The sequence below is a fragment of the Rhizobium sp. BK529 genome (assembly GCF_014194105.1).
In the GTDB taxonomy this organism is placed as follows: domain Bacteria; phylum Pseudomonadota; class Alphaproteobacteria; order Rhizobiales; family Rhizobiaceae; genus Rhizobium.
Genome location: NZ_JACIAU010000005.1, coordinates 169,221 through 283,546, shown reverse-complemented (window position 1 = coordinate 283,546; position 114,326 = coordinate 169,221). Strand labels below are relative to the sequence as shown.

The following is a 114,326-nucleotide window of genomic DNA, read 5'->3' as shown; positions in this document are numbered from 1 at the left end:
GCGAGATCAGTGCAAATAGTGCAAGTGCGATCAGCACTGCTCCGCCAACGTCCAGTTTGCTTGCGTGCTCCGATCGCGTCTCGCGCAGTACCATCATCGCGGAAGGCGCCGCTATGGCGATCACTGGAAGATTGATAAGGAAAACGGCCCTCCATCCGAGATCGAGGATATTCAGCGCGATCAGCGCTCCACCGAGAAATAGCCCAGCCATCGATGCCACACCGAAAGTCAGAGCGTAGAAGCTGAGTGCCCTCGATTTCTCGTGATCGGGAAAAATCGCATTGATGGATGCCAGAGCCTGCGGTGCCATGATTGCCGCAGCAAACCCTTGAAGAACCCTGCCGACAACAAGTGCCGCTGGAGACCAAGCGAAGCCGCATAAGGCGGAGGCGGCTGCGAACGCAACCATCCCTGCCAGGAAGACATTCCGGCGACCGTAGAGATCCCCAAGCCTGCCCCCAGTGATCAGCATGACGGCGTAGGTTGTGGCATAGCCCGAAATGATCAGCTGCATTGTTGATGCAGTGGCCTGAAAGTCCTCACGGATCGAGGGCAGCGCCACGTTGACGATGAAGAAATCCAGAGGCGGCAGAAAAGCTCCGGTCAACAGGATGACCAACGCCGTCCATCTGTGCGGGTCGAGGCTGTCCTCGGAGTCGCGAGAAGGTTTCAGAATGTATCTCCATTCGATTTGCAAAGCCGACTGAACGGCTTAAAAGTACACGATTTTAGGAACCATTCGGTTCCTAATTGAAGTCAGTCGAGCGGCTTCAGCGCGAAGTCGACCATTGCCCTGGTGACGTCGCGATCTGCTCCTGCCTTTCCCAGCACTCTCATTCCTTGGATCTGACAGACGAGAAACCTCGCCAGTGTTCGCTCGTCCAGCCCAGGATCAATCTCACCGAGGGCTTGAGCTCTTATGATCGCTGCTGCGTAGAGATCTTGCAGTCGCCGAAAAAGACGGGAAATTCGCGCGGAAACCTCTTCGTCCCCTGGAAGCATTTCGACAGCCGACAACACCACAAAACATCCACGCAGCCCCTCCTTGCCGGAGGACTCTTCAACCTGCCGCGAAAATGCTTCTTTGATGGCGGCTTTGGGCGACGCGTTGGAATGCAGGATTTCGCCGACCTTGCGAATAGCATCCTCAATGTAGACATCAAGCGCGCGGAGATAGACGCCTCGCTTGTCTACGAACGCCTTGTAGAAACTACCCCGCGATAGGTTCATTCCTTCAAGCAAGTCGGGCAAAGACGCATCGTGATATCCACGATCCCAAAAAACGCCCATTGCCTTACGAACGGCGTCATCGAGTTCGAATTCGCGAGGGCGACCGACGGACGGGGAGGTCTGATCGTGTTTAACCATGAACGTAATATGGAACCATTCGGTTTCTATTGCAAGCGATATTTCCGGAGACTATGGACATAGTCGTGGCGACCAAACCGCTAATTGCCCAGTCTAGCAGCCGCAACGGCATCAGGAACCGTGGCAATCTTCGCGATGACGTCTGGCAAATCGCCGGGTGCGTGCGCTCCACCAATGCGTGCAATTGCCGTTGCTTTTCCTCGCCCTTGGCAAAGGCGTCTGTACCTCAGTGGGGAGCGGAGTTTCGCGTCGCTCGAAGGTCGCTGCGATTGCACGTGCCAATCTATCATCATCGAAATCGAATGACCTGCTGAGATTCCAGATGTCGTAGAATTCCTTATTCCGGCTGTTTGGACGCCCGCCGAATACATGTGAAAGTCGTCAAGGGCCGTCGACGTGCGAGCTCAAGGCAGTACATAACCGGGAAAACTACTATCTTTCAGTGGAGTGGCATTGACCGCAACACGTTCTGCGATCATTATTCCGGAATATCTAAATTAGAGACGTTATCTGAATCACATCAGAATCAAGCCGGTGCAGACGGACTAGCGGGTGTCTCCAAGAGGAGTTTACGAAAGGGGAGGAACGGATGCCGGATGGCGATGCGACACGGCTTGCTTCTGTCGAAACCTATCTCCCTGCCAATACTGACGAGCTCGTCTCTTTCTATGACGAGAGCTTTCATCTTACCGAATGCTCAGCAAGGCATCGGCAGACGCATGCAGTCGACTCTCTGGTCGATGCTACCTTGTGGCATGTCTATCCGGAGCTTTTAGCACCTTCGACGAAATCTGCGGTCGAACACGTGCTCTCGAGTGGATTGCCGCGAAACGTCGAGATCGCAAATGCAAAGACTGGAGATCAGCGTACGCTCACAGTTTTCCGCAGCTCTAGCGGCTTGGGCGTGGTCGAGGCGGACGGCGATGCTAACTTGCGCGGGACTTATAGCCAGGCCGAAACTGACCGTGCGCTTCTTTTTCATCAGGCTACCCACGATGTTTTGACCGGACTGCCAAATCGACGGCAATTCAGCGATCAATTGCGAGATGCCCTGCCGGTATCAAAGGGGGTCAAGTTCGCCCTCATGCAGATCGACCTCGATGACTTTAAGCCTGTGAATGACACATTGGGCCATGGTGCCGGCGATACCGTCCTGAAGATGGCGGCCGAACGGATAAGGAGCGTGCTCGGCGAGCAGGAAATCGCGTATCGATTAGCCGGTGACGAGTTCGCGGTCATCCAGCGCAGAGCCAACCAGCCTCGGGAGGCGGAGCGCTTGGCAGAAGCGCTCGTCGGTGCTTTCAGGGAGCCGTTCACGGTCGAAGGCATCAATGTCTTTGTCGGCGCAAGCGTCGGGATTGCCGTTGCCCCAGCCGATGGAAACGAATTCGAACAGCTCATGAAAGCAGCAGATATTGCGCTTTATGCGGCCAAAGAGGACGGCAGGCACAGGGCAAGGAAGTTTAACCGCTCCATGCTCATGGTTCTGGAACAGCGGGAGACGCTGCGCCGCAGTCTGCGAACCGCCCTTAAAGAGGGCCAGTTCTTCATCGAATATCAGCCACTCGTACAACCTCCTTTTTCGATCGTCGGCTTCGAAGCACTATTGCGATGGCATCATCCAGTCGTTGGCATCATCCCGCCCAATATCTTCATCCCCATGGCCGAGACGGACGGTTTGATGAGAGACATCGGTCAATGGCTCCTTGAACAGGCCTGTCGTGAAGCGATGTCGTGGCCGGCCCATTTTACAGTGGCTGTCAATCTCTCCCCAGCGGAGTTTCTGCACGCAGGCCTTACCGATCGCATTGCCCAGACCCTGGACCTCGTTGGCATCCGTGCCGACCGACTTGAATTTGAGATCACTGAGTCTGTGCTGTTGGAGCGCACAATCAACAATCTCGACACCCTCAATACCTTAAAGGTGCTGGGAGTGCAGATTTCGCTCGACGATTTTGGGACCTACTATTCGTCGCTGAGTTACCTGAAGAACTTTCCCTTCGATACGATTAAGATCGACCGGTATTTCATCAAGGATCTTGAGATCGACGACAAGAGTCGGACGATCGTTCAATCCATTATCGCCCTCGCTCACGGGCTCGGTATGCGCGTCACTGCCGAGGGTGTTGAAACGGCAAAACAAGCTGCTTGGCTCAAAAAAGCAAAATGTGACCGGCTGCAAGGATATTTCCTCGGCAAGCCGATGCCCGCCGAAGAGCTCGGTGTGTTCCTCGGCAGGCTTATGCCACCCGTCGCCTTTGAAAACTTCTCGATTTCCGGTCGAACGCCGCCTTTGGATCCAAGGAGAATGTGAATATCAGTTTTTTAAACTCCCTCGGAGCGGATATGGGAGGAGGAAACGGTATGCATGCAGCCAGCAACAAGTCAGCGGAAGTCGCCTTCAAGCCCCTCCTCCGGTTCGAGATGGACATGGCGACATTTCTTTCCGACTGGCAGCATTGCGATCAACTGTCGACGTTCATGGCGCGGATGATCAGCCACAATCGCAGCGATCCGATCCGCCATTCGAACCTCTTCTCGTTTGCTCTCAATGAATTGTTGGAAGTATCGTTTCGCGGTGGATCTGCGCGGGGATTGATCGACTGTGCCGTCTATCGATACGACGCGACGGAACGTGTGAGGCTCAGTTTCACCTGCCCCGCCGGACAGCGGGAGTTCTATCGCGAGGCGGTGTCGAGATCCCGACAGGAAGATGCGATAGCACGTTATCTCAGTGCGATTTCAATCGATCAGACGCCAAACAGGGAGGTCATGCTTCTTGATCTGGCAATCAATTTCGATGCTCGCCTCGACCTGGAGGAACCCACTGCAGCCAGCATCACATTGGTCGTCGACCTGCCGCTTGAAGGAAACATGCGTTGAACACAACACCCTTCTTTGCAGACTTCGACTCCAACAGCCAGGAATTCGTCCTGGCTGGCGTGATCCGACCACATTCCGTCGATGAGATCGCCGCCAGCATTTTCATGCTCAAGGAGGCGATCGATGATGTGCGAGGGGTTCTTTACATCAACGTAAAGCGCCTCGTTCAGATGAATAACACCGCCTTTCAGGCCTTTGCCCGCGTCGTGCTGGACACCTGCCGAACAAGATCCGATCTTCGTTTCGTTGTCGTGACGTCAAGCGTCGTTGGCTGGACCGGGCGCATGTTCAAACATCTGAGCAACATTGAGCCGCGAGTAACGGTGGAGGTCTACGATTCCGGGTTTTATCCCGGCCAGAGCTTCGTCGAGGATACGAGCTTCATTCCGATATTGCGCACACAAACCAGGATGACCTGGCGCCACGAGCGCTCGATCCTTTCCCGTCACGGCATGCGACCAGGAATCGTGATGGCCGATATTTGCTGCGGCATTGGTGATTTCGCCATGCTTGTCAAAAAAGAGTTCCGGCCAACGCGGATCGTGGCGCTCGACCATTCCCAGGCAAGTCTCGCCTATGCGCGCGAGGTCGCCGCCAGCTTCAGTGTTGCCGATATCGAATATACTTACGGCGATGCCTCCGAGATGCTGCTCGAAGACAACCAGTTCGACCTGGTCACCTGCCGTCATTCGCTTCAGATATTCAACCGGCCGGATGTGCTTCTGAAAGAGCTTCTCCGGATCTGCAAGCCGGGCGGGAGGGTATACATAACAAACGAGAAGAATTCGCATTGCCTGGGCGAACCCTGCTCACAGAGCATTCAATGGACGTATAATGAAGTGGCAAAGCTATTCAGCCACTTCGAAATGGACGTGGAACTCGGCCCGAAAAGCCGCCGATATCTCACCGACGCTGGCTTTGAGGATATTCTCGTCGAATCCTTCATGGTCACCAATCTCGATGGAGATCCGCAGGATTTCGCCGACGTTATCGCAGCCTGGGAGAATGTCTATGCCGGACAAATGGCTGTCAAGCGCGGGGATCCTCCCGAATTCATAGAACGCTTCCGGCAGGGTTTCAGGGACCACATCTTTGCTGCCCTTCATCCCAAGGGCTATGCCGGCTGGCCAATCTGGGCGGCGTCCGGACGCAAACCGTCATGAGCACACCCGCTCGAGGGACCGCACCTTTTGGCTTGCACTCGTTTCGCGCGAAGTTCGTCTTCGTTGTCGGAAGCGCCGTACTCTTCGACCTTTTGGTAACCGGCGGCCTGGCGCTTTGGAATGTGCAAAGGCTCTCGCGTGATGCCGCCGCCGAGGTCGGCCAAGGTTTGGAGGAAGCCAACCAAGGCTATATCCGTTCCTATGCGGAAACGACGGCCGAACACGTCAACCTGCTCCTCAACCAGGTCCATTCCGATGTCAGCACGTTGGCCGGCGTTCTTCAGGCCCAGATCGATCACCCCTCGAGAAAAGCCAGGATTGGCCAGGCGATGGCTCTCGGTTCTCCAGGATCCACCAAGGTCTTTTACGATGTGAACGGAGGATGGGCACAGAACCTGCCCGGCTCACCTTCCGTCGTCAGCGTCTGGGGATATCTCCTGGGATCCGATCACCTTCCATTGCCGGAGGTCGAGAAGGACATCGAAACCAGTGCAGTTCTCGACCTGGTTGCGCCAAGTCTCCTGTCGGACGGTCTGTCGAAGCTTCAGATGTACTATATCGGCCCGATGGAGCGTCCGATTTTCCGCACAACGCCCTATACGGCCCAGGCCCAGACGTTCGACAGGCTCTATCCTGGGCACAACAGCGCGGCGTTCTGGACCTTCTTCTTTCCCGGGCTTTATGAGTCGTGGGAGCAATGGGGCAAGGACAGAGGGCAGCGCCCGGTCGACAGTGACATCACGCAGACGGCCCCTTATACGGATGCAATCACGGGAAAGCTCATCGTCAGCTTCTTTCAACCGCTCTGGTCCCGTGATCGGACGAAAGTCGCAGGCGCCGCCGGAACCGATATCACGCTCGACCAGCTTGCTGGAATCATCGAGAGCGTCAAGGTTGCCAGCAGCGGCTTCGGATTTCTGGCCATGTCGGACGGCAACGTGGTCGCCATCAATCCGACGGGTGAGAAAATCATCGGCCTTCAGGCATCAAATAATCAAGGCGGCGAGGGTGTCACGGGCCTAAACCGTTCACTGAAGGCAAGCCGGCAGCCGGAAGTCGCCCAATTACCGCTGGGCGAAGATGGTCTGTTGCGGCATATTCGCCTTGATGAAAATGGCGAAAAGGTTCCCTATCTCGTTGTCTTGAAGCAGCTGCGGCCGACGAACCTATGGCTTTCCGGCCCTGTCAGACGCGAAGCCATGCTGCTCGGCATCGTCGTGCCGGAGCGCGAGATTTATGCCTCGCTCTTTGCTGCACAGGCCGGAATTTCACAGGCGACCAATCGGATTCTGATCTACCAGATTCTGGCACTCCTCGTATCGCTGTGCTTTGTCATCACAGCCGTTTTTGCCATATCGAAGCGCATCACCAGGGGCATCAGTTCGCTCGCCGAAGCCGCCAAACGCATTCAGGCCAAGGATTATTCCGTCAGGGTGGACATCCCGACGCATGATGAAGTCGGCGAAGCGGGAACGGCCTTCAACCGCATGGCGGAACAGATTAGTTTCCACACGGAAAATCTCGAGCAGCTCGTCGAGGACAGAACAAAGGAGATCGAAGAGGCGAACCTACAGATCTCCACTTTGAACCAACAGTTACGCAGCGAAAACCTGCGCCTTGGCGCGGAGCTTGCGGTTGCGCGCCGCATCCAGATGATGGTTCTTCCCAAAGCCGGCGAATTGGAGGAGATCTCGGATCTGGAGATCGCAGCCTACATGCGTCCGGCAGACGAGGTCGGGGGCGATTACTACGATGTCCTGAGGGAAGGAACGCGGTTGAAGATCGGCATCGGCGACGTTACGGGACACGGCCTGGAAAGCGGTGTTTTGATGCTGATGGTCCAGTCGATTGCGCGGGCATTGCAGGAAGCTGGCGACATGGAGCCCTCGCAGTTTCTGAACAGGGTGAACCGCGCCATCTATAAGAACCTCGTCAGGACCAGCACAAACAAGCATCTTTCCCTCGCCTTCCTGGACTACGACGGCAGACGCCTGACACTTTCGGGCCAGCACGAAGAACTGATCGTCGTTCGCAAATTCGGAAAGGTGGAGCGGATCGATACGCTTGACCTCGGCCTGCCGATCGGCCTGGAGCCGGATATTTCGTCCTTCGTGGCAACGCGCGAGGTGTCCTTCGACCGCGACGATATAATCGTTCTGCATACGGATGGCGTGACGGAAGCCGAGGATCGTAACGGAGAACTCTTTGGTATCGAGCGGCTTTGCGAAAGCGCCGGTCGGCGATACGGCTTGAGCGCCGAGGACGTCAAGGCCGGGATCATCGAGGATTTGATGGCGCATATCGGCACGCAGAAGATCCATGACGATATCACACTCGTGGTTATGAGACACAGGTGAACGAATGACGACCTTGTATGGATTGGAAGATCTGGCGACTGGAACAAACGAAAATGTCACAAGGTTACGCCTTTTTGAGGGCCCCCTCGATCTCGGCTGGAAACATTGCGCGATTACGTCGGATTTCGTCGCCGAGGTCGTGGCCTTGCGCTACCGCACATCCCGCAGCCTCTACAGGGAGGTCAGGCACAATGTCAGCTATCTGACGAACGAGCTTGTCGAGAACGCAGTAAAATTCCGTGCAGCCGGCGAGATTGTCATAGAGGCTTCGGTTGGGAACAATGTCTTCCGCGCCAAAGTCTCCAATCTTGTCGATGAGCAAACATCCCGGCAGTTCCAGCACTTGCTGTCGGAAATCACGATAGGCGACCCGAGCGAGCTGCTCATCAGGCGAATTGAGGCGAATGCAATTGGCACAAATGTGACCGGCTCAGGTCTCGGACTTCTGACCCTCATGAGCGATTATGGCGCTCATTTTGCGTGGGTTTTTGGAGCAGGCAAGCCAGACGGCAGAATTCCGCTGGAAACCTACGCATCCATCACAGTTCCAGATGCAGCGAATTGATGAGAGAGGTCGATATGGAAATCAAGGAAGAAGAATATCGCGTCTGGTCGGAAGGTACGGAAATCTACTTCGATGGGATCATGCGGCTGCCCAGCACGGAGGCCTACGCGCCCATTTTTTCCCTTGTCGTGAATATTCTGGACGCCAAACCGGATCGCGTCACCATCGACCTCACGGGTCTACAATTTCTCAATTCATCCGGAATCAACCTGCTCGCGAAGCTCACGATTGAGGTTCGCAACAAGCCGAATGTTCAATTCACGGTGCGCGGAAGCTCGGAATATCCCTGGCAGTCGAAGTCGCTTCCGAACTTGAAGAAATTGCACCCGGGGGTAGATCTCAGACTTAGTTAAGACAAAGCTGACATCGAGTCAGCCTGCAGGCGTCAGCCAATCGCCGATCGTTGTCCCATGAATCCGTGTGGAACGCGCAGCCGGAACCGCCGGGCGCTCAGTCGCCGCGCTTTTTCGGATCTCACGGGGGCTGGACCCGAATTCGTGACTGAAAGCGCGCGTAAAATTGGCAGCGGCGTCAAAACCGGTCGCTTCCGCAATCTCCGAGATCGGCCTGTTGTCGGCAGGATTGCTGAGATCCGCATATGCCTGCAGCAATCGACGTTTGCGAATGTAGTTGGAGACGCCCCCGTTCGCTTCGAACAATTGGTAGAGCCGCGTGCGCGAGATGCCCAAGGCACGGCACATGATGTCAGGTGTCAAATTGTTTGAATGGAGGTTGAGGTGAATGTAGCGGTGCGCCCGCTCCATCATTCCCATACTGGTCTGGATCTGACCAGTTTGCGGCCTTGAGGACGACACGGCGCATGCGACGACCATGTCGGAGATGGTTTGCACGATCCGGGGCACCTCCCCTGCCGCCAGATTGCTCAACTTCGTTTCAAGATCCGTCATATAGGTCGTGAGTAGCTCGGCCAGGCTGCCGGACAGAAGCGTGTTGTTGGCGCCCTGGAGAAGGCTCGCATTCGCAGCCAACAATTCATAGGGCAGGAAGACAAGCACCGCGACTGAATCAATCATCCGCCCGCGATGGGGATAACCGAGGGATCTGAAAAATACGTCGCCGGGACCGGCCTCCGTGACGTGACGGCTGACCTCCGTCCAGACCCGGCCGCTGTGAAGCAGGCCGACGTTCCAATGGTCGATCGGGCTCGATCGCAGCGTGGCTTGATCGCGAATATAGCTGTGAGCCTGCGTGCGCTGCTGGACGATGAGTATGTCGCCGACATGCCAGCCGATCTGTTCGGCAAGAAAGCCGTCGTCGGGTGATTTTTCGTCCGGCAGGTGAACGTCGACGAGCGGCGCCATATGCGCACGCCAGGCCTGGAACTGGTCTTTTGGTGGCAGATCCTGTGTGGAGAAACGTAAGGGCACCAGCGCGGGCGCAATATCCAGGCGGCGCTCCTTCTCCATGGCCGGTTCGCGCGGCCAGCGCCGTCGCTCCATGTGGGCCGGCCACTTCTGTCCAGCGGCGCGGTCATCTCCCGGTTCGGACTCCGTATCCATCCAATTCCTCCAGCGCACAAGCCGATCCGGCTGCTGAAATTGAGAGGAAATAATCGTTCTGGCGGATGAGACCTCCGCATTGCCGCCTGAAAAGGAGGTGGCTGAACGTCACGTGCATAAGCTATTTATCATGTTCTTTTGCGAGCAGAAATGTACGGAACGATAATTTTCAGGATGCACGGATAACGACAATTGCGTCCCGGTCCTGTATCTAAATAAGCGATGATGAATTCCGAATAAAATTCGGAAATTCCAAAATATTCATGAGCAAGCGCGATGTAGTTTCAAGGGTGCGATGGACGCGAAGCGACAGTTATTCAATATAAAACGGGAACATGGGAGTATAGTCGTAACCATCTGAGTCATATTCGTGCATGCTCTGCACAATCTTCGGTCAATGACCGAGATTTTTCGTCATACAACCTTCCGTCACCGTGCGGAATTCTTGCCGCCGGTGATGCAGGTTTCCTCGGATTCAATTATGCAAGACGCTCCTGACGCCGATCGATGGTGACGGCAGAGCGAGGGGTTGCGCGCAGCGGTAGCGCCATCTGTGTCAGTGCGTAATGACGCGACCTTGCACGCAACCCTTACTATTCTACCGGTTAGCGAATTTCATGCGAAGCTGCCCTTTCTTGTGGCAGAACGGAGGCTACGATGACCACCACATGCGATGAGAAACAGATTGAATTGACACCGATTTCGAGCTGCAGAAGAGCGGTCGAAATCGCGATGGTGGAAATGCTCGTCAATTTGCAGAAGCGTGGATGGTCGGCAGCGGAACTGGCGCTGGCGCTCGCAGACGCCTCAGAAGATCTTGTCATGCTGATCGCGACGAAAAAACTTAGAACGCATTAACTAAATGAGCGAGTGAAATTATGCCGTCGCTTGGCTCTCGGGGGCGTCGGCGCAACAGGTGGCGCGGTGAGCGTCATCCTTGTAGCACTTTTCGAGCGGCGGCGCCGGTCATGCTTGCCAATGTTCTTGCGTCCTTCTTGCGGATCTGCTCGAGCGAGAAAAGCAGCGCGTCCGTATGGTGCGTGTGCTTGAGAATGAGGCAAGCGTCGATCCTTTGACGAAGCTGCCAATCGCCGCGTCTTTCAGCGGGCGGCAGATCGCTGCGCCGTGGAAGCGGGCAATCGCAGGCGACCTTTTTCCATCAATTTGCTCGACATCGACCACTTCAAGAAGATCAACGATACTTGGGGCACGACGTGGGCGACACTGTGCTCTCGAAGGTCGCTGACCTCATCCGCCGGACGGCTCGCAAGAGCGATATCGCCGCCCGTTACGGAGGTGAAGAGATCATAATTCTTCCCCCGGATTCGGAAGAGTACGAGGCATCGATCGTCGCCGAGAAAATCCGCCATACGATGGAGGCGGAGAATTTGATTGTCGGCAATGCCGCGATCAAGGTTACTGTCAGCATCGGCGTTGTGGCAGTCAAACCAGGCAGTACCAATATTCAGACGACGATCGAGGCCGCGGACAAGGCGCTCTATCGCGCCAAGACCCCAGGCCGTAACCGCGTCGAGCTGGCGAACGCGGCGTAAGAGCGGTGCTTTTGCCGGCTCGATGACGGTACTGCATCGGCGACTGATGCGCCTGGGGTTGGCTGCATGTCGCTTCTTCGCTTTCGGCATCACCCTAAAATTCAGCGCCCACGCATCTCCCGCCTGGCCATCCCACCGAGAGATATCGACCGCCGCTGACGGTTGTCCGCTAGTTCATGAATGACCTCTTTCTGCCGCAGGTTTACGACCATCACTTGTCTATTAATTCTCAATGGGTTAGATTATGCAAGAAGTGGTTGCATCCATTGTGCCAGCTCGACAGGTGCAGATGGCTGCTGAAGCGACACCTTCGGATGCCAAGATGATCTGGAACTATCGCATCACACGCATCACTGTCGGCCTGCTGCTGCTGGCACTCGTGGTTGTCCTCTCATTGCCGGCGATCACCGGATTTACGAGCCTAGATGGCACGGTCAATGCGCGGTTCGCTGTCGTTAATGCCCCAATCGACGGAACGGTTGCGGAAGAGCCCCTCAAGGTCGGAAGCCCGGTCAAAGGGGGGACAGTCTCTCGCAGAAATCAGGAATAGCCGCGTCAATCGCGCGATCCTTGCTTCGCTCGAAGCAGATCGCAACACGGCGCTCGACCGCGTTGCGGCGCTGAAAAGAGAACGGGAGGAGCTCTCCCAACTTCGCGAGGAGCTATCTGCCAGATTGGAAGTCTACAAGCAGACCACCATCGCCAATCTTGAACGCGAAGTCGAGATCCTGCAGAAGAAGGTCGAGGTGTCACAAGCTCAGGATCTCGTCGCTCAGGTCGACCTGAACCGCCGAATGGAGCTCGAGTCGAAAGGCATTCTTACGCAGAAGCTGGTTGAGGCCGCGCGCGCCGCCGGAGCTGCGACCGGCGGCGAGGTCGAAATCAGCAACTTAACCGTCGATCAATTGCAACAAAGACTCAATGCGGTCCGTCAAGGGATCTTTGTCTTTGGCGACGGACAGAATGATGTGCCTTACTCGCGACAGCGCGAGGACGAGGTTATCGTTCGCATCAACGACTTGAACTCGCGCATTGCGGAAAATGAGACGCGAGCCACCGAAGTTCAAAAGCAGCTGATCGAAGAGGGAAACCGCGTCGACAACCTTGAATCCGCAACCGCGACAGCGCCGTTCGACGGCGTTGTGTGGAGCAGAAGTATTGTCAACGGCTCCAACGTCGTACTGAACGACGAGCTAATGCGCCTTCTCGACTGTCGAGAGCTATTCGTGGATATCCTTGTTCCCGAGGTCGACTATGACGAGATCTATCCGGGACTTGTTGCGCAGGTCCGCTTGTTCGGTCGCAGCGATGTCTTCAAGGGCACGGTCATTTCTGTGAGAGGCAGTTCGGCTTCTGTCGAGACCGATTCGTTTGCCGCCAGTTTGCCGCCGTCGACACAACGCAATGCCCGCATAAGGGTTCGCCTCGATCCATCTTTCATGAACGACGACTTTGCGAACTCCTGCCAGGTGGGACGCACAGTGCAGGTCCGGTTTGCCAAACACGGCATAGACGTGTCCAATTGGGTCAAAAGCCTGTGGTTCAGTATCTTGTAGCACTGGTTCCGACCATTCTCGTGCTGGCCTTCTTTTTCCTTGGGCCGTTCAATTGGTCGCGCCATCACACCTGGACACGAGCGGTGACCTGTGCGTTCGTCGCGGCAGTCGCATTGCGATACATGGTCTGGCGCCTGACGGAGACTGTGCTTCCCTATCCCAACGACGGTCCGAGTTTCTATTGGGTCTGGATCCTCTTTAGCGTTGAGATTCTGGCTTGCGTCGAGGTCGTCCTTTTTCTGGTATTGATGAGCCGCTACGTTGATCGGAGCGGAGAAGCGGACAGGCTAGCACGCGTTTTCTTTGCGCGCGAGGAGCGCGAACTCCCGACTGTCGATGTTTTCATTCCCACCTATAACGAGCCGCTCGACGTGCTCGAGCGAACCATCATCGGCGCCCTTTCGCTGGATTATCCGGCCGACAAATTGAATGTGTACGTGCTTGACGATCAACGCCGGGATTGGCTGAAGGCCTATTGCGAGGGGAAGAACGCCATCCACGTCACTCGCGGCGACAACAGCCATGCCAAAGCAGGCAATATGAACAATGGGCTGAAAGTCAGTTCGGGCGAGTTTGTTGCAATCTTCGACGCTGATTTCGTTCCCTATCGACATTTCCTTCGCCGGACGCTGCCCTTCTTTGGCGATGAAAGCATCGGCATCGTCCAGACACCTCAACATTTCTTCAACGTCGATCCGGTGCAATCAAACCTCGGCTTGGAAAATATCTGGCCGGACGAGCAGCGCTTGTTCTTCGATGAGATCGCGCCCAGCCGAGACGCCTGGGATGTCAGTTTCTGCTGCGGGTCGTGCTCGATTGCCCGCCGCAAGGCCATCGACGCCATAGGCGGGTTTCCGACGGAATCGATCACAGAAGACCTGCTAACAACTCTTTCGATGCTCAACAAAGGCTACAAGACGCGCTATCTGAATGAGCGGCTGTCGATGGGACTGGCCGCCGAAAATCTGACCGGCTATTTTGTGCAGCGCGAACGGTGGTGTCAGGGGGGTATTCAAACCCTTTACTTGTACAATGGCCCGCTGCGCGGCCCCGGATTGACGCTCTTTCAACGGATCATGTTCCTGCCAATATCATGGCTGGTACAGTATCTGGTCCGCTTAATGATATTGCTCGTGCCGATCGTCTATCTCTGGTGCGGGCTGCTCCCGCTCTATTTCACGGACATCGCCGATTACGTTTCTCATCAGGTGCCGCTGCTCGCAGCGTATTTTCTGCTTATGCTGTGGATCACGCCTACGCGCTATCTGCCTGTGATTTCCAGCGCGGTCGGGACCTTTGCGACATTCCGCATGTTGCCCACCGTGGTCTCCAGCCTGGTGAGACCATTTGGCAAGCCGTTCAGAGTGACACCAAAGGGCAGCGGTAACGAGTCGAACCGGTTCGACCGCTACAGCTTTGCCTGGATCGCAAGCCTAATCACGGTCACCGTCTTTGGCCTCTTGGTCAATATCGTGCCGGAAACGTCGCATGTACAAGGTCAGTTTTCGCCGATCGCCGCCTGTTGGTCAGGTATCAATATCGTCGTCCTTCTCATTGCGTCTCTCATCTGCTTCGAGAAGCCCCGGCGCCTGTTTCACGCGTTCAAACTCGACGAAGCGGCGACAGTCGACGATGTCTCCGGGCGGGTTATAAGTTTGGCATTGGACAAGGCGGTCGTTGCAGTTCCCAGCATGGCCCGATTTCAATCCAAATCGGTCACGCTGAAATTCGCCGGCTTCGCCCCGTTCAAAGCGGATCTCAGACAGGTCACTCAACGACGAAGGAGCATAAGTCGCAGCGGCGACAAACAAGCTTCTTACCTGCACCTGCATTTCGAACTCAGTGGCTCAGCTCGCGATAACATGATTGTCAAGCTCTATACCGGTCAATATTCGCAGGACATTCGCGACATCGACAAGGTCGCTGTCTCGCTTAATCTGTTCCTACGGTCATTCGGAAGAACGCGCACGTTGTAGTCGAGTTCAAAGGGCGGATCGTCCGTTCAGACGTCCATGCCAAATGGACGTCGAGATTCGATTGATCGCCGCTCTCTGACCTGAGACGCCGCGGGTGCGCGCCGAGTATGAGCTCTCGACGTGCCAAACACTCGACCGTGTGATGTTCAATAATGGAAGTTCAGATTGATGCCCGCGGTAGCTCAGACGAGGAACCATTCGAGCCAATCGATCAAATTCGGCCTGCTAATATTAGTTTAAGCGAGATCGGAGATGCGGTGGCATCCCGTATCTGGTGCTCAAGGCAATCGCTTCTAACGCTTTGACGTGGGTCAGCAACGGCGCACCGTTCAACTTTTTACCCTTATTTATCCCGGGTTCGATGACCGGCAATGCTAGTCCTTTTTTCCAGAGGCGCTGATGTGGATCGGCACCCAATTCTGAAAAAGGAAAGCATTATGAAAAAACATCTTCTCGCCACCGTCGCATTTGTTTTGGCCATCTCTCCTATGGCGGCCGAAGCCCGCTGCGTGCCGAACAACGCTGTCATCGCCGGGACGGCTGTCCCGGTCATCCAGTACAAGCACACGACGATCGACGGTGTGAACGTGTTCTACCGTGAAGCCGGCCCGAAGGACGCACCGGTCCTCCTGCTACTGCACGGATTTCCGACCTCGTCACATATGTTCCGCAACCTTATTCCGCTGCTTGCGGACCGTTACCGTGTGATCGCACCGGACTATCCCGGTTATGGCCAAAGCGACGCACCGGATCACACGAAGTTTTCCTACACATTCGCGAACCTGACCAACATCGTCGACAAGCTGACCGAAAAGGTCGGAGCCGACCGCTACAGCATGTACGTCATGGATTACGGTGCACCGATCGGCTACCGTCTGGCGCTGAAGCACCCGGAGCGGGTCGAAAGCCTGATCGTGCAGAATGGCAATGCCTATACCGAAGGCCTCGCCGCATTCTGGGATCCGATCAAGGCCTACTGGGCCGAGAAGACACCGAAGCGTCGGGAGGCATTGTCGGGCCTGGTCACACTCGAAACCACGAAATTCCAATATACCGACGGCATGGCCGATGTGGCGCATATCAGCCCTGACAACTGGATCGTCGATCAGGCATTGCTTGATCGCCCTGGCAACAAGGACATCCAGCTCGACCTCCTGGGCGACTACGGCAGCAACGTACCACTTTATCCGCAGTTCCAGGCCTACTTCCGCGATCGTCAGCCGCCGACGCTGATCGTATGGGGCAAGAACGACAAGATCTTCCCTGAGTCCGGCGCGCACCCATATCTTCGCGATCTTCCGAACGCCGAGATGCACATTCTCGACAGCGGCCATTTCGCTCTTGAAGACAAGCTCGACGTTATGGCGCCGCTGATCCGCGACTTCCTCGACCGCAAGATTTGTAATTAGTCGAGTAGCTAATCGGTTCCGCGGGGCAAGCAGCCCCGCGCCCAGCCCAAAGGAAAAGATCATGACCAATCCCGTTTCGGGCACCCAGGCAGCTGGGGAGCCATCCCTCTCGATCGTCCTGGTACACGGTGCCTTTGTTGATGGCTCCGGATGGCAGCACGTCCATAGCGAACTCGTTGGCCGCGGGTTCGAAGTGCTAGTCGCTCAGCACCCGACCACCTCACTTGAAGGTGACGTTGCCACCACCGAGCGTCTGATCGCATCGGCTCACCACCCGGTGCTTCTGGTCGGCCATAGCTACGGCGGAGCCGTTATCACGGAAGCCGGCGTCAACCCGAAGGTCCAGGCGCTGGCCTACATCGCGGCTTTCGTGCCGGATGTCGGCGAGTCTGTTGCGGGTCTGAACGAAGCGCCGGAAGAGCCCGGCGAAGCGAAGGCGCCATTGCTTCCTCCGCAGGATGGCTACCTGGTTGTCGACCCGGCCCGATTTCCCGAAGCGTTCGCCGCCGATGTCGATCCCGCTATAACGCGGTTCATGTCTGCTGCACAGCTACCGTGGGGCCTTGCAGCGGTCATTGCGCCCGTCACGCATGCCGCATGGAAGACCAAACCCAGCTTCTATCTCGTCGCATCTGCCGACCGGATGGTGCCCCCGAGTGCGCAGCGACGCATGGCCAAGCAAGCAAAAGCAGCGATTACAGAAATCGATAGCAGTCATGCTCTTATGATCTCGCACCCAAAGGAAGTCGCTGCGTTCATTGTGGCGGCAGCCGCGGCCTCGTCCGGCGGTCTGGGGCAAGGAGGCGGACAGTGACCCAGCCCGTCACCTACCACAGAACCGACAGCGTCGCCGGACTCGACATCTTTTACCGTGAGGCGGGCGAGCGGGGCGCACCCGCGGTGGTATTGCTGCACGGCTTCCCGAGCTCATCGCATATGTACCGCAACCTCATTCCGGCGCTCGCCGACCGTTATCATGTGATTGCGCCCGACCTTCCGGGGTTCGGTCTGTCGGAAATGCCTTCGTCCAGCGACTTCGAATATGGCTTTGCCACCTTCTCGACCGTCGTCGACAGTCTTCTCGAGCAGCTGGGTGTTGAACGTTATGCTCTCTACGTCATGGATTACGGAGCGCCGACCGGATTTCGCTTGGCGCTCGCACACCCAGACCGGGTGACCGCCTTGATCATTCAGAACGGCAACGCTTACGAAGACGGCATGGGGGATTTCTGGGCGCCGACGCGGGCTTACTGGGCCGACAACGGTGCAGCAAACCGTGACGCCATGCGGCCGTTCCTGTCGCTTGACGGCACACGCTTCCAGTATCTCGCCGGCACAAGCGATGAGGCGCGGATCGATCCTGCCGTGTGGCTGTACGATCAGCTCTTCCTCGACCGTCCGGGCAGCGTCGAAATCCAGCTGGACATCATTTACGACTATCGAACCAACATCGCTCTCTATCCGGCCTTCCACGCCTATCTGCGGGAATATCGGCCGCCGACGCTGATCCTGTGGGGCGAGAACGATCCCATCTTCCTGCCCGACGGTGCGCGCGCCTACCTCCGCGACGTTCCCGACGCCGAACTTCATTTCCTCGACACTGGACATTTCGCCCTCGAAGAAAAGGCGGACGAGATGATCCCCCTAATGCGCGATTTCCTCGCCCGAAACCTGACCCATTAACTGAAACTCAAAGAAGGACAACGACCATGTACAATAGCAAATCCAAAACGAGTGTGCTTCCGACCGGTGGCGGCGCAGCCCTCATCGACCCCACCGACGCCCTGATCCTGCTTCTCGATCACCAGTCGGGACTGTTCCAGACGGTCAAGGACATTTCCGTGTCTGATCTGCGCAGGAATGTCGAGGTGATGGCCAGGCTCGCCACGTTGCTAAATATCCCGGTGATCACCACCGCCTCGGAACCGGCCGGTACCAATGGCCCACTGATACCCGAAATCCACGATTTGGCTCCGCATGCCGTCTATGTGCCGCGCAAGGGCGAAGTGAACGCATGGGACAATGGAGATTTCGTTGCAACAGTACGCGCTACCGGCCGCAACACTCTCATCATGGCGGGCGTCTGGACGAGTGTCTGCGTGATGTTTCCAGCACTTGACGCCCGTGCCGCGGGCTACGACGTTTATGCGGTCCTCGACGCGTCGGGGGATCCGAGCGAAATGGTCTCTCTGATTTCGCTTGCCCGTTTCGTGCAAGGTGGTGTCAAGCCGACTTCGACCAATGCCTTACTGTCTGAGCTCCACCGGACATGGGCTCGTCCCGAAGCTGCAGAACTCGGTAAGCTCTATGGACTCGTTGCTCCGAACTATGCCGCTGTGGCCGAGAGCTATGAACGCGCGCAGCAGGCGGCGAGAGAGGTGATATAGACTTGCATTCCCCGATGCCTTGCGAGCCGACAATGCAGTCAGGAGAGACGCTATGACTTATGGTTTTATGGATATTGCGATCACTCCTTCAGTTCGCAGGGCGCAAGCGGAAATGGGAGCGGATCGTCTGTGGCACGACTTCAAGGGACACCGCGAATTCGAGCGGTTTTCCACGAGAGAAACCGCGTTCATTGCGCAGCGCGACAGCTTCTACATGGCCTCGGTTTCCGAGACGGGATGGCCCTATGTCCAGCATCGCGGCGGGCCCAAAGGCTTTCTCAAGGTGCTTGACGACCGCACGCTTGCCTTTCTCGACTACCGCGGCAATCGCCAGTATATCAGCACCGGCAATCTCGCAGAAAACGACAGGACATGCCTGTTCCTGATGGACTATCCCGGCCGTACGCGCCTGAAGATTTATGCCCGCGCCGAAAAGCTGGCGCTCGACGCGGATCCAGCGTTCACGGTGAGCATCACCGACGGCGATTATCGAGCCAACGCCGAGCGAATTTTCAAGCTCAAGCTTGAGGCGTTCGATTGGAATTGTCCGCAGCACATTGAGCCACGATATACGGAGGCCGAATTTCTGTCGGCCTTCCAGCACCTAATCGACAAGATTACTCAATTGGAGCAGGAAAATGCGTCGCTTCGCGAGCGGGTTCGCAAGCCTACAAAAAATTGATGCTACAAGTTCAGCGCACAGTCACCGCGGACATAGCAAGGCGGGTGCGTCTAGTCGCGGCGCCCGCACCCATCGCAACCGCACTATCCAAGGATTTCTGGAAATAGCGCATCGCCTGGTTTGAACGGGCGTTTCTGGCTTCAATCATTCCGGCAACGCGCCAGAGATCAGGATGCCACCATCGTTCCTCGCGTATTCCGATTTCCCCAAGTACGGCGCGCAGGGTGTTTTCGGCAAGTTGCATCTCACCTGCTGCTATATAGGCCTCCGCCAACAGGCTGCGGTAGAATGGGACGCGAGCCCGCCAGCTGCCCCGCAGTAATCCGGCGATGCTGTCCTGCATCAAGGTGAAACCATCCTTGTCACCTCGTGCTGACTGGATGGCACCGGCGAAAAACGTGGCTGTACCCTCGTAAATGCCAACGCTTTCACGGCGGCTGACGTCGGCCAACTGCCGCTGAAGCTGCGAAGCGGTTTCCAGATTGCCGTCTACGAAAGCAATCGGCAACGCCGCCAGAGAGATCGCATTGCCAAGGGATATCATGTGATCGAGATCAACGGCTCGTCTGATCGCAAGATTGGCTAGATTGGACGCACGATTAGAGTCACCCTGTAACCAGGACACAAGCGCCAGAGATAGGCGTATGCCGGCCGGCAAGTCGACCTGAAACCGGGAAAGGCCATGACCCTCTTCCACGTGGCCCCAATCATTCATCAGCGCTTCCAGATGGGCTGATGCCGAATTCAGCTCACCTGCGTAAATCTGGATATGCGCCAACAGCCGCTTCCCATCAGGCGCGGTTGCCCAGTCCAAACCCTTTGCTACGGCAAAATCATTCATCGTGCGTAGTGCCGTGCGCGGCCGGCCGGAATAGGCCAGAAAAACAGCTTGTCCGCAAACCGCTCGCACCTGAAACTCGGCATCGCGAGAACCGTTCGCATGAAAAATGCTTTCGCGCCATGCATCGTCGGTCTGCGGATGCATGTGGCGCGCAAGTGTCATGGCCCAGGCCCGTGCGGTGGACAGCTTTGTCCGCCCCGATGGGGCAAGCCCTACAAGGGCAGTGCTGTTCAAGCTTGCAAGATCGATGGTCTCCAGCATTTCTCTGAAAGCGGAAAGCTCTTGCCAAAGCGGCAATGCGGCGACCACCAGTTCGACCCCCAATGCGGCGTCGCCTACGGGATCGAATGCCCAGGCGATCGCAGCACGCACATCGTCAATCTGCCTCCGATATTTCCCGAGCCATTCACGAGAGGTCTGAGACGACCATTCCCGTTCGGCAGCCTGCAGCCTATCCCGCGTGCGAACGGCAAATTGGCGTCTTGCCTTTTCTCTGTAGGGAGAACCTAAAAGACGACGCGCGGCATAGGCGCCAGTGCTTTCGGCAAGCCTATAGTACATAGTTGAGCCATCATATTCTGCGGAAACCAGCGATTTAGCCACAAGCTGCGACAATGCGTCCCGCCCAGTCATTGGCTCGAGGGCGCCGGCGGAATACAAGGCCTCGACATCGTCAGCGTTGAAACGGCCGGAAAACACCGAAAGCAAGCCGAGCAGGACTGCCTCGCGGTCAGGAAGAAGCCGATAGCTCCAGTCCAGGGTCGCCTCCAGGGATTGGTGGCGCAAGGGGGCATCCCTTGCTCCCCGGCTCATCGTATCGAAGCCATCCTTGAAGAGGTCATCGAGCGTCGAGGGCGCAAGGACGCTGGCCGTGCCGGCAGCCAGTTCGATCGCGAGGGCCAAGCCATCCAACCGTGTGCAGATCGAAACGACGCTGCGGACATAGTCGTCGGGAGGCTCAGCATCTGCTGAACCCCGCGCCTTGGAAATGAACAGCTGGATTGCGGGAAACTGCAGGGCGTCCTTGGGGGAAAGCGCTACCGTCTGCTCCGGATAGCTGAGTCCGGCGAGAAAATGGATCTGCTCGTGCCGCGTCCGGAGCGGCTCGCGGCTGGTCGCAATGATCCGGGCAGAAGGAACATCTGACGATATCCTTTCGACGATCGTCGCCGCCATCGCGATGACATGCTCACAATTGTCAATGATCAGAAGCGGCTTATTACTACGAAGAACATCGATCACACCTGCGATCGGGTCATCAAATCCAAGGGAGACGCCGAGAGCGGAAGCGATCGCTGGCACCACAAATCGCGGGTCGCTGAGCGCCGACAGATCCGCAAAGGCAATGGCTTCGCCGGTCAGGCACGATTGCTGAGCAACCGTAACCGCAAGTGATGTTTTTCCTGCTCCACCCGGCCCAACGATGGTGGCATAACCGGGTTGGTCGAGCATTTCAGAGAGTTGTCGGATTGCGTCCTCTCGGCCGAGAAGCTGCCCAATTCGGGGTGGCGCAATGTAGTGGCTTGTGGTTGAAGCAACTTGCCGAGCTGGAGGCGGGCTGTCGCGTTCCAAAGCAGCAACGAATTTGTAGCCCCGCCCTGGAATCGTTGCAATGTAATCAGCAGCAGGATCGAGTTTGGCCAGCGAACGGCGAAGATTGCCAACATTGACCTTCAAGTTATGGTCGTGAACGATATAATCAGGCCACACGTGTGCGAAAAGATCTGCTTTGCTCACTACTTCACCGGCCCGCCTCACAAGCAGAGTTAGAATATCAAAACCTTGTCCGCCAAGCCCAACAGGCTGACCGTTATGCAGGAGAGCTTGGGCTTCTGGCATGAGCCGGAAATTGCCAAATTTGTAAGCGGTTTGTTTCGACAAAGCTTGCGACCCACCGGCGTTTGACACATAGCCCTCGGAAAAGTTAGACGTGCACCGGCTTAGCCAGTTATCATGGTGTATATAAACGTGTTTGGACCGCATGCTGGTTTGAGACGACGTGTACCACGTCTCATCTCGGATTCTTGCGCTTGAACGTTCGTTTTGTTTGCCCACAAATCGCTTCAGGCAGTGTCCGTCTGCGCAAAATGCTATCACCAACTTTCCGTTCGGACAAATCTACGGGAAGCCGCCGCGGCGATCGTTCCGTATCCAATCGAATGTCTCTTAATCCGCTTTCGGCGACGTTTCTGCTTTAGGAGTAGCCCCTTGGATCCTCGTTCTTTTGATCAGCCTTGCCCTACAGTTGAAGACGCCATTGAGGCTAAAGCTTTCATTGATCTTTATGAGGCCGCCCATGACCGATTGCGGGGCGAGGAACAGTTCGAATGTGTGTCCATCAATGGAGGATGCGCGATTTCACTTCCAAACGCGCCTGCGACCGGCCTTAACCGCATCCTCGGCCTTACGACGAGTGAAGATCTCGATGAAGCTTACAACTGGATGAAAGAAAGACGCGGGAACCGGTTTTTGCAGCTCAACGTCGACGATGCATCCAACGACCTGAGACGTTGGATCCAGTCGAAAGGGTTGCTTCCTCATGGTCCTGGGTGGGCAAAGCTGAAACGAACCACCGACACTGTCCCTATTCTGTCGCCGAGCCCAGTGAAAACACGAAAAGTTCGGCCCGATGAAGCCCAGGAGTTTGGCGCCATGATGTGTGCCGGGTTTGGTTTTCCGCAAAGCCTTACCGATCTGTGGGCTGCAATCGTCGGAAGACACAGATGGTCTTGTTTCTACGCGTTAGACGGGGAGACACCTGTGGGAACGGGAGCGATGTTCGCGTCAGGATCGATTGCCTGGCTCGGCGGCGGGACGACCGTGCCGAGCTTTCGAAACCGCGGTGCCCAGAAAGCTTTGATTCAAGCTCGCGTACAGGAAGGCGCTGATCATGGAGTGTCGACGTTCGTGGTCGAAACCGAAGTGCCATCAGCCGATAAGCCTAATATCTCGAACGCCAATTTAGCCAAGATGGGCTTTGTGCATACATACAACCGCAGCAACTTCCTTTTGTGAGGAGCTTGTTGTCAAGCGGACCCACGCCCTACACTCGCCGTAGGGTACGTTTTCAGGCCACGGCGACTGACCACAGTCGTAATCTTGCAGTTGAAGGGAATCGAACCGCTGTTACACTCAACCCGTAGACTCAAACATCAGGCATTTGAACCGCCAGTTCCAGACGCACCGGACGGCCAGTTCCAAGGAGGCGTGAGTTTTCCACGAGGTAATCGACGAAACACCTGACACGCACCGGCATGGGCTCCGCCGACGAATACCGCATGGATCTCCTCCACCTCTCCAGGATTGAACTCCTCGAGAAGCGGCACGAGTCGCCCAGACCGGATCGCGTCCTCGACCGTCCGCGTTCCCACGCGCGTAATTCCGACACCCTCTGCGGCGAGTTGCCCAAGCGCCTCGCCGTTGTTTGCTTCTACACTGCCTTTGACGATCAACTGATAATCGCGCCCGTCTTTCCGAAACGGCCAGGTTGGGGCGGCTCGCTTGAAGTTGAACCCAAGACAGTCGTGGTCATGAAGGTCCTCTGGAACCTGCGGCGTGCCTCGACGCGCGAGGTATTCCGGGGATGCGACGATCACCTTGCGCGTTTCGCCGAGCTTTCGCGCGGTCAGCGCCCCGTCGGTCACGGGACCAAAGCGGATGCCAACGTCCGCTTGCCCGGCGGCGACGTTCACGATCGTGTCGGTGAGGTTGACCTCGAGCACGATGCCGGGATGCCGCCGGATGAACTCGCCAAGCAGCGGAACCAGCGACAATCTCCCGTACTGGATGGACGTGGTCACCCGAAGACGACCGCGCGGGGAACTCCGGTCGGAGATCATCTGCTCGGTTTCACGGAGATCCGCGAGATTCTGCGCGCCGCCGATAAATATGCGGTGCCCTCCGGCGTAATTGTCAGCAATCGAGCACTGCGCAGCAGGAGCCGGACGCCAAGCCTTCCAAGGATTGAGGGAGGCAAGCGTTGAGCGCGGCGAACGGAACAGCCACGAAGACCGTTGAGACGAGCACCCTTTCCATCGGTTACCCAAGTCGAGGACGGTATTTGGCTCGTCAGCTTCATGCCCTATGATCTCGGATATATCGATCTGGAGCAGAGAACCTTACAAACCATCGACAACCCGTTCGGCACGAGGTTGTCACCCATGTCTTAGGAACAAACTGTTACCTATGTCTCCGGGTCGGACAAAATCGGATCTATTGATGTGAACCGATTCGAACCGTGGACTTTGCACGTGGCACGGATGGCACTGATTTCAACTTCACGGCTCAATTCCAATACGTTCGCAGACCACGTCCGTGCATGGAAGCGAAAGCGTAGATTTTTTCACCAAATGGTGCTATTTCTGACGTCATTAACACGGAGGTCAGCTGATGCGCTCAACCATCAATCTCGACGACGCCCTCATGGACAGGGCGAGATCATTGACCGGCACCAAGGAAACCGCGGCACTCGTCCGCCAGGCGTTGGAGACGCTGGTTCGGGTGGAGTCAGGAAAACGCCTCATCGCTCTAGGAGGAACCATGCCGGAGGCCGAGGCAGCCCCGCGCCGTCGGAGCACGGCGGTTAAGTGATATTGGTAGACACCTCGATCTGGATTGATCATTTCCGATATGGCGATGCCGAGCTACGAAGGATAATCGAAGACGATCGACTGCTTTGCCATCCGAGCGTGATCGGAGAGTTGGCTCTTGGCAGCCTTCGAGATCGCGGCAGTGTCATTGCTTTTTTTGCAGCTCAGCGCGGAGCTGTTGTCGCCACGCACGACGAAGTCATGATGATGATCGATCGATACGGCATTTTCAGCATGGGTATTGGCTACACTGATGCGCATCTGCTGGCATCCGTTCGTCTTGAGCAGAAAGCAACCTTGTGGACCAGAGATAGGCGACTGCGAGCGGCCGCCGAAAAAGCAGGCGTGTCACTACATATTCCGGCCGATGAGCCTCATTAGATGCCCGAGTTTTATGTTTAAAGGTTTTGCGAACCTTTACTGCCTTGATGAGAGCAGAACCTAAGGCCCTCATCATCTGAGATCTGGCGTAGTTGACGGGATTCGAACCAACGGCCATCCTGTTTTGGATGGGCTAACGCCTTGAATATGCGCGAAGGCTCGGTAAGTTGAATGCCGAGCCGCAGGGCACTAATTCGCGAACTCACGATACAGCTCGACCTTCCGTGCGTGCGTATCAACCGTGTCGGTGACCTTGGCGGCGATCGGCAGGTTTTTCTTTTCCGCCTCCCATACCGCCCTAAAACGTTCAACCGTCTCGCGCGCCGTGTCGATCACCAGCTTTTCGGAAAGCTGCGCTTTCGCAGCCAGATGCGCCAGCTCGTCCTTCGACAGCGCCGCCATCTTTTTTGTACGGGAGAAATTGAGCGCCGCCGTATCTTCCCCCTCGATGTAAGGAATAGTCGACAGCAGGTCATACGCTGGCGAGAGCGCAGGGGTGCGGCGATCAGGATAGATGAGCGACCAGTTCTTCAGGTGCATGTCGCCATTGCCGATTAGCGTGCTGAAGACTAGACGCCGGATGAATTCCGCCACGTCGGCCGTGCTGGTTTCGATCCCCAGTACGCGGCCGATCATCCTGTAATTGCCCTTATCGTATTTTTGGTCGGGAAAGACGCCGAAGACTTGCGCAAAGTCCTCGATATGCACCGCTCCCTCCGGCGTGCGGTCAAAACGCTTGATCGCCAGCGCCTGCCCATGCAGTTCACCCACCCCCTGAGGCAGGCCGCTCACGGCGTCAAGATTAACCAGCTGAATCTCGGGCACGTCCATGCCCATTATGCGGGCGATGGTCATCATCGCGAACTCATTCTCGGGCACGCCACTATATTGCTGAGACGGCAGCTTCACGATCCACGAGCCACCCGTGCCCTCAGCCGGAATGGTCAAGCCGCCGCCCTTTTTGTCGTTCTTAAAGGCCGAGAACTTCAGCTGCACACCCGCCAGCGAAAAGCGCAGCGCGTTCGGCCGCGCTTCGACAATAGCCTGCTCGTCATCCGGAGGCGCGTCATCCCCTTCGGAGGGATGCACCGTCACAGCCCCAGGCAGGTCGCGGCCGAGCATCCAGAGCAGGAAGAATTCCCGCGACGGCTTCACACCCGCACGATCAGCGAGGTATTTGCGCAGCGGTCCTTCAGGCAGTAGGTTCGAGAAGAAGGGCGGCACCACCATGTTATACGGCCTGAACTTCGTGATTAGCGTCCCGAACGGGTCTTTCAGGGACAGGCTAAGCGTCGGCCGCTTTTCGTCTTCGATATATGCATCGTTGAACGCGAAGATGGTGCGACCGTCCTGCAGATTCGTCAGGGTCGCAACCGGTTCCCCATACAGCCTGACATCGAGTACCGTCACCTTAGGCATTATCGTCTTCCTCATCCAGCGCATAGGCCGAGCGAGGGACCGCGACGTCACGGTCGCGGTGCACCGCGGCGTTGCGTAGGCTTCTTACTGCATGTGCGATCCTGCTCAGTTCCTGACGGGACGGCGGATCAGTCTGCCACCGGTCAAGGCGTGCAGTCGCCTCGTTGAATGTGTCCATCTCCTCGGCCGACAGAGGAAGATGCCGTAAGAGCGCGAGGCTATCTTTGAAAGTATCTGCCTCGGAAGCACTACCGAACCCGCCCCTGTGCTGCGCAAACCACCGCTCAAGGCGCCCCACCAGCTTGCGCTGGCCGGATGTCAGGACATCACTCGATGCCGATGCACTATCGAGGATATTGCGGATTGCCGGCATCAGTTTTTTCGGGACAAGGACGATCTCGAGGTCGAGCGCGCGCGCCACATCCACCAGGCTGCCGAGTCCGGGCTCCATAGTGCCCCGTTCTATCTGAGAAATATGGCTTTGCGTCAGGCCCGATCGTGCGCTCAGCTCGCGCTGGCTCATTTTCTGCGCTTCGCGCGCAGCGCGTAGCTGCTGCGTTATATACTCCGTTTTATATGCCATATCATTATCCTGTATCGCACGATCCGAAACATACAGGATAATATATAGAGCAGTTTGAGGAGCGATACAATATCGATATATAAAGCTGTATCAAAGTATTCTATCGATATGGAATCATATATCATTTTTCAGCCTAGGGCTCACAGTTACCCATCAGCTCTATAGCCACCCATCAGATCAACCTGCGCGGACCCTGCAAGTATAGTGTCTGCTGTAAAGGGGACATTTTCGCCAGCAGCGTCTGCCCGGGCTGCGGCATGTCCGCAACCGAGAAGACAAAATCAACATTGATTGAACCAAACGTGACGATCACTGTCTCCGCTCCTGTCAGACGACCTGGAAGAAGTGCCCTGCTCCGGCCTGCTGATAGGAGCGCTTCGGCGACTCATAGTCGGCCGCGCGGAACGGGCTCTTGATCTCGTCGTTCGAAATCCGCCGCGTCTGGCGGCGGGAGGGGTCGGCGATCGGTACCGCCGCCATCAGGCGCTTGGTGTATTCATGCTGCGGATTCTCGAAGACAGCCTGCCGCGGGCCGATTTCGACAATCTCGCCGAGATACATGACTGCCACCCGATGGCTGATCCGCTCCACCACCGCCATGTCGTGCGAGATGAAGAGATAGCCGAGGCCGTATTTCTCCTGCAGGTCCAGCATCAGGTTGATGACCTGCGCCTTGACCGAGACGTCGAGCGCGGAAACGGACTCGTCGGCGATGATCAGCTTCGGTTCGAGAGCGAGCGCTCGGGCGATGCAGACGCGCTGGCGCTGGCCGCCCGAGAACTCGTGAGGGAAGCGGTCCGCCATTGATGCCGAGAGGCCGACGCGCTGCAGCAGCTCGCCTACCCGCTCCTTCGCTTCGGCAACATCGGCGAGACCGTGCGTTACGATCGGCTCGGCGATCGCATCCCCGATACGGATGCGAGGGTTGAGGCTTTCGAATGGGTCCTGGAAGATCATCTGCGCTTCCCGGCGGATATCCGCCAGCTGCGACTTGCCCGCTCCAAGCACCCTCTTCCCGTCGATCTCGATCGTGCCGGATCTCGCATCTGTCAGCCGGATGATCGAGCGGCCGGTGGTGGACTTGCCGCAGCCGGACTCTCCGACGAGTGAGAGGGTCTCGCCCTGCCGCAACTCAAGGGACACGTCTTCGACGGCGTGGATACGGCCGATGGTCCTGCGCAGGAAACCCTTCTTAATGTCGAAACGCGTTACCAGGTTGTCGACCTTCAGGATCGGCGCGGCATCATGTTTCACTGTGTCCACGGTCGGTTTCACAGGCTGGATTTCACCAGTGGTCATGTCGACCTGCGGGAAGCGCAGCGGCCGCTCCAGCCCGGTCATCGAGCCGAGCTGCGGCACGGCGGAAAGCAGCGCCCGCGTATAGGGGTGCCTGGCACCGGCGAAGATCTCGCGCGTGGTACCGGTCTCGACGGCGTCGCCGCGATACATGACGACCGTCCGGTCGGAGATCTCGGCCACCACGCCCATGTCGTGAGTGATGAAGAGGACGGACATGCCTTCCTCCTCCTGCAGCGTCTTGATGAGCTCGAGGATCTGCGCCTGGATGGTGACGTCAAGCGCCGTCGTCGGCTCGTCGGCGATGAGGAGCTTCGGATCGCAGGCGAGCGCGATCGCAATGACGACACGCTGTCGCATGCCGCCGGAGAAATTCATCGGGTATTCGTTGAGACGTGACTTCGCCGACGGAATACGGACCTTTTCCAGGAGCCGAACCGCCTCGGCTTCTGCCTGCGACCAGGACATGCCGCGATGCTGGACGAGAACCTCGGTGATCTGCTTGCCGATCTTCAGCACCGGATTGAGGCTCGTCATCGGTTCCTGGAAGATCATGCCGATCTGGTTTCCCCGAATGGATTGCATCTCGTCCAGGGGCAGGTCTAGCAGGTTCCTTCCCTCGAAGTCGATCCTGCCGGTCACGCGCGCATTGCCCGGTGACAGGAGCCGCATGATCGACATGGCCGTCACGCTCTTGCCGGAGCCAGACTCGCCGACCACGGCAACGGTCTCCTTCGCGCCGAGGTCGAAGCTGACGTCGCGCACCACGTTCCGCCATTCGCCGCCGACGCGGAACGAGGTGTTGAGGTTGGAGATCGAAAGTATCGGTTGGGTCATGTCTCAGCCTTCCCGCCGAGGATTGAGGATGTCGCGCAGGCTGTCGCCGATCAGGTTGATGGCAACGATGAGCAACAGAAGCACGAGGCCGGGGAAAAAGCTGATCCAGTAGTCCCCGGAGAGGAGATATTCGAATCCGTTCGAGATCAGCAAGCCGAGCGAAGGCTCGGTGACGGGCAAGCCGATGCCGAGGAAGGAAAGCGTCGCTTCCAGCATGATGGCATAGGCAACACGCATGGTCGCGACGACGATCAGCGGCGGCAGGCAGTTCGGCAGGATGTGGCGGAAGAGAATGCTCCGGTCCGGAAGCGCCATCGAGCGGGCGGCATCCACATAGGCCCGCTTGCGTTCCACCAGCGCCGAACCGCGAATCGTGCGGGCATAATAGCCCCACTGCGTGACGATCAGCGCCAGGATGATCTTGTCAACCCCCTGCCCCAGGATGGCCAGGAAGATCAGCGCGATCAGGATCGCCGGAAAGCTGAGCTGGATATCGACGACGCGCATCAGGAAGGAATCCAGACGGCCGCCGGTATAGGCGCTCATAAGGCCGATCGAGGCGCCGATTATCAAAGCGATTGCTGCACTGGAGATGCCGACGAGGATGCTCGTACGAAGCCCGTAGAGGATCGCGCTCATAAGATCGCGCCCCTGGTCGTCCGTGCCGATCAGGTAGACCATGCCGCCCATACTCTGCGAGCCGGGCGGGAGGCGGCCATCAAGGATGTCGAGCTGCGACAGGTCGTAAGGATTCTGCGGCGCGATCAAAGGCGCGAATAGGGCGGCCAGAACAAAGGCCAGCACCAGCAGGATGCCGACAAGCGCGAGCTTGTCATGCAGGAGGGCGGAGATCACCTGACGGAATGGAGAGCGAGAACGCGCCTCGCCAGATGCGCTGCGGGCATGGACCGAGATTGCGGCATTCTTTTCCTGGCTCATCACGAATTCCCTTCAAGACGAACGCGCGGGTCGACGATCGAATAGAGGAGGTCGACGAGGAGATTGATGACGCTGAACATCACGACCGTGATCATGAGGTAGGCGAGGATGACGGGACGATCGAGGACGGCGATGGCGTCGATGATGAGTTTGCCCATGCCCGGCCAGGCGAAAATCGTCTCCGTCACGACGGCAAACGCGATCAGCGAACCGAGCTCCAGACCGATCACGGTGATCAGCGGAATGAGCGTGTTCTTCAGCACGTGCACGATGACGATCCGGCGCTCGGGCAGACCCTTCGCACGGGCGAAACGCACGAAATCGAGCTGCATCGTTTCAAGCACGCCGGCCCTTGTCAGGCGGATGATGAGGGAGATTTTAAACAGTGCCAGATTGAGGGCCGGCAGGAGAAGGTGCGACAGGCCATCCAGGGTGAAGAGACTGATCGGCACGCCGAAAACGGGCACCGTCTCACCCCGTCCGGATGCCGGCAGCCAGCCGAAATGCACGCTGAACAGCATGATCATCACCAGGCCGATCCAGAACGTCGGTAGGCTGAAGCCGAGGATGGAAAAGGTCATGACCGATTTGGAGACGAGGCTCTTCGGCTTCAGGCCCGCATAGACGCCGAGCGGAATTCCGAAAACGAGACCGATCACCAGCGCCACGAAGGCGAGCTCCAGCGTCGCCGGCATGCGGTTGAGGATCAGCGTCAATGCCGGCTGGTTGAAGACGAAGGAATTGCCGAGGTCGCCCGAAAGCGCCCTGGTGAGAAACAGCCAGTATTGTTCCCAGACCGGCTTGTCGAGGCCGAAGGACTGGATGACCTGCAGGCGCTCGGCCGGCGTCGCCGTCGGGCTCAGCAGCACGTCGACCGGGTTGCCGACGAGATAGAGGCCCGCAAAGACCAGGACCGACATCACGAATAGGGTCAGAACGGTCTGGATCGATCGGCTCAGGAGATATCCGCTCATAGATTCATGCCTCCCGGTGTTGTCGGACCGGACGCAGCGCTTCCGTAAAGCGAGATGCGCTCGACCAACAGATTGATGAATCCAGCTTCGTCGACGTCGGTAACCACAGTGGCATTCGGCACGCGGTCCATCTTTTGGTAGAAATCAGCATAGGTATAGCCCATCGTGAGTCCTGTTACCTGCGTGCCGACGGTCGCCTTGCGGCTGGTGAAAAGTTCGGGCCTGATCAGCCACGCGATCGTCGTCGCATCGTGGATCGGCCCGCCGGGCCGTTTGAAGCGCGCGATGTCGCTGCGATCGAAGGTCGAAAAGAGATTGTAGAGCGCGCCGCCGGCTGCACCCCCGCGATCGCCGAAACACTTGAAGTGTTCCGCCGTGAACAGCGCCTGGAAGGTCATGTCGAGCGGCATGACCACGATCGGAACGCCGGAACGATAGACAATCTCGGCTGCGTGCGGGTCCGCATAGATATTGAATTCCGCCCATGGGGTGCGGTGGCCCAGCGCAGTGAACGCGCCTCCCATGGAGACGATCTGGCGGATACCGCGCGTCACGTCGGGATGCTGGATGAGGGCGAGCGCGATATTGGTCATCGGCCCGATGGCGCAGATGGTGATCGGATCGCCGGCTTCCGCTGCCGCGCGCGCCGAGCGGACGATGAAGCGAACGGCGTGCTCCTCAGCGGGCACGATGCCGCCTCGGGCGATCAGTTCATCGCCGAACGAGCCGATCCTGGCATATTTGCCGAAGACCTGTTCCCTGACGAGAGGACCCGGCGCCCCGGCATGAACGGGGACATCCGCGCGTCCTGACACACCGACGATCTTGCAGACGTTGGTGAGAGTATCTTTCAACGGCACGTTTCCGGCGACGACCGACAAGCCGAGCACGTCGATTTCGGGCGACGCCAGTGCCATGAGGATGGCGGCCGCATCGTCGACACCCGGGTCCGCATCGATGATGATCCGGTGACGGTTCATGCGACGACCTTTTCGGCATAGCGGGAAAGGCGATCGAGAAAGAGGCCGATGATCCCTTCGACATCGACGCTGATCACGATGTCCGCATTGGGCTCGAGACCGCTCTTACCATACCAGTCGGCGACCGTCTGCCCCATGCACAGTTCGCTCTCGTGTTCGACGAACACGCGGACGCGTTGCGTTTCGAAAAGATGCGGCGCCAGCAGATAGGCGATCACCAGCGGATCGTGGAGGGGACCGCCACGCGATCCGTAACGGCGCACGTCGTTACGGTCCCAGAAGGCCATCAGTTCGGCAAGCGTTTGCGAAATACGGCCGCTGACGCTCGAAAACTGCGCGACATGCTCCGGTTTCAGCATGACCTGGTGCGTCGCATCGAGTGCCAGCGCGACGATCGGGATGCCGCTCGAAAAGACCACATGCGCCGCATGGGGATCGGCCAGTACGTTGAATTCCGCTGTCATCGTACGATTGCCAGGCTCGCGATAGGCACCGCCCATCATCACGATACGCTCGATCCCCTCGGCGATCTGCGGGGTCATCCGCAGCGCCACCGCTACGTTGGTCATAGGACCGAGGCAACAGATGGTGATGCGCCTCTGCGAAGCAGCCGCGGCAGCCAGCGTGTCGATGAGGAAGTCTACGGCAGACTTGTTCTCCACCGTCTTCACTGGATCCGGCAGCACCGTATTGCCGAGCCCGGTCTTGCCGTGGAACTGACCGTAGATCGGCTCCCGCAGCATCGGCCGGAAGCATCCGGCATAGACCGGAATATCCGTCCTGCGGCCGAGTTCACAGATCTGCAGGGCATTCCGAACGGTGCGTTCAAGCGGCTGGTTGCCGCAAACAGGCGTGATGCCCAGTATCTCGAGTTCCGGCGAAACGAAAGCGGTCAAGAGCGCGATTGTGTCATCGATCCCCGGATCGCAGTCAACAATGATCGGAATTAGGTTCATTTCAAAATCGCCTTTGGATTGTTGGTCAGACGGCTGGGGCTCAGAGCGCGCCGACATCGCCCAGAACCGCACGGATCTCGGCACGGGCAGCCTCGCCGAGCGGCATCTGTGGCGCCATCGGCACGCCGACCGGAAAACCTTGAAGTTCGAGCGCCGTCTTGATGCAGGCGGCGATCGAATATTTCGCGAAGATCTCGTTGACGCGCCAAAGCGGTCGCTGCAGTTCCATCGCTTTTGCCCAGTTCCCTGCCTTCGCGGCTTCATAAAGGGCGATGCTCTGGCGCGGCACAATGCAGGCGGGACCGGCCATCCAGCCGACCCCGCCAATCATCATCACGCAGACCGGAATGTGTGCGGAGGCGGCAAACACCTCGATCCGGCCGCGGGTGCGCTCGATGATGGAGAGAAGACGTCCCGTATTGGTCGAGGCATCCTTGATGTACCGGATGTTCTCGATACGGCTCAGCCGCTCGATGACCGGCAAGGTGAGGTCCGAGCGCTGGAACTGCGGATTGGTATAAAGCACGATCGGGCGACCACGGGCAGCCTTGGCGATCGCGGTGAAATAGGCCTCGACACCTTCATCGCTGATCGGGAAATACGCCTCGAGGATGGCCAAAATGCCATCCGCTCCCGCCTCGACCATATACTCTGTCTGTGCGACTGCATCGCTGGTCGACGTAGACGCCACGCCGGCGACAACGGGCACGCGGCCGCGATTGGCCGAAATCACCGTGTCGACGACGTGGCGCCGCTGCTCTTGGGAGAGATAGGCGAATTCGCCGGTGCTGCCGAGCGGCGTCAGGCCGTGGACGCCCTCGGCGATCAGGTGATCCACCAGGTCGGTCAGCACGGTTTCCATGACCGCACCCGACTGATCGACCGGCGAAACGAGGTAGGGAAATACACCGCTGAAAGACATGATGGACTACCGCTTTCCGGATCAGTTCGGCTTCACGTAATAAGGAAGCGTGTAGGCATCCGAACGGCCTTCGTAGGAAAGGTCGTTTTTGATCGCCCAGGTGTTGGCCAGATAGAAGACCGGGATGACGCCGAGATCTGTCATGGCGATCTCGGTCGCCTTCTTCAGAAGCTCCTCGCGGCTGGCGTCATCCAGCGTGCCGCGGGCTTCGCTCAGCGCCTTGTCGAACGCCGGATTGGAGTAGCGGCCGCGATTGCCCTGCCCCGCCTTCTCGCCATAGGTCTCGAGAATCGGGCCGAGCACACCGGAAGCTTCGCCGGTCTCGACGGCCGCTCCGCCCATGATGAAGCTGAACTCCAGATTGGACGCACGAGTGAAGTAGACGCTGCCTGGCAGCGTCACCACCTGAGTCTTGATGCCGATGCGGCTGAAGAACTGGCCGATCGCCTGTGCGACCTTGGAGTCGTTCGGATAACGGTCGTTCGAGGCATGGAAGGTCAGCGAGAAGCCATTCGGATATCCGGCACCGGCCAAAAGCTCCTTGGCCTTGTTCGGGTCGTAAGGATCGACCTTGATGTTCGGATCGTAACCGAAATAGCCTTCGGGGACGACCTGACCGGCCGGCACACCTTGACCGTCCATGATGCGGTCGACGAGTGCTTCGCGGTTGATCGAAAGCGAAAGCGCGCGACGCACTTCCGGCTTCAACAGCGGGTTCTTGCCGTCGGGCCCCTTTGCAAAGGGCGATTCCTCGCGGCCCTGGTCCATGTGAAGGTACATGATCCGGTTGCCCGCCACATTGACGACCTTGAGCTTGTCGGACGCCTGGAGCTTGCGCGTGTCGGCAGTTGGGATGCTCTCGATCATGTCGACATCGCCGGACAGGATGGCGGCGACGCGGGCGCTGCTGTTCTTGAACACCCGGAACATCACCTTGTCCCAGGCGGCCTTCTTATCCCAGTAATCGTCGTTGCGAGCGACGACGACATTGTCGTCCGGCGTCCAGGAAACAAACTTGAACGGACCGGTGCCGATGACACCCTTGCCAGAATTCATCTCTTCCGTTGTCGTATTTTCCATCTCGGCCGGCAGGATGGCGATGCGGCTCAGATTGTTGAGCAAGAGCGGCGTCGGGCCGTCCGTTTTGATGCGCACCGTCAGCGGATCGACGGCAGTGACCTCGGTAATTGCCTTCACATAGGCTGCAAACGAGCTCGGGCTATTCTTCGAGGCCAGGGGGACGCGCTTGATGCTGGCGACGACGTCTTCAGCGGTAAAATCGCTTCCGTCGTGGAACTTGACGTTCGGGCGCAGCTTGAATTCCCAGGTCGCGTCGTCGATTGTCTTCCAGGAGACTGCGAGCGCCGGCTGGATCTGCTGCTTGGCATCCTGGTTGACGAGGCCGTCAAACATATTGCGCGCCATGGCGCTATTGGGGCCGACGACATAGAACTGCGGATCCATGGACGTGGTCGATGCAGCAAGCCCGACAGTCAGATCCCTGGCGTAGCCTGTGAGGGGTACGGCAAAAACAGACGCTGCCAATGTGGCTGCGATCGCGTGGAATTTCATGATGGAGCTCCTCCGAGTTTCCGATATCCGCGCTCTCCCTGCGGATTGGAGACGCAAATAAAACGTCCACAAAGAAAAGAAAAATTGCATTTGGTGTTCAGTCCATGCCCTAATGTTATGGGAGTGTTTGAGCAATGCGATTGAAACCACGACAGGTCGAAGCCTTCAGAAGCGTGATGATGACGGGCGGCATTACCGCCGCCGCAGAGGCAATGAACGTGACGCAGCCCGCGGTCAGCCGCCTCATTCGCGACCTGGAGGAGATCGTCCGGATCACCCTCTTCGAACGGGTGGGCGCGCGGCTGGTGCCGACAGCCGAGGCGACACAGCTTTTTCGGGAGGTCGAGCGGCTTTATCTCGGACTGGACCAGATTGCCCAGGCAGCCGACGATATCCGCCGACACAAAAATATTGTGCTCAGGATCGGCAGCGTCACCTCGCTGGTTCGCCCTTACCTGCAGCAGGCGATCATCGACGTCATCGGCAATCGTCTGGACATTCCGCTGGTGATCGATGTCGAAAACAGCCGTCATATCTGGGACATGGTCGAAAAGAACCGCTACGATCTCGGTTTCGTCTTCAGCTCCCCCCGCATGAGCGACAAGAATGCAGTCCTGCTACACAGCGCGCCTGCTGTCGCCGCCATGGCTCCGGGTCATAGATTGGCATCGCGACGGATAATCACACCGGCCGATTTTCAGGACGAACGCGTCCTGATCCCCGGCAAGAATTCACCGCTGAGGCTCGCTCTGGATCGCGCCTTTGCCAGTGCGGAGTATCCACCGGCAAGCACGATGGAAACGTCCATGCTGAATTGCTGCCATTTTGCGGCATCCGGAATGGGAATAGGCGTCGTCGACTATACAAGTCTTCGCGCCGCGGGAGCCGATATTGTCGCGATCCCCTTCGAGCCAAGGATCGACGTCTCCTACTTCGCAATTCGGCCATCAGGCGGACAGCGTATCACCATCTTGGACGATCTGGTCCGGCGGATGCGCGAGCTAATCAGCTCCAAATCAGAATCTATCGCAGGGTGAAGGTCTTGAAGGGAATCGAACCGCCGGCAGCGTAATTCGGCTATCGGGCAATTGAAGGTATCCGAACCGCCGCCCCTGTTATTACACGCTTTTGCAACTGAAGGGATTGGGAACCGAGGAACCGTGGTTTTCTGACCTTTGCAGCGCAGTCGTCGGACGTCGTCGCCGCCTGAATTGCAGCCGACAGCGCCGCGCGGCGGTCGAGATGTCCGGGAACGACGCGGACGCCAAGGCGCAGATAGCTTGCTATCACCGGCGTGTGACGTCCTCAAATCTTATGCCGAAGCGCGCGAGATATTTCGTCAGACGATCTGCGTCATTGTTGCTTTTCTTTTCCAATCGCGAGACCGCAAACAAGGCTCTGCCGGCAGAGCTCGCCGTTGCGTGGCCGCGGCAGGTATGAAGAACCGCCGCAAGCTGCACCGCGTCAAATCGATCGAGGCGAGCGGCAGCTTCTGCACCCAACACATCCTCAATGATTGCAATGGTTCCATCATCATCGGTTGTGCGGCGCCAAAACGCCTTGAGACGCTTGATTTCGTCGTCAACGACGTCGGTCGTGATACGCCCGTGTGGCGCAAGCGTCGCCATGCGAGTTACCGAGGCCGACAGGTCGCGAAAATTAGCATTCCAGACGGCCTGCGGGCCGGTCGCGAATGTCAAATAGCGTTCACGCGCCTCCCTATTGAAGGTGACGTTTTCGCCTTCCCGCTCCAGATAGCGCCTGAGTTCGAAGTCGAGGTTCGGTCCAATGTCCTCCTTGCGCTCGCGCAGTGCCGGCAGCTGAAAAGTCCAGAGATTGAGCCGGGCATAGAGGTCCTCGCGGAACCGCCCATTGCGAACGTCTTCGCCCAGATCGCGATTGGTGCCTGCGAGCAGTTGGAAGTCTGCGGCGACCTCGCGATCGGCGCCGACAGGCAAAAATCTTTTTTCTTCGATTGCACGCAGGCACATAGCCTGCTCGTCAAGACCGAGTTCGCCAATCTCATCAAGGAACAACACGCCCTTGTCCGCAGATTTCAGAAGGCCCGCACGCTCGCCGGCTGCACCCGTAAAGGCACCCTTCACATGGCCGAATAGCGTAGACATGGCTTGGTCGCCACGCAGCGTCGCACAGTTGACTTCGACGAACGGGCCATTGATTTTCCGCTCAGCCTTCTTCAGCTCGTAAATCCGGCGAGCAAGCTGCGACTTGCCGGCACCTGTCGGGCCGGTCAGGAGAACGGGTGCAGTCGATCGGATAGCTACTCTCTCGATCTCGTCGATCATACGGTTAAAGGCGGCATTGCGCGTCGATATGCCGGACTTCAAGAACGAGGCTGCATCCTCCCGTTCCGACGCGAAGCGCTTGGCGATCTCGTCGTAACGGGAAAGATCCAAGTCGATAATCCGGTGCGTGCCGATAATGTCGGGCTCGGCCTCGCGATCGCGTGGCGGCGAGAGCTGCAGCAGCCTGCCGGGAATGATGCGCGCCTCGGTCAGCAGGAACCAGCAGATCTGCGCCACATGCGTGCCTGTGGTTATGTTGACGAGATAATCTTCCGTATCAGGATCAAAACTGTAGCCGCGGGCAAAGTCCCTGAGGCTGGTATAAACCTCGGAAAAATCCCACGGATCGCGGAAATTGATGACATTGCTGCGCACCTCCGTCGCCGGCGAAACCGTGCCAATGTCCGAGACGATACGCTGGCACAGAGGCTGAGCATGATTGTCGTGGATCAGCTCCAGCCGGTCGATGAACAGTCCTGGCTGTTGACAAAGGGCTACGGTGGGGCGCCAACGGCTCCAGCGATTGTCCCATTTTCCCGCATCCAGGGTCGTTCCCAATATGCTGATGGCGACCCGTCGCTTCATGGCTTATCCAAATTTATAATGAGTTTATAGGAAACAATAATATTCTGCGGAGAGCAATTTTCGCAACCTGAGATTAAAAAGCGAGGATCCGAAATTTTTCGTCAATAAAAACAAATCTATAATGAAAATTCGCCGCGTTTCTCCCCCTCATACGATCAAACTGGCACGGCGCTTGAAACGTCTCTGGCACGAACCAGCTGAGAGCGACGGTAACGGTCCTCGAAAGTTCGTCGCCCAAGGGGTGTGAAAGGAAGCAACGTAACAGAAGGACTGCAGACGCAGAAAAGACAATGACAACGGTAATGAGCGGACAGGATTTGATCGATGCCTGCATGAGCCAGGGAAAATGGTTTCGTCAGGCGCTCGACGCGGCCAATGCAGTTTTGGGGAACGGCGGCTCGATGGCGGACGCGCTGGAGGTGGCAAAGGCATTCCAGCCCGGACCGACGTTGGCTCTCAGGGCCGATAACGATATCGCGATCTATTCCAACATCCGCGCCGAGAACGCTTTTGAGCAGGATAATGTCGAGAAGGTCAACGCGACGATGCGCGCTCTGGTGCGCACGCCAGTCGTCCGTGCCGCGGCAATCATGCCGGACGCCTGCCCGGCGGGTCCAATCGGCACGATTCCGGTCGGTGGTGTCGTCGCTTCCGAAGCAATTCATCCCGGCATGCATTCGGCCGATATCTGTTGCTCGATGGCAATCTCGATCTTTTCAGGCGTCCATCCGAAATCGCTGATGGACGCCGTGCAGGCCGTGACGCATTTCGGCCCCGGCGGCCGTCCGCGCGGCGCGCAGTTCAAGCCTTCGGGGGCGACGCTATCGGCTTTCGAGCAGAACCCGTATTTGCGCGATGGAGCGCTGAGCGCCGGCATCGAGCACTTTGCGACCCAAGGTGACGGCAATCATTTCGCCTATGTCGGCACGATGAAGTCGACCGGTGAAACCGCGCTCGTCACCCATCACGGATCGCGCGCTCCGGGTGCACGGCTCTACGATAGGGGCATGAAGGTTGCCAACCGCTTCCGCGAGCAGATCTCGCCCGAGACCCATCGCGAGAACGCCTGGATTCCGGCGGATACCGAGGAAGGCGACCTCTACTGGTCAGCTTTGCAGACGATCCGTCAGTGGACGAAGGAAAACCACTATGTCCTGCACGACATGGCGGCGGAAAAGCTCTCGTCCAAGATTTCGGATCGCTTCTGGAATGAACATAATTTTGTTTTCCGGAAGTCGGATGGACTGTTCTATCATGGAAAGGGAGCGACGCCGGCGTTTGATAACTGGGCGCACGATGCCACGGATCTCACCATCATTCCGCTCAACATGGCGGAGCCGGTGCTGATCGTTCGCGGAACGAATGCCGCTCATGGCCTCGGCTTCTCGCCGCATGGCGCCGGCCGTAACGTCTCGCGCAGCGCGCATATGCGGCAGTTGTCGGCGGAGTATGGGGCAGATTCACGTGGTCTCAGTCCGAATAACATCGCAGCCATCCTGGATAAGGAAACAAGCGGCCTCGACGTCCGCTTCTTCTCCGGCTTTGCCGACGTGTCGGAACTGCCGAGCGCCTATAAGAGCGCTGCCAATGTGCGGGCACAGATCGACCACTTCGGCCTTGCCGAGGTGGTCGACGAAGTGATCCCGTACGGAAGCATCATGGCGGGCGACTGGCAGAAGAATGCGCCCTGGCGCAAAAAGCGCCAGTAAGCACGAGGGAAGGTAACCAAGCGTGGTTACCTTCCCTCGAACCCACTGTGTCTGGACCGCACAACGCAGCGCGTTTATACGCATCCGTCGTCGGAGACAAATATCTGCATTGTTGTGATGAACGTTGACGGTTCAGAGATAAGGTCAGCATATCCATGGCCATGACAAAACATTGGTGTCCCAACTGCAATCAAGGCTGGGTCATTCCTGTGCGTGTAAAAACGACCGGTGAGATTATTTTCGTATGCGAGGAATCTGAAGAGACATGGCTAAAGGAAAGTGAAATCGGACCCGCTCATTGGTCAGAGGTTCCTGGGGCCGGTCACTATTGTTATTTAAACGACTTCATGAAATCTATCGGTTTAGGACCAACCGAATACGAGAAGCTCGAATGGCTGGTTGTTTAGGCCGGCGACTCGTCGAGCATCTTTTCGATGATCTCGGCAGCGGCGTCCAGGAGCGCCAACGCGTGCAGCGGGGTGTCAGAGGTGGCTCAGTTTGTCTGAACAGTTTCGGGCGTTTCGCTAAGTGGATTTCCGCCTCGATTATGCCGCCACCGTCATTGGTGCCAGCGCGTTGAAGTAGGCCTGATCCGGTGTATGCCGGTCAAGGGATGAATGTGGGCGTCGGCTATTTTAAAAGGTCAGATATCGGCCAATGCCGATGCGGGCTTCGGACACGGTCTTGTAGGCGTGGAGGTAGACTTCCTATTTGATCGAACGCCAGAGCCGTTCGACGAACACGTTGTCCCCCCACGCACCCTTGCCATCCATCGAGATGGGGATTTCCGCCTTCTTCAGCACCGCCATGAAGTCGACAAAGGTAAACTGCGATCCCTGGTCCGTATTGAAGATGCCGGGTTTGCCAACGGACCAAAGCTTCCTCGACTGCTGCGATACAGAAGGCCGCTTCCATCGTGATCGACAGCCGCCATGAGAGCACACGGCGACTGAACCAATCTACGACGGCGCAGAGATAGACAAAGCCGTGCCATCGGAATAGATGTCAGGTCCATTGCCCACACCTGGTTGGGTCGGGTAACCGCCAACTTGCGCAGAAGATAGGGATAGATTTTGTGCCCAGGTGCTGGTTTGGAGGTGTTCGGCCGACGGTAGATCGCTTCGATGCCCATCTTCTTCATCAGCGTGGCGATGTGCAGCCGCCCAGTTTCCAGCCCTTCTCCCCTCAAGAGCCCTTGAAACATTCGACTTCCGGCAAACGGGTAGTCCAGATGCAGTTCGTCGACGCATCAAGGCCAGATCACCGTCGGACAATGGACGCGGTAGATAATAGACGCTCCCACGGCTGAAGCCGAGAAACTCGCGGTTCATCATTTTCTTTCCGCCCAGCAATCCCGCCTTGCCGAGCGCACCGGATAAAAAATCGTTCTCCAGTGTCAGTTCGCCGATCTTGGCATGAAGCGTTTGACATCGACGGTTGGACCGGCCGGTTCGGCCTTGGTTTCATCGCCAAAAACTCCTGTAAACCCTTAAGGAGCTGGTCTTTCCATTGCTTGATCTGGTTGGCGTGCACATCGAACTGCTGGGACTACTCCACCAGCGTAAGCTCACCTCTGATGGCGGCAAGTGCCACCTTCGCCTTGAAAGCCGGGCTATGGTTCCGGCGCGCTCGTCTTGTTCCTGGTATCTAAGCCGAATTCAGGCAGAAATTCCACTTATCCTAGTTGTACAGATTCCCGAGCCAGCTCTGAGTGACAATCCGTTCAACGAGCGGACAGCAAGTAACGATAGGAAATGGGACATCATTGAATGATGGCGTGAAGATGATCCAAGGATTCTAGAATGACTGATCATAAGATTTCAATGCCTCATCGTCATACAGTAAGATACGAGGAGGATGACCTGATATTGGAATATGAAGTCGAACTTTCTGCGCATGGTATAATTCTCTACAACCGTGCCCCGAAAGTTGTTTCCGGTGACCGCATTAGCTGCCCCGATCGAGCGGATATTATCGCGGAATGGCTCAGGTCTAAATTTAGCAACGTTAAGGTTGATACATCGTTACCTCGGTAGTCCCATCACGATCTGTGGCCGGCGGTGCCTCCCCTCACCTCCCCGGCCGCACCAGCGACCGCGCAATATCGATGATGTCGTCACGGCCGGCAGTCGGATCCTCCCGGTTCCAGGCGACACCAAGGCCGATCTTGAAATCGATCCCCCTCACCTTCTTCAATTCAAAGCCGCGGTTGGGCAGATCCTGCGTCCATTCCGGCACGAAGCCGATGCCAAGGCCGGCCGAGACCAGCGACACCAGCGAGAAGGTGTCGTCGCAGGTGTAGGTGACATTATCAGTCAGATCGTGCTCCTCGAACTTTTCGGCGAAATAGCGCTCGCTGTAGGAGAGGTTCTGACGGGAAAACGAGATGATCTTTTCGGAGCGCAGATCCTCAAGATCGATCTCGCTCTTCAATGACAGCGGGCTCTCTTTGGCGACCGCCAGCAGGTAGCGCTCATGGGCGATCGAGAAGAAGCGCAACGAACCGATATTCTCCACCGGCCTAATGAAGCCGAGGTTGATGCGGCCTGCCTCGATATGGCGGATGATGTCATCGGTGGTGCCGCTTTCGATATGCATGCGGATATCGGGATATTTGCGGCCGATGCGCGACAGGAAGGACGGCAGCACGCCGATGGTGGCGGGATAGACGGTGCCGATGGCAATCTTCCTCGCCGCCTTGCCGGCCACCGACCTCGCGATCTCCCTCGACAGATCGATCTCACTTAAGATCCGCACCGATCGCTCATAGAACGCCGCCCCTGCCCTTGTCAGCTCCACCCGCCTGGTCGAGCGGATGAAGAGCTGCACGCCGAGTTCCTTCTCCAGCGCCATGACCTGGTTCGACAGAGCTGGCTGGGCGATGTGCACCTTGGCTGCAGCTCTGCCGAAATGCAGCTCCTCGGCCACCGCAACGAAGTAGGATAGCTGGCGTAATTCCATAGGTTTGCCCCACCTGCCCTCGCAGACAGTGACCATCGCGACGCACAAGCGACGACGTTGTGATAATATGTCGGTTATATCCCATGGATTAATGCAATGCAAGATGGTGCCCATGGGCTATGGACACTCGTGCGCGCATAGCTTGGAATCTGCGAAATCTTCGCTCCCTGCGGAACATCACCCAGGAGAATCTTGCTGTCGACGCTCAGGTGGACCGAACCGTTATCAGTGATCTGGAGAGAGGAAAGCACAACGCTTCGGTCGATCTCCTCGATAGATTAGCCCTCGCTCTGGTTGCGGATATTTCTGAATTCTTCTCTGAGCCTCCCACCGGGGATCGGCCGAAACCGATGAGAGCAGGACGAAAGCCAAAGCAAATATAAGCAACTTGCTTTACAACGTGCGCAAACGATGGTCGCCTTGATGGGAATCGAACATAAGGCCAAGTTGTTATCGAAACCCGTCGAAGCTTCAATGCTCGAGTCTGGAGACTGAAGCGAAATTCTTACGCGCTAACGCCACAATGCCGATATTGGAACAGCGGACAAACGTTCCCCGAAAGGGATCACCCTGTCATGGTCGTACAAGACGATACCCGAAACAAACTTTTCTCCGGACGCTTCGGCCAAAATTCGCAACCCCGAAAAATCGGAATTCGAGACGGTTGCCGCCGCTTTTATCTCAATACCGACGATCCGCCCTCTTCTGTCTTCGATGACGATATCGACTTCGTTCTGCTGCTTGTCCCGAAAGTGCGAAAACTCGAAGCGAGTTTGCCCACCGCTGGCGAGTTTGAGGATCTCCCCAAAAACGAAAGTCTCCAGCAACGCCCCGAACTGGCCCCTGTCGTCGCGGAGGCGCTCAAGAGAGAGGTCACGAAGGGATGCGAGAAGACCAGAATCGAGGAAATGTATTTTGGGTGTCTTGGTCAGGCGTTTCAGTTTATTGGAAAACCAAGGTTGCACGGTTCGAGCGAGGAACAGGCTCTCGAAGATTCCGACGTATTTTTGCGTTGTGATGTGGTTCATCCCGATTGCAGCCCCGATCCCGGAATAGTTCACGAGCTGGCCCGAATGCTCTGCCAGAATGCGTAGCAGTCGCGGCATTTGAGCAATCTGCTCGATTTGCGCAACATCGCGAACATCGCGTTGAACGATCGCCTGGATGTAATCCGCATACCAGTCCTGTCTGCGGCTCAAGGTTTTGCGGCCCAATGCCTCGGGATATCCACCGGCCAGAACCGCAGCCATCAGGTCGTCTCCGACGATTGGTTCTCCGGCCTTTGCTTCGTTTTGAAAGGCGTCACGCAGGAAGCTGCTGCCGGACCTTCTGATCTCGCTTTGCGCAAGCGGCAGCAATCGAACGACCTCCATGCGCCCTGCGAGCGAGTCTGCCACGCGTGGCAGCGTCATAAGATTGGCTGAACCGGTCAGGAGGAAACGCCCTGGGCGCTGGTCGGTGTCCACACTCTCCTTGATCGCCAACAACAGCTCGGGAGCGCGCTGAATCTCATCGATAATGGCGCGGTCCATACCCCTTACAAAGCCAACTGGATCCTGTTGTGCTGCCTCCAGGGTCGTCCCGTTGTCCAGCGTGTAATACTCCATCCCCTCGTTGGCCATCTTCCTGGCCAACGTCGTTTTGCCTGATTGTCGGGGACCTACGATCAGAACGACTCGCGTGTCTGACATGGCGTCGGCAACGCGTTGCTCAACGAGCCTTGGATACAGCACCATAGCTTCATTCCATTGGTGACCGCTTGAAACTACGGTGATGACCAATTGAAAGTCAAGCCTTGACCAATTGAAATTCCCGTGGCGGCCGATTGAAACAACAAAAGTCGGTGGCATGCTAGATAGCGATATGAGGTAGGCGAGAGGCCATCGCACCCTCGAGCCCACCAGCTTTTAACAACGGAAATAATGCAGCTCTTGAGAGGAATCGAACCGACGACCCGCTCCTTTCGCTATGAGAACTCAGACTGGTAAGCAAAGAACCTTGGTTGCCGGGAGGGACGATTCGACCGGAGTTTATGATCACCACCCAAGCCGATCTTCGGATACGACACTCCTTCCATAGTCGGTCTTGGTGCACGGCGGACATCAACAGGAAGCCGATCTCATAAGAACAGCTCCCGAGGCAAATGCCTTAAAACGAAATCCGCGCGTTGCTCGACAGCCAATTTAGGTAACACCCGGACTCTATAGCCGAGCGCTGGGAATACCTGTCTGAGGCGCTCGTATTCGGCAATTGCGTCCTCTATTTTGAGACGTCGCTCTGCATCGGCGTGATAGATTTCAGGCCATGGAGGGGTCATGAAGACTTCGTCATGGTAGCGGTTCTGAGCGACCAGATCGTTCGAAATTGCCTCCCCCGTTGCATGGTGCAGAGCGGCGACGGCATCGATGAGCCCTCGATCAAAAAAGGTCAAGCGAGATTGTTTTTGAGCATTCTGCAAGTCCTGGACGGCCATCCCAATTGCACGTTGAGCAAACCCGGCCATGTTGACCCATGGCAAGGCGTCGCCGGCGCTTTCGAGTTGCTGTTTGACGATGCGACGCCCCGGTTCCTCCGTGACGGCAAAACCTCGCTTGGCAAGTTCTGCGAGAAGTGTCGATTTACCTCCGCCTGAGCAGCCGGAGAGAAGTACGAGTTTGCTCATTGATGCACCCGTGAAATATAAACGTCCGTCCGAATGCTTGCATTCGGCACAGGGACGCGGGAGTTGTCGTGGATTTGTTTGTGGAACGCTTAGGCGAAAATTCCCTGCGAACGGAACCTTGGCCGTGGATGGTGTCGCGGTCACCATAAAGATTTATGTCGTCAAAGCAATGAGTGCAGTTGGCGCATAGTTGCCGTCCCGGCACTTCGCTCCTTGCTGCGACCGGGGGACAGGCTGCGGGCCTTGTTTCGGTTCAGACCTCGCCGCCCACTCTCTAGGCGCTTGGCAAGACGGTCATCGACGGTTTGGCCGTCGGAACAGGAACCAGGCATTGGAAGGGCCGCCACGGCACATGCCGCGGCGAAGAAGATTGACTTGAGAAGCATCTTGTCTGCCTTTAGCTAGGGTTCATGGCGGCGAAGATGCTATCGTAGGTACCGTCACGCTCCGCTCGCCGCCTCGGCTGATCCCGCGCCAGCAGGATCTCCCCGCCAGGGTGATCACCTTGCCTCAACATCTCGATCACCTCTTCAATGAATGCATCGAGCGGCATGGCGCGTGGATCCGAGGCTTGCGCGGCTCCGGTGAGTTCCGTCTGCACGTAAGGAGGGGAAAGTTCGAGCACTTCGACAGGTATCTTGCGCAGCTGGTGGCGCAGAGAGGTTAGCCAGGAGTGAAGGAATGCCTTGCTCGCGCAATAGGTCGGGAAGTCGGCCCGGGGCACGAAAGCAAGCGCGGAACTTGTCGCTATAATGGTGGCATCCGGGTTCCTTTTCAACAAGGGAAGAAATGCCGCAGTCAAGTGCAGCACACCCAGGATGTTGGTGCGCACAATTGCCTCTGCGTCAGATGCAGTCCAATGGTCGGCGGCCAGATCCTCGGATCTCGAGATCCCGGCATTGGCAATGAGGACGTTGAGTTCAGGAAATCGGGAACGGATATGTGCGACCGCCGATGACAGGGAGGCTGGGTCGTCTACGTCGAGCTGAAGACCGACCATGCCTTCATGCTTGGCGGTGATTTCATCGATCAGGGGCTGCCGGCGACCAGCAATGATGACGCGGTTGCCGAGGCGATGAAATGCCTCAGCAAGAGCCCGTCCAATGCCGCTCGTACCGCCTGTGATAAGGATGGTATTGCCTGTGATGTTCATGTTGTTGGCTCCAGATGTTTTGTTGAGAGAATAGCGCAAGCCGCTGTAGGCCACGAAGGCGCGGATCTTGCTCTGGCATGTGATTGAAGAACTGCGTAAGCAGCCGCTCATTTCGTGGTTCAGGCTTGGCTTTGGGCCCGCACCGATGGAAGCAGAACAACGGCAGCGCATGTGGCGCACGTCCCAACGAGGAAAGCGCTTGCGATGCCGGATGATTGGGAGAGCAATCCAACGGCGGGAGCCGTCACTCCGAGCGCCATGTCTGAGAAGGCGATAAAGTTACCCACTGCACGCCCGCGCTGCGCCGGCGGAACGGATCGGGTCGCAAGAACTCCCATTGATGGAAAGATCAGCGAAAACCCGGCACCTGTGAGCGCAGCGCCAGCCACGGCAACGACTGAAACAGGAGCCAGCCACAGCAATGCCTGCCCAACGGCTTCGAGGCACAGAGAACATATCGCGACAGGAGATGCACCGAAACGATCCGCGAAACCTGAGCCGATCAGGCGAACAACAATGTAGGCGGCGCCGAAAGCAAATAGGGCGACGCCGGGCTCTGACCAGCCGGATGCCGTGTAGTAGAGCGGTAGGAAGGCTTCCATCACCGCGAACGGAACGGTTGCAAGGGCAAGCACAAGGCCGGGCTTCCAGATCAAGCCGATAACGCGGTGGAAAGGAACGCGATGAGTTCCGGATGCAGGCGTCGGGGGCAGGAACAGGGATAAGGTGAATGCGACAGCAGGCGCGATCAAAACTACAGCTCCGACAACGGCAAAACCGTATGCAGCTTGGACGGCAAGGCCTACTGGTGCGCCGACGGCCAGGGACGCATAGATGGCAATGCCCGTCCAAGACATCACCTTTCCGGTGCGGCTTTCACCCATTCGGGCAATGCCCCAGCTCATCAATCCTGTGAGAAAGAGGCTTTGACCGAGGCCCATGATCAACTGTCCCAACACCAAGAGCGCGAGACTTCCGTCGGCGCCGAGGGGAAGCGTCGAGAGGTCATATAATAGGCCGGAACTGGCTGTGATCGGCAGCCCCCAGAGGACTGCAAAACGCGGCCCACGATGATCAGCGAGTCCGCCCGCCTTGTGGCGCGTCACAAGGGTCGCCAGGGACTGCAGCCCAATCACTGCACCGACAACGACCGCGTCGAAGCCAAGTCGATGGCCAATCTCGAGAGACAAGGCGCCGAGGGGAACACTGAAGGCAAGAAAGCCCAGGAAGACCGCGACAACAATTGGAGAAAGAGCGGAGAATGTGGAAACGGCAGGCGGAGTTAATGCGTCACTTCGTGTTAAGGTCATGATAAGCGTCCTGTTGAGATCGCCGAGTTTTCCCTGCTGGGAACCCCTCGACAAAGGACGCGTTGGATGACGGTAACGCCTACGGAGACAGAGTTAGGTCTCGGCCGCCTTGGTACCGGATGATGCATTTATAGTCAAGCGTGTCTGACAACAGGCAAGCGACGCTGCTTTCCTTCCTCAACCCGTTTCACCTTGTGCTAATCGGGCTGGCAGTGCGCTATCGCAGCGTTCATTCTATAGCGCCCGCCCGGTCACTCGTGATCGGGCGGGCTTTTCTATGCGTGATTGAGGATCCAGAAAGGGGTGTCGGCAGCTCGATTGTCTGGACGCCCAAGCATTGCGTCCACCTATTTTGACGCCCCGTCCGCACCTTCAATGAAGGCAGTTACTACGTCCGGGTGAGACATCATCACGGCGTGGCTGCTCGCGATTTCCTTCACCGTGGCGCCAGCACGTTTCGCCATGTCCCGTTGGGCCGTAGGCGGCACCATCCGGTCATTGGTCGCCACAAGGAAGTAGCTGGGCTTGCCCTTCCAGGCAGGCTTGGTGATGACGCCGCCAACGGCGCCCAATCCCCAAGGAAGCTGAGCATTGGCCATGAATGCCGTCGTCTTGGCATCCACGTCGCCGGCAAACGCGGTAGCAAACTTGGCAGGATCAACGATCAGAAAGCCATCCTTAGGCGGCAGGAGCGGTGCGCTTGGCTCGCCCGGCACTTTCTTCTCTGCCAGTTTGGCGACGGACTCGCCCTCATCCGGAGCGAAGGCGGCCAGATAAACAAGGCTGCGGACCTTTGGGTCATTGCCAGCTTGGGTAATGACCGAGCCGCCGTATGAATGGCCGACCAGGATCACTGGATGCTTCGCCTTGGCGATTGCCTCCTCTGTCGCGACCACGTCATCCTTGAGCGTAACCGTCCCGTACGCCTCATCGAAGCCCGTACTCCAGCATTGATCACCATGACATCGAGTTCCGGAACGTGCTTCTCCAAGCGAGCCCAATCTTCCTCATCGCGAACATCAAGCTCCAGGAACTCGCACCCAAGACGTTGCGCCGCTGCCGCTCCATCCCAGACTGTGCTGTCGCGCAGGATTACCTGCTCACTTCAGCACTGAACCTTTCCGCGATAGCCAGCCCGATGCTTCGCGCAGCTCCTGTGATGACGCAGTGCTTGCCTGCAAGCCGTTTCATGAATTCGCTCCTAATCGAAACGTCCGCAGAGCCCCCGACAAGTCCAGATTGACTGACGGGCAGGATCGGCGGAAACGCCGCTTTCCGCTTCACGTCAAGTCCTTCGCCATCTTGAACCGATCGAAGTACTCGCCGCTTCGAAACACAGTTTCTGGCTCGACCACCTGGAAGCCATTTTTTTCGAAGAATGAACGTGCGGTCAGACTGACCTCTGAGTACAGTCTCTGCAGGCTGCCCGTGCGAGCTTGTGCTTCCACCGTCTGCAGGAGTTGTTTCGCCACCCCCTGCCCCAGATATCGAGGATCGACATACATCATGTCGATGTGACCATCAGGCTCCAGATCAATGAAGCCTATGGGCTTCCCATCAACGTCTGCGACCCATGTAGGCCTGCTCATCCGGCGCTGTGACCATAGCTGCCGATCGGCCTGTGCCCATGCATCAACCTGCGCGGGCGAATAGTCCCTGGCGGCAGTTTCGCGGATCGCGCGGATGAAGACATCGATCACGCTGTCCAGATCCTGCGGACGGTACATACGGATGGAAAAGTTCACTTGGGAGAGCTGCTTCACGTATCTCAGACGGACACACGTCTTTTTCCCGAGAACAACGGGCTCGGTGCGCAGCTCCAGGCTGAAGCCGTTCCCTTCCCAGAACCGCGCCGCCGTCACATTGTCTTCAAGAACCGCCAGAAGCAGCCTTGTTGCCTTTCTCTCCTTTGCCAGCAACTCTAGCTGCGCAAGGGCGGCTCGTCCGAAACCCTTTCCGCGATCCGTGTTGTCGATGAGCATCAGGCCGATATATGCGTCTTCGGAACTCGGATAACCGAAAGCCAGATCCGCTACACCCATCAGCTTTCCTGCACCAACGATCCCGAGCTTGAGTACGTCATCCGAGGCTTGGCCAGGCGGTGCATCATCGAGGAACTCCCACACATTCTCCATCGTCGGCAACGAGCCGGTTTCAAGAAGCACGTAATCCGTGGCAGACCGAAACACCTGAAGAACAGCCTCTGCATCCCTCTCCCGATCAAGCGGTACGAGATCCGTCATGTCCGCCTCCACCGCATATGCAGGAGCGGGTACGGGCGACCCGCATCGTCGAAGTCGGAACGGCCCGTGATCTGAAAGCCCATCTTCTCGTAGAACATCCTGCCAGAGCTATTCTGCTCGTTCACATCGACTGTCACCTCGTCGCGATCCGACGAGAACGTCTCAAGAAGAAGGCGGCCCACGCCCTTTCCCCTGCTTCCGGCGTGGACGAACAAGGCATCGACATGATCTCCGGTCACGCCGATGAACCCGTGGGCTAGGTCGTCGGCGTCAACCGCGATTGTGAAGTTGCCCGATGGCAAATACGACTTCTCGACAAGCTCAGCGATCTCCGCGAAGTCCTTCGGCAAGAGGAAGTCGTGCGTCGCCTGAACCGAAGTGCGCCAGATCTCGAAGTTGCGCGCTAGATCTTCGCCTTTTGCCGCTCTCAGGGTGAACATGCGGCCTCCTTGAAAATGTGCAGCGCCGCATACTGAAGAAGCATGATGGTCTTGCCGTCACGGATGCGGCCATCGGCGATCATCGCCAGCGCCTCTTCGATTGTCGGCTCTAGACGTTCGATGTCTTCCCCTTCATCTGCGTTGCCCCCGCCCTCGGAGACTTCATCAGCGGCCGAATAGGCCGCCACAAAGAAGTGCAGGCGCTCCGTCACCGAGCCAGGGCTCATGAACGCATCGAACACCTGCCTCACATCGCTGACGCGGTACCCGGTTTCCTCCTCCACCTCCGCCTGGATCCGCTCTTCCGGAGTTGCCTTGTCCAGAAGTCCGGCGGGTGTTTCGATCAGGAGATCATCATGCCCGTTGACGAAAGCAGGGTAGCGGAACTGCCGCGTGAGTAAGACCTTCCGATGCTGCAAATCGTAGAGCAGGATCGTCGCGCCATTGCCGCGGTCGTAAGTCTCTCTGCTCTGCCTCTGCCACTGTCCGTCCGTCCGTCGGAAGCTTAAGATCGTCTTCTTCAGGACATACCAGTCGTCCGACAGGGTGGTCACCTGCTCGACCCTAACTCGATCTGCAACAGACATTCACGCTCTCCCTCATCGAGTGCGCGATATTGCATGCTTTTTCGATTCGTGCAACATGAAGAGAACAATCAGCAGGAATGGTGGAACGGCCGGAAGCCTCAACAATGAACTGGAACGAAATAATCATTGGCGACATCCACTATGCACCCGCCCCTGGTCAGTGTCTGCGTCAACTAACGGCAACGCAGCCCGTTCGGCGCGTGGATATCCGCGACCTGCTAATCCCTTCAAAATGCGAAGAGGGTATTCATCAAGCACTTGTGGACGGTGGATATGGCTTTGCTGCATCAAGGCTTGCCCAGACGTATCCCCAAGTGGCTATAGGAACGGGCTACAGTGCCGGCGGCACGCTGCTATGGAAGGCTGTTCGCTTGGGCATGCAAGTCGAGGCTCTGATATGCATTGGCTCGACAAGGCTACGTTACGAGGATCCGAAAAATATACAGGTCCCAACTCTTGTTGTGACAGGGGAGCACGATCCTTTTGCACCGAGTAAAGACTGGGCAACTGGAACTGCTGTTCGGCACATCGTCCTACGCGGGTGCGATCACGGGTTCTACATCGCGGACAAGGGGCGCTCCGCGGCGAGGTTCCATATTCAGGAATTCCTGCAGTCAATCGGGAGGCTAAACTGACGAGCCACTGCGGACTGGAGCCAGGTGCAATGGAGATTGCAAAGGTCCCCGAAGAATTCATTTCAAAAGGAAGCTCCACATGCTGACCACTGAGCGCAAGGCGCTGCTCCTCGACAGTCTCGGCAAGGAAGGCCGGATCATTGCGAAGGAGTTCAGCCAGAAGCTGGGGCTTTCCGAAGACACCATCCGCCGCGACCTTCGGGAGTTGGCAGGCGAAGGACTGCTTCAACGCGTGCACGGCGGCGCTCTTCCAGCCTCCAAGGCGCTCGCAGATCTTCCGACACGCCGTAATGTTTCCGCCGACGACAAGGCGGAGATCGCCAAGATCGCCGCCGGTATGGTCAAAGAGGGACAAATCGTCTTCCTGGACGGTGGCACGACGACGATCAGGCTCGCACGCGCCCTGCCGAAGGCCCTGAAGGCCACCATTGTGACCCACAGCCCCGACGTCGCAACCGCGCTTCTTGATCATCCGGGCGTGGACGTGGAGTTGATCGGCGGTCGCATCTTCAAGCATTCAAACGTCTCTGTCGGCACAGTTGCCATCGAAGCCATCGGCCAGATCCGCACGGACCTGTACTTCATGGGCGTGACCGGCATCCATCCGGAGCACGGCCTGACAACTGGAGACCGTGAGGAAGCAGCGGTGAAGCGGGCGATCTGCCGCCAGGCTGCGGAGACCATCGTGCTTGGCTCACGGGAAAAGCTCGGTGCCGTATCCGCCTACAGCGTTGTCGGCCTCGATGAGGTCGATGTGCTTGTCGTCAGCAGGAAGTGCCCGGCGGACCTGCTCAGCCCGCTTCGCCGAGCTCCCGTGCAGATCATCGGCACATCCTCGTGAACGGGATGGGAGGCGCAGCTTTGGTGGCGCTCGAGGGCGCGATCTGAGGGAAGCATGATTATAGGGAGAGAGACTGCACCCCACTATACCTGGGGAGACAGGTGCGACGGCTGGCCGCTCGTTCAAGGAGAGGATCTCCTCGTCGTTGAGGAGCGGATGCCGCCAGGCACTGCCGAGACTCGGCACTATCACGTCCACGCGCGACAGTTCTTCTACGTTCTTTCCGGCGCGCTCTCGCTGGAAGTGGACGGGCAGACTTACGAGCTCCTGTCGCATAAAGGGGTTGAGGTCGCAGCGCGCAAGCCGCATCAGGTGCGCAACAATAGTGAGAACGACGTTGTGTTCCTGGTGGTCTCGTCGCCCACTAGCCGGTGCGATCGCCACGACGTGCTGGAGGATCGCGCATGAGGATAAGACCCGCTACGGCATTGGACGCCGAGGAAGGTGCCACCCTCCTTCGCCGCTCGATCACGGATCTATGCAGCATGGATCATGGAGGCGACGCGTCAGCTATAGACGCCTGGACGGCGAACAAGACATCTAGATCGTGGATGAGCTGGCTGGAGACACAGCCCTTCTTCTACATCGTCGAGGACCGCGACCTGCTTGCTGGCGTCTGCTTGATGAGCTCCGCCGGCGAGATCCTGCTGAACTACGTCCACCCAGACTTTCGCTTCCGCGGTGTTAGCAAGATGATGCTCTGCGAGATGGAGAACGCTGCGAGGAGGACTACAATAAGCGCGCTCCGCGTCAGTAGCACCAGAACAGCTTATCGATTTTACACCGCCGCGGGTTTCGTCGAGGTAGCAACGGGCAAGCCACAACTGCTACAGAAGCCTCTGAACCCATTTGGAACGCAAGGCAAAGGACCCTCTGCACTCCGTCACCGGACGCCTCGATGATCCGAAAAGTTCTCGTCTCGTCGTGCCTGCTGGGCCGGAACGTCCGCTACGACGGAAGCTACAAGCTTGCCGAGCATCCGGTACTGGACCGGTGGCAGAGCGAGGGCCGCATCGTGTCTATATGTCCCGAGCTCACGGTTGGCTTCCCAACACCGCGACCGTCTGCTGAGTTGACGACAGGATCCGGCGAAGATGTGCTGCGAGGCAAAGGATCTGTACTCGAACAAACCGGGAGGGACGTGACCAGTCTCTACATCGACGGCGCGGCCGCCGCTCTTGAACTGGCTCTGTCACATGGATGCAAATACGCCGTCCTTACCGATGGCAGTCCTTCCTGTGGGAGTTCCTTTGTTTATGACGGTTCCTTCCAAGGCAACACCATCTCCGGCAATGGCGTGACCGCGAGCTTTCTGAAGCAAGCAGGCATCGCTGTCTTCAGCCAGAAGCAGATTGAGGAACTTGATTTGATCCTGAGAGAAAATGAAGCGCAGGAGAGAGCGGACGATACTTTCAGTGGTTCACCGGACCTTGAGGTAAGGGCATGATAAAAGGAACGCTGGGGTACGGCAGGGATGCAAAGGCGTTGGCACATCAATATGAGAGTATCACCTTCGATGAAGTGCACCGTGACGTGATCCACCTCTTCCCGCGACAGTCAGCGCGTGTCCTCGACATTGGCGCTGGCACAGGACGGGACGCCGCAGCACTCGCTGCGCTTGGTCATGAAGTCGTCGCGGTAGAGCCAACTGATGAGCTTCGACACGAAGGAATGCGCCTACATGCCGGACAGCCGATCGAATGGGTGCCGACCACCTTCCTGATCTGCGGCAGCTACATGCGGCTCAAAGCCGCTTCAACCTCATCCTGCTGACGGCGGTTTGGATGCATCTGGACGCTGAGGAGCGGCGCTTGGCTATGAGATCTGTGGCGGGGCTGCTCCATGCCGATGGTAGGATCAGCATGTCCTTACGCCACGGCCCCGTTCCCGCGGGGCGGAGGATGTTTGATGTTTCGGCCGAGGAAACGATCAAGCTTGCTGCATCTCACGACCTCCACGCGATCAATGTTATGGAAAGAGACGATATGCTCGGTCGCCCCGACATCCGTTGGAGCTTTCTTGTTCTTGAAACGCGGGCTTGACCACAGCAACTGGGGCCTACGGTGTGGCAGTTGATGGGAGCAGGACTGCCGACCCTGTTAGAGAGCGAAAGACGACAGTTGGCGGCCGCACCACTTCGGCCGCCATTCGCCTTATTAATCGTGTCGCGCTAGGATCTAGACGCGTTCGACCTTCGGGAAATCAAGCGTCGTTCCGACGATGTTGTTGACGCTATTGGTCAGGATATTGATTGCGACATGCGCTACAGTTTCCAGGATCTCAGCATCCGACAATCCATAGGAGCGCGCCGTTTCAAGAGCTGGCGCCGAAGCCTGTCCATGTGTCGCGTTGATGGCAAGTGCCAGGTCGAGGACGACTTGGATTTTCGCGTCCGAGGTGTGGCCACTCTGTGCTGAGGCGCGGTCCTCTGCGGAAACACCGACTGCACGTGCCGCACCGGTGTGGGCGGCAAGGCAGTAGTCGCAGCCATTGGCAGCCGCAATAGCGATGGCGATCTGCTCCTGAGCCTGCGGGCTCAGCACACCATCATGCAGAAGGCGCTTGCTGCCGGTGTACACATCCAGCGCGGCCGGAGCATGCGCGAGAACGCGGAATAGATTTGGCACCTTGCCCATGGAGGCCTTCGCGCCGGCAAAGACTTCGGCAACATGCGGCGTGACGTCTTCATCGGAAAGAGTGGTAATGGCAGACATGATCATTCTCCTTGGTGGGATCGTGGATTGGTCGGTTTGTGACGAGTTTTCTAATTCAGCCTTCCAGGAACTGCTCGACGTCGCGCGAGAAGCTTTCAATTTCCTGGAACAGGAATGCATGACCCGAATCCGGATAGAGTATGAGCTTGGCATCGGGTGCTTGCTGCGACAGCACGTAAGAGCGAAAGGCCGGGATCATCACGTCATGCGCGCCATTGGTGACCAGTATGGGCAGCCTGAGTTCGCTCGCCCGGTGCAATATGCCGGGCCAGGAAGAGATCGCCTTCACCTGCATCATCAGTGCTAGCGGTGACGTTGCCGGTCCACAATCGGGCTGTAACCGGATACGGGCGAGAGAGGAGCGGCCTGCGGCGGTGGCGCATTCGCTTGATGGATAGAACAGGAAAAGAAAGTCGTCCTCGTCATTCTCGCTCTTCGTCATGACGTGCGGCACGCGTGGATGTTGCTGCGGACCTTCTGCAACGGGTCCGGGACTTGAGCCCGCGACGATCAGCCGGCGGACCAGATGTGGGAAGTTCAGTGCAAACTCCAGGCCAACCGCTCCACCCAACGACCAGCCGAGGACATCAACCTGAGACAACCCGAGCACTGCCACGACGTCGGCAGCGATGGCTGCCATCCCGCCGATGGTCGCCGGCACGGTGCCGTTCGATCGTCCAACGCCGGCGCTGTCGAAGCGAATGATGCGGCGATCCTTGGCAATCGCTGCAATGAAAGCCGGATCCCAATCATCCATGGTGCCTCGAAAGCGCTGCAGGAGAAGGAGCGGGATGCCTCCTTGCGGTCCGTCGAGGCGGATGGCGAGCCGGCCATGGCTGGTCTCGATTCCATCATTGTATCTGGAAGAGAACATGAGGTTTTCCTTTCATCACCCGCTGTGAGGTCTCCTGATGAAAGAAAATAGATCTGGTCGGCCTCGTCTTGAATGACATAGAACCGTCAATTCAGGACGCGGGCGTCAATGCACCAGATCAGGGTCTTCGACGCCCTCTATCAGCTTCAGGCTGCGGCGCAGGCCCTGCGGCGGCTGGCCGAAAAAGCGTAAGAATGCTCGACGCATCCGGTCGCGGTCAGCAAAGCCGGTATCGCGGGCAACGATGTCGAGGGGATGACGACCGTCTTCGAGCATCACTTTTGCCGCCTCGAGCCGCAGGCGCTCCACGGCCTTAGCAGGCGACTGCCCCGTCTCCTCGCGAAACAGGCGACTAAACTGGCGCGGGCTGAGGCTTGCGGCTTCCGCCAGTTCCTCCACCGTTAGCGGATTTCGAAGATGTTCCTTGGCATAGACAAGCGCACGCCGCACCCGGTCCGAGCGCGGCTCCAGCTCCAGGAGCGCCGAAAACTGCGACTGCCCTCCTGGCCGCCGGTGGTACACCACCAGCTTGCGCGCAATGGATCGCGAAAGCTCGGCACCATGATCGTCCTCTATCAGTGCCAGCGTCAGATCGATAGCGGAACTCATGCCCGCCGACGTCCAGATCGAGCCGTCCTGGATGAAGATGCGGTCGTCATCGACATGGACATTGGGAAACCGTTCCTGCAGGCTGCGCGCGTGAGCCCAGTGGGTGGTGGCGCTTTTTCCATCCAGAAGACCAGCCTCGGCCAGCAAAAATGCGCCGGTGCAGACGCCGGCCACCCTCCGGCTCTCACGCCCCGCGCGGGCGATGTAATCCCTCAAAACCGGAGAGACAGGCTTAGGAAGCAATTCGCCGACGACCATCAACGTATCCGGGAAATCCATGAGCGGCTGTGTTTCGATGCCGATGCCAAGCGACGACCGAATTGAACCACCGTTCTCAGACATGACGGTCAGCCGGTATACCTCGCTGCCGAGGGTCTCGTTGGCGAATTCAAAGGCGCTTAATGCGGCCATACCCATCACCTGGAACCCATTCTCCATAATGAAGCCAATGTGGCGCATGTTACTTCCCCTGTCCTGTTTTGCTGTTTCTATGTCATTTCAGCCATAACTGTCTACGGCTAATGTCCCTCCATCGAAACATGGATTGGACGTTCCAATCCATCATCAAAGGAGCGAAAAATGAGCAACACACACGGCACCGTTCTGATAACAGGTGCATCATCCGGGATCGGCGCCGTCTATGCCGACCGCTTTGCCCGGCGCGGCCATGATCTCATTCTGGTGGCGCGCAATCTCGCCCGCTTGAAGGATGTCGCCGCCGCATTGACGGAGCGTTACGGCGTGTCGATCAGGACACTTGCCGCGGATCTTGGCACGGAAGACGGCCTGGCTGCGGTGGAAACGGTTATTGCACAGGACGAAACCATTACGCATCTCGTCAACAATGCAGGCTTCGGTAGTGCCGCACCTTTGGAGACTGCCGCAGTCACGGAAATGCAGGCCATGGTTGCAATCAATGTCACGGCACCGATGCGTCTCACCTACGCCATCGTTCCGCTCTTCAGGCAGCGCGGCAAGGGCACCATTATCAATATCTCCTCCATTGTCGCCATTGGACCGGAGATCCTCAACGGTGTCTACGGCGGCACCAAATCCTTCGTGCTGGCCTTCAGCCAATCTCTGCGCAAGGAGCTGCATGAGACAGGGGTCAATGTTCAAGTCGTGCTCCCCGGGGCAACGGGAACAGAGTTCTGGGACATTGCCGGGCTTCCCGCGAGCAACCTGCCGACCGAATGGGTCATGTCGGCTGAGGATCTCGTCGATGCTGCGCTCGTCGGCCTTGACCGCGGCGAGTTCGCTACCATTCCTTCCCTCATGGATCCAGCCGAATGGGATGACTGGGAGGCCGCCAGGGCAGCCATGCTTCCGCATCTGTCCAGTGCCCGACCGGCAGGCAGATACTCCGCGCATAGCCAGACGGCTTGATAAGCATCATGGAGGGGAATGGTCGGCACCGGCATTCCCCTCCCTCCTCTCGGTTAAACGATGTCCGTGGCGGCGGCGCTATCCTCTGCAGCTCCACCTCGGCCAGCCGTTCGTTGAGCGCCCATGTGATCGCGCCATAGGCATCACTGCGAGCACCAGCCGACGGGGCGCCGGCGATTGATCAACCGAGACAATCATGGCCTGAACTACTTTGATCGGATCCCCGAGCGGCTGGCGGCTCGGTCATCTCGCGACCAAAGCCGCTGCTGACGCCGGTAATAAACCAGGTTCGTACCACGGGTTACGTTTCCTTGATTGGCTTACGAGCGGAAATCCTCGCTCAACCGTGCTTTGAGGCGATAAAGGTTTCGGGCGATCCGTCTGCACTGTTCACGAAGACAATGTCTGTTGGGTCGCGCCGTGGCGTATCGACCGAAAGGAAGACAACCGGTTCCTCAAGGATGGTGGGCAGAGCATGAACGGTGCCCCGTTCGAAGAACAGGAGTTGTCCGGGCTCGAACTCGGCCGCCGTTGCAGGGTCTTCCATCCAGAAGGTGCCCCGCCCGGAGAGGACATAAAGATACTCATCGCTGCCGCGGTGGTAATGCGGCGGCGTCCCCTTGTAGACGCGAAACACCCTTGAGCTTGCCGCAGGCGTATCGCGCAGATACGTATCCACCAGCAACGTCTCCGCTGTTTGCGGAAACTCATTCATGATCGCCAGGATGTCGAAACGGGCGGATGTTGCAGTGCTTTGATCAGACATGGTGATCTTCCCTATCTTTGCTTCGCCTCTACAAAGTATCCGACCACGCTCAGGCGATCGCACCGCCGCCATCAACCCGCACGTTCGACCCGGTGGCGAATGGCGTGGTCATGAGGAACAGCACCGCTTTGGCGATGTGCTCAGGCTTGCCGATGGTCTTTGCCGGCAGGTTTTCCGACACGCGAGAGAACATCGCCGCCTTGGCATCGTCGGCCATCTTCGACCACAGCGGCGTATCGATCAGTCCGGGTGACACGGTGTTGACACGCACCGGCGAAAATTCGAGCGCAAGACCACGCGCCAGACCTTCAAGCGCTGCATTGATCGCTCCTTGCAGAACCGAGGACGCGGATGGCCGTTCGCTCAGATAGCCGGAGATCAATGTCAGCGAGCCCCGCTCCGCGATGCGGGCCGCACGCGCAACCCGATAGGCGCCCCAGAACTTGCTCTCCATTGCCGCCTGGGCATCGGCAAGAGCTAGCTTGCGCAGTGGACCAGTCGGCGTCTGTGCCGCTGAGACCACGACGTGGTCGAAAGCCTTCCGTGACACGAAGAAGCTCTGAAGCGACGGCTCATCCGTGGTATCCAATACCGCGCTATCGGTCCCAGGTCCCAGCTTCTCAATGGCGGCGAGCAGTTTATCTTGTGAGCGAGAGGCAATGGTGACATGCGCGCCTGCGGCGACTGCGGCTTCGGCGACCGCAAGTCCGATACCGGAGCTGCCGCCGATCACCAGGACGCGTTGATCTTTGAGCAAAGTCATAAACCTTTTCCTTTCCCTTCAGGTGTGAATTTGCGCTGTCAGGCTAGATGCTGGAGGCGTTGCAAACGCAGAGGTTCGGCAAGCAGCTCATCCAGACGCAAGGCCAGTGATTGAAACGGCGCGCCGGCGGCGTGGGCAGCGAGAGCGGCCTCATCCCGCCAGCTCTCGATCATGACCGCCATTTCCGGATTGTCGCGATCGACGTGAAGATCGTATCGTAGGCATCCATCTTCCTTGCGGACGTCAGGCACGATGGCAGCCAGTGCACTGAACAAGGCTACGCGTTTGTCCGGCTTCGCGCGCAAAAGCGCAATAAGTTCAATTTGGTCAGAGGGCTGAGCACTCATGACGGTCATCCTTTTTCGTTGAAAGTCACTGCAAGTAGCTCAGGCGGTGAACGACTGTGAGCGATCACCGCCTCAAGATCCGGCTGCCTCAGTCGGAAAACCCTTCGAGCACCACCTTGCCCTTTGTTCGCCCACTTTCGATGGCGGCATGCGCCTTGCGCAGATTTGCGGCATTGATGGGCGACAAGACTTCGGTCACGGTCGTGCGGATACTGCCAGCATCGATCAGACGAGACACCTCGTTCAGCAGCTTGCCCTGTTCGGCCATATCGGCGGTCTCGAAGATCGAGCGTGTGAACATCAGCTCCCAATGAGTGGAAACAGCCTTGCGCTTGAAGCCAAGCACGTCGAGGCTTTCCGGATCATCGATCAGCCCGAACCGGCCCTGCGGCGCGATGAGCTCGATGATTTCTTTGAGATGGCGATGGGTTTCGGTTGTCGAGAATACAAAGGCCGGGGCGCCAATGCCCAGAGCTGCCACCTGCTCGGCGATCGGCTTGGAATGATCGATCACATGATGGGCGCCAAGCGTCTTCACCCAGTCCTGCGTTTCAGGCCGCGAGGCTGTGGCAATGACGGTGACATCGGTCAGCGCCCGCACGAGCTGAATGGCGATCGAGCCCACCCCGCCAGCACCACCAATGATCACGATGGCGTTTGCCGCACCCGGCACGCTTTTGCGGATATCCAGCCGGTCGAACAGCATTTCCCAGGCCGTGATGGCCGTCAACGGCAGGGCCGCGGCCTGAGCATCGGAAACCGATTTCGGCTTTAACCCGACAATTCGTTCATCGACCAGGTGAAACTGGCTGTTGGCTCCGGGGCGGATCAAAGAGCCGGCATAGAATACCTCGTCGCCGATCTTGAAATCCTTCGCTGCGGGTCCGGTCTCCACGACAGTGCCGGCAGCATCCCAGCCAAGCACCTTCCACTGTCCAGCTTCCGGACTTGCGCCCTTGCGGATCTTGGTATCGACCGGATTGACCGAAATGGCCTTCACCTCAACGAGAAGGTCCCGGTTTGCCGGAACCGGCCGGGGAAGCTCGATGTCCTGCAATGCGTCTTCGCGCTCGATAGCTCCCGGTGCCTTATAACCGATGGCCTTCATGATGTGCTCCTTTGATGATCGACTGCCGTGTCGATTGATATGGAGCTAAAATGGGCTATTATCGAAAGCACGCAATACGCACAAATCACACACGTAGTATCAAAAAGGATACTGTTATGGCCAAAGTTCGCCATTCGCGCTTCGATTGTTCTCCCGGTTGCTCGGTTGAGGCTGCCGTTGGCCTCATTGACGGAAAATGGAAATCGGTCGTGCTCTTTCACCTGCTTTCAGGGACACTGCGGTTCAACGAACTGCGCAAACACATCGTCAACGTGACCCCCCGCATGTTAACGAACCAGTTGCGCGAGCTTGAGGACGACGGCCTGATCGAACGCAAAGTCTATGCTCAGGTGCCGCCAAAGGTAGAGTACAAGCTGTCAGAGCTCGGCCGCAGCATGGAACCGATCCTGCTCGCCCTTAAATATTGGGGTGACGCCAATATCAGTCTCTATGGCAAACCACGCGGGATGGATCCGCGCGAGACGATTGCCATGGAGACGCCGAGCAGTCGATCAGCGTAATGTCCTGAATTGACGTTTATGCGTCATTTCAGACATAGATGACTTGATGCAAGATCTCTCCATCGAAGCGCGGCCTTCAGCCGCTCGGTTCAAAGGAGAGACCCATGCAACTCGAAAACAACACGATCTTCATCACTGGCGGCACATCCGGCATCGGCCGCGCATTGGCGGAATCCTTCCATCGCCTTGGCAACAAGGTCATCATCGCCGGCCGCCGCAAGGCGTTGCTCGATGAGGTGACCGCAGCCAATCCGGGCATGGAAGGCATAGAGCTCGACATTGCCGATCCGGCCGATATCGATCGCGTCGCAACGCTGCTGATCCGCGACTACCCGAGGCTCAATGTCCTCGTCAACAATGCCGGCATCATGCCCTTTGATGACGCGGGCGCAAAGATTGATGACGCTCAGTCACGTCGGATTATCGACACGAACCTGCTTGGTCCGATCCGCCTGACTTCGGCTCTTATCGACCATCTCAAGGCTCAGTCGAAGGCCACGATCATCCATAACACGTCGGTTCTGGCCTATCTGCCGCTCGCTTCCACCGCAGTCTATTCCGCCACAAAGGCAGCGTTGCATTCTTATGCGCTATCGCAACGCTTCCAGCTGCGCGGCACCAATGTCAGCGTCCAGGAAATCGCGCCGCCGTGGGTCGATACCGACCTCGTCAAGAAGAGCGGCGATCCTCGCGCCATGCCGCTCGACATTTTCATCGAGAAGACCATGAAGGGCCTCGGCACGGAATCCGAAGAAATCTATGTCGAGGAAATCAAGGCCATCCGCGACAATCCGGGCAGCGGGGAGCACGCGCTCTTCAACGCCTTCAACGAGGCTCTCGCTGCCAACCCGATCCCCGTTTGACAGAGACAGGCCGCCACCCGGTTGCCGAACGGGCAGCCGGGCATTCGGCAGGAGGTTACCTTGCTGCAGAAACATGATCTGAAATCCGCCATTCCCTTGAAGGGCGAGCATTCGGGGCAGCCCGAGCCATCCATGCTGCCGGCATGGGTCCTGGCACTCGGTACTTTCGCAATCGGTACCGAGGGTTTTATGATAGCTCCCTTGTTGCCGACCATCGCTGCCGATCTGGGCATGAGCCTTTCCGCGACGGCCATGCTTGTCGTTGTCTTTACCCTCGTGCTAGCGCTCAGCTCTCCTATCGCAACGGTCATTACCGGCGGGCTGCGCCGGCGGGACACGTTGCTGCTTGCCATGACGATATTCACAGTCGGCAATCTGATTGCGGCCTTCGCGCCCGGGTTCGGCACGCTGATGTGTGCCCGTATCCTGATGGCTGTCGCCGCCGGTCTCTATGCGCCGAACGCCAATGCTCTTGCCGGCATGATTGTACCGACAGAAAAACGGGGGCGTGCGCTTGCCATCGTCAGCGGCGGCATGACCATTGCGATTGCGCTCGGCCTGCCACTCGGTTCGATCATTGGCCATGCATTCGGCTGGCGCTCGACATTTCTTATGGTTGCCGCCATGGGAGCCATTGCGATCATCGGCATCCTGACAGGCGTTGGACGCAATGCCGGTGCGCATATGGCCATCGTAAGCATTGCTGACCGTATCGGCGTCATCCGCCAGGCTCCCGTTCTGAAACTCCTCTCGGTGACACTGTTCTGGTCGATGGGCGCCTACACGGCCTATCCCTATATCGCCCCCTATCTCTCCCAGACGCTGGGCTTCGCCGACAGGGGCATTGCGGCAACCGTCACGCTCTGGGGCATATTCGCGGCACTCGGCGTTTTCACCGGCGGCGCATTGAACGATCGCTTCGGATCGCTCAAGGTCGCGAGCATCTCGCTTGTCGTGCTCGCCCTCTCTTTCGCAGCTTTGGCGGTAGCCACAGCATTGCCGGAGGCTGCCGTCTCTCTGGCACTTCTCGCCGTCGCCGGATGGGGCTTCAGCGTCTGGTCCTTCTTTCCCGCCCAGATGGCCCGTCTGATCGTTGCGGGCGGCCAGGGCCAAGCCTCGGTCGCGCTCTCCCTCAACACGTCCACCATGTATCTCGGCTTTTCCATCGGTAGCGCAATCGGCGCGGGGATCATCGCATTGGGTGATGTCTGGATGATCGGTGCGGCTGCCGCAGTGATGGAACTGGTAGCCTTGGCTCTCGACAAGATCTGGAAAGCTACAACAATTGATCCGCCTCCATCCGCATGACAGGTTAGACACCGGCGCTACCGCAGATGTCATGTCGGTAGCGTCTTGTATATTCCACCTGACTTAGCACAAAACTCGAGCGGATATTGGCGACAATCAGTATCCGCGTCAGGCAGTCCAACACGAAGACGACGTCACACCTGCTTTTGCCACTGGACTAGTCTACGTCGTGAGCGTGTGGTTTTGGTGGCTAGGGCAAGCGTCGCGCCGAAATGACCCAGATCGCTCAGCAACTGAACGCACCTGCAAACATACACGGATCCTTAGCGCTCGCAGCCTCACGGGAGGCTAGAGATTAAGTCGATATGCTGGGCAGATGCATGTAACCAAGCTGATGTCCCCAAAGCGTAGAAGAGGGTAAAATCGTGATGGAGCTTAGCAAATTGCCGCTAATCCCTGCATCTTTCTTTGGCATGGTTCTCGGATTAGCAGGCCTTGCCAATACATGGCGGCTTGCGCACAACCTGTGGGGTCTGCCGGAGTTGATCGGCGAGCTCTTAACGTTCGCAGCAGCCGCCACCTGGCTATTGGTCTCCATCCTCTATATGGCAAAATGGGTTCTTCGACCGGCCATGGCCAAAGCTGAGGCGGCGCATCCAGTCCAATGCTGTTTCATAGGTCTTGGCGGGGTTGCCACCATGCTCGTCGCGCAAGGGATGCTACCTTATTCAAGAGCATTCGCCACCGGGCTATTTGCTTTAGGTGCGACCTATACGTTAGCGTTCGCTATCTGGCGCACCGGGCTCTTGTTAAGAGGCGAGCGGGATATCGGAGCAACAACGCCAGTGCTCTACCTGCCGGCGGTCGCAGGAGGTTTCGTGACCGGAACCACGGCAGCCCTGTTTGGTGCACCAGATTGGGGTCAGCTAGCCTTCGGCGCCGCCTTGTTTTCGTGGCTCGCAATCGAATCGGTCCTACTCCATCGCCTTTATTCTGGACCGATGATGCCAGCCAGTGTTCGTGCCACACTGGGGATCCAACTAGCACCTCCAGCCGTTGGCGCTGTTGCCTACCTTTCCGTCGGCGGCGGTCTTCCAGACATCTTCGCGCACGCGTTGCTCGGCTATGCGATGCTGCAGGCGATCTTACTCGTGCGGATGCTACCGTGGATTATGGAAGAAGGTTTCTCACCATCGTTCTGGGCCTTCACCTTTGGGTCGACGGCGCTGGCCGCCGCCAGCATGCTGCTGGCTGTCAAAGGCGATCACGGCGCTACCATCGTTATCGCACCTGTGCTCTTTATCTCTGCCAATCTAGTCGTGCTGATCATTGCGATGGCAACAATTCGTTTGGCAATGAAGGGACAGCTGCTGACTGCAGGTCCGCCGGCCACACGAGCTTGAGTGACTTGTACCGCACTGGCTCTCTTGGCCCTGGCTCAACTGCGAGTGCGAAAGGCATGAGCTGGTTTGGGAGCATAAGGGAAAGCGCGTTAAACGCCGGGTTACCCGTTGTCGGGCGCAAGCCGCCGGTGCTGCGGACGCCATGGCCGATCAGCGTCTTCGCCTTGATGAGAGCCGAACCCTCGACCGTTACATTCGATCGCGCTTGTCTTAAGACTGGCGGCCTCAGAAGACACTTAACTCCCGTTTCTTATTCGTCGCTCAACGATTTCGGCTTCTACGCGCCGCGCTCCGTCCTGGTCCATTCGCGCCGGTGCCCGCGCACGGCGCGAGCTGCCAATAAGAAACTGGCGGCCCGTCGATCACCTGGAAAGGCATCAATTTGCCGATGATTAGAATCGCGCATCGCCGCGGTAGACGTTTGGCTTGGCGCCCGTCAGCCGGCCAAATATCTTCCGAAATGCGGCTGGATCTGCATAACCGACTGTATATGCGATGCTCTCGACCGAAGCGTTTGTCGTCTCAAGCAATTGCCGCGCCTTCATGATGCGCACATTCTGCAGATATTCGGTTAGCTTAAGCCGCGTCGCACGGTAGAATCGTCGCTGGAGCGTCCTCTCTGAAAGATGCACGCTCTCCGCCAACTCGCCAATCGATTTCTGTAGCTCCGGTGTTGCATGAAACTGATGCTGGACCTGCAGGACCTCCATATCGCCGTGATCGAAGCGCGGAAGAAAAGCCTTGTACTGGCTCTGACTGCGACGCGGTGGATCTACGACGAGAAAGCGTGCCGTCTCCAGCATCACGGCCTGTCCGAGCAGCTTCTCGACAAGCAGCAGGCCGAGATCCGCCCAGGCGAGAATACCGCCGGCGGTGATTACATCACCATCATCGATGATCATATTGTCCGGTGAGACGTTGATATTGGGAAACTGCTCGGCAAGCCTTTCGGCAAAAGCCCAGTGGGTCGTGGCGCGCCGACCGTCGATGAGCCCGGTTTCGGCTAGAACGAACGCTCCCGCACAGATTGAACAGACGGTGACCCCACGCGCATGCTGGGAAGCGAGCCATCGCGAGGCGGGACTCATGCTCTGCATTTTCTCCGGCATGATGATGCTCGGTGGCGCAATAACGTAGCTCAGCGAATGCGGAATTCCCGAGCGTGAGTCCCATGTACAGGACACATCACCGTCCTCCATCTTCCAGTAGCTGACGCGGATGGTGCGAAGGCTTGTCGGCACTTGTAGATCCGTCGACCAGTCGCTCGCGACGCGAAACAGGTCGGTCAGTCCATAGACAGCGGCCAACTGACAATCCGGGTAGATCAGCAACCCCACTTCTATGAAATCAGGCTTTTCGCATTTTGCCACTTTTGCCTCGGATAAAGTCATTTCCGCCACGTGTTTCTGCCAGAAGATGGCGATACTTTCTCTTTGTCAAATACGGAATTCGTAAACACAGCGCGACAGGAGAAAGCAATGGCATCCGATAAAGATCGGTTTTTCGTGTCGAGGCGCAGCGTACTGATCGGAAGCATCGCGCTTGCCGGCGTGAGCATCCCGGCGCTCGCCTTCTCACACAACTCTTCGACTAACAATTCATCGCAAGGAGATATCGACATGGGCTTTGTAACAACCAAGGACGGCACTGAAATCTTCTACAAGGACTGGGGGCGCAAGGACGCACAGCCGATCGTCTTCCACCACGGCTGGCCGCTGTCGTCGGATGACTGGGACGCGCAGATGCTGTTCTTCCTCTCCAAGGGGTATCGCGTCGTCGCTCACGACCGGCGCGGCCACGGCCGATCTGCCCAGGTCGCCGATGGTCACGACATGGATCACTACGCAGCCGACGCTTTCGCCGTCGTCCAGGCACTCGACCTGAAGAATGCCATCCATATCGGCCATCCACCGGCGGCGGTGAAGTTGCCCGCTATGTCGCAAAGTTCGGCCAGAAGGCCGGCCTTGTTGCCAAGGCTGTCCTCGTCTCCGCGGTCCCACCGCTGATGGTCAAGACCGCCGCCAATCCTGAAGGCCTGCCGATCGAAGTCTTCGACGGCTTCCGTTCAGCGCTTGCCGCCAACCGTGCGCAGTTCTTCCGCGATGTTCCGGCCGGCCCATTCTACGGTTTTAACCGTGACGGCGCCAAGGTTCAGGAAGGCGTGATCCAGAACTGGTGGCGTCAGGGCATGATGGGCGGCGCGAAGGCTCATTATGACGGCATCAAGGCCTTCTCCGAAACGGACCAGACTGAGGACCTGAAGGCGATCACCGTCCCGACACTCGTCCTCCATGGCGAAGACGACCAGATCGTGCCGATTGCCGATGCTGCCAGGAAGTCGATCAAGCTTCTGCCGAACGGCCAGATCAAGACCTATCCGGGCTTCTCGCATGGCATGCTTACCGTCAACGCCGACGTGCTGAACGAGGATCTGCTGGCTTTTATCAAGGGCTGATCCGAATCCGGCGTGGATGAACCATGCCACGGCCGTTTGTGGCCGATCGAAAATAAAAAGGGGCGTCTGCGCCCCTTTTTACCGATCTTCGCCCCGCAGGCCGCGCGGCCTCGCAGTGTTCTCCGTACCGATTGCTACGGCATAATCGGCGCATTCGTGGAGGGGCTTAAATCGTTCAACGGGCCTTAGGGGCTGATCCAAACGCTACCCGAGGTGGCGGCAATGCTCGAACAGAACTTCGACGCCAAACCCGTATGATCGCACCCGAGAAAGCTTCTTCGCTGCCGTCTGAAATATTTGCAACAGAGGCATCGCGCCTGCCTCATCCTTCTTGGCGCAGTATGAATATCCCGTCAGCAGATGGGAAATACGAGCATCCTGACTATGGCGAGGCACCCGCACCCAAAACCCGTTTTGTGATCTCATTTTATGAATTGTGAGCACACGACGTGATCGGGGATTGACACCAGCCTAATCATAGATATTTTATATCCACGATTAGGAGATGCAACATGAAACTAAGCGAAGGCGTGGAGCAAGCCATTCACTGCACGGCTTTCCTGGCGGGCCTTTCGGACGACGGCGTACTGTCTGCAGCAGCACTGGCCGAACTCCACGGCGTTTCGACGAGCTACCTCCTTAAGCACCTGCAGGCGCTTTCCGGCGCCGGGATCGTCGTGACGACGCCTGGACCGAAAGGTGGCTACCGTCTGGCCAAGACGCCGAAGGACATCAGTCTCCTGGACATCGTCCTCGCGGTTGAAGGTCCGGCGCCCGCCTTCCGGTGCGCCGAGATCCGCCAGCGGGGGCCGAACCCTCTGCCGCAGCGCTACTTTACAAAGCCCTGCCAGATTAACGCCGCGATGCTGAAGGCCGAGAAGGCCTATCGCGCAGAACTCGCCAAGGTGTCCGTCGCAGACCTTCTGGCGAACCTTGGTGCAGACGACGACGGCGGTATCGCCGCCCGCGGATGCGCCTTCCTCGAACTCCACGAACGCAGGACGGGCAATCGCGCCTCGTCATAGGAGAAAGCACCATGACCAAGATGAAGAAGGTCGTCGTTATCGGCGGCACGGGCCTGATCGGCTCGAAGGCAGTGAAACTGCTGCAGGACGCCGGTCACGAAGCCGTCGTCGCAAGCTCCCGCAACGGCATCAACGCCTACACGGGCGAAGGACTAGCCGAAGCCCTCGTGGGCGCTGACGCCGTCATCGACGTGTCGAACATGCTGTCCTTCGACAAGGCCGTCATCAACGACTTCTTCGGCACGTCGAGCCGGAACCTGACGAGCGCCGAACGGGCCGCGGGCGTGCGTCATCACGTCGTCCTCTCAATCGTCAACGCGGAACGCCTCGCCGCTAACCCATACATGGCCGGCAAACTCGCCCAAGAAGAGGCCGTCGCAGCATCGGGCCAGGCCTACACCATCGTGCGTGCGACACAGTTCCACGAGTTCATGGAGACGCTGGTGGACGCCTACTCGGCCGACGGCGCGGTGAAAGTGCCGGATATCGACTTCCAGTCGATCGCGGCCGACGACGTCGCCGCTGCTTTGGTGGAAGCCGCGCTCAGCGAGCCGAAGAACGGATCCGTTGATCTTGCCGGGCCTGAACGGGGACCGTTCGAATCCTTCATCCGGACCTATCTCGATGCCAAGAGCGACGCTCGTCCGGTCAACGCCGACGCGGCTGTCGACTACTTCGGCGCCCCCGTTGTCACCGGCTCACTGGTTCCCGGCGGAGACTACATCAAGGGCGCGATCACGCTAGCCGAATGGCTTCGGGCGTGAGCTCCCACAGCACAAGGAGAACGATTATGAAGACAATCCTCTATGCCGCCGCGGCACTCTCTGCCTCGCTGACCACGGCTTCCGCTCACGACGTCGCAAAGCCGGGACTCGCATACGACACGAAAGACGCCAAGGTGACTCTGGTCTACGAGCATCCTCTTCCGGACGTTCCCGGCAAGAGCGTCAAGGGCGTGCTCGTGGAGTACGGACCCGGCGGTTATAGTTCAGCCCATACGCATGCGAAGTCCGCGCTGATCTACGCGACGGTTCTCGAAGGCGCCATCCAAAGCGCCGTGAACGGTGGCGAGACGAAGACCTTCATCGCCGGTCAAAACTTCACCGAGCTGCCGGGCGACCGCCACGACGTCAGCGCTAACGCCAGCAAGACCGAGCCGGCGAAACTGCTCGCCGTCTTCGTCGTCGATACCGATGACACCGCCCTGACGACACCGCGCAAGCCGTAGCGCTACCTACCAGACCTACACCCTCCCCTACTGCACAAGCAACGACGGTTTCTCCGGCGAACGGAGAACCGTGTCCACGAGAAAGGAAAACGATATGTCCCGCATGAACTGGTCCGAAGTCGCCCCCGAGGGTGCCAAGGCGCTCTTCGGCGTCCATCACTACGTCACCAAGAAGACGAACCTGCCTGAAGAGCTGGTTCATCTCGTCTTCCTGCGCGTGTCGCAGATCAACGGCTGCGCCCATTGCATCGACATGCATGGTCGCGATCTGCGCAAGACGATGTCCGTCGATAAGATCACGCTTGTTCCGGTGTGGGACGAGGTGCCTCACCTGTTCGGCGAGCAGGAGCGAGCAGCACTGGCCTGGGCTGAAGAAGTCACGAATGTCAGCCAGACCCATGCCTCCGACGAGGCCTATGCCGCCGCTGCCGCCGCTTTCGAACCGAAGGATCTCGTCGATCTGACGATTACGATCGCTGCGATGAACGCGTTCAATCGCCTCGGGGCGCCGTTTCGTCTTCCGGTGGCGGCAAAGGCCTGATGGCACCTTGCTGGCCGAGAAACGTCTTGTCGGCCTAGTTCACGGCCGACAGGACGCCAGGATGTCATGCGCCAAGGACGTCGTCTAAGACGATTGACGCCCAGGGCATCCGAACGTTGGGGCACTGGGCGGGCCCTATCGTCTGCATCCATCAACGAATTTGAAGACCGTTATAAACGTGGCGTGATGGTTTTGATCATGCCCGAATGGTATCTGCGGCCATGACCCGATCTGCATCTCCCGCCTTCATGTTCACTCTCGTCGCCTGCGGCACGATACTTGGCATCGCCGGGACCGACCTCGTTCTACCAGCCGTCCCGATAATGCCGCGGGAGCTCGGCGGAACCCCAGCCCTCGCTCAGATGGTGCTTGCCGCCTATGCGGCGGGGACGCTTGTCGGGTTGCTGACCTTTGGCGAACTCGGCGCAAGGTATTCGGCTCGCAAACTCCTAATCTGGTCGCTGGCGCTGTTTGCAATCACGTCGATCACATCGGTGATGGTGCAGTCCTTGGAGTGGCTCGTTGCGCTTCGGTTCGCCCAGGGCGCGTTCGGCTCCGGTCCGGCAGTCTTCGCGCCGGGCTTCATCCAGGGCCTTTTCACTGGCGAGAAGGCAGCCGGCATGTTCGGGCGACTGGGCTCGATTGAATCCCTCACTCCGGCGCTCGCCCCCATAGCAGGCGTTTTCCTGCTCGAAGCTGGCGGGTGGGAGATGTCCTTTGTCGTCCTCGCCATTTTGGCGACCCTCTGTGCCGCCGCCAGCATCGCGTACGGACACCTGCTTCCGGATCGGGCAGAAGCCCTAGAGAGCCATCGCACCTACGCGTCTATCATGCGCGAGGCGGCCTTTCTCCGGCACGCCTTAAGCCAGGCCTTCTCGCTAGCGGCGATCCTCGTCTTCGTCTTCGGCGCCCCCGTAATCATGACTGAGGTTATGGGCGGCAACATCGGGGATTTCATTCTCTTGCAGGTTTGTGGGATTGCGAACTTCATCCTCGCCTCCAATCTCTCGAGTAAGCTGGCCGGCAGGTTCGGAGTGGAGCGCATGATCTTCATCGGAACGACAGGCCTGTTCGCGGGTTTCGCGCTGATCCTGGCCTACGTCGGATTTGGTGGGAGGAGCCTTGGCGTCATCATACCTGTCTGGGTGATCACGAATGCTGGCTTCGGCATCCGAGGTCCGATCGGCTTCCATCAAGCGATCATCGCGTCGAAGGGCGATCACTCGCGAGGCGCCGCGCTGGTCGTGGCGAGTATCCTGGGATTTACAGCGGCAGGCACTGCCGCTGCTGCACCCTTCCTTAACTCGGGGTGGTGGCCGCTCGCCTTGGCGAGCTTCCTGTCAGCTACTCTTGGGCTCGTGTGTCTCGTATTCCTTCCGAAAGGCGTTGCAGAGGCAGGAATGCGATGACACCCAGCGGAGATAAGCGCCGGCGGAGAAGTGCCACTTCCACTTATTACCAGAACCTCATGTCCCAGTCCCTCACGCATGTCGCTTTACTCGTTCGAGAATACGACGAGGCAATCGCCTTCTTCGTAGGGAAGCTTGGCTTTGATCTTGTCGAAGACACGTATCAGCCGGCGCAGGACAAACGCTGGGTGGTCGTTCGACCGGCTGGAGCCCAGGGATGCTCGATCTTGCTCGCTCGCGCATCGAACGTTCATCAGACGCAGTGGCTCGGCAACCAGGCAGGCGGCCGCGTCTTCCTGTTCCTAAGAACCGACGATTTTTGGCGGGACTATCGCGCATTCACCGCGAAGGGCGTTCAATTTGTGCGCGAGCCGGCACAAGCAGATTACGGCGTCGTGGCCGTGTTCAAGGACCTTTATGGCAATCTCTGGGATCTGATCGAATACAACGACGGTCGACTTTGAGAAGTTACTTTCAAAACTCTGTTGGTTGTCTCACGCCCGCTACCTGCTCTGTCCTGCGGCAGACGTATACCCAACAAGCACCGCATCGTGGTGGCGCCACCCGCATTTTAGTCGGTCCCAGCGCGCTTGATGGGATCTGAACCGACGACCTGTCCCTGCGATCGCCAAACCAGAGCCGACGGTAATGATGACCAATATTTCCATCTCAAGGCAAACCAAAACGCCTGCCGCGGGAGGAGAGATGCGGCAAGCGTATAGAACAAATGGCTGCCCATGAAGAGAGGCTTGTGGAGGAGGCTTCCCGAACTGTTCTCAGCCGGTGCGGGAGCCTCACTCCGTTTTCACTTTGCAATCTTGCGATCCAGGAAGCTCCTGATCAGCGGAGCCATCTCGTCTAGCTTGTCTTCAAGCGCAAAGTGGCCTGTATCAAGGAGATGGAACTCTGCTTCGGGAAGATCGCGAAGATAGGGATGCGCGCCCTCTTCCGGGAAGATCTTGTCGTTCTTGCCCCAGACGATCAGCGTCGGCGGCTTACGGTCGCGGAAGAATGCCTGGAACTGCGGATAGAGCGGCAGGTTGGTGCGGTAATCGTAGAACAGATCGAGCTGGATATCCTTGTTCCCTGGCCGGTCGAGCAGTGCCTGGTCGTGGACCCAGTTATCGGGGCTGATGCGCGTCAGATCCTTGACGCCATCGGTATATTGAAACTTGGTTGTCTCCGGTGCAACGAGCACCGAGAGCGCTTCCCGGTCCTTGGTTGCCCCTGATTTCCAGTAGGCGCGGATCGGGTTCCAGAAATCCCGGATGCCTTCGTCATAAGCATTGCCGTTCTGGACGATCATTCCGGTGATGCGATCCGGATGCTTGAGCGCCAGCCGGTAGCCAACGGGTGCGCCATAATCCATGAGATACATCGAATATTTGGTAGCACCGAGCTTGGTCAGCAGCGTATCGATGATATCGGCATAGTGGCCGAAGGAATACTCGAACTTGGTGTGATCGGGCGCATCGCTCTGACCGAAGCCCGGATAGTCAGGAGCGATGACGCGGTAGCGGTCAGCGAGCAGCGGGATCAGGTTGCGGAACATGTGCGACGATGTCGGGAAGCCGTGAAGCAGGACGACGACGGCGCCGTCGGCCGGACCGGCTTCGCGATAGAACACGTTGACGCCGTCGATTTTCACGGAGCGATAGTGAACCGTTGCAGATGCCTGCTGGGAAATCGCCGGCGTTTCGGCGAACACCATGCTTGCGGGGGTTGTAACAAAGATGCTGGCGGATGCGAAAAGCAGGGCGGCAAGAGTGCGAGACATTGTAGCTCTCCTCAGGAGTGGTTGTGGGCGGCTTGTTGCCCGCAGCCAACATCGCTCGTTCGGCCTGGAAGGAGAACGTTCGTATTCGACAAGGGATTATTACATCTGATGGTATGAGTGTGGCTAGGCGGTCGGCCATTTGGATGAATCGCTACGGTAGTATCGGCGTTGTTTAACGCCCACCGACGGATCGCAGCTAGGGATCGACTTACGGTACGACTATTGCGCTTCTTGGCCACGGATGTTGTCTGGTCAAACGGCAATCCCGCGCAAAGAGACGGCGGGCGGACGCAGTTCGCTCCACGAGCTTAGGCCTAGCTCGGTGATATTGAAGGGCTAATTGAAAAGGCGGTTCTCGCGCAGCCTTGCTGCAGCCATATCGACGAAAGTGCGAACCTTTGCTGGAGCGTGCCGACCCTCCGGATGAAGGATGTGTATGGGTAAAGGTGGTTCTTCGAATTCACTGAGGATGATCTGTAGCTCTCCAGCAACGAGCGCTGGGCCAATCTGGTAGTTGAGAACCCTGGTCAGGCCCCATCCCTCGCGCGCAGACTGTATCGCCGCTTCGTTGGTGTTGCATTGTAAAGCTGCATCCACGGATACTCGCAGATCGTCGCGAAACTTCCACTCAGGTGAAGCCCAGGCTGCGGTCGATGCTGCGATGCGGTGGTCCTTCAGATCGGTTGGCGAGTTCGGAACGCCGTAGCGCTCGAAGTACTTCGGAGAACCGCACATGACGCGACGAACACTTCCGACCTTGACGGCCGAGAGATTGGAATCCGGAAGATGACCGATACGCACCGCGACGTCGATCCCTTCCTCGACGATGTTGACCGGTCGATCGATGAATAGCGTCTTCGCTCTCATGGTCGAATAGGTGTCGAGATAGCTTGTCACGATCGGAAGAACGTACATCTGGCCGAACAGCGCGGACGCGGTTATGGAGAGAGTCCCTGTCGGCGTGGCGTAGGAACCGCCGGCAGCCGCCTCTGCTTCTGCGATATCGGCGAGGATCCGGCGACAATCTTCAAAATAGCGAACGCCTGCTTCGGTCATCTTCACCGAGCGGGTGGTTCGCACGAGTAGGCGCGCACCAATAAGATCTTCGAGCGAGGCAACGGCACGTGTGACAGCCGGTGCGCTCATGAACATCTGGCGTGCGGTGTCCGCGAAACTTTCGGTTTCGGCGACCTTTACAAAGATCCTCATTGCTTGCCAGCGATCCATCCATTCCCCCGAACCGGTCGAAATTCCAAGACCTTAGGGGCTTAAAAACGAAGCCTCAAGAGGCACGGGATCATCCGATTGAGAACGGCAAGCCTGCGAGATGAATTCTATCTCCGCGCAGGCTTCCTCGGAAAGACCGGCGCGCAGGGCGCGCTGGTGCGTCTCCCGACAGGCATTCAAAGCAAGCGAGACCGCGACCGAAGTCTCGAAATCGAAGCTGGAACCTTGCCTGGCAACATCCATCTCTGCGCCTGTCATGCCAAGGGCACGACCGGCTTCTTCTTGTTTCGCCAGCAGCGATTTGCTCGCGTTGGCTCCCGTGAGAGCAAGCTCTATTGAAAGCCTTATGCGAGCACCGATTGACGAGCCGGCCATTTTTCCATCTCCTGGCTCAGCCGTCTAAAAGCCGAAATCACTCAGGCCAGGATGGTCGTCCGGGCGGCGGCCCAGCGGCCAACGAAACTTGCGATCGACTTCAGCGATCGGGTGTTCGTTGATGCTTGCATGACGTTCCCGCATAAGGCCATCCTCGGCAAACTCCCAGTTCTCGTTGCCATAGGCACGGAACCACTGGCCGCTGTCATCGCGATATTCGTAGGCGTATCGGACGGCAATACGATTGCCGGTGAAGGCCCAGAGTTCCTTGATCAGGCGGTAGTCGAGCTCCTTATTCCACTTGCGGGTCAGGAAAGCCTCGGCCTCGGCCCGGTTCTTCGCGAACTCGGCGCGATTGCGCCAACGGGTATCGAGCGTATAGGCAAGCGCCACTTTGGCGGGATCGCGGCTGTTCCAGCCATCCTCTGCAAGACGGACCTTTTCAATCGCGCTCTCTCTGGTGAATGGGGGAAGCGGTGGACGGGACATGGTAAAATTCCTCTCGGGATGATTTCTGACCGCGGGGCGGGAGGCGGTAAGTCTTGCGCCGCCTCCAGGCTTGGCCTTAGGCAGCAGTGTCAATGCGGGGGAAGTCGATCTCGGTGTCGAGGGCCTCGTTCACGTAGTTCGTAAAGGTGTTGAGGGCCACATGGGCGATGATCTCGACGATCTCGGCATCGCTGTAGCCGGCATCGCGAACCTTGGCGATTTCGGCTGGCGCGACGGACCCGCGAGCGACCGTCAGAGCCCGGGCGAACTCGACAGCGGCCGCTGCCTTAGGATCGTTGGATGTGCCGTTTCGGTTGGCAACGATTTCACTTTCGTCGAGCTTGGCGAACTTCCTGCCGGTGAAGGTGTGGGCGGACAAGCAATAGTCACAGCCGTTTGCTTCAGCCATGGCGAGGGCGATGCGTTCGCGGGTGGCCGGCGGCAACTTTCCCTTGCCAAGTGCGCCCTGGAGCGACGTCAAGCCCGACAGCGCTGCGGGGCTGTTGGAAACCAGACGAAAGATGTTGGGGACGGAGCCGATCTGCTTCTGGATGGTCTCGAGGATCGGACGAGAGGCTTCCGGAGCGTCGTCGATCGTTGCCGGGGTAGGAATGCGTGACATTGTATTCTCCTTTTTTGGTTGAGGGAGACGTCGCTCCCTTGGGATTGAATATGACCTGGTGGGGCGGCTTGCTGAACATCGAAAGGGAACAAGGGTCCATTACGTCGGACGCAGCAATCGGCCCTTAGACAGCGAGCTGCAGGCCGCCGTTCTGGTCTGCGGGAACAGCGCAGCAGAGAAGCACTTCATCCGCGTCGATCTTCGCGGTGGGCTGCTTGACGTAAGCGACGGCACCCTTGACGAGCTTGGTCCGGCACGTGCCGCAGTTGCCTTCGCGGCAGCTGAATTCGGGGTCGAGGCCACGCGCTTCGGCAAGTTCCAGGAGAGTGCCGGAACCAGGTGTCCACCGTGCCTCTTTCAGGGAATTCGTGAACACGACGGGCACAGGTTTTTCGGACGGCTGCGCGACAGGAGACATCAGGGCTGGTGTGGGTTGCCCTGTGCGGACCAGCGACGACGGACCGAAGGCTTCAGCCTGAATGCGATCGTCAGCAATGTTGAGAGCCCTCAGTCCGTCATAGAGGCCTTGTGTGAACTGGGGAGGCCCGCAGAGATAGAAATCGTAGTCGTTGAAGGGAAGGAACCGCGTCAGCATCGCCATATCGATCCGCCCTGCGGCATCGAAATCCCTGCCCTCTTCGGCATCCGTGGTGTCACTGAGGATCCTGACCAGCCGCACGGCGCCCTTGGCCGCACCGACCAGTTCCCCGATCTCCTGATCGAACGGCCTATCGGCCTTGGAACGGGACGCATGGAATAACGTCACCGGGCGGACGCGCTGCTTGCGGAGCCCCTCGTAAACGATATGACGGAGCATCGCGAGCATCGGCGTAATGCCGACGCCGCCTGCAAGAAGCACCGCCGGACGGGTTGAACGCGCGTCTATGCTGAAGTGGCCGGCCGGCGCGCGCGCCTCGATGACATCGCCAACGGCGATGCGATCATGGAGGAACTGAGATACCTGACCATCGCGCTTGACGCTGATGCGGTAGATCCCGTCGGACGGCGCGACCGAGAGCGTGTAGGTGCGAATGACCGCCTTATTTTCGCCGGGCAGCTTTATGCGGATGGGCAGATGCTGACCGGCCGCGTGCGGGAGTAGCCCTGCGCCATCGCCTGGCTGGAGGTGGAAAGACTTGATCGTCGCGCTTTCATCAACGATCGCGGTGACGGTCATTGGCCGCCAGCTCTTGGCAAACTCTGCGGCGCGGAGACGGTCGGCCGCTTGGCTCCAGCTGCCTGTCATCAGGGAACTCGGCGACCAGCCGTCCTTCTGAAAAGCCCATCTCAACGCCAGTGCATTGCGGCGACGTACGATCCGTGTCGACTTGAATGTCCAGAACCGCTCTGCCCCCTGGAAAGCGGCGATCTCGGGGGAGTCGAATATGACTTCGGCTTTGCCCGTCATCTGCAGCATATCGCCGGTGTTGAAATCCACGAACAGAAGTCCTGCCTTTCCGTTCATCAGGATGTTGCCCAACGTTGCAAAGAAGAGATTGCCATCGAAATCCGGGATCGTCATGACGCCATCGTCACCAACGCGGACAAACCCCGCATTGCCGCCCCGGTGGGACACATCCACCTGGCGCCGGTCCTCGCGATCAACGTAGGACGCGACAAAGAAGGCGTCGGCTTCCCGAATGATCGCGCGCGCCTCGTCATCGAGGGCGGGCAGTTCCTCAACCTCACCTTGAAACGAAGTCTCGGGCTGGCGTTCGAATGTAAAGTCGCGCAGCTGAATGTAACGCGGACAATTTCCAAAGCTCTGGTCGACATCGACGCGGAAACCGCCATCGATCGTCGAGACAAAGCCGTTCATACGGTTGCGGCGGCGTGTGTGCATCTCGATCCCGAGAAGACCGATCGGCAAGCCGTCCGCCAGTCCTTCGCTTGCCGGGTCGCTGGGATCTCGGCTTGCGAGGATGTCTAGGATGGCAGGCGAAGGCGACGACATGAACCCCGGCTGGCCTTCGATAACGGTCGCCCAGGCGTCACCTGCTTGATCGACGCTCCCGAGAACGATGAAGGGGAGTTGGGCGTAGAAGTCACGGTGCTGGTCCGGCATGAAATCGCGAACGACACGCTGGCCGACGGAGGCCATGCGTTCCTTTACGCCGAGCTTTTCCTGAATAAAGGTCTCGCCTTCATGCCACGTCGGCAATCTTGTAAGCTTCACGGACATCTCTGTTCTCCAGAAAAAGAGGCGAAGAGCGTGCGAGGTGCCGCACGCCCTGTCCAGGCTCAGGCGGCAAGACCGGCCGGCGTTTTGACGAAATCGACGAAGCCCGGAAGTTGCTCGACCCGGCGCAGCAGGGCATTCACGGACGGATAGGCGCTGAGGTCGACGTTGCCCTCTGGGGCCCGTGCGACATAGCTGTAGACCGCGACGTCGGCGATGGTCGGACGGTTGCCCACCAGCCATTCGCGCCCTTGCAGATGGCTCTCGATCCGGCCAAGGATGGTATGTGCCCGGCCGATAACTTCTTCTGGGTTGAACTTGGCGCCGAAGACCGTCACCAGACGCGCAGCTGCCGGACCGTAAGCAATTTCACCGGCTGCAACCGAGAGCCAGCGCTGAACGTCGGCGGCCCCTTTTGCATCTTCCGGGAGCCATTCCGTCTTGCCCGACTTCTTGGCGAGGTAGACCAGGATCGCGTTGGAATCGGAAATGAAGACATCGCCATCCGCCAGCACCGGGACCTGCCCGAAGGGGTTCATCTTAAGGAAGTCGGGCTGCTTGTGGGCGCCAGATTTCAGATCGACTTCGACCAGCTCGTGGGGGAGCCCGACCAGAGAAAGGAAGAGCCGGGCGCGGTGCGCGTGACCTGACAGCGGGTGGTGATAAAGTTTCATGTGATCGCTCCTGATTGAAGGCCGGGCTCGTTCCCGATCCGTGAACACAGGATGCAATGCGCAACCGCGCGGCTGAATACTCATGTTCGGCACTGGACTGTTACGCTGAGCGGAATAGTTCGGTAGCGCCAGGATGAAAGGTGAACTTCGCATCCATCCCGTCGGGCGATCTCCCAAGCTGAACAGCGGCTCACATCGTTCCGGTTGTCCGCAGTTCCTTTATCAAGTCGACGAGCTGGCGAAGCTTCGCCGGCAGATTGCGCCTTCCGGGGTAGTAGAGACATAAGCCGGGATAAGGCGGGGTCCAGTCAGCAAGAACCTGCTCCAGCTTACCGGCAGCAAGATCATCTTCGACCTGCCACTCACTCAGGTAGGCTAGCCCCGCCCCCTCACGCGCGGCCCGGAGCATCAGATCGCTATCGTCGAGCACGAGCCTGCCGGGAACGTCGAGCGCGAAGCTCTCGCCTCGCCGCTCGAACTCCCAGCGATAGATGGTTCCGCTCGCCATTCGTGCACGAATGCACAAGTGGTTTTGGAGCTCTGCCGGGACCTCCGGCTTTCCATAGCGGCGGAAGTAATCGGTCGACCCGACAATGGCCGGTCGGATGCTGTCGCCGATCGGGACGACCACCATGTCGGGAGGAACGGCTTCTCGGATCCTGATCCCGGCGTCAAAACCCTTTGCGTTGACATCGACCAGCGCACCCTCCGTGACGATCTCCACCCCCATCTGCGGGTTCCGGCGCATGTACTCCAGGATCAACGGTGTCAGGATCATCCGCGTTGCGCCGACGGATGTATTGATCCGCAAGGTGCCCGTGGCTTCTGCCCGATGTTCATCGATATGCTCGACGGCGTTGCGGATCGCCTCTAGCGCCGGTCCGACGCTTGCGACGAACTGCTCTCCCGCGGCTGAAAGGACCACGCTCCGGGTCGAGCGGTTGAAAAGCCTGACGCCCATGCGGGTCTCCAGCGCAGCGATCTGCTGGCTCAGCGACGACGACGATATTCCGAGCTCCCGCGCCGCGGCCCGGAACCCGCCTCGAGACGAGACGGCAAGGACAGCCTCAAGTTCAGCAAGTGAGCCGCGCATCATTGTCCGTAATCTCCTATCAGGCTGGGCATATTTGACCTCCTTATCAGGACAGGGTCGAAGTGCCAGATATGACAGAACAGCAAAAGGAGTTTGAGATGCCCATCATCGACAAGATTTATATCGACGGAGGCTTCGTCACACCGAAGGGATCGGAGACCGCCAATCTTTACAATCCGTCGACAGAGGAGAAGATCGGCACAGTCCGGCTTGGCGGCATCGAAGATGCACGTGAGGCTGTCGCCGCCGCGAAACGTGCCTTCCCGGCGTTCTCACGGACGACGAAGGCCGAGCGTATCGAGATGCTTAAGCGTTTGAACGCAGCCGTCGCGGCGCACACCTCCGACCTAACGGAAGCGATGGCACTCGAATATGGTGCTCCTCAGACCGTTACCCGGTTCGCTATTCCCCACGCTGCTTCAAGCTTTCTGACCATGGCGAAGGTTCTGGAGGATTATGAATTCGAGCGACAGATGGGCCGCGCCCGCGTCCTCATGCAGCCCTCTGGCGTTGCCGCCGCCATCACGCCTTGGAACAGCAATATCGGCTTCATAACCTCAAAGCTTGCGACCGCCATCGCCGCCGGCACGACCATCGTCATCAAGCCCAGCGAGATGAGCGCGATACAGACGCAGATCCTCACCGAGTGCCTTCATGAAGCGGGTTTGCCGAAGGGTGTATTCAACATCGTCAACGGGCTCGGCAATGTCGTCGGCGCAGAGCTCAGCCGGCATCCTGATATCGCGAAGGTGACGTTCACCGGCTCTACCGCGGTTGGCAGGGAAATCATGCGCAACGCGGCCGACACCTTCAAGCGCGTGACGCTGGAACTCGGCGGCAAAGGCCCGAACATCATTCTCGACGATACCGGCCTGGACGCGACTATTCCCGCCGTACTGCGGATGGGGTTCATCAACAGCGGCCAGGCCTGCATTGCCGGCACCCGAATTCTGGTTCCCAGCCATCGGCTCGACGACGTTTTGGCCTGGCTGAAGCAAGAGATCGAGCCATTCAAGATCGGCGCCCCCGACGATCCGGACGCAATGATCGGACCGATGGTTAGTCAAAAGCAGTACGACCGGGTCCAGTCCTATATCGAGCTGGGGACACGACAGGGCGCCTGCCTCCTGACGGGTGGTCTCGGACGGCCTGCCGGATTGGAGCGAGGCTGGTTCACGAAGCCAACCATATTCACTCACGTCAACAACCAGATGCGTATCGCGCGCGAGGAGATATTCGGGCCGGTCCTGTCGGTAATCAGTTATCGAGACGAGGACCAAGCCGTGTCCATCGCCAACGACACGCCGTATGGACTTCAGGCCTACCTGCATGGCACCGATGTCGCGCGCATGCAGGCGCTTGCGGATCGCCTGGAGTCCGGCCGCGTCGTCGTCAACGGCGCCCCCCATGAACCTCTCGCTCCTTTTGGTGGGTTCAAGCAGTCGGGTATCGGTCGCGAGTATGGCGTGTTCGGCCTCGAGGCGTTCCTGGAGCCGAAAGCCGTCATCGCCTCATAAGCTAGCTTGATGGGATCGCATCACGCGTTCTGGATTCGGAGGAGAATCTTACCGACAGCTTTCCCGCTCTCCTGCAACTCGTGTGCCTCGGCCACTTCGTCAAGCGCATATGTCTTCGCGATCAGCGGAGCATATACCCCCGATGCGGCACAGGCCGAAACCTCATCGGCTGCCTGCCTCATCGCGGATTCCGGCATGGTGTAGACATAGACGAAACGGAACGAGAAGCCGCCCAGCAGCGCCGGGAAGAACGGAATCGTCAGCTTCGCATCTGGCGATTCCGTCGAATAGGCCGACACGACACCGTCGCGGGCGAGAGAGGCGATTGCTACGTCGATGTTGGCGGAGATATCGACGTCTACGATGCGATCGACGCCATTGCCGCCGGTGGCTGATCGGACGGCCGCAGCGACATTTTCCTCGCGCCTGTTGACGACAAGATCGGCGCCCGCCGCACGCGCGACCTCCGCTTGCTGCTCACGGCTCACCGTCGCCGCCACCCATGCCCCCGCCCACTTCGCAAGAAGGATCGCTGCATTGCCGACGGCGCCTGCTCCTCCTTGGACGAGGACTCGCTTGCCGCGCAGGTCTCCGTCGGCGAAGAGGCAGCGATGCGCTGTCATCGCTGGAACGCCGAGCGCCGCTGCGATCTCGAAGGATGCGTTGTCGGCCAGCCTGACGGCCTGCACGGAGGGCACGACGACAAATTCCGCCGCAGTACCGAACGCACGACCCCATTGGCCCATGTAGATCCAGACGCGCTCGCCGACGCGCGACAGATGCACGCCGGGACCGACGGCGTCGATGACGCCCGCGCCGTCCTGATGCGGCACGATCCGTGGAAACGGCATGGCCTTGCCGCCAAATCCGGTTCTCGTCTTGATGTCGGAGGGATTGATGCCTGACGCGACCACCCTCACCCGGACCTCTCCCGCTCCCGGCTGCGGATCGGGGAGCTCGCCGACGGCGAGCACCTCCTTTGCAGGGCCTTGTCGGTCGTAGAAAGCAGCTCGCATGACGCACCTCTGAATATACTGCTTCCAACTGACGCGACACAGGCGAACTTGCAAGTAGGCAACAATTTTGCCTATAGGTATAGAAAATACACTATTGGAGCATGTAATGACTTCTGGCCAGAAGTGCCCTGTCGAAACCACCGTCGACGTTACGGGGGGAAAATGGAAGCCAATGATCATTTACCGGCTGCTGGACGGGCCGCGACGGTTCGGCGAGTTGCGCCGGCTTGTCGGTGACCCGAGCCAGCGTTCGCTGACGATGCAGCTCCGCGAACTCGAAGCCGACGGGATCGTCGCCCGCGAAGTCTTCGCAGAGGTTCCGCCGCGCGTTGAATACTCTCTGACGCCCTTCGGGCAGACTCTGGCACCCGTGCTGATAGCCATGCGCGACTGGGGCGTCGCGTTCCAGGAGCGGCGCTCGGCCACGTAATACTAGCCTTCGTTGCTCTAGCCAGCCACCGCGTTTGCGGAGAACCTCTCGACGAAGAAGTCGATCAGAACCCGGACCTTCCGCGACACGTGTGACCCAGGCGGGCGCACGATGTAGACCCCAATTTTCGGCAGGCTGTAGTCCGTCATGATCGGCACAAGGGTTCCGGCTTCCAGGTAATTCTGAGCGATCACCACGGGTAGCGCTGCCACGCCCAGCCCCGCCGCCGTCCCTTCGGCGATGCCCGCAGCGCTGTCGGCCTTGAACCGTCCCTGAGCGCTGACGACCACGGTCCGGGTGCCGTCGGAAACCCTCCAGCTTTCGGTCCCCTGCAAGATGGCCTGATGGTCGAGAAGATCTGACGGCTTCTGTGGAACGCCGTGGACACGCAGATACTCCGGGTTTGCAAAAAGGCCTGCCGCAAAGGTGCCAATCTTGCGCGCGGTCAGGTTCGAATCCTGCAGGTAGCCGACGCGGATGCCGCAGTCGAAGCCTTCCGCCACCAGATCGACGTAGCGGTCGCTGTAATGCGCGTGGAGCTGCAGGAGCGGATGCAGGCGGGCGAGCTCGGCCAGTGCCGGGGCGAAGTGCCCAGGACCGAAGGACGAGGGGACCGCCACGCGAAGGCGTCCTCGCAGCTCTCCGGTTGGAAGCATCTCCTCGCGCGCCACGTCCATTTCCAGACACATGCGGGCGGCGTGCTCTCGGAAGGAGACCCCAGCTTCGGTGAGGGATGCACCTCTGGTGGTGCGCGCCAGAAGCTGGACGCCAAGCTCGCTTTCAAGCCGGACAAGCCGTCGACTGACGATCGACTTCGGCAGGCCGAGACGCCGAGCGGCCACCGTGATGCCGCCCCCGTCCGCCACCTCCACGAAGGTCTGCATGTCCTCGAAGCTGATCATCCCGGTGTTCCATTTTTCGTTCTATAGAGTGGCTCATCGTAGAGCTACTGTGCCGATGATCGCAACGCTAAATTCCAGTCATCGAGCGGATCGAAACCAACTTCACCAACAGCCGCCGAGCAAAGAAAAGGAACACGAAAATGCATAAGGACGTATTTACCCCCGAGAATTCAGCAATGCTGCTGATCGACCACCAGATCGGCACCATGGCCTGGACGCACTCGCACGACATCAACCTGGTCAAGCAGAACGCGCTGAAACTTGCTCGCATCGCCAAGGCCGCCAATATCCCGACGATTCTCACCTCCAGCATGGAAGACCAGATCCAAGGCCCGCTGCTGCCGGAACTCGAAGCAATCCTGCCCGAAGCGTTCGAAGCCCGCATCAAGCGTCCCGGCATCGTCAACGCCATGCACCACGACGGCTTCAATAAGGCGGTCAAAGCGACCGGTCGCAAGAAGCTGTTCGTTGCCGGCGTGACGACTGAGATCTGCGTCACCTTTCCGGTCCTGCAGATGCTCGACGAAGGTTACGAGGTCCAGGTCTCGGCAGACGCGTCGGCTTCCTACACCAAATACGGCGACGACATTGCATTGCGCCGCATGGAGAAGGCCGGCGCAATCATTACAACCGTTGACCAGATCATTTCCGAGCTTGCCGTCGACTGGACGAGCCCGCTCGGTCAGAAGCTGGTCGGCATCCTGAACTACCATTGAGCACGACAAGCGCGTTCGGCGCGGGCAATAGAGCCCGCGCACGAATGAAAGGAGCACAACAATGACCATTACCAAGATTGCCGCCGGCCGCGTACGCGGCGACTTCAGTCAAGGCTTCGGCGTCGAGATCCTATATCCGGGGCTGGCGCTGACTTCGGACGACAGTGGTATCGGCCCGATCGGCAGGATCGATCGCGCCGAGATGCAGCCGGGTCATCTCATGGCATGCACCCGCACAAGGACGACGAAATCCTGACCTATATTCGCGGCGGCGAGATGCTCCATCGCGACACGGTGGGAAACGAAAAGACGCTCGGCAAGACCCACTTCATGATGATGAACGCCGGGCATACCTTTCAGCATGAAGAGCTGATGCTCGGTGATCGTCCGGTGCGCGCGCTGCAGATATTTCTGCGACCGAACGCTCCCGATCTGGAGCCGATGGTACAGTTCCATGAGTTCCCGGAGGAAGACAGCGTCGATAGCTGGCGGCTCATCGCCGGACCGAGCGCTGCACCGTTGAAGGTCAGATCTGACGTCCGCGTCTTTGACGCCCGTATCGCTGAAGGGGTCCATCTGCGGCTGCCAGCCGAGGAAACTGGAAGAAACACCTTACTCTACGTCTACAGTGGAAAGGTCGCCATCGCGGGCGAGGTTATATCGGAAGGGCAAAGCGTATTTTCGACCGGTGCATATGACGATCTTACCGCATGGGCTGAATCAGACGTCTTGCTGTTCTCGATGGATCCTGCGGCGGAGGTTTACCGAGGTGGCATGTTCAGTGGGAACCAGAGGCGCCGCGCCTAGAGATGCAGGCGTCGATCACTCCTCGCTTGCCGGCCTCGGCGTCATCTCGATCACCACCCCAAGGTCGCACGGCGTCATCGTTCTGGTCAATATTCACGTTAAGGCTCTGGGCTTAGGCTCTTGATGGGATGTGAACCTTCGACCCCTGCAATTAGCCGCCCCGCGAAGCTTAAGTCTATGAACTCAGCGGCAAGTGTCCTCTTATTCGGCAGCCGCTTTAGACACGTTCTTCCGGCCTTCCCACTCTTGTGGCGTCAGCGTCTTGATATCGAACTGGTCACGTGTGCGGGCATAGGTGTGCCCGCCCATGCGGCCGACGGCATCCATCATCTGCTGGTCGATATGCAGGTTCGAAGCATTCACCGCATCGCTGCGGACAAAGACGCCGACGACCTCGCCGAGGATGATCTCGCGGGCCGGGCCGACCTGCAGGGTCGTGTGGCGGCGGCATTCCAAGGCGGCCGGGGCTGCCAGGATGCGCGGGCTGCGCACCATCTGGCCGGGCACGGTTGCGAGGCCTGCCTCCTCCATCTCATCGACTTCGGGGCCGAACTTGATGGCGCAGACCTCCATCTGGTCGACGAGCGCATTGTCGCAGATATGGACGGTGAATTCGCCGGTCTCGCGGATGTTGCGTGCCGTGTCCTTGAAGCGCATGTCCGAATAGTTCTCGACGCCGATGGCAACGATCGCGGGATCGTGGGTGAGGACGTTGAAGAAGCTGAATGGGCCGGCGTTCGGCTGGCCTTGCCTGTTGATCGTCGTCACCAACGCGATCGGCCGCGGGATCACCGTGCCGATCAGGATCTTGTAGCGCTCGCGCTCATTGAGGCTGGAAAAGTCGAAATGGGTATGATCGTACATATCAGGCCTCGGCAGCGATGCGGTGGGTTTCAAGCGGGGTGTGGCGGGAGAGGTTCTCGAACCCGTCCTTGGTGACGACATACATGTCGCCGACATTGCAGCCGGCCGACAGCGGCTCCAGCCATTGCGTATGGAGCACGAAGACCATGCCCTCCTCCATCCGGTCGTAATTGTGGGAGGAAATGTTGAAGCTGTTCTGGCCGCCGGCCATGCCCACCGAGTGGCCGAGATTGGGGTTATGCGGCCCATGGGTCGCCGGGTAGACATGCATCAGCTTGCGGCCCTGTGCCTCCCAGTCGATGTTCTTCACATATTGGCGCGGGATGAGGCGGGCGCTCCCGTCGTCCATCGGCGCCCAGTTGTAGGGCATGCTGCGTGCTTCCGGCGAGATCAGCATGCCGCGCTCGATCATCGGCTCGAAGGCAGCGTTGTTGACGTCACGCACCAGGGCGCCGGGGCGGATCAGCTTCTCGGCGCGCTTGACGCCTTCGGTGCAGGCTTCAAGCACCTCTTCCTGTCGCTTGGTGATCCCACCGACGGCGATCATGCGGGCGGTCTGGGCGGTATATCCACGATAGGTGACGTTGGAGACGTAAAGATTGATCAAGTCGCCGGGCCGCACGACATGGCCGTATGGCTTGCCGCAATGGGTGCCGAACTCGTTGATGCCGATCTGGTAGCCGTCGCCGGTTTCGCCACCATAGGTGAGCTGCGCCTGCGTGAAAGCGGCATAGATTTCATGGTCGGTCACGCCGGGTTTTGCCACATGATAGGCCGCCTGGGTGGCGATGCTGATGAGCTGGGCGGCGGCCCGGAATATGGTGATTTCGCGCGGCGAGCGGACCTTCTGCATCCGGTCGAGAATGGCATTGTCGGCGACGAACTTGGTCTTCGGCATCAGTTCATCGAGTGCCGCCCAGAAGGTCAGCGACGTCCGGTCGCCGATGCGGCCGACCTGGACTTTCGCGAGCCCCATGCTGGCCAGAAGTTCGGCGCATTTCTCGGCCGTCTTGACGACGCTGTCGCCCGGGCGGTCGGCATATTCGCGACCGATCGGGCCGATCTGCCAGATATCCTCGACCAGAACAGGTTCACCGCCGGGCGGCAGAAGGACGGATTGGGTGAAGAAGGACAGAAGCGTCAGCGGCTTGTCGCTGTCTGTGGGGATGATCAGCACACCTTCGCGTATCCAGTCGCAGATGTAGCGCAGATAATGGTTGGAGGCATGGAACCAGCCGACGCTGCCGGTATGGACGATCAGCGCATCATGCCCGGCTTCCACGGCCTGCCGGCGGATGCGGCGCAGGCGATCCTCGAATTCCTCGGTCGGCAGGGGCAGCGGCGCATCGAAATCGAAATCCGGCTGGAAATCGGCGAGCAGCGATCCGACGCGATAGGAGCCTGACTGGCTCGAACTAATATTCATAGGTGTTTTCCTTCCCGATTATCAAAATTGGTCAGGCCTGCCGCGGCGCGAGAACGCGCCTTGCGACGAGCATGACGATCAGGGTGAGGCCGATGAGAATGCCCGAGATCGCGGCGACGCGAACGTCGAGCGATTCCTCGATCAGCGCGAACATGCGCAGCGGCAGAACGGTGGTCTCGGCATCGGCGAGGAAGAGCGAGATCGAGACATTGTCCAGCGACTGGATGAAGACCAGGAAGGCGCCGGCGAGAATGCCCGGCATCAGCAGCGGCAGCGTTACCCGACGAAGCGTGGTGAACCGGGACGCGCCCATGACGGTTGATGCCTCGGCGAGCGAAGGATTGAGTCCTTGCGCGACGACGGAGGCGGCGCGGTACATTAGCGGCCCGAAGACGACGACATGGCCGGCGACTGTCAGCCAGAGCGAGGGTTGCAGCCCGACGAAGTTGGCGACGATCAGCGCCGCCAGACCGTAGACCAGGCTTGGCAGCACCAGCGGCGACAGAAGCAGCGGCTCGATTGCGCCGACGGCCCCTTTGCGCATCCGGCTCATGCCGATCGTAGCGGGCACTGCAAAGAGCAGCGAACCGAGAACCGCGAGACCGGCGATCTTCAGCGAGTTGAAGGCCGCCGCATGTTCCGTCGCGGAGCGAACAGGATCGAGCAGTGCCTCGTACCAGCGAAGCGAGAAGCCGTCGGGTGGGTATTTCAGGGTCTGGCCCGAGGTGAAGGACATTGTCAGAGCAATGACGATCGGCGCCACCAGATAGATCACGGCGAAAGTGCCGAAACCGAAGACGAAGAGCTTGTAGAGCAGTCCGGGGATGGGGTTTTTGCGTCTATCAGCCATGGCCGACAAGTCTCCTGTGACGGGAAATCATGGTCATCGCGACGAGCAGGCAACCGGTGGACAGAAGCAGCACGACGGCGATCGCCGATGCCAGCGGCCAGTCGAACAGCGTGCCGACCTCGCGATAGATGAGCTGCGGAACATAGACGTTGCGCGCGCCGCCGATGACGGCCTGCGTGACGAAGGAACTGCTGGTGCTGGCAAAGACCAGAATCCAGCCGGCCAAAAGGCCTGGCAGCATCAGCGGGATCAGCACGGTCACGAAGATGCGCCACGGACCGGCACCGGAGACCTGCGCCGCCTCTGTATATTGCACCGGCGTACGCGACAGGATGGCGACCAGCGGTAGGATGATCAGCGGTAGATCGATCTGGCACATGGCCATGACGAGACCGAGTTCGGTGAACATCAAGCTGATCGGGCTACCGGTCAGGCCGAGCCCCATAAGCGCCACGCTGATCGGTCCCTGCCGCCCGAGGATAACAATCCAGGCGAAGGTGCGCACGACATTGCTGGTCAGCATCGGAACAAGCGTCAGGAAGATGATCACCTGCCGTGCCGTCTTGCCGCTGTGCCAGTAGAGCAGCGCGATCGGCACGCCGAGCAGCGTCGTGGCGAAAACCGTCTCTAGCCCCAGTCGCGCCGTGTTGACGAGAACGCGAAAATTGAACGCGTCCCCGAAGAACTGACCATAATTGGCCAGTGTCGGCCCTGCCGAGCCGGTAAAGCTATAGCCGACGAGAACGGCGAGCGGCGTCGCAAAGAACGCCACCGACAGCAGCAGCATCGGGATAACGTATGGAAAACCGCCCGCCTTCATCGGCTCGGCCTCAGCCCGCGACGAGCGCGTCGAACTGGCGGATCCAGTCGGCGCGGTTCTTGTTGATGGCAACCCAGTCCGGATAGACCATGTTGCCGAGCTGCTCGCGCGTCACATAGGCTTCGATCTCGGGCGTCAGGGCGACGTCCTTGTTGGTCGGGAACATCTCGGTCGGCGGCAGCTTCAGCTTGTCCTGCGCAGCCTTGGAGATGGCGGCGTCCATATAGGCATAGGCGGCGTCGAGGTTCTTCGCGCCCTTGGTCAGGTGGATGTTGACCGGAGCGGCCGGAGCGCCGGTTTCCGGAGCGACATATTCGGCCTTGAGACCCATCGACTTCAGGCGGGCGACGTTGCCGGTCGAGCACATGAAGACGGCGATTTCACCCTGCTGGAACAGCGTCATCTGGTGGTTGGTGCTATCGACGACGCCCTTCAGATGTTCAGGATGATCCTTGAACAGCTTGAAGACCGCGTCCATGTCGTTCGGGCCGGAGCCGAAGATCTTCGCCATTTCCGTATAGGCCATGACGGCCGTGTTGGAGCCGAAGCCGGTCCAGGAGACGAGGCCGCTATAGGCCTTGTTCTCGAACAGATCGCGATAGCCCTTCGGGCGCGGCACGAGGTCGGGATTGTAGGCGATGCCGTTGACCTCGATGGTAACCGTCGGGCCGTATTCACCCTGGAAGGCCGGATCGAGCATACCCCAGTTCTTCAGGCGGCTCGGATCGATCTTCTGGATGATGTCGTTGTCGATGGCGACGGCCATCTGACCGGGCGACATCAGCAGCGTGTCGTAAGGCGGGTTGCCGGGGCTCGCCATGACTTTGGCCAGCTGATCCTGCGCCATCGACGGGGCGATCGTCAGGCCGTAGCCGGCTTCCTTGACGAGCGGGCCGAGAACGCTGCGATAGCCGTCTTCCCAGTTGCCCGGAAAGGTCGCGGCAATCGCGGTTTCGCCTGCCGCTGCACGGGCAGCGAAGGGCATTGCGGAGGCTGCGGCGACGCCGGCAGCGAGAAGGCCGAAATGGCGGCGGGTCATTTTGAAGTCGTTCATGCTGTCACCTCTGTTGGTTGTTGTTGATGTCATTCCGTTGTTGGCATTCACTGGATGCTTTCCGGTTCAGCCGGAAATGCGTGACACCTGCGGGTGTCGATCTCTGCAAAGAGCTGGGCGCCGATATCGGGAATCGCCGTGCCGGGACCGCGAACCTCGGAGGCGCGCAGACCCGTGCCGTCATCAAGCACGAGGTCGTGGATCAGCGTCGGACCGAGCGGCACGGAAACGGTGACACGCGCGGCAAGCGCGTTCACGCCCGGCTGCGTCATCAGGCGGACCTCTTCGGGCCGGAAGGTGATGGTGACATCCGAGCCCGTGGTGAAGCTCAGGCGGCGCGGCAGGACAAGGTTTTCGCCACTCTTCAGAGCGATGACCGTGCTGCCTTCGCCGAGTTCGGCAACAGTGCCATGGAGAACATTGGTCTGGCCGATGAAGGTGTTGACGAACAGGGTCTTCGGCCTGTCGTAGACTGCCATCGGCGTGTCAATCTGCTCGACATTACCCTTGTTCATCAGCACCAGGCGGCTGGCGAGGCTCTGGGCCTCCTCCTGGTCGTGGGTGACAATCAGCGTGGTGATGCCCAGCGTCTTCTGCAGATGAAGGAGCTCGACCTGCAGATCGAAGCGCAACGCCCGGTCAAGAGCGCCGAAGGGTTCGTCGAGAAGCAGCAGCGACGGGCGGCCCGCGATAGCGCGAGCGACGGCGACGCGCTGCTGCTGCCCACCCGAGAGTTCGCGCGGCAGGCGGTTACCATAGCCATCGAGCCGGACGAGCGAGAGCATCTCCTCGACCCGCGCGTTTCGCTCCGCACGCGGTACTTTCTGGCAGGCGAGCGGATAGGCGATGTTTTCCGCAACTGTCAGATGCGGGAACAGGGCATAGTTCTGGAAGACCATTCCGATGCCGCGTGCGCGGGCGGAGACATTGGCGAGGTCGTCGTCGCCGAGCACGATGCGGCCCGCCTTCGGCTGAATGAGGCCGGCGACCGCCCTCAGCACCGTCGACTTGCCGCAGCCGCTCGGTCCCAGGAGCGCAACGATCTCGCCGGCCTCGATATCGAAGGATATGTCGCTAACGGCATTCTGGCCGCCATAGCTATGGGTAACGCCCCGAACACTGAGCCGCTTGCGATCGGTAGTCTTTGCGATGTCCAGCATGTGGCTTCCCTGATCTTGCGTGGTGGCAATGAGCGCTCCGACGCCGGAGCATGTTCATCGAAAGGGAATTGCAAGGGCCGTGCCAGACTCGAATGATGGCAACAGAGAAAAATTCAAGTAACTGATTATATGACGATTTTTACGATTTATAAAGTTTCGTAGCTTTCTTATTACGAACTTTCGACTTTAGTTTCGGAATTTTGTTTGTCTAAAGTTTTGCCATAGAGGTTTGATGTCGTGCAGAATTCTGCTCACTTATCGACCTGATGGCCGCCTCGCCAGGCGGGATGCAAGCGATCTCGCCGGCCATGATCCATCAGGAAAAGAACAGAGAGGAGGAAAAAGGCGAGGCTTGAGGCGGTTGTCGCCCAGAAAATCGACGCAAGGGCGTTTTTTTAATCATCCTTATTTCGAATGAATATGCGAAATAATATGCGAAACTTTGTTCGGAGAAACGCCAGAATGATTTATTCGTTCACATTCAATTGCTTGATGCCGCGAAGGTGGAACTGGCACGGCGATTGCTTGGAAGATCCCAGAAAATTCATGCATGCGAAATCGAAAAAGGGGATCCCATGAAGAACGTGCAGACAATCCTGAAGGCCGGCATCGCCACCGCGCTCGTTACTCTCATGGCGCTGTCCGCCCATGCCGCAGAAGGCGCTGCAGAGAAGATGGAAGGGGCTGAGGTTTCCAAACTCCCCGGCGTGGCGCTGACGCAGAAGCTGGCGGACAGCCTTCCGGCTACCATCAAGGCATCAGGCATACTGAAGGTCGCGACCGACCTGACCCCGCCGATCAGCTTCCACGACGATGACGGCAAGCTTGTCGGCATCGACGCCGATATCGCCGCAGCTCTCGGTATCATCCTGGGGCTCAATGTCCAGATGACGGATGTCGGCGCCGGCGCGGCCATCGTTCCCGCCATCCTGTCCAAACGCTTCGACATGACGATCTCCGGCATCAACGACGACGTGAAACTGGAAAAGCAGGTCGATGTCATCGACTACATGTATGACGCCACCACGATCATGACGATCAAGGACAATCCGCTCGGCATCAAGAGCATGGAAGACCTCTGCGGCAAGAAGGTCGCCGTTCCCGTCGGCACCTTCCAGGGCAAGATGGTTGAGGCCGCCTCTGCAAAATGCAAGACACCGATCGACATCATGGCGATCCCGAAGATGCCTGATGTGCTGCAGGCGGTGCGCACCGGTCGCGCCGATGCCACCGTCAACGGCTATGCGACCAGCGTTTACACGACCGAACACCAGACCGGCAACGGCAAGGGGCTGCAGGCGCTTCCGAAAATCCGTCTCGCCGTCGGCTATCTCGGCATGCTGATATCTAAGGACAATCCGGAGCTCCGTGACACCGTCGTCGCCGCCCTGCAGCAGATGGTGGACAGCGGCGCCTACGAGACGATCATGAAAAAGTGGAGCCTCGGCCCGCTCGCGGTGAAGACCGTCAAGGTCAACGACGCCGCAAGCATGCCCGCGGAGTAAACCTCATGGCACTGTTCTCCGCACAGACAACGACAATGAGCCTGCCGCCACCGGCCATGCGGTCGATCAAGTGGGGACAGTTCGCAACCGGTGCCAGCGCGATCCTCGCGCTGGTGCTCCTCGGCAGCGTCCTCGCGCAAAGCCAGAGCGTGCAGTGGTCGGAAATCCCGCGCTATCTCGTGCACCCCCAGATCCTGCGCGGCGTGCTGCTGACCCTGGAACTGACGGCTGGCGCCATGGTCTTCGGCATTGGGCTCGGCTGCCTTCTTGCCGTGATGGCAACGTCGACAAACATCGTTCTGAAAGCGATTGCCGCAGGCTTCGTCTGGTGGTTTCGCGGCGTGCCGCTGATCGTCCAGATCTTCCTCTGGTTCAACATCGCGCTCTTCATCCCGCAGGTCGGGGTGGGCCACTACAGCATCTCGATCAACGATCTCGTTACACCTGCGCTGGCGGGCTTCCTGGCGCTCGGGCTGCATGAAGCCGCCAACATGTCGGAGATCATCCGCAGCGGGCTTCTTGCCATCGACCGCGGGCAGCGCGAGGCGGCGACGGCACTCGGATTGAAGCCCCGGCAGACATTCCGCACCGTCATCCTGCCGCAGGCGGCACGCCTGATCTTGCCCCCGACCGGCAACCAGGCGATCGGCATGCTGAAAGCCAGCGCCATCGTCTCCGTCATCGGTATGCAGGATCTGCTGACACAGGCGCAGGTCATCTACGCCCGCAACTTCCTGGTGATCGAACTGCTGTTCGTCGCCTCCGTCTGGTACCTCGCGATCACCACAGTGGCGTCGATCGGCCAGCATTACCTCGAGAAGAGCCTCCAGCCGAAATGCCGCAACGGCGCCGACAAGTCCCGCACCACGAAACGCGCCTGAGCGCCAACCAATAACCAAGGGCCTCGCCAGAGCAGCGAGGCCTGCAAGGAAACCACAAGGAGCATGACGTGAAGCTTGGCATCGACAATATCAAACTGCCAGAATCGAGGAAGCGCGGTCCTCTCGGCAGCCTGGACCTCGTCAAGGAGCTCGGCCTTTCCGGCATCTTCTTCTCCACCGCGCTGGACATGAGCCCGACGCTCGACATCGGCGAGTTGCGCGACATCCGGGCGAAGGCCGACGAGCTCGGCCTCTATCTCGAAAGCGGCGTCGGCAAGATCAACCCCTACTGCAGCGCCGAGGAACCTGCCCTTCGCGCCGCCGGCGATGGCGACATCATCGCCGGCTTCACGCGGATGATCGAGGCGAGCGCCGCCATCGGTTGCTTCGAACTCTGGGTCGCGCCCGGCAACTTCAAGTCCGAATATCGTGGCCGTCTCGCCAACGACCGCTTCCGCACCGACATTACCTGGGAAGACCAGCTGATCGGCATCGAGAAGGTGCTGCAGAAGCTTGCGCCCGTCGCCCGCGCCCATGGCGCGCACCTGAACATCGAGACCCATGACGAGATCACCTCCTTCGAGATCCTCAGGGTGATCGAGAAGGTCGGCGCTGACTGCGTCGGCGCTGTCTTCGACACCGCTAATGGCCTGCAACGCGCCGAGCATCCGGTCTTTGCAGCCAAACGCCTCGCCCCCTATGTCCGCCAGACGCATATCAAGGACGCCTATGTCGGCCGCGCTCCCGGCGGCCTCGACTTCCAGACCCGCCCCGTTGGCGGCGGCATCGTCGATTTCGAAACGATCCTGCCGATCCTTGCCGAAGCAAACCCCGCGCTCAACCTCTCGCTGGAGGTCGCAGCCTCCGTCGCCGACAAGCCGCGCAAGGCCAACCCGCGACAGTGCATCGAAATCGACGACCCGATCTGGCGCGCCGGCCATCCCGATCTCACGGCCGAAGAACTCGACGCGTACATGGCCCTGGTGGATGCCTATGAGACGCGCGTCGCATCCGGCGAAATCCCGGACTGGGAGACCTACGAAGCCAGCCAGTACGGCTATCCGACCTACGAGTACCAGTCCTACGGCTTCGACCAGGCAATCGCCTTCATCAAACAGTCGGCACGACACATCGAGACGATCTGCAAGAACAATGGGATTGCCCTGACCCCGGTGGCAACGAACCGCAAGGCTGCCTAGCCGTGAGCGTGACGCTGGCGGCGTCCGGCCGCCAGCGTCACGCTTGGATCTAGCAACATCGAGTTGCGCACGAACTTTCTTATGGAAAAAATTACAGCATGCCGTTATCGATCCGATCAATGCGGTTTGCGAGGGCGCGAACTCCTAGAGGGTATTATGAAGAAAACGCGTCGACAAAACTTGAAAGCTGCCCCTGCCACCAATGGCACGGCCGATACTGCCGATCATGACGATGTCTCCGAGCGCATCCGTAATACACTGGCGGCGGCGATCGGAGAAGGCGCGCTGAAGCCGGGCACCAAGATCCTTGAAGAGGCGATCGCCGAGCATTTCGGCGTGAGCCGTACCGTCGTCCGCGGCGCGCTCGGCGTGCTCGAAAGCGACCATCTGCTGGAACGCAAGCGGAACCGCGGCACCTTTGTCGCCGAACCGAGCATCGAGCAGGCCAAGAACCTCTTCGAGGCGCGCCGCAAATTGGAACGTATGCTGCTCGAACTCGTCATCCTCCGCGCCACATCCGACGAACTGGATGCGCTGGAGCGGTTGACGGACGAGGAAGAACACATCCATCACCACGGTGACGAGAAGTCGAAGACTGTTCTATCGGGGAAATTCCACATCGTCCTCGCCGATCTCGCCGGCAACCCGGTGCTGACGGAAATGCTCTCCAAGATCGTCGCGCGCCTTTCACTCGTCATGGCTCTCTATGAGGAGGACCGCAAGGACGACTGCGGCGCCGATCACCACCGCATGATCGTGAAGGCACTGAAGGCGAAGGACCTCAGGAAGGCACAGGACCTGATGGATCACCATCTTGCCGACATCGAGGGACGGGTGCGGCTGACTGAGGGACAAGGCGATCGGCACACGTTTATGGCTGTGCTGGAGAACTTTTCATAGCACTTTGAACTTAGCCTTTGCGTGAAACAGCCCCCACTCTCCTGCCGTCGGCGATAATTTAAGCTCTTGAACGGAATTGAACTCGCGGCCCTATTTGAGGTCGAGACCTTCTGCGGAAAATTCAGCAAGTTAGGAGCGAGATCGAATGCATTCAACCGAAATTATTGATGAGTTCCGCCTATGGGTTCAGCGCGTTATTGAGGTCATGCAATGAGACCATCAGCATCATGGGATCGGAAGGAGAAGACAGGAAGCCGACGGCCTCATAGAAGGCTCGTGCGTCATCTGAAATCGCATGAACGAGCATGCCTCGAATGCCAAGTACCTCAGCGGCATTGAGCAGGCGCAGGCCCGCGTCGCGCACCAATGCTCTGCCGATACCGCGCCCTTGGTAGGATTGATCAATCGCGAGGCGACCAAGCACAGCGACCGGAATTGGATCTGGCATATTGCGCCGGAAACGGCCAGGCGCTTCCGGTTGTTTGACGGCGCCGGAGGCGAGCGCGTAATAGGCGATGACGCGGCTCTCCTCGCACACCACAAAAGTTCGTGATGCTCCGCTCGCTTGATTGGAGCGGGCGCGGCGTCGCAGCCAGTCGTCCAGTTCACGGGCGCCGGAATTAAACTCGGCTAGCTGATGATGATCGGCCAGGGGTGCCGGTGCGCTGAGGGTCACGCCTCATCCCACGGTGCTTTGGTCGACATGGTGCGCGCCAGACGCTCATTGGGTTGCGTGGGTGCATCGAGCCGGGCAAGATATTCAGCATAGATTTCGGGGCTTACCGTGAAGATAGTGCGGTCGAGCAGCACTTCCTCTGCTCGACGCTCGGACGCCTCCAGCATGAAATCCGTTCGCGTCTTACCAAGCAACTCAGCGGCGCGATCGATCAAGTTGCGGGTCGCAGGCTTGATGCGCATATTCAATGGTACGCTTGCGTCCGAGCTTTTGTTCGGATGTGAGGTCGGCATGGCAAACTCCTGTTTGCACCCCATATAGCGTAACGACATCATCTTTACAAGAGCCGTAAAGACCCTGTCATTACGCTTTTCAGACAATTCAATTTAGCAGCATAACTCATCTAAATTCTTGAGCGGTGTTCAAACCTACGATCACTCACAGCACACTTTCCGCACATAGGTATTGCCGATCGTCACCATCGAGTCCTTGGCAATAAGGCCATGACCTTCAAGAGCTGTGGAAACATCCTTGGCGTCCTGTTCGGCGTAGACGTCCTTCAAGGTAACGGCAAACCAGCCGTTAGCGGCAAGATGGGCGGATAGCGGAACCGGCGACTTCCTGACGAAAGCTTCCGCCTCCGGAAGCGAGCTGAAGCTCCCTACCTGGACATACCTGCCCTCACCAGCATCTTCCTCGAACTGCGCTACGTGAACCCAGGTATAATGCATGAAGCCAACTCTGCCCGCGACCGCGACCCGGTACCAATCACCACGTACTTCGAGGATTTGTACCGCGGCGCCGTTGCGCGCCTCACCGACGTCCTTTGCGTCCGGATTTCCCATTATCTTGATCGGCGCCCGCCCCTTCGGATGACGAACCCAACCGTCGCGGGCGATTGGGACCTCCAGCGAAGGCTCCGCCTTCGCTTGCACGCCGGAGGGCGTCTGTGGCGCTGCGCTTGGGCTGTCAGGAATAGCTTCCGACGCGGCCAACCGCGCTGCGTTCGGCGTAGTAACCCTGAATTTGGCCATCTCGCTGCCGGACAGGTAGCGGATGTCGTTGCTGTCATACGAAAGCGATAGCTGGAGGAGACCAGGATCGACGCCCATCTCGGACATATAGCCGATTATCTCCGCCGTCGTCTGTTGCACGGCCGAGACCGCGTCCTCGACCTGGACGCCGGTGCTGTCGCTGAAGGAGGATTTGTGAACACCTATCGATCCGGGCTCGGCAAAGCGGCTTGCGCCACCGAGAAAGGCGAGCGAGCAGGCTGAAGCGCATTCGAACTTGCGAGACTGAACCGTCGAGAGTCCGAGTGATCGGATCAGTCTCCCTAGCTCTATAGCCTTCGCGACGTTGCCGCCAGGGCTGTCGAACCCAACTGCAAACAGGTGTTCGCGGGCGGCTAGGTCTCGAAACTGCGAGAGATCGTCGGAGTATTCAAACGCGCCGGAGATGATGGCAAATTTGCTGCCGGTGTCCGTCTGATGCACATCATAAGCAAGCTTTGCCTCGGTGCTCGCGGCAGCAAAACAGATGGAAATTGCGATCAACGCGACCGGAAAGCGGACAGACATGCGGCGAACCCTAACGACGGCAAAAGAAAGCCATAGTCGCGCGTTGGTCGCAAGTGCTCGAAACGGTTTCGATCAGAAAGGGTAAAAGTGCGCGGCGACGACGCGACGAGTCCCTACGACGTTTTCCGATTGAATTCTGCAACAAGTGTTGAAGCGGCCTGCGTTCGCGCGTCGAGCAGTGACATAGCCGCCGATCCGCGGTGTGTCGGTCAGCCAATGCTGCCATCGGCTTTGCGTCATCGCTCCTTCAAGGCCTCGGATGAGACTTCCGCAATCGGCGAAAACAGGTACTCCAGAATGCGCCGGCTTCCCGTCTTGATCTCGACAGAAACCGCCATGCCGGGGGACAGTGGCACCGCAGTGCCATCGACATTGATCCTGTCAGCGTTCGGCATCACCGTGATGGGAAACACGAGGTTCTGGACCCGCTGAGCGTTGCCGATCGGCATTGCGCTCTGCAACTGCTTGTCTGGCTGACCCTCAAGTTGTTGTGCATCCGGCTCCGGGATCGCATCGGTTGCAACCCGCGTGACCTTGCCTTCGATCACCCCATAGCGCGTGAACGGAAAGGCCTGAACCTTGATCACCGCCGGTTGGCCGGGCGCGACAAAGCCGATGTCCTGGTTGGGCAGGTAGGCCTCGATTTCCAGCACAGCGTTTTCCGGCACGACCCGCATCAGTTCCGAGCCCGCCGTGACCACCTGGCCGACGGTCGTGATGGCGGATGTCTGAACCGTCCCGTTGATCGGGCTTTTGATCGTCATGGCGTCCAGTTTCTTCTGGGCCCGGATGAGCTGCTGTTCCTGGTCGTCGATCTGCCGCGCGGCCTCCGTCTGCTTTTCGACGTTTTCGGCAATGAAGGTCTTGATCGCTTTCTCACCCTCGCTGGTCGCAACGGCAAGGGCAGCCGCCGCCTCGTCGGCCTGACCGATCTGCTCGGCGAGATCCGCCTCTGCACGCTGTTTGGACTCGATCGCATCGATCACGCCGGCGCGCGGACCAGCGCTTGACTCCATGAGTTGGGAGCGCATCGTCACACGATCATCCATCGTCGCGATCAGGTTCTTCTGGGCAGCGACCATCCGATTGAACCGGCCAAGCGAGGCGAGCTGCTGTTCTCTTTGCGAGGAGAGATTGGCAAGCGACGAGGCCAACTGTTCCAGAAATGAGCGAAACTGCACCTCCTCGCGGTGCCTGATCGGCTCGGGGATATCGTCGTCGAAGTCGAGCGGCATCGAGATAGCAGTAGGACTGTTCCAGATACCGGTGCTCTGCCACGCTTCGACCTGCGCTCTCGCGGCGATTCGCCTGACGACCTCCGCACGAAGCGATCGCAAGCTTGCGAGCAATGCGTCGACCTCTGCCCTTGCCTCCGTCGGATCGAGTTCGACAACGACGTCGCCGGCCTTGACCTTCGAACCGTTGGCGACCGGGATCGAGGCGGTCTTTCCCGTTTCCAGCGACTGAATGACCTTTACGCGCCCTGTCGGCTGCAGCTTCCCCTGCGCGGTCGCGACGATGTCAAACCGGCCAAAATAACTCCAGACGATCGCCAGGATCACGAAGACGGATATGAACCAGATCAGCGCCGCCCGGATCGGCGAGGCCGGCGTTTCGAGGATTTCGAGCGCGGCCGGCAGGAACTCCGTATGATCGCGCACCTTGCGCGGCGGCTTCTTCGGCACCTTTGGCGGACGGACGGCCTGGTTCATGGCTGGACCGGCGCCGTCTGCAATTGCCAGAGATGCGCATAGAGGCCGTTTTCGCGGACAAGCAACGTCTCATGCGTGCCTTCCTCGACGATACGGCCATCCTTCATGCCGATGATACGATCGCAATGGCGCACCGTCGCCAGCCGGTGGGCGATGATGATCACGGTGCGCCCGCGGACGATCTCACGCATATTGGCAAGGATGATCCGTTCGCTCTCGTAATCGAGCGCGCTGGTCGCCTCATCGAGAATGAGGATCGGCGGATTGGAGGCAAGGGCTCTCGCGATCGCCAGCCGTTGGCGCTGACCACCGGAGAGGTTGGCGCCACGCTCCTCGATGATGGTGTCATAACCACGCGGCAGCTTCGAGATGAATTCGTCGGCACCGGAAAGCCGGGCCATCTGCATGGCGGCCGCCCGCGACATTGCCGGATTGACCAGGCAGATATTGTCGTGGATCGTCCGGTTGAACAGCATGTTTTCCTGGAGGACGACACCAATATTGGAGCGAAGCCAGGCGGGATCGACCTGAGCGATATCCTGGCCGTCGACAAAAACCTGGCCGCTGTTTGGAATATAGAATCGCTGCACCAGCTTAGTCAGCGTCGACTTGCCCGACCCGGAAGGTCCGACGATGCCGATCACCTCGCCGGGGCGGACCGCAAAATTGATGTTCTTCAGGACGTCCTGTCCCTCTGGCGTGTAGCGGAAGTTCACGCCCTTGAAGGCGATGGCGCCTCTTGGCTTCGGCAGGCTGATTGCGACCGCAGGACGCGGTTCGGCCGGCGCGTTCAAAATATCGGATAGCCGGTCGATCGAGACTTGCACCTGCTGGACGTCCTGCCAGAGCTGCGACAGCCGCAGGATCGGCTGGGAAACCTGGCCGGCGATCATGTTGAAAGCGACGAGCGCACCGACCGTCAGCTCGCCATCGATGACGGCCTGCGCGCCGAGGAAGAGAAGTGCGGCCGAGGTGATCTTGTTGACGTACTGGATGGCGTTCTGCCCCTTGGCCGCAAGCATGGTCGCGGCGAAGGAGGACTGGACATACGCGGCGAGCCGCTCTTCCCATTGCGCGGCCACGACCGGTTCGACCGCAGCGGCTTTCATCGTCTGGATGCCGACCACCGTTTCGACCAGCATCTGCTGGCTATAGGCGCCGCGCTCGAACTTTTCGTCGATGCGGTCCTTCAGGAGCGGACGGATCAGCACGCCGATGGCGATATAGACAGGGATCGAGGCCACGACGATCCACGCGAGCTTCGACGAATAGGAAAACAGGACCGCAATGAAGACGATGGTGAAGATGAGGTCGAGCCCGGAGAATAGGCCCTGGCCAGTCAGGAAGGCTCGGATCGTCTCCAGCTCGCGCACGCGAGCGATCGTCTGTCCGGTCGCCCTGGTCTCAAAGTAGCTCAAAGGCAGATTGAGCAGATGACGAAACAACCGTCGCCCGAGCTCGACGTCGATCCTGTTCGTCGTATGCGACAGCGCATAGGTCCTGAGATACTGAAGCACGACGTCGAACAGGCCGACGGCGGCAAGTCCTACGACCAGCACGATAAGGGTCGAATAGCTGCGATGGGCAAGCACCTTGTCGACGACGACCTGGAAGAACAGCGGCGTGATCAGCGCAAAGATCTGCACGACCAATGAGGCGATCAGCACGTGACCGAAGGCCTGCCTGTAACGCCAGATGGCTGGCAGGAACCAGCGCAAACCAAAGCTCTTCGGAGAGGCACCCGGTCCGGAAAATCGACGTTGGACGAGGATGAAGCGGCCATTAGTTTGAATCAGCAATTCTTCGGCCGAAACAATTCGTGCTGAGAAGGTTACCGGGTCGAGAAGCCGGAATGTCCCATCCCCCATAGGTCCGCCGAAGACGACAAAGGAACCGTCTGCGAGCATGGCAACGGATGGCGCGGGAAGGTTAGCGAGCTTGCCGCCATCGCGGGCCTGCACGACGCGGGCCTTGAGGCCGAGGCTCTTGGCGGCGCGCAGCAGATCGTTCGATCCAGAAGAGCCTGTGACGGCCAGATCTCGGGCAATCGTGGCCGGTTGCGCGGCAATGCGGAAATAGCCGGCAATGGCACAAAGAGCCGCAAGCCCACTGTCGACGGCTTCGACAGTGGGTTCATGTTCTGCGGGTTTGGATGTTTCGGGAACGGCGGGATCAGCGGTGATGATCACGGATGCCGTCCTGTGTGCCTCTAGGCGAGACGATGCACATCGATCGGACGTGCGTCGCCATGATGTAAACGATCCTCACAAGTCTCACGCAGCGACACCGTTGGTGTTCTTCTGCCAGGCAAGGCTTGCGTCCGCCACGAGGCGCGTCTGGCCGTTCGTCGTCTCATAGCTGCTCGTGCCCGTGATCGCCGAACCGTCATCGAAGGCCTGGCCTCCGGCCGGGTTCGGGATCAGGTTAACGAGCTTAATACCCGCCTCCGACATGGTTAGGAGTTCGCCGGCATCGCTCACGCCGTTCTGATTGCTGTCGCGCCAGATCCGGAACTCGCTCCAGCGGGCGTCGTTGGCATCGAGAACATTGTCGTGGTTCGTGTCGAAGACAAGACGGAGGCCGTCGAGGTCGGAGATGTCGGACGCGCCATCATTCTCAGGCCACAGTGCGAACGCCAACTCGCGTGCCTGATCGATGATCCCGTCAGGCCCGGCAGAGCCGTCAGCACCGACATCGATCGCCAGGAAGCCATCATTAGGGCCAACCCATGCGGTCTTTTCGGTCAGCCCATCGCCGTCCCAGTCAAAGCCCACCGAGGAGGTTTCCGGTATCCCGAGCTGATCAAGGGGACGAAGATCGATGTGACTGTCGCCGCTGAGGTCCAGGAGGACGGGCGAGCTAGAGTTATGGCCGCCGGAAGCTTCGTAGGAGGCAATAACGTTCCCATATCGATCCTTCCGAACCCACCATTGCAGGGGTGATCCCGATCGGCTCGAATCGTATTCATACTCAGTGGTGCCGCCATCGTCATTGACATCATTCCGGCTGGTGAGCTTCCCGTTCCTGTCGTAGTTCAACTCCGCAGTCGTATAGATCTCCTGGTTGAGATAGTCGTAGTAGATGGTGTGCCATTTGCTTGTGTCATCCATCCAGATCTGGGTCGTAGCGAGCTGCCCCGACGTGGTATAATGGTTTTCCTGACTGCTCCAATTATTGGTTCCGGTGTAATCGTAGATGTAATCGATCTCGGAATTATCATCATAGCGATTATTCTGCTGCACTGTCCTGCCCGCACCGTCCTGAATAACCAGGTAGTTAGACCAGGAGGCAGCGTTGGCGACGTCATAGACGTAAGAATATGTATATCCATTATCGTACTTGACCGTCTGGTTGGTGAGCTTACCGGCGGCATCATACCATGCCTGTATGCTGTTCCATTCGGTTCCATTCGATGGATCGTATCGAACATTGGTCCGGGTGCCATTATCATTGGTCTGATCGACAGACGTCAATCGTCCGGCAGTATCGTAGTATTGCGCATACCGTGACCAGGTCGTTGTGTTGGCCGGATCGAGGCTGACGCTGACCTTGGTGCCGTCATCCTGATAGGATGTGGTATTTGTCAGCCGGTTGCTCGCATCGTAATATTCCTCGATGCGGCTCCAGGTTTCCGCATTCGCTGTATCATACCTCACGGCAACGCGTGAACCGTCATCGTTGGTCTGGTTGACGGACGCCAACCTTCCCGCTGCGTCGTATTGTTGTTCGATTCTGGTATAGGCCTGCGTGTTCAGCGGATCGAAGAAGGTGGCGGAGGTCAGCAACCCGGCCTTGGTTGCGTTGGCGATACTCAGTTGTTGACCGCTGGCTCCATCGTAAGTCGACGTTGCCGAGCTGCCGTCGGCGGCAACGATGGTCTGCGCGGTTTTGCGGCCAAGCGAATCCGTACTGACGCTGGATGACAACGAGCCGAAAGCGTTAACCTGATCCACCGTCGTCTTCGTCAGCGCGCCGCTCGAGTTCAGATCGACCTTCGTCAGCGTGATCGAGCCATCCGCATGCGTCACCGACGTCTCGGTGTGATCATAGGTACCGTTATTGTCGGTATCCTTCGACAGCGTCGTGACCATCCCGTCGGCGCTGGTCGAGATCGTTCCCTTTGCCTTGACCGTTCCGTTGGCATTGGTTTCGGTCACCGTCGTGACGACGGAGCCGTCGACCTGGATCGTCGACTGCACGATGGTCTCGAAGACACCATTGCCGTCATAATCGTATTTGGCGACCTTTGACCGACCATCGGCCGACGTCGTGGTTTCGATCCTGGCGGCAATCGCCTGGCTCCAATATACGGCGCCCGCCGTCAGATTGGAGACCTTTTGCGCCGTCGCATTGTTGGTGACCACGGACACCGAGGCGCCGGTCGGATCGACGGTAATCGTTTCGACCTGATCGACTATTCCGTCGCCGTTGATATCCTTGGACGTCGTCTTCAGCCTGCCGTCGGCCGACGTCTGGATCGTCGTCTTCGCAGCCAAGGTGCCGGCCGGCAAATCGTTATCCGACATCACCATGATGCTGCTTCCATCCGCATTGGCAGTCACGGTCGTCACCCGTTGGCGATCGATCGTGCCGTTGCCGTCGAGATCCCAGGTGGTCGTCGTCTGCCGCCCGTCGGCGGATATGACGACAGTTGACTTTTCCTTGACCGTTCCATCGGCATTGAAGTCCGTCGTTACCGATGTCTGTATGCCGGAATTGGCCGTGACCATCTCCTGATGCTGGTCGACAACTCCGTCGCCGTTACCGTCCCGGTCGATGGTGACAGTCGACTTATCGGCGCTGGTGAGCGTGACAATCTTCCCGATCAGGGTTCCGGCGCTGTCGGTCGTTGCGACGGTTTCGCGAACGGCGCCGTCGGCGAGTACCGTGGTCGTATCGGTGACGGTCTGGTTGCCAAAGCCAGGACGCTCCTGGCTGGATGTCACGACCAGACCGTTGGCACTGGTGGTGGTGATGGTCCTGGAGATAAGCGTACCATCGGCCTTCTTGCTTTCCACCGTCCTGGTCTTCGTGCCATTGGCATTCAAGACCGTGACATCGGTCGCCGTCTGGCTATAGGAGCCGGCGCCCGTCGGATCGATTTGGGTGGTGACGGAGAGGCCGTTGGCGCTCGTGGTGACGAGAGTGCGGCTGGTCAGCGTTGTGCCGGTCAAATAGCTGATCGTCTGCGTGTTCGAACCGTTTGCGTTGAGGACCGTGACATCAGTCCGGCTCTTGTCGAACGTCGTGCCGCCACCAGTGCCGGCGGTGTCCCATTTGGTGGTCACGGTCAGGCCGTCTCCCGATACTTCGGTCAACGTGATGCTCTTGGTGACCGCTCCGACGACATCCTTCGTCGTGGTCGCCTTGTTGCCATTGGCCTTCAAAACCGTGGTGGTGGTCGTCGTCTTGTCGACCGTGCCATTGCCGTCGCTGTCATATCCGATGGTCTGCGTCAGGCCGTCGGCAGTGGTTGTGACGGTCTTCGAATCCTTCAGCACATTACCGGCGCCGAAATCGCTGAGAGTCTGGATTGTCGAGCCATTGGTCTGCTTTGCCGTGACCGATTTCTTGTCGATATTGCCATCACCGTCGACATCGACGGTTACCGTGGTGGTCAGCCCATGAGCGGCGACCGCGGTGACTGTCTTGCTTTCCAAGGCCCCGCCCGCCTTGAAATAGGACAGTGTTTCGGTGGTGCCGCCGTCGGCGTTGAGAGTGGTGACATCGCTCATCGAGCGGACAGTCGCACCGCTGGCATCGGCCCAGCTCGTCGTCTTGCTCAACCCGTTGGCGTTGACATTGGCGGTCGTCCGCGAGATCAGCGCGTCGCCGACGCCCTTCTTCGTGATCGTCTCGGTGCGGCTGCCGTCGGCATTCAGCACCGTGACATCGGTCGTGACCAGTTCAAAAATGCCGTTGCCTTCGAGGTCTGCGCTTGACGTCTTCGACAGCCCGTCATCGGAAGTCGTGACGATGGCCTGGCTTTCGAGAGCGCCGGAAGCATTGTACTGCTTGATGTCGTCCTTCTTGGTTCCGGCATTGTCAATCGTGATCGTTTCCAGACGATCGACAACCGCGTCGCTGTCGATCTTGGAGCTTATCGTGGTGGTTTTCTGGTCGGCGCTAACCGTGGTGATCGTCTGCGAGATCAGCGTGGTATCGGCTGCCTTGACCGTTTGCGTTGTGGTGACTGGTCCGAGCGGGTCGAGCGTTTTCTTCCACGACGAAGTCTTGTCGACCGTCCCGTCACCGTCGAGATCGTAATCGGTCTGGCCGTTGAGACCATTGAGATTGGTCGTCACCTTCGTCGAGTTCGCGAGTGTCGTGCCCCGGAAATTCGATATGGTCTGGAACTGCAGCCCATAGGTGTCGAATGTCGTCACATCGGTCGTCTTCGTGTCGACCACCTCGTCGGCGTTGATGTACTCGCTCGTGGTGATCGACTTGCCGCTGCCACTGGTGACGATGGTCTTCTTGTCGAGGCGTGTGGCATCGCTGCTCGTCAGAGAAATCGTCTGGGTTTTGCTTCCGTCGGCATTGAGCACCGTCTGGTCGGTCGTGATCCGATCGGCAACGCCATCGTGATTCAGATCGGCCGATATGCTCTTCGTCAGACCATTGCCGCTGACCGTGCCCGTTGTCGTGCTGATCGTCGATAGATCCGAAGCGTATTGCCGCTCCCACGTCGTCACATCGCCGTTGGCCGTGGTCGTCTCGACGTGTCGGGTATCGGTCTGACCGTCGCCATCCGCGTCCGTCACGATGGTGGTGTTGTGGCGATCGGCGCTGACTTCGGTGACGACCTGGGACTTGAGCGTTCCGTCGGCGCTCGTGCTCCTCACCGTCTGCGTTCGCTTGCCGGTGGCGTCGAGAATGATGTAGCTCTTCGTCGTATCGTCGACGACGCCATCGCCGTCGGCATCCGTCGTGACGGTCTGGGTCAGGCTGTCGGCGGTCGTGGTCGTGTAGGTCTTGGAGATCAGCGTTCCGTCGGCGCTCTTGGTGGTCACGGCTTCGAAGCGCATGCCAGAGGTATTGCCGGTGATGACGTCAGTCACGACGAGGTCGTTGACGCCATCGCCATTGAGATCGCTGCTCGTCGTCTTCGACAGGCCGTCGGCCGATGAGACGCTGACCGTCTTGCTGACCAGCGAGCCGTCGGCGTTGAGATTGCTGACCGTATTGGTCGTCGCCCCGTCGGCGCCGACCACGATTGTGATCAGTTGGTCGGTCTTGGTGTCGCCGTTCTCGTCCTCGACAATGGTGATCGACTTGCCGTCGAGACTGGTCGTCGTGACCGTCTTCGACAGCAGCGTACCGGTCGTCCCCGTCTTCGTGCGATGCTGAACCGTCTGCGTTCGGTTGGTCGCATCGATGACGGTAACATCGGTATCGGTGAAATCGATAGTGTTATTGCCGTCCACGTCGCTCGTCGTGGTCTTGGACAAGCCGTTTGCGGTGGTGACCGTCGTCGTCTTCGAACGAAGGATAGAGGACGCGTTGGTGTTGTAGACCGAGCTCACGAGCGTTACGTCGCCGTTCGCTGCCGTCGAGGACGCCGTGACAGTCTTGGTTTCGCGGGGGCCGTTACCGTCGGTGTCGACCCCTACTGTGATGGTGCGGCCGTCACCGCTGATAGTCTGGTCGATGGCGTTGAGGATTGTATTGTTCGAGGCGCGATCGATGGTCTGGGTGGTGCGTTTGCCATCCGTCGCGATCGTGGTGGTCGCGGTGGCGCTATGCTCGTAGACGCCGTTACCGTCGACATCGTATCGGGTTGTCTTGATCAGGCCGTCAGCGGACGAATCGACCTTCACCGTCGTCAGCACGGTCCCGTTTATGCTGAGCGTCTGCGTCGTCGTTGTCGTCGAGCCGTCAGCATTCAGGACAAAGGTCTGGCGCTGGTCGATGATACCGTCGCCGTCTTGGTCGACCGTCGTCGTCACCGTCAGATGATCGGCGCTGGTGACCGTCGTGGTGCGGTCCGAAAGCGACCCATCGGCATTGAAGTTGGAGACGGTCTTCGTCTGGACGCCGGAGGCATCGACAACAAGGACATTCATCTGCGAACGGTCGAATGTGCCGTTGCCGTCATCGTCGAACTGTGTCTGGACGCTGCGCCCGTCGGTGCTGGTAGTCACCACATTGCGGAAGGCAAGGCTGCCGTCGGCATTGTAGGCAAGGATGGTCTTCTCGACCGAGTTGTCGGCCTTCGTCACGCTGGTCGTCTTGACGATATAGGCCGCCTCATCGTTCGCAAGCTTGGCGTCGCCGACGGTCCCTGTCGTGCCGTCAGCGCGGGTGAACGTCGTTGTCCCTGTGATCGCGGATCCGTCTTCGAAGGTCTGGCCGCTGCCCTTGGGCGTCAGGTCGATCGAGGTGATGCCGAGGCTATCAAGGGTGACCAACTGGCCATTCACCTCCACCCTGAATTTCGACCATTGCGCGTCGCCGGCGTCGAGCTTGCCGTTGGCGTTGGTGTCGAAGATATGCTTCAGCGCCTCGAGGTCGCCCGTCGCCGCAGAGTCCCATTCAGTGAACGCGAATTCGCTCGACCGACTTATCTTACCGTCGCCATCCGCATCGAGGACGAGAACACCGGTGCCCTGGGCCGCCCAGGCGGTTTGATGCTGATAGCCGTCGCCGTCGAGATCCAGGAATTTTGAGGAGGTCGACAGGGTTTCGATGCCGAGACCCAAACCAGAAATATCAAGGAGAACCGGGCGCTGCCCCCAGGAACCTCCATAGTTGTCAGTGTCTTCATTATCGCGCTTCGCGCCGCCGGGGCTCCAACCGTTTAGCGACGCTTGATTACGTTCATCTCGCTCGGTCGGCGACAGGCCGCCATAAGGTCGTGAACCGGTGTCGGGATCGTCACTCCACGTGTCGACGAAATACCCGCCGATCGTGTGGCGGTCCCAATCGCCTGGTGATGCCCAGCTATGATTTCCGCCCACGCCGTAGGTACTGTAGGCAGCTCCATCACCGCCTCCAATATAACCTCCGAGTCCATTGGGTCCGCTGTAGCGGTCCAAATCAGCCGCAAAACCCCACTGCGACCACTCGTTCAGGCTCGCAATCGGCGAGGCTGGCGGTGTCATCGGCAACGGGTCCAGGATCGGCATGAAGGGATCGGGTACGTACGCTGGGATCTGCACAGTCGGCAAGGGCATCGTCGGCAGCGGATCCGAAATCGGCACAAACTGTTGCGGGGCGTATGTAGGTAAATTCCCCGCGATTGGAGAGTAAGGCTGCATCGCGAAAGGAATAGAGGGCTGCCCAAAGCTGATGTCGACGGTAGTGCCCCTAAGTCTGGGATCATCGGGATCGATAGTAGTTAATGTGAAATTTTTGCCCGCAGGGGGCGACGCAAGCCCGCCTTTGAATGGTTCAGTATAAAATTTCGCGTCGAAATATCTTTCGGCTTGGCCGTAGAAATCGAAGATCGCCCCCGCGAGACGATCGATCTCAGCAATTCCATCAGGGTTCACAACGTGTGGTTTCAGGTCTATGAGGGCCTCTCTTACCATCAAGACCTCCTTGAGACGCCTATCCATGCCTTTCTGGGGCCCATCGCGATACCAAGATTCGTCACCTTCGAGTATGCTTCGAAGGAGATCTTGCGTATGTTCACGAATTGATTGAGGAGATACATTTGAACTCGCCCCGATCGCTGGCAGTTCAGATCGAGAAACGCTGGAGTCCGCCATGACTATTTTTACTCCTATTAAGAAAATTCTTTCAACTCTATCGTTTAAAATAGGGCTAGGATTTTTTTTATTGATTGTCCATACTGGAAGCGCGTCAGAAGTGACTAAAAAAGTTGATGTTATGATCGTCAGGAAGGGCGAGGATGCGCTATGGAAGTCTCAACGCTGCGGTGACAGTGCTTGCGATTTTGAATTTGGAAAAATAAAAGTAAGTATCATCGTCGGCGAACAAATCTATATGACGGTATTAACTCAAGGAAAAGACGATTACTGCTGCTTGTTTTCAAATGGAAGCACCACGGCAAAGAGATTCAACATGAACAAACCAGTAAGGGAGGACCTATATCGATTTACCCCGACCACAAACGGCCTCAGATTTTATAACTATTTTGGCCAGATTTTTGTCAAGGTAGCTGAGTGATGCGACAATCTTTCCAACAAAACGCCTCCGAGGCCTTCCGTCTGGAACCGCAACCATGCAGGCCAATATGTGGAAACCTTGTCTTTGGCTTCGCTCCGCCCTATCGGAATGAAATTATTTGAACTTGACGAGTTCGAAGGATGGTATCAGCCGCTCCGATTCCGGCTCCTTTGCGAAAAGGAAGACCGTCGCCAAGTTGTGAATTATTTCGCCTTTGTGTAATTTAGCAGTTTGCCAAATAACAATAACAATAACTATGACCGGGGACAGAAGCAAATAGTCCACAGATAAACTCGACGGCAGACACGACTTCAAGAGATCGATGGCATCAATCGAGCGACGACGAGGGATGAAGATCAGATGAGGCTTGAAGCGACAGGCGATCAGCTAAAGAAAGATCGCTTCAGCGTTGCTCGAGAGCATTCCTGGCTCTTGGTATCGAGATCTCGTTACTATGGGAGGAGAGCCACGTGTCGCTATTTACGCCGGTCTCGATTGCGATACTTGTATTTTACCGCTCTATGGTTTCGCGCTGACTGGCCTCACTATGCCGAAGCGGTTCTGGGAAAAACGCAAACCACTGTTGGTTCAACTGTATCGCAGCGCGCCCTACTGACCGACCATGACCTGCGGGAGGTAAAGGTTCGGCCTCGGATCGAGAAAAAGAACATTTTCAGTGTGAACTAACGCCGGTATAAGGCGACCGTTCCCATCTCACCGCTCGCCCTCTGCTCCACCCCTATATCGCCCCCCGCTTTGACCTCACCTGCCCGGCCGCGCCAGTGACCGCGCGATATCGATGATGTCGTCGCGGCCGGCAGTCGGATCCTCCCTGTTCCAGGCAACACCAAGGCCGATCTTGAAATCGATCCCCCTCACCTTCTTCAGCTCAAAGCCGCGGTTCGGCAGATCCTGCGTCCATTCCGGCACGAAGCCGATGCCAAGACCGGCCGAGACCAGCGACACCAGCGAGAAGGTGTCGTCACAGGTGTAAGTGACATTGTCGGTCAGATCGTGCTCCTCGAACTTTTCGGCAAAATAGCGCTCGCTGTAGGAGAGGTTCTGCCGGGAGAACGAGATGATCTTCTCGGAGCGCAGATCCTCAAGATCGATCTCGCTCTTCAAGGACAGCGGGCTCTCTTTGGCCACCGCCAGAAGATAGCGCTCATGCGCAATCGAGAAGAAGCGCAAGGAGCCGATATTCTCCACCGGCCGGATGAAGCCGAGGTTGATGCGGCCTGCCTCGATATGGCGGATGATGTCATCGGTGGTGCCGCTTTCGATATGCATGCGGATATCGGGATATTTGCGGCCGATGCGCGACAGGAAGGACGGCAGCACGCCGATGGTGGCGGGATAGACAGTGCCAATGGCAATCCGGCGCGCCGTCTTACCCCCAACCGACCTCGCGATCTCCCTCGACAGATCGATCTCACTTAAGATCCGCACCGACCGTTCATAGAACGCCGCCCCTGCCCTCGTCAGTTCCACCCGCCTGGTCGAGCGGATGAAGAGCTGCACGCCGAGTTCCTTCTCCAGCGCCATGACTTGGTTCGACAGAGCCGGCTGGGCGATATGCACCTTTGCCGCCGCACGACCGAAATGCAGCTCCTCGGCCACTGGAGTGCCCCCCATTTCGCCGGACAGATCAGCTATTGAGACAATGCTTTGATGAACTCCCTTGGAGAGGCCATCTTCAGCGCTGAGTGTGGATGGATTTCGTTGTAATCCTCGATCCATCCGTCGATCTTCCGGAGAGCTGTATCGGCGTCCGGAATAGGCGAGATGCGTATGTAGTCGCGTTTCAGGGTTTTGACGAAGGCTTCAGACATGCCGTTCGATTGTGGGCTGGCGACGGGCGTGAAGCATGGGATCAGGTTGAGGGCTTGAGCAAACAGCCTGGTCTCCCTCGCGGTGTAGGTGCTGCCGTTATCAGACAGATGTTCGATGGCATGCGGGGCTCTGGTTGTGCCGAAGCGCTTCTCGACGGCTTCCAACATCATGTCTCGAATGTCGGAACCGGATATCCCGGCATTGGCGACGGCTGCCCATGAGATGATTTCCCGGTCGAACGCATCGATGATGAACGCGAGACGGACCACCTCGCCATTCCAGCAGGTGAACTCAAGGCCGTCCGAGCACCAGCGAAGGTTAGACCGCATCACCATGACCTTGCCGTCGTGGACACGGCCTATTCGCACCGCCGTATGTTTCTCAAGGATCATAGCATGATTGGCCATGATACGGTGAACCCGCTTGCGATTGACGACGGGCAGATCGGCGGCTCGCCGCTGCCTGTTGAGAAGGGCAGCGATCCGCCGATAGCCGTAGGTCGGTCGAGCATCCACGAGTTTACGAATGGCAGGCAGCAGCTCGGCATCGTCCGCTTTGAGATATGATCTACGCGGCTTGGACTTGCCTTTGAGACGCTCGGCGAGATTGGACCGCGATACGCCAAGGACGTCAGCCACGGTCTTCATCGGGAACCGTCCTTCGGCAACAAGATCGGCCGCGATATCGGTTTTTTTGAGCTCGCTTTGGAAAGGGCTTCGCGGAGAATCTCGTTCTCCAACGTCTTGCGCCCGAGGATGCGCTCAAGCTCGCGCACGCGATCTTCCAGCCTCTTCACCTCGGAATTGCCGATAACTGGCTCGTCAGAATCCACGGCCACCGCACCTCCCTCGCTCAGGAGCCTGCGCCAGCGATACAAGAGGTTTGGCGCAACTCCATGTCGCCGCGCCGCAGAGGAAACGGTTTCCCCGGCGGCATAGCTTTCCTCGATGATCTGCAGTTTGCGTTCCGTTGTCCAGCGTCGTCGCCGGACGTCACCGATCATCAGATCAACCTGTCGAAACTCGTTAGACATAAGCCTATCCTCAAGCCTGTGCTTGAGCCTTCCTGCTTATGCTGAGTGTCCGGTCGAAAGTGGGGGCAGTTCAGCCACCGCAACGAAGTAGGATAGCTGGCGTAGTTCCATCGAGCCAATCTCCTCGTGATGCCTCTCCAAATCCTGCATCACGACTTAATTAGGGACTGTCAGTCCGTCGATTGTCAAGCCTCGCATATGCGTTTCTTGTCGAATGGATGTTCGAGAAACGATCGGCTGGAACCTACGACGTCTGCGCGTAGCCAAGGGGCTATCGCAAGAACGCCTCGCGTTGGAATCGGAGATTGACCGGTCTTACGTCGGGCGTGTCGAACGCGGAAAGGAAAACGTCACGGTGTCGACCTTGGCGGCTTTCGCCCGCGTTCTTGACGTGGACGTCTCGGCCTTATTCTCCCCTATCGATCCCAACGCCCAAAAGCCAAACGCTCTTCAGTCCGGGAGAAAGCGAAAGCGA

104 protein-coding genes and 4 pseudogenes (2 of these 108 cut by a window edge) are annotated in these 114,326 nt (G+C 58.6%); 50 read left to right on the top strand and 58 right to left on the bottom strand.

The window, feature by feature from the left end; all coding sequences use genetic code 11:
• From FHX08_RS26620 to FHX08_RS26610, 3 genes are all read right to left on the bottom strand, one after another.
• A protein-coding gene (locus FHX08_RS26620; RefSeq protein WP_409527420.1) for an MFS transporter crosses the window boundary here: on the bottom strand, window positions 1-619 show its beginning. It extends 746 nt beyond the left edge of the window; 619 of the gene's 1,365 nt are visible here — the first part of the coding sequence; it begins with the start codon at window positions 617-619; the stop codon falls past the left edge of the window.
• Window positions 620-756: 137 nt separating this feature from the next.
• Window positions 757-1,290, bottom strand: coding sequence for a TetR/AcrR family transcriptional regulator (locus FHX08_RS26615; RefSeq protein ID WP_132657554.1), 534 nt, complete (start codon window positions 1,288-1,290; stop codon window positions 757-759).
• A gap of 189 nt (window positions 1,291-1,479) precedes the next feature.
• Window positions 1,480-1,692 carry a hypothetical protein gene (locus FHX08_RS26610; RefSeq protein WP_312862207.1) on the bottom strand — a complete coding sequence of 71 codons (213 nt, stop codon included), beginning with the start codon at window positions 1,690-1,692 and terminating at the stop codon, window positions 1,480-1,482.
• A gap of 265 nt (window positions 1,693-1,957) precedes the next feature.
• On the opposite strand from FHX08_RS26610, the gene FHX08_RS26605 reads away from it, so the two are divergent.
• From FHX08_RS26605 to FHX08_RS26580, 6 genes are read left to right on the top strand one after another with little or no spacing between them, the layout of a single operon-like run.
• Entirely contained in the window at window positions 1,958-3,682 is a 1,725-nt protein-coding gene (locus FHX08_RS26605) for a putative bifunctional diguanylate cyclase/phosphodiesterase (protein WP_132657384.1), read from the top strand.
• Window positions 3,683-3,732: 50 nt separating this feature from the next.
• On the top strand, window positions 3,733-4,251 hold the full coding sequence (locus tag FHX08_RS26600; RefSeq protein WP_132657556.1) for a ubiquinone biosynthesis methyltransferase UbiE: 519 nt from the start codon (window positions 3,733-3,735) through the stop codon (window positions 4,249-4,251).
• Complete coding sequence (locus FHX08_RS26595) at window positions 4,248-5,414, top strand: class I SAM-dependent methyltransferase (RefSeq protein ID WP_184327895.1); 1,167 nt, start codon at window positions 4,248-4,250, stop codon at window positions 5,412-5,414. The genes FHX08_RS26600 and FHX08_RS26595 overlap by 4 nt, the downstream gene beginning before the upstream one ends.
• Complete coding sequence (locus FHX08_RS26590) at window positions 5,411-7,771, top strand: SpoIIE family protein phosphatase (protein ID WP_132657388.1); 2,361 nt, start codon at window positions 5,411-5,413, stop codon at window positions 7,769-7,771. The genes FHX08_RS26595 and FHX08_RS26590 overlap by 4 nt, the downstream gene beginning before the upstream one ends.
• A 4-nt stretch (window positions 7,772-7,775) precedes the next feature.
• A complete protein-coding gene (locus FHX08_RS26585) occupies window positions 7,776-8,336 on the top strand; it encodes a slr1658 superfamily regulator (RefSeq protein ID WP_132657389.1) in 561 nt (186 codons plus the stop codon).
• A gap of 14 nt (window positions 8,337-8,350) precedes the next feature.
• Complete coding sequence (locus tag FHX08_RS26580) at window positions 8,351-8,689, top strand: slr1659 superfamily regulator (protein ID WP_132657391.1); 339 nt, start codon at window positions 8,351-8,353, stop codon at window positions 8,687-8,689.
• An 18-nt stretch (window positions 8,690-8,707) separates the two neighbouring features.
• Here the strand turns inward: FHX08_RS26580 and FHX08_RS26575 are convergent, their stop codons facing one another.
• The gene (locus FHX08_RS26575) at window positions 8,708-9,856 is read right to left on the bottom strand and encodes a helix-turn-helix domain-containing protein (RefSeq protein ID WP_132657393.1); all 1,149 of its coding nucleotides are present in this window, start codon (window positions 9,854-9,856) and stop codon (window positions 8,708-8,710) included.
• A 657-nt stretch (window positions 9,857-10,513) separates the two neighbouring features.
• Between FHX08_RS26575 and FHX08_RS26570 the strand changes: the two genes are divergently transcribed.
• The 9 genes and pseudogenes from FHX08_RS26570 (at window position 10,514) to FHX08_RS26530 (ending at window position 19,419) form a co-directional block, all read left to right on the top strand.
• Entirely contained in the window at window positions 10,514-10,714 is a 201-nt protein-coding gene (locus FHX08_RS26570; protein WP_132657394.1) for a hypothetical protein, read from the top strand.
• Window positions 10,715-10,981: 267 nt separating this feature from the next.
• A pseudogene (locus tag FHX08_RS26565) lies at window positions 10,982-11,409 on the top strand (GGDEF domain-containing protein).
• A gap of 322 nt (window positions 11,410-11,731) precedes the next feature.
• Window positions 11,732-12,965: pseudogene (locus FHX08_RS26560) on the top strand (HlyD family secretion protein).
• On the top strand, window positions 12,947-14,941 hold the full coding sequence (locus FHX08_RS26555) for a glycosyltransferase (RefSeq protein ID WP_132657398.1): 1,995 nt from the start codon (window positions 12,947-12,949) through the stop codon (window positions 14,939-14,941). Before FHX08_RS26560 ends, FHX08_RS26555 begins: the two are co-directional and overlap by 19 nt.
• A gap of 437 nt (window positions 14,942-15,378) precedes the next feature.
• Window positions 15,379-16,350: an alpha/beta fold hydrolase gene (locus FHX08_RS26550; protein WP_184327894.1), complete on the top strand. Its 972-nt coding sequence runs from the start codon at window positions 15,379-15,381 to the stop codon at window positions 16,348-16,350.
• 61 nt (window positions 16,351-16,411) lie between these two features.
• Complete coding sequence (locus FHX08_RS26545) at window positions 16,412-17,164, top strand: alpha/beta hydrolase (RefSeq protein WP_132657402.1); 753 nt, start codon at window positions 16,412-16,414, stop codon at window positions 17,162-17,164.
• Window positions 17,161-18,033, top strand: coding sequence for an alpha/beta fold hydrolase (locus tag FHX08_RS26540; protein WP_132657403.1), 873 nt, complete (start codon window positions 17,161-17,163; stop codon window positions 18,031-18,033). Before FHX08_RS26545 ends, FHX08_RS26540 begins: the two co-directional genes overlap by 4 nt.
• Window positions 18,034-18,059: 26 nt before the next feature.
• Entirely contained in the window at window positions 18,060-18,737 is a 678-nt protein-coding gene (locus FHX08_RS26535) for an isochorismatase family protein (protein WP_132657405.1), read from the top strand.
• Window positions 18,738-18,789: 52 nt separating this feature from the next.
• Window positions 18,790-19,419, top strand: coding sequence for a pyridoxamine 5'-phosphate oxidase family protein (locus FHX08_RS26530; RefSeq protein ID WP_132657559.1), 630 nt, complete (start codon window positions 18,790-18,792; stop codon window positions 19,417-19,419).
• A 10-nt stretch (window positions 19,420-19,429) separates the two neighbouring features.
• On the opposite strand, the gene FHX08_RS26525 is transcribed toward FHX08_RS26530, so the two are convergent.
• Window positions 19,430-22,168: a winged helix-turn-helix domain-containing protein gene (locus FHX08_RS26525; RefSeq protein WP_184327893.1), complete on the bottom strand. Its 2,739-nt coding sequence runs from the start codon at window positions 22,166-22,168 to the stop codon at window positions 19,430-19,432.
• 300 nt (window positions 22,169-22,468) lie between these two features.
• Between FHX08_RS26525 and FHX08_RS26520 the strand changes: the two genes are divergently transcribed.
• A complete protein-coding gene (locus FHX08_RS26520) occupies window positions 22,469-23,275 on the top strand; it encodes a GNAT family N-acetyltransferase (protein WP_132657408.1) in 807 nt (268 codons plus the stop codon).
• A 137-nt stretch (window positions 23,276-23,412) separates the two neighbouring features.
• Here FHX08_RS26520 and FHX08_RS26515 read toward each other — a convergent pair whose 3' ends face one another.
• Complete coding sequence (locus FHX08_RS26515; RefSeq protein WP_245508367.1) at window positions 23,413-24,060, bottom strand: LysR substrate-binding domain-containing protein; 648 nt, start codon at window positions 24,058-24,060, stop codon at window positions 23,413-23,415.
• 589 nt (window positions 24,061-24,649) lie between these two features.
• Between FHX08_RS26515 and FHX08_RS26510 the strand changes: the two genes are divergently transcribed.
• Both FHX08_RS26510 and FHX08_RS26505 read left to right on the top strand, forming a co-directional pair.
• A complete protein-coding gene (locus FHX08_RS26510) occupies window positions 24,650-24,850 on the top strand; it encodes a type II toxin-antitoxin system VapB family antitoxin (RefSeq protein ID WP_113354669.1) in 201 nt (66 codons plus the stop codon).
• Window positions 24,847-25,230 carry a type II toxin-antitoxin system VapC family toxin gene (locus FHX08_RS26505; RefSeq protein ID WP_132657410.1) on the top strand — a complete coding sequence of 128 codons (384 nt, stop codon included), beginning with the start codon at window positions 24,847-24,849 and terminating at the stop codon, window positions 25,228-25,230. Before FHX08_RS26510 ends, FHX08_RS26505 begins: the two co-directional genes overlap by 4 nt.
• A 189-nt stretch (window positions 25,231-25,419) precedes the next feature.
• Here FHX08_RS26505 and FHX08_RS26500 read toward each other — a convergent pair whose 3' ends face one another.
• The 9 genes from FHX08_RS26500 to FHX08_RS26460 form a co-directional block, all read right to left on the bottom strand.
• Window positions 25,420-26,649 carry a type II toxin-antitoxin system HipA family toxin gene (locus FHX08_RS26500; protein ID WP_132657411.1) on the bottom strand — a complete coding sequence of 410 codons (1,230 nt, stop codon included), beginning with the start codon at window positions 26,647-26,649 and terminating at the stop codon, window positions 25,420-25,422.
• A complete protein-coding gene (locus tag FHX08_RS26495; protein ID WP_132657413.1) occupies window positions 26,642-27,232 on the bottom strand; it encodes a helix-turn-helix domain-containing protein in 591 nt (196 codons plus the stop codon). The genes FHX08_RS26500 and FHX08_RS26495 overlap by 8 nt, the downstream gene beginning before the upstream one ends.
• A gap of 327 nt (window positions 27,233-27,559) precedes the next feature.
• Entirely contained in the window at window positions 27,560-29,365 is a 1,806-nt protein-coding gene (locus FHX08_RS26490; protein WP_132657415.1) for an ABC transporter ATP-binding protein, read from the bottom strand.
• Between the two features lie 3 nt (window positions 29,366-29,368).
• Complete coding sequence (locus FHX08_RS26485) at window positions 29,369-30,304, bottom strand: ABC transporter permease (protein ID WP_184327892.1); 936 nt, start codon at window positions 30,302-30,304, stop codon at window positions 29,369-29,371.
• Window positions 30,304-31,278, bottom strand: a complete 975-nt coding sequence (locus tag FHX08_RS26480) for an ABC transporter permease (protein WP_132657417.1) — start codon at window positions 31,276-31,278, stop codon at window positions 30,304-30,306. The genes FHX08_RS26485 and FHX08_RS26480 overlap by 1 nt, the downstream gene beginning before the upstream one ends.
• Window positions 31,275-32,258 (bottom strand): nucleoside hydrolase, encoded by a 984-nt coding sequence (locus tag FHX08_RS26475; RefSeq protein ID WP_132657418.1) that lies wholly within the window; start codon window positions 32,256-32,258, stop codon window positions 31,275-31,277. Before FHX08_RS26475 ends, FHX08_RS26480 begins: the two co-directional genes overlap by 4 nt.
• Window positions 32,255-33,214, bottom strand: coding sequence for a nucleoside hydrolase (locus FHX08_RS26470; RefSeq protein ID WP_132657420.1), 960 nt, complete (start codon window positions 33,212-33,214; stop codon window positions 32,255-32,257). Before FHX08_RS26470 ends, FHX08_RS26475 begins: the two co-directional genes overlap by 4 nt.
• A 40-nt stretch (window positions 33,215-33,254) precedes the next feature.
• Window positions 33,255-34,136: a dihydrodipicolinate synthase family protein gene (locus FHX08_RS26465; RefSeq protein WP_132657421.1), complete on the bottom strand. Its 882-nt coding sequence runs from the start codon at window positions 34,134-34,136 to the stop codon at window positions 33,255-33,257.
• A 21-nt stretch (window positions 34,137-34,157) separates the two neighbouring features.
• Complete coding sequence (locus FHX08_RS26460) at window positions 34,158-35,708, bottom strand: ABC transporter substrate-binding protein (RefSeq protein ID WP_132657423.1); 1,551 nt, start codon at window positions 35,706-35,708, stop codon at window positions 34,158-34,160.
• Window positions 35,709-35,842: 134 nt separating this feature from the next.
• Between FHX08_RS26460 and FHX08_RS26455 the strand changes: the two genes are divergently transcribed.
• Window positions 35,843-36,745, top strand: a complete 903-nt coding sequence (locus tag FHX08_RS26455) for a LysR family transcriptional regulator (RefSeq protein WP_132657425.1) — start codon at window positions 35,843-35,845, stop codon at window positions 36,743-36,745.
• Between the two features lie 249 nt (window positions 36,746-36,994).
• On the opposite strand, the gene rtcR is transcribed toward FHX08_RS26455, so the two are convergent.
• Window positions 36,995-38,599, bottom strand: coding sequence for an RNA repair transcriptional activator RtcR (gene rtcR / locus FHX08_RS26450; protein WP_132657427.1), 1,605 nt, complete (start codon window positions 38,597-38,599; stop codon window positions 36,995-36,997).
• A 302-nt stretch (window positions 38,600-38,901) separates the two neighbouring features.
• On the opposite strand from rtcR, the gene FHX08_RS26445 reads away from it, so the two are divergent.
• A complete protein-coding gene (locus FHX08_RS26445) occupies window positions 38,902-40,308 on the top strand; it encodes an RtcB family protein (RefSeq protein WP_132657562.1) in 1,407 nt (468 codons plus the stop codon).
• A gap of 545 nt (window positions 40,309-40,853) precedes the next feature.
• Here the strand turns inward: FHX08_RS26445 and FHX08_RS26440 are convergent.
• Both FHX08_RS26440 and FHX08_RS26435 read right to left on the bottom strand, forming a co-directional pair.
• A pseudogene (locus tag FHX08_RS26440) lies at window positions 40,854-41,955 on the bottom strand (IS3 family transposase).
• A gap of 423 nt (window positions 41,956-42,378) precedes the next feature.
• A complete protein-coding gene (locus tag FHX08_RS26435; RefSeq protein WP_132657429.1) occupies window positions 42,379-43,269 on the bottom strand; it encodes a LysR family transcriptional regulator in 891 nt (296 codons plus the stop codon).
• 119 nt (window positions 43,270-43,388) lie between these two features.
• On the opposite strand from FHX08_RS26435, the gene FHX08_RS26430 reads away from it, so the two are divergent.
• A complete protein-coding gene (locus FHX08_RS26430; RefSeq protein WP_132657430.1) occupies window positions 43,389-43,652 on the top strand; it encodes a helix-turn-helix transcriptional regulator in 264 nt (87 codons plus the stop codon).
• Window positions 43,653-43,781: 129 nt separating this feature from the next.
• On the opposite strand, the gene FHX08_RS26425 is transcribed toward FHX08_RS26430, so the two are convergent.
• The 8 genes from FHX08_RS26425 to FHX08_RS26390 form a co-directional block, all read right to left on the bottom strand.
• Entirely contained in the window at window positions 43,782-45,005 is a 1,224-nt protein-coding gene (locus FHX08_RS26425) for an ATP-binding protein (protein ID WP_132657564.1), read from the bottom strand.
• Between the two features lie 383 nt (window positions 45,006-45,388).
• Window positions 45,389-45,931, bottom strand: coding sequence for an AAA family ATPase (locus FHX08_RS26420; RefSeq protein ID WP_132657432.1), 543 nt, complete (start codon window positions 45,929-45,931; stop codon window positions 45,389-45,391).
• Window positions 45,932-46,328: 397 nt separating this feature from the next.
• Entirely contained in the window at window positions 46,329-47,138 is an 810-nt protein-coding gene (locus tag FHX08_RS26415; RefSeq protein WP_245508368.1) for an SDR family oxidoreductase, read from the bottom strand.
• Window positions 47,139-47,203: 65 nt separating this feature from the next.
• The gene (locus tag FHX08_RS26410) at window positions 47,204-48,394 is read right to left on the bottom strand and encodes an MFS transporter (RefSeq protein ID WP_207896897.1); all 1,191 of its coding nucleotides are present in this window, start codon (window positions 48,392-48,394) and stop codon (window positions 47,204-47,206) included.
• 347 nt (window positions 48,395-48,741) lie between these two features.
• Window positions 48,742-49,395 (bottom strand): alpha/beta hydrolase, encoded by a 654-nt coding sequence (locus tag FHX08_RS26405; RefSeq protein WP_132657434.1) that lies wholly within the window; start codon window positions 49,393-49,395, stop codon window positions 48,742-48,744.
• Window positions 49,396-49,674: 279 nt separating this feature from the next.
• Window positions 49,675-50,637 (bottom strand): GNAT family N-acetyltransferase, encoded by a 963-nt coding sequence (locus FHX08_RS26400; protein ID WP_132657436.1) that lies wholly within the window; start codon window positions 50,635-50,637, stop codon window positions 49,675-49,677.
• Window positions 50,634-51,077: an acetyltransferase gene (locus FHX08_RS26395; RefSeq protein WP_132657438.1), complete on the bottom strand. Its 444-nt coding sequence runs from the start codon at window positions 51,075-51,077 to the stop codon at window positions 50,634-50,636. The genes FHX08_RS26400 and FHX08_RS26395 overlap by 4 nt, the downstream gene beginning before the upstream one ends.
• Window positions 51,065-51,664, bottom strand: a complete 600-nt coding sequence (locus FHX08_RS26390) for an NUDIX domain-containing protein (protein WP_132657440.1) — start codon at window positions 51,662-51,664, stop codon at window positions 51,065-51,067. Before FHX08_RS26390 ends, FHX08_RS26395 begins: the two co-directional genes overlap by 13 nt.
• 104 nt (window positions 51,665-51,768) lie before the next feature.
• On the opposite strand from FHX08_RS26390, the gene FHX08_RS26385 reads away from it, so the two are divergent.
• The 6 genes from FHX08_RS26385 (at window position 51,769) to FHX08_RS31285 (ending at window position 54,913) form a co-directional block, all read left to right on the top strand.
• Window positions 51,769-52,299, top strand: a complete 531-nt coding sequence (locus tag FHX08_RS26385) for an alpha/beta hydrolase (RefSeq protein WP_132657441.1) — start codon at window positions 51,769-51,771, stop codon at window positions 52,297-52,299.
• A gap of 79 nt (window positions 52,300-52,378) precedes the next feature.
• A complete protein-coding gene (locus FHX08_RS26380) occupies window positions 52,379-53,140 on the top strand; it encodes a DeoR/GlpR family DNA-binding transcription regulator (protein ID WP_132657443.1) in 762 nt (253 codons plus the stop codon).
• 54 nt (window positions 53,141-53,194) lie between these two features.
• On the top strand, window positions 53,195-53,548 hold the full coding sequence (locus FHX08_RS26375) for a cupin domain-containing protein (protein ID WP_132657444.1): 354 nt from the start codon (window positions 53,195-53,197) through the stop codon (window positions 53,546-53,548).
• Window positions 53,545-54,042, top strand: a complete 498-nt coding sequence (locus tag FHX08_RS26370) for a GNAT family N-acetyltransferase (protein WP_132657446.1) — start codon at window positions 53,545-53,547, stop codon at window positions 54,040-54,042. The genes FHX08_RS26375 and FHX08_RS26370 overlap by 4 nt, the downstream gene beginning before the upstream one ends.
• The gene (locus FHX08_RS26365; RefSeq protein WP_132657448.1) at window positions 54,039-54,587 is read left to right on the top strand and encodes a DUF523 domain-containing protein; all 549 of its coding nucleotides are present in this window, start codon (window positions 54,039-54,041) and stop codon (window positions 54,585-54,587) included. The genes FHX08_RS26370 and FHX08_RS26365 overlap by 4 nt, the downstream gene beginning before the upstream one ends.
• On the top strand, window positions 54,584-54,913 hold the full coding sequence (locus FHX08_RS31285; protein ID WP_207896898.1) for a bifunctional 2-polyprenyl-6-hydroxyphenol methylase/3-demethylubiquinol 3-O-methyltransferase UbiG: 330 nt from the start codon (window positions 54,584-54,586) through the stop codon (window positions 54,911-54,913). The genes FHX08_RS26365 and FHX08_RS31285 overlap by 4 nt, the downstream gene beginning before the upstream one ends.
• A 404-nt stretch (window positions 54,914-55,317) precedes the next feature.
• Here the strand turns inward: FHX08_RS31285 and FHX08_RS26355 are convergent, their stop codons facing one another.
• From FHX08_RS26355 to FHX08_RS26345, 3 genes are all read right to left on the bottom strand, one after another.
• On the bottom strand, window positions 55,318-55,854 hold the full coding sequence (locus tag FHX08_RS26355) for a carboxymuconolactone decarboxylase family protein (RefSeq protein WP_132657450.1): 537 nt from the start codon (window positions 55,852-55,854) through the stop codon (window positions 55,318-55,320).
• A 55-nt stretch (window positions 55,855-55,909) separates the two neighbouring features.
• A complete protein-coding gene (locus FHX08_RS26350) occupies window positions 55,910-56,728 on the bottom strand; it encodes an alpha/beta fold hydrolase (RefSeq protein WP_132657452.1) in 819 nt (272 codons plus the stop codon).
• A 105-nt stretch (window positions 56,729-56,833) separates the two neighbouring features.
• Window positions 56,834-57,796, bottom strand: a complete 963-nt coding sequence (locus FHX08_RS26345; protein ID WP_132657453.1) for a GlxA family transcriptional regulator — start codon at window positions 57,794-57,796, stop codon at window positions 56,834-56,836.
• A gap of 120 nt (window positions 57,797-57,916) precedes the next feature.
• Here FHX08_RS26345 and FHX08_RS26340 point away from each other — a divergent pair, with 120 nt between their 5' ends.
• Window positions 57,917-58,723 (top strand): SDR family NAD(P)-dependent oxidoreductase, encoded by an 807-nt coding sequence (locus FHX08_RS26340; RefSeq protein WP_132657455.1) that lies wholly within the window; start codon window positions 57,917-57,919, stop codon window positions 58,721-58,723.
• 340 nt (window positions 58,724-59,063) lie between these two features.
• Here FHX08_RS26340 and FHX08_RS26335 read toward each other — a convergent pair whose 3' ends face one another.
• The 4 genes from FHX08_RS26335 to FHX08_RS26320 form a co-directional block, all read right to left on the bottom strand.
• Window positions 59,064-59,489 carry a cupin domain-containing protein gene (locus tag FHX08_RS26335; RefSeq protein WP_132657457.1) on the bottom strand — a complete coding sequence of 142 codons (426 nt, stop codon included), beginning with the start codon at window positions 59,487-59,489 and terminating at the stop codon, window positions 59,064-59,066.
• Between the two features lie 49 nt (window positions 59,490-59,538).
• Window positions 59,539-60,252 carry an SDR family oxidoreductase gene (locus tag FHX08_RS26330; RefSeq protein ID WP_132657459.1) on the bottom strand — a complete coding sequence of 238 codons (714 nt, stop codon included), beginning with the start codon at window positions 60,250-60,252 and terminating at the stop codon, window positions 59,539-59,541.
• 38 nt (window positions 60,253-60,290) lie between these two features.
• Entirely contained in the window at window positions 60,291-60,599 is a 309-nt protein-coding gene (locus FHX08_RS26325; protein ID WP_132657461.1) for a putative quinol monooxygenase, read from the bottom strand.
• 88 nt (window positions 60,600-60,687) lie between these two features.
• Window positions 60,688-61,707, bottom strand: a complete 1,020-nt coding sequence (locus FHX08_RS26320) for a zinc-binding alcohol dehydrogenase family protein (RefSeq protein WP_132657463.1) — start codon at window positions 61,705-61,707, stop codon at window positions 60,688-60,690.
• A 116-nt stretch (window positions 61,708-61,823) separates the two neighbouring features.
• On the opposite strand from FHX08_RS26320, the gene FHX08_RS26315 reads away from it, so the two are divergent.
• The 4 genes from FHX08_RS26315 (at window position 61,824) to tehA (ending at window position 65,742) form a co-directional block, all read left to right on the top strand.
• On the top strand, window positions 61,824-62,228 hold the full coding sequence (locus FHX08_RS26315; protein WP_132657465.1) for a helix-turn-helix domain-containing protein: 405 nt from the start codon (window positions 61,824-61,826) through the stop codon (window positions 62,226-62,228).
• Window positions 62,229-62,332: 104 nt separating this feature from the next.
• A complete protein-coding gene (locus tag FHX08_RS26310; RefSeq protein ID WP_132657466.1) occupies window positions 62,333-63,091 on the top strand; it encodes an SDR family oxidoreductase in 759 nt (252 codons plus the stop codon).
• A 60-nt stretch (window positions 63,092-63,151) separates the two neighbouring features.
• Window positions 63,152-64,399 carry an MFS transporter gene (locus FHX08_RS26305; protein WP_210288399.1) on the top strand — a complete coding sequence of 416 codons (1,248 nt, stop codon included), beginning with the start codon at window positions 63,152-63,154 and terminating at the stop codon, window positions 64,397-64,399.
• 368 nt (window positions 64,400-64,767) lie between these two features.
• Window positions 64,768-65,742, top strand: coding sequence for a dicarboxylate transporter/tellurite-resistance protein TehA (gene tehA, locus FHX08_RS26300; protein ID WP_132657570.1), 975 nt, complete (start codon window positions 64,768-64,770; stop codon window positions 65,740-65,742).
• Between the two features lie 392 nt (window positions 65,743-66,134).
• Here tehA and FHX08_RS26295 read toward each other — a convergent pair whose 3' ends face one another.
• On the bottom strand, window positions 66,135-67,133 hold the full coding sequence (locus FHX08_RS26295) for a GlxA family transcriptional regulator (protein ID WP_132657468.1): 999 nt from the start codon (window positions 67,131-67,133) through the stop codon (window positions 66,135-66,137).
• 228 nt (window positions 67,134-67,361) lie between these two features.
• On the opposite strand from FHX08_RS26295, the pseudogene FHX08_RS26290 reads away from it, so the two are divergent.
• The 7 genes and pseudogenes from FHX08_RS26290 (at window position 67,362) to FHX08_RS26260 (ending at window position 72,864) form a co-directional block, all read left to right on the top strand.
• Window positions 67,362-68,197: pseudogene (locus FHX08_RS26290) on the top strand (alpha/beta fold hydrolase).
• A 512-nt stretch (window positions 68,198-68,709) separates the two neighbouring features.
• A complete protein-coding gene (locus tag FHX08_RS26285) occupies window positions 68,710-69,222 on the top strand; it encodes an RrF2 family transcriptional regulator (RefSeq protein WP_112435186.1) in 513 nt (170 codons plus the stop codon).
• 11 nt (window positions 69,223-69,233) lie between these two features.
• Window positions 69,234-69,986, top strand: a complete 753-nt coding sequence (locus FHX08_RS26280; RefSeq protein ID WP_117195539.1) for an SDR family oxidoreductase — start codon at window positions 69,234-69,236, stop codon at window positions 69,984-69,986.
• Window positions 69,987-70,012: 26 nt separating this feature from the next.
• Complete coding sequence (locus FHX08_RS26275; protein ID WP_112435184.1) at window positions 70,013-70,450, top strand: cupin domain-containing protein; 438 nt, start codon at window positions 70,013-70,015, stop codon at window positions 70,448-70,450.
• 94 nt (window positions 70,451-70,544) lie between these two features.
• Entirely contained in the window at window positions 70,545-70,991 is a 447-nt protein-coding gene (locus FHX08_RS26270; protein WP_132657470.1) for a carboxymuconolactone decarboxylase family protein, read from the top strand.
• Window positions 70,992-71,197: 206 nt separating this feature from the next.
• Window positions 71,198-72,400 carry an MFS transporter gene (locus FHX08_RS26265; protein ID WP_165911964.1) on the top strand — a complete coding sequence of 401 codons (1,203 nt, stop codon included), beginning with the start codon at window positions 71,198-71,200 and terminating at the stop codon, window positions 72,398-72,400.
• A 59-nt stretch (window positions 72,401-72,459) separates the two neighbouring features.
• A complete protein-coding gene (locus FHX08_RS26260; protein ID WP_117195542.1) occupies window positions 72,460-72,864 on the top strand; it encodes a VOC family protein in 405 nt (134 codons plus the stop codon).
• Between the two features lie 341 nt (window positions 72,865-73,205).
• Here the strand turns inward: FHX08_RS26260 and FHX08_RS26255 are convergent, their stop codons facing one another.
• The 8 genes from FHX08_RS26255 to FHX08_RS26220 form a co-directional block, all read right to left on the bottom strand.
• Window positions 73,206-74,177, bottom strand: a complete 972-nt coding sequence (locus FHX08_RS26255) for an alpha/beta fold hydrolase (RefSeq protein WP_117195543.1) — start codon at window positions 74,175-74,177, stop codon at window positions 73,206-73,208.
• A 336-nt stretch (window positions 74,178-74,513) separates the two neighbouring features.
• Window positions 74,514-75,404 (bottom strand): LysR family transcriptional regulator, encoded by an 891-nt coding sequence (locus tag FHX08_RS26250; RefSeq protein ID WP_132657473.1) that lies wholly within the window; start codon window positions 75,402-75,404, stop codon window positions 74,514-74,516.
• A 33-nt stretch (window positions 75,405-75,437) separates the two neighbouring features.
• A complete protein-coding gene (locus FHX08_RS26245; RefSeq protein ID WP_117195545.1) occupies window positions 75,438-75,779 on the bottom strand; it encodes a hypothetical protein in 342 nt (113 codons plus the stop codon).
• 24 nt (window positions 75,780-75,803) lie between these two features.
• Window positions 75,804-76,268 carry a DUF1348 family protein gene (locus FHX08_RS26240; RefSeq protein ID WP_117195546.1) on the bottom strand — a complete coding sequence of 155 codons (465 nt, stop codon included), beginning with the start codon at window positions 76,266-76,268 and terminating at the stop codon, window positions 75,804-75,806.
• A gap of 76 nt (window positions 76,269-76,344) precedes the next feature.
• Window positions 76,345-76,890 (bottom strand): carboxymuconolactone decarboxylase family protein, encoded by a 546-nt coding sequence (locus tag FHX08_RS26235; protein ID WP_132657475.1) that lies wholly within the window; start codon window positions 76,888-76,890, stop codon window positions 76,345-76,347.
• 124 nt (window positions 76,891-77,014) lie between these two features.
• Window positions 77,015-79,072: a pyridoxamine 5'-phosphate oxidase family protein gene (locus FHX08_RS26230; RefSeq protein ID WP_132657477.1), complete on the bottom strand. Its 2,058-nt coding sequence runs from the start codon at window positions 79,070-79,072 to the stop codon at window positions 77,015-77,017.
• Window positions 79,073-79,131: 59 nt separating this feature from the next.
• Window positions 79,132-79,743, bottom strand: coding sequence for a glutathione S-transferase family protein (locus FHX08_RS26225; RefSeq protein ID WP_117195549.1), 612 nt, complete (start codon window positions 79,741-79,743; stop codon window positions 79,132-79,134).
• Window positions 79,744-79,933: 190 nt separating this feature from the next.
• Window positions 79,934-80,836 carry a LysR family transcriptional regulator gene (locus FHX08_RS26220; RefSeq protein ID WP_207896903.1) on the bottom strand — a complete coding sequence of 301 codons (903 nt, stop codon included), beginning with the start codon at window positions 80,834-80,836 and terminating at the stop codon, window positions 79,934-79,936.
• Window positions 80,837-80,934: 98 nt separating this feature from the next.
• On the opposite strand from FHX08_RS26220, the gene FHX08_RS26215 reads away from it, so the two are divergent.
• Window positions 80,935-82,353, top strand: coding sequence for an aldehyde dehydrogenase family protein (locus tag FHX08_RS26215; RefSeq protein ID WP_184327891.1), 1,419 nt, complete (start codon window positions 80,935-80,937; stop codon window positions 82,351-82,353).
• A gap of 20 nt (window positions 82,354-82,373) precedes the next feature.
• Here the strand turns inward: FHX08_RS26215 and FHX08_RS26210 are convergent, their stop codons facing one another.
• Entirely contained in the window at window positions 82,374-83,369 is a 996-nt protein-coding gene (locus tag FHX08_RS26210; RefSeq protein ID WP_117195552.1) for an NADPH:quinone reductase, read from the bottom strand.
• 106 nt (window positions 83,370-83,475) lie between these two features.
• On the opposite strand from FHX08_RS26210, the gene FHX08_RS26205 reads away from it, so the two are divergent.
• Window positions 83,476-83,799 (top strand): winged helix-turn-helix transcriptional regulator, encoded by a 324-nt coding sequence (locus tag FHX08_RS26205; RefSeq protein ID WP_117195553.1) that lies wholly within the window; start codon window positions 83,476-83,478, stop codon window positions 83,797-83,799.
• Window positions 83,800-83,816: 17 nt separating this feature from the next.
• Here the strand turns inward: FHX08_RS26205 and FHX08_RS26200 are convergent, their stop codons facing one another.
• Window positions 83,817-84,701 (bottom strand): LysR family transcriptional regulator, encoded by an 885-nt coding sequence (locus FHX08_RS26200; protein WP_132657482.1) that lies wholly within the window; start codon window positions 84,699-84,701, stop codon window positions 83,817-83,819.
• 140 nt (window positions 84,702-84,841) lie between these two features.
• Between FHX08_RS26200 and FHX08_RS26195 the strand changes: the two genes are divergently transcribed.
• From FHX08_RS26195 to FHX08_RS26190, 3 genes are all read left to right on the top strand, one after another.
• Window positions 84,842-85,417 carry an isochorismatase family protein gene (locus FHX08_RS26195; RefSeq protein WP_132657484.1) on the top strand — a complete coding sequence of 192 codons (576 nt, stop codon included), beginning with the start codon at window positions 84,842-84,844 and terminating at the stop codon, window positions 85,415-85,417.
• Window positions 85,418-85,478: 61 nt separating this feature from the next.
• Entirely contained in the window at window positions 85,479-85,673 is a 195-nt protein-coding gene (locus FHX08_RS31675; protein WP_245508369.1) for a hypothetical protein, read from the top strand.
• Window positions 85,643-86,224 carry a pirin family protein gene (locus FHX08_RS26190; protein ID WP_245508370.1) on the top strand — a complete coding sequence of 194 codons (582 nt, stop codon included), beginning with the start codon at window positions 85,643-85,645 and terminating at the stop codon, window positions 86,222-86,224. Before FHX08_RS31675 ends, FHX08_RS26190 begins: the two co-directional genes overlap by 31 nt.
• Window positions 86,225-86,425: 201 nt before the next feature.
• On the opposite strand, the gene FHX08_RS26185 is transcribed toward FHX08_RS26190, so the two are convergent.
• The 6 genes from FHX08_RS26185 to FHX08_RS26160 are packed head-to-tail and all read right to left on the bottom strand — an operon-like array spanning window position 86,426 to window position 92,398.
• Window positions 86,426-87,088 (bottom strand): flavin reductase family protein, encoded by a 663-nt coding sequence (locus tag FHX08_RS26185; protein ID WP_165911966.1) that lies wholly within the window; start codon window positions 87,086-87,088, stop codon window positions 86,426-86,428.
• A gap of 1 nt (window position 87,089) precedes the next feature.
• Window positions 87,090-88,514: a Xaa-Pro peptidase family protein gene (locus tag FHX08_RS26180; RefSeq protein ID WP_132657487.1), complete on the bottom strand. Its 1,425-nt coding sequence runs from the start codon at window positions 88,512-88,514 to the stop codon at window positions 87,090-87,092.
• A gap of 31 nt (window positions 88,515-88,545) precedes the next feature.
• The gene (locus FHX08_RS26175; protein ID WP_132657489.1) at window positions 88,546-89,364 is read right to left on the bottom strand and encodes an ABC transporter permease; all 819 of its coding nucleotides are present in this window, start codon (window positions 89,362-89,364) and stop codon (window positions 88,546-88,548) included.
• Window positions 89,357-90,184 (bottom strand): ABC transporter permease, encoded by an 828-nt coding sequence (locus FHX08_RS26170; protein WP_132657491.1) that lies wholly within the window; start codon window positions 90,182-90,184, stop codon window positions 89,357-89,359. The genes FHX08_RS26175 and FHX08_RS26170 overlap by 8 nt, the downstream gene beginning before the upstream one ends.
• Window positions 90,185-90,194: 10 nt before the next feature.
• Entirely contained in the window at window positions 90,195-91,238 is a 1,044-nt protein-coding gene (locus FHX08_RS26165; protein WP_184327890.1) for a PotD/PotF family extracellular solute-binding protein, read from the bottom strand.
• 47 nt (window positions 91,239-91,285) lie between these two features.
• A complete protein-coding gene (locus FHX08_RS26160) occupies window positions 91,286-92,398 on the bottom strand; it encodes an ABC transporter ATP-binding protein (RefSeq protein ID WP_132657494.1) in 1,113 nt (370 codons plus the stop codon).
• A 575-nt stretch (window positions 92,399-92,973) separates the two neighbouring features.
• On the opposite strand from FHX08_RS26160, the gene FHX08_RS26155 reads away from it, so the two are divergent.
• From FHX08_RS26155 to FHX08_RS26140, 4 genes are all read left to right on the top strand, one after another.
• Window positions 92,974-93,903, top strand: coding sequence for an ABC transporter substrate-binding protein (locus FHX08_RS26155; protein WP_132657496.1), 930 nt, complete (start codon window positions 92,974-92,976; stop codon window positions 93,901-93,903).
• A 5-nt stretch (window positions 93,904-93,908) separates the two neighbouring features.
• On the top strand, window positions 93,909-94,784 hold the full coding sequence (locus FHX08_RS26150; RefSeq protein WP_132657498.1) for an amino acid ABC transporter permease: 876 nt from the start codon (window positions 93,909-93,911) through the stop codon (window positions 94,782-94,784).
• Window positions 94,785-94,852: 68 nt separating this feature from the next.
• Window positions 94,853-95,983, top strand: coding sequence for a sugar phosphate isomerase/epimerase family protein (locus tag FHX08_RS26145; RefSeq protein ID WP_132657500.1), 1,131 nt, complete (start codon window positions 94,853-94,855; stop codon window positions 95,981-95,983).
• A gap of 156 nt (window positions 95,984-96,139) precedes the next feature.
• On the top strand, window positions 96,140-96,883 hold the full coding sequence (locus FHX08_RS26140; protein WP_184327889.1) for a GntR family transcriptional regulator: 744 nt from the start codon (window positions 96,140-96,142) through the stop codon (window positions 96,881-96,883).
• A gap of 178 nt (window positions 96,884-97,061) precedes the next feature.
• On the opposite strand, the gene FHX08_RS26135 is transcribed toward FHX08_RS26140, so the two are convergent.
• The 6 genes from FHX08_RS26135 to FHX08_RS26110 form a co-directional block, all read right to left on the bottom strand.
• On the bottom strand, window positions 97,062-97,559 hold the full coding sequence (locus tag FHX08_RS26135; RefSeq protein WP_132657504.1) for a GNAT family N-acetyltransferase: 498 nt from the start codon (window positions 97,557-97,559) through the stop codon (window positions 97,062-97,064).
• Window positions 97,556-97,852: a DUF1778 domain-containing protein gene (locus FHX08_RS26130; protein WP_132657505.1), complete on the bottom strand. Its 297-nt coding sequence runs from the start codon at window positions 97,850-97,852 to the stop codon at window positions 97,556-97,558. Before FHX08_RS26130 ends, FHX08_RS26135 begins: the two co-directional genes overlap by 4 nt.
• Before the next feature lie 141 nt (window positions 97,853-97,993).
• Window positions 97,994-99,139, bottom strand: coding sequence for a hypothetical protein (locus FHX08_RS26125; RefSeq protein ID WP_132657507.1), 1,146 nt, complete (start codon window positions 99,137-99,139; stop codon window positions 97,994-97,996).
• 236 nt (window positions 99,140-99,375) lie between these two features.
• Window positions 99,376-100,851, bottom strand: coding sequence for an HlyD family type I secretion periplasmic adaptor subunit (locus tag FHX08_RS26120; RefSeq protein WP_132657509.1), 1,476 nt, complete (start codon window positions 100,849-100,851; stop codon window positions 99,376-99,378).
• The gene (locus FHX08_RS26115) at window positions 100,848-102,938 is read right to left on the bottom strand and encodes a type I secretion system permease/ATPase (RefSeq protein ID WP_409527422.1); all 2,091 of its coding nucleotides are present in this window, start codon (window positions 102,936-102,938) and stop codon (window positions 100,848-100,850) included. Before FHX08_RS26115 ends, FHX08_RS26120 begins: the two co-directional genes overlap by 4 nt.
• Before the next feature lie 186 nt (window positions 102,939-103,124).
• Window positions 103,125-110,027, bottom strand: coding sequence for a hypothetical protein (locus FHX08_RS26110; RefSeq protein WP_246698380.1), 6,903 nt, complete (start codon window positions 110,025-110,027; stop codon window positions 103,125-103,127).
• 535 nt (window positions 110,028-110,562) lie between these two features.
• On the opposite strand from FHX08_RS26110, the gene FHX08_RS26105 reads away from it, so the two are divergent.
• The gene (locus tag FHX08_RS26105) at window positions 110,563-110,985 is read left to right on the top strand and encodes a hypothetical protein (RefSeq protein WP_184327888.1); all 423 of its coding nucleotides are present in this window, start codon (window positions 110,563-110,565) and stop codon (window positions 110,983-110,985) included.
• A 762-nt stretch (window positions 110,986-111,747) separates the two neighbouring features.
• Here FHX08_RS26105 and FHX08_RS26100 read toward each other — a convergent pair.
• Both FHX08_RS26100 and FHX08_RS26095 read right to left on the bottom strand, forming a co-directional pair.
• Window positions 111,748-112,620, bottom strand: a complete 873-nt coding sequence (locus FHX08_RS26100) for a LysR family transcriptional regulator (RefSeq protein WP_184327887.1) — start codon at window positions 112,618-112,620, stop codon at window positions 111,748-111,750.
• 17 nt (window positions 112,621-112,637) lie between these two features.
• A protein-coding gene (locus FHX08_RS26095) for an IS3 family transposase (protein ID WP_184327886.1) occupies window positions 112,638-113,851 on the bottom strand; the annotation gives its coding sequence in 2 pieces (ribosomal slippage) (window positions 112,638-113,515 and window positions 113,515-113,851; 1,215 coding nt in all).
• A 214-nt stretch (window positions 113,852-114,065) separates the two neighbouring features.
• On the opposite strand from FHX08_RS26095, the gene FHX08_RS26090 reads away from it, so the two are divergent.
• Window positions 114,066-114,326, top strand: the 5' portion of a protein-coding gene (locus FHX08_RS26090; RefSeq protein WP_184327885.1) for a helix-turn-helix domain-containing protein. Its footprint extends 6 nt past the window's final position; the window shows 261 of its 267 coding nt (coding positions 1-261); its start codon is at window positions 114,066-114,068; its stop codon lies off the right edge, out of view.

What these genes read in the sequence shown, in the direction of transcription:
- FHX08_RS26600 (WP_132657556.1), top strand. Translation starts at nt 3,733, where the DNA reads ATGCATGCAGCCAGCAACAAGTCAGCGGAAGTCGCCTTCAAGCCCCTC.
- FHX08_RS26495 (WP_132657413.1), bottom strand. Translation starts at nt 27,232, where the DNA reads ATGGCATATAAAACGGAGTATATAACGCAGCAGCTACGCGCTGCGCGC.
- FHX08_RS26110 (WP_246698380.1), bottom strand. Translation starts at nt 110,027, where the DNA reads ATGCCCTTGCCGACTGTGCAGATCCCAGCGTACGTACCCGATCCCTTC.
- FHX08_RS26105 (WP_184327888.1), top strand. Translation starts at nt 110,563, where the DNA reads ATGACTATTTTTACTCCTATTAAGAAAATTCTTTCAACTCTATCGTTT.
- FHX08_RS26215 (WP_184327891.1), top strand. Translation starts at nt 80,935, where the DNA reads ATGCCCATCATCGACAAGATTTATATCGACGGAGGCTTCGTCACACCG.
- FHX08_RS26245 (WP_117195545.1), bottom strand. Translation starts at nt 75,779, where the DNA reads ATGGCCGGCTCGTCAATCGGTGCTCGCATAAGGCTTTCAATAGAGCTT.
- FHX08_RS26465 (WP_132657421.1), bottom strand. Translation starts at nt 34,136, where the DNA reads ATGTCTTTCAGCGGTGTATTTCCCTACCTCGTTTCGCCGGTCGATCAG.
- FHX08_RS26175 (WP_132657489.1), bottom strand. Translation starts at nt 89,364, where the DNA reads ATGGCTGATAGACGCAAAAACCCCATCCCCGGACTGCTCTACAAGCTC.
- FHX08_RS26310 (WP_132657466.1), top strand. Translation starts at nt 62,333, where the DNA reads ATGCAACTCGAAAACAACACGATCTTCATCACTGGCGGCACATCCGGC.
- FHX08_RS26335 (WP_132657457.1), bottom strand. Translation starts at nt 59,489, where the DNA reads ATGTCTGATCAAAGCACTGCAACATCCGCCCGTTTCGACATCCTGGCG.
- FHX08_RS26210 (WP_117195552.1), bottom strand. Translation starts at nt 83,369, where the DNA reads ATGCGAGCTGCTTTCTACGACCGACAAGGCCCTGCAAAGGAGGTGCTC.
- FHX08_RS26615 (WP_132657554.1), bottom strand. Translation starts at nt 1,290, where the DNA reads ATGGGCGTTTTTTGGGATCGTGGATATCACGATGCGTCTTTGCCCGAC.
- FHX08_RS26375 (WP_132657444.1), top strand. Translation starts at nt 53,195, where the DNA reads ATGATTATAGGGAGAGAGACTGCACCCCACTATACCTGGGGAGACAGG.
- FHX08_RS26195 (WP_132657484.1), top strand. Translation starts at nt 84,842, where the DNA reads ATGCATAAGGACGTATTTACCCCCGAGAATTCAGCAATGCTGCTGATC.
- FHX08_RS26260 (WP_117195542.1), top strand. Translation starts at nt 72,460, where the DNA reads ATGTCCCAGTCCCTCACGCATGTCGCTTTACTCGTTCGAGAATACGAC.
- FHX08_RS26345 (WP_132657453.1), bottom strand. Translation starts at nt 57,796, where the DNA reads ATGCGCCACATTGGCTTCATTATGGAGAATGGGTTCCAGGTGATGGGT.
- FHX08_RS26225 (WP_117195549.1), bottom strand. Translation starts at nt 79,743, where the DNA reads ATGAAACTTTATCACCACCCGCTGTCAGGTCACGCGCACCGCGCCCGG.
- FHX08_RS26370 (WP_132657446.1), top strand. Translation starts at nt 53,545, where the DNA reads ATGAGGATAAGACCCGCTACGGCATTGGACGCCGAGGAAGGTGCCACC.
- FHX08_RS26545 (WP_132657402.1), top strand. Translation starts at nt 16,412, where the DNA reads ATGACCAATCCCGTTTCGGGCACCCAGGCAGCTGGGGAGCCATCCCTC.
- FHX08_RS26435 (WP_132657429.1), bottom strand. Translation starts at nt 43,269, where the DNA reads ATGGAATTACGCCAGCTATCCTACTTCGTTGCGGTGGCCGAGGAGCTG.
- FHX08_RS26320 (WP_132657463.1), bottom strand. Translation starts at nt 61,707, where the DNA reads ATGAAGGCCATCGGTTATAAGGCACCGGGAGCTATCGAGCGCGAAGAC.
- FHX08_RS26385 (WP_132657441.1), top strand. Translation starts at nt 51,769, where the DNA reads ATGAACTGGAACGAAATAATCATTGGCGACATCCACTATGCACCCGCC.
- FHX08_RS26280 (WP_117195539.1), top strand. Translation starts at nt 69,234, where the DNA reads ATGACCAAGATGAAGAAGGTCGTCGTTATCGGCGGCACGGGCCTGATC.
- FHX08_RS26275 (WP_112435184.1), top strand. Translation starts at nt 70,013, where the DNA reads ATGAAGACAATCCTCTATGCCGCCGCGGCACTCTCTGCCTCGCTGACC.
- FHX08_RS31285 (WP_207896898.1), top strand. Translation starts at nt 54,584, where the DNA reads ATGATAAAAGGAACGCTGGGGTACGGCAGGGATGCAAAGGCGTTGGCA.
- tehA (WP_132657570.1), top strand. Translation starts at nt 64,768, where the DNA reads ATGGAGCTTAGCAAATTGCCGCTAATCCCTGCATCTTTCTTTGGCATG.
- FHX08_RS26365 (WP_132657448.1), top strand. Translation starts at nt 54,039, where the DNA reads ATGATCCGAAAAGTTCTCGTCTCGTCGTGCCTGCTGGGCCGGAACGTC.
- FHX08_RS26235 (WP_132657475.1), bottom strand. Translation starts at nt 76,890, where the DNA reads ATGTCACGCATTCCTACCCCGGCAACGATCGACGACGCTCCGGAAGCC.
- FHX08_RS26170 (WP_132657491.1), bottom strand. Translation starts at nt 90,184, where the DNA reads ATGAAGGCGGGCGGTTTTCCATACGTTATCCCGATGCTGCTGCTGTCG.
- FHX08_RS26295 (WP_132657468.1), bottom strand. Translation starts at nt 67,133, where the DNA reads ATGACTTTATCCGAGGCAAAAGTGGCAAAATGCGAAAAGCCTGATTTC.
- FHX08_RS26205 (WP_117195553.1), top strand. Translation starts at nt 83,476, where the DNA reads ATGACTTCTGGCCAGAAGTGCCCTGTCGAAACCACCGTCGACGTTACG.
- FHX08_RS26265 (WP_165911964.1), top strand. Translation starts at nt 71,198, where the DNA reads ATGGTATCTGCGGCCATGACCCGATCTGCATCTCCCGCCTTCATGTTC.
- FHX08_RS26140 (WP_184327889.1), top strand. Translation starts at nt 96,140, where the DNA reads ATGAAGAAAACGCGTCGACAAAACTTGAAAGCTGCCCCTGCCACCAAT.
- FHX08_RS26125 (WP_132657507.1), bottom strand. Translation starts at nt 99,139, where the DNA reads ATGTCTGTCCGCTTTCCGGTCGCGTTGATCGCAATTTCCATCTGTTTT.
- FHX08_RS26475 (WP_132657418.1), bottom strand. Translation starts at nt 32,258, where the DNA reads ATGAACCGTCACCGGATCATCATCGATGCGGACCCGGGTGTCGACGAT.
- FHX08_RS26490 (WP_132657415.1), bottom strand. Translation starts at nt 29,365, where the DNA reads ATGACCCAACCGATACTTTCGATCTCCAACCTCAACACCTCGTTCCGC.
- FHX08_RS26315 (WP_132657465.1), top strand. Translation starts at nt 61,824, where the DNA reads ATGGCCAAAGTTCGCCATTCGCGCTTCGATTGTTCTCCCGGTTGCTCG.
- FHX08_RS26420 (WP_132657432.1), bottom strand. Translation starts at nt 45,931, where the DNA reads ATGAGCAAACTCGTACTTCTCTCCGGCTGCTCAGGCGGAGGTAAATCG.
- FHX08_RS26285 (WP_112435186.1), top strand. Translation starts at nt 68,710, where the DNA reads ATGAAACTAAGCGAAGGCGTGGAGCAAGCCATTCACTGCACGGCTTTC.
- FHX08_RS26460 (WP_132657423.1), bottom strand. Translation starts at nt 35,708, where the DNA reads ATGAAATTCCACGCGATCGCAGCCACATTGGCAGCGTCTGTTTTTGCC.
- FHX08_RS26330 (WP_132657459.1), bottom strand. Translation starts at nt 60,252, where the DNA reads ATGACTTTGCTCAAAGATCAACGCGTCCTGGTGATCGGCGGCAGCTCC.
- FHX08_RS26220 (WP_207896903.1), bottom strand. Translation starts at nt 80,836, where the DNA reads ATGCGCGGCTCACTTGCTGAACTTGAGGCTGTCCTTGCCGTCTCGTCT.
- FHX08_RS26200 (WP_132657482.1), bottom strand. Translation starts at nt 84,701, where the DNA reads ATGATCAGCTTCGAGGACATGCAGACCTTCGTGGAGGTGGCGGACGGG.
- FHX08_RS26185 (WP_165911966.1), bottom strand. Translation starts at nt 87,088, where the DNA reads ATGTACGATCATACCCATTTCGACTTTTCCAGCCTCAATGAGCGCGAG.
- FHX08_RS26470 (WP_132657420.1), bottom strand. Translation starts at nt 33,214, where the DNA reads ATGAACCTAATTCCGATCATTGTTGACTGCGATCCGGGGATCGATGAC.
- FHX08_RS26410 (WP_207896897.1), bottom strand. Translation starts at nt 48,394, where the DNA reads ATGACCTTAACACGAAGTGACGCATTAACTCCGCCTGCCGTTTCCACA.
- FHX08_RS26350 (WP_132657452.1), bottom strand. Translation starts at nt 56,728, where the DNA reads ATGTTCTCTTCCAGATACAATGATGGAATCGAGACCAGCCATGGCCGG.
- FHX08_RS26485 (WP_184327892.1), bottom strand. Translation starts at nt 30,304, where the DNA reads ATGAGCCAGGAAAAGAATGCCGCAATCTCGGTCCATGCCCGCAGCGCA.
- FHX08_RS26400 (WP_132657436.1), bottom strand. Translation starts at nt 50,637, where the DNA reads ATGACGGATCTCGTACCGCTTGATCGGGAGAGGGATGCAGAGGCTGTT.
- FHX08_RS26230 (WP_132657477.1), bottom strand. Translation starts at nt 79,072, where the DNA reads ATGTCCGTGAAGCTTACAAGATTGCCGACGTGGCATGAAGGCGAGACC.
- FHX08_RS26100 (WP_184327887.1), bottom strand. Translation starts at nt 112,620, where the DNA reads ATGGGGGGCACTCCAGTGGCCGAGGAGCTGCATTTCGGTCGTGCGGCG.
- FHX08_RS26155 (WP_132657496.1), top strand. Translation starts at nt 92,974, where the DNA reads ATGAAGAACGTGCAGACAATCCTGAAGGCCGGCATCGCCACCGCGCTC.
- FHX08_RS26480 (WP_132657417.1), bottom strand. Translation starts at nt 31,278, where the DNA reads ATGAGCGGATATCTCCTGAGCCGATCGATCCAGACCGTTCTGACCCTA.
- FHX08_RS26425 (WP_132657564.1), bottom strand. Translation starts at nt 45,005, where the DNA reads ATGGTGCTGTATCCAAGGCTCGTTGAGCAACGCGTTGCCGACGCCATG.
- FHX08_RS26590 (WP_132657388.1), top strand. Translation starts at nt 5,411, where the DNA reads ATGAGCACACCCGCTCGAGGGACCGCACCTTTTGGCTTGCACTCGTTT.
- FHX08_RS26355 (WP_132657450.1), bottom strand. Translation starts at nt 55,854, where the DNA reads ATGTCTGCCATTACCACTCTTTCCGATGAAGACGTCACGCCGCATGTT.
- FHX08_RS26130 (WP_132657505.1), bottom strand. Translation starts at nt 97,852, where the DNA reads ATGCCGACCTCACATCCGAACAAAAGCTCGGACGCAAGCGTACCATTG.
- FHX08_RS26255 (WP_117195543.1), bottom strand. Translation starts at nt 74,177, where the DNA reads ATGTCTCGCACTCTTGCCGCCCTGCTTTTCGCATCCGCCAGCATCTTT.
- FHX08_RS26325 (WP_132657461.1), bottom strand. Translation starts at nt 60,599, where the DNA reads ATGAGTGCTCAGCCCTCTGACCAAATTGAACTTATTGCGCTTTTGCGC.
- FHX08_RS26580 (WP_132657391.1), top strand. Translation starts at nt 8,351, where the DNA reads ATGGAAATCAAGGAAGAAGAATATCGCGTCTGGTCGGAAGGTACGGAA.
- FHX08_RS26530 (WP_132657559.1), top strand. Translation starts at nt 18,790, where the DNA reads ATGACTTATGGTTTTATGGATATTGCGATCACTCCTTCAGTTCGCAGG.
- FHX08_RS26395 (WP_132657438.1), bottom strand. Translation starts at nt 51,077, where the DNA reads ATGTTCACCCTGAGAGCGGCAAAAGGCGAAGATCTAGCGCGCAACTTC.
- FHX08_RS26180 (WP_132657487.1), bottom strand. Translation starts at nt 88,514, where the DNA reads ATGAATATTAGTTCGAGCCAGTCAGGCTCCTATCGCGTCGGATCGCTG.
- FHX08_RS26605 (WP_132657384.1), top strand. Translation starts at nt 1,958, where the DNA reads ATGCCGGATGGCGATGCGACACGGCTTGCTTCTGTCGAAACCTATCTC.
- FHX08_RS26500 (WP_132657411.1), bottom strand. Translation starts at nt 26,649, where the DNA reads ATGCCTAAGGTGACGGTACTCGATGTCAGGCTGTATGGGGAACCGGTT.
- FHX08_RS26270 (WP_132657470.1), top strand. Translation starts at nt 70,545, where the DNA reads ATGTCCCGCATGAACTGGTCCGAAGTCGCCCCCGAGGGTGCCAAGGCG.
- FHX08_RS26120 (WP_132657509.1), bottom strand. Translation starts at nt 100,851, where the DNA reads ATGAACCAGGCCGTCCGTCCGCCAAAGGTGCCGAAGAAGCCGCCGCGC.
- FHX08_RS26535 (WP_132657405.1), top strand. Translation starts at nt 18,060, where the DNA reads ATGTACAATAGCAAATCCAAAACGAGTGTGCTTCCGACCGGTGGCGGC.
- FHX08_RS26585 (WP_132657389.1), top strand. Translation starts at nt 7,776, where the DNA reads ATGACGACCTTGTATGGATTGGAAGATCTGGCGACTGGAACAAACGAA.
- FHX08_RS26380 (WP_132657443.1), top strand. Translation starts at nt 52,379, where the DNA reads ATGCTGACCACTGAGCGCAAGGCGCTGCTCCTCGACAGTCTCGGCAAG.
- FHX08_RS26160 (WP_132657494.1), bottom strand. Translation starts at nt 92,398, where the DNA reads ATGCTGGACATCGCAAAGACTACCGATCGCAAGCGGCTCAGTGTTCGG.
- FHX08_RS26510 (WP_113354669.1), top strand. Translation starts at nt 24,650, where the DNA reads ATGCGCTCAACCATCAATCTCGACGACGCCCTCATGGACAGGGCGAGA.
- FHX08_RS26455 (WP_132657425.1), top strand. Translation starts at nt 35,843, where the DNA reads ATGCGATTGAAACCACGACAGGTCGAAGCCTTCAGAAGCGTGATGATG.
- FHX08_RS26570 (WP_132657394.1), top strand. Translation starts at nt 10,514, where the DNA reads ATGACCACCACATGCGATGAGAAACAGATTGAATTGACACCGATTTCG.
- FHX08_RS26550 (WP_184327894.1), top strand. Translation starts at nt 15,379, where the DNA reads ATGAAAAAACATCTTCTCGCCACCGTCGCATTTGTTTTGGCCATCTCT.
- rtcR (WP_132657427.1), bottom strand. Translation starts at nt 38,599, where the DNA reads ATGAAGCGACGGGTCGCCATCAGCATATTGGGAACGACCCTGGATGCG.
- FHX08_RS31675 (WP_245508369.1), top strand. Translation starts at nt 85,479, where the DNA reads ATGACCATTACCAAGATTGCCGCCGGCCGCGTACGCGGCGACTTCAGT.
- FHX08_RS26165 (WP_184327890.1), bottom strand. Translation starts at nt 91,238, where the DNA reads ATGAACGACTTCAAAATGACCCGCCGCCATTTCGGCCTTCTCGCTGCC.
- FHX08_RS26430 (WP_132657430.1), top strand. Translation starts at nt 43,389, where the DNA reads ATGGACACTCGTGCGCGCATAGCTTGGAATCTGCGAAATCTTCGCTCC.
- FHX08_RS26150 (WP_132657498.1), top strand. Translation starts at nt 93,909, where the DNA reads ATGGCACTGTTCTCCGCACAGACAACGACAATGAGCCTGCCGCCACCG.
- FHX08_RS26575 (WP_132657393.1), bottom strand. Translation starts at nt 9,856, where the DNA reads ATGGATACGGAGTCCGAACCGGGAGATGACCGCGCCGCTGGACAGAAG.
- FHX08_RS26445 (WP_132657562.1), top strand. Translation starts at nt 38,902, where the DNA reads ATGAGCGGACAGGATTTGATCGATGCCTGCATGAGCCAGGGAAAATGG.
- FHX08_RS26190 (WP_245508370.1), top strand. Translation starts at nt 85,643, where the DNA reads ATGCACCCGCACAAGGACGACGAAATCCTGACCTATATTCGCGGCGGC.
- FHX08_RS26340 (WP_132657455.1), top strand. Translation starts at nt 57,917, where the DNA reads ATGAGCAACACACACGGCACCGTTCTGATAACAGGTGCATCATCCGGG.
- FHX08_RS26240 (WP_117195546.1), bottom strand. Translation starts at nt 76,268, where the DNA reads ATGTCCCGTCCACCGCTTCCCCCATTCACCAGAGAGAGCGCGATTGAA.
- FHX08_RS26250 (WP_132657473.1), bottom strand. Translation starts at nt 75,404, where the DNA reads ATGGATCGCTGGCAAGCAATGAGGATCTTTGTAAAGGTCGCCGAAACC.
- FHX08_RS26390 (WP_132657440.1), bottom strand. Translation starts at nt 51,664, where the DNA reads ATGTCTGTTGCAGATCGAGTTAGGGTCGAGCAGGTGACCACCCTGTCG.